Consider the following 114,222-nt stretch of genomic DNA (forward strand, 5'->3'; position numbering starts at 1 on the left):
CCTTACCCCGGGGGGGGCCCACACGTCCCCCCCCCCCCACCAAACCCATCTCCGGGGGGGGCCCCCAAAATCCACCGCGCGGGCCCCCCCCCCCCCCGGGCCCCCCCGCCCCCGGGGGCCCCCGGGGGGGCGGGGCGGCTCCGGTGTTCGGTGCGCCCCTGTCGGGGGGCAAAGGGGTCGTACGGGATACTTGGGGGGCGACCGGGGTGACCCGGTCGGGAGATGGAAAGCAGCAGAAGGGCTCGAAGTGACTGAGATCGAGATCGGGCGAGGCAAGCGCGGCCGCCGGGCGTACTCCTTCGACGACATCGCCGTCGTCCCCAGCCGCCGTACGCGTGACCCGAAGGAGGTCTCGATCGCTTGGCAGATCGACGCCTACCGGTTCGAACTGCCGTTCCTGGCGGCGCCGATGGACAGCGTGGTGTCGCCCCAGCAGGCGATCGCGATCGGGCAGCTGGGCGGCCTGGGCGTGCTGAACCTGGAAGGCCTGTGGACGCGCTACGAGGACCCGCAGCCGCTGCTGGAGGAGATCGCGTCGATCGCCGACGAGGCGGACGCGACCCGGCGCCTGCAGGAGGTGTACTCCGCGCCGATCAAGGCCGAGCTGATCAAGCAGCGGATCAAGGAGGTCCGTGACTCGGGTGTGGTCACCGCCGCGGCGCTCTCGCCGCAGCGCACCGCCGAGTTCTCCAAGGCCGTGGTCGACGCCGGCGTCGACGTCTTCGTGATCCGCGGCACCACGGTCTCCGCCGAGCACGTGTCGGGTGCGGCCGAGCCGCTGAACCTGAAGCAGTTCATCTACGAGCTGGACGTCCCGGTGATCGTCGGCGGCTGCGCCACCTACACCGCCGCGCTGCACCTGATGCGCACCGGCGCGGCCGGCGTCCTGGTCGGCTTCGGCGGCGGCGCCGCGCACACCACCCGCAACGTGCTGGGCATCCAGGTGCCGATGGCGACCGCCGTGGCGGACGTCGCGGCGGCCCGTCGCGACTACATGGACGAGTCCGGCGGCCGCTACGTGCACGTGATCGCGGACGGCGGCGTCGGCTACAGCGGCGACATCCCGAAGGCCGTCGCCTGCGGCGCGGACGCGGTGATGATCGGTGCCGCGCTGGCCCGCGCCACCGACGCGCCCGGCCAGGGCTACCACTGGGGCATGGAGGCCGTCCACGAGGAGCTGCCGCGCGGCAAGCGGGTCCACCTGGGCACCGTCGGCTCCACCGAGCAGATCCTGGCCGGCCCGTCGCACACCCCCGACGGCACCATGAACCTGTTCGGCGCGCTGCGCCGGGCGATGGCCACCACCGGCTACACCGAGCTCAAGGAGTTCCAGCGGGTCGAGGTCACGGTCAACTCCGGCCACTGATCGCTCCGCTGACTCCGCTGATACGGAAAGGGCCCCCGCCATACGGCGGGGGCCCTTTTTCGATGGGGCGTCAGGACTTGCCGGACTTCACGGTCATGCTGACGCCCAGGAACGCGCCGAGCACGATGAACAGCACCGAGAAGAGGTCGAAGGCTTCCTTCCAGACGTCGACCAGCAGGGAGAAGTGGTCGAAGAGCAGGGTCGTCACCGACATGCTGGTGTGCTCGTGGGCGATCAGGGCGATGCCGAAGATCTCGCCGAAGAACAGGCCGACCACGGTGAGCAGCCCACCGAGCGGCGGCAGCAGCGGGTGCTTGCCGCCGACCTTGCCGACGGTGGCGCCGATGGCGGCGGCCATGCCGAGCACCAGCCAGACGAACTCGCGGTCGGTGGCCTTGGCGATGAATCCGTACAGCAGGCCGCAGGCCAGCGTGACGCCGACGCCGGCCAGCACCGCGAGCGGCACGTTCTTCGGGCCGGCGTTGGCGCCGGCCACCGGGACGCCCGCGCCCCAGGGCTGGCCCTCGGCCGGGGCGGACTGGTCGGCCTGGCCGGGCTGGCCGTAGGGGGCCTGGCCGTACGGGGCCGGGGGCTGGCCGGGCTGGCCGTACGGGGCCTGCGGCGGGGCGGCCTGGGCGTAGGGGGCCTGCGGGGGCTGACCGTACGGAGTCTGGGGTGCGCCGAACTGGCCGGGCGGGGCCTGCGGCGGCTGGCCGTACGGGGCCGGGGGCGGGGTGGCCTGGCCGTAGGGGGCCTGCGGCGGCTGGGCGTAGGGGTTGGTCGGATCGGGCGTGGTCATTTCGGATCCCCCCGTTGTGATGGCATGAAGAGCGCGCAGAGGTTAGCAGGCGCACGGAGCGCTTGGACAGGGGTGCGGCAGGCTTCGGACGATCACCGGTGACGGGGCGGTCGGGACCGGTCGTTTTCGGTCGCCGGAGTGGTGCGGAAGAGACACAGGGGGCGCACGGGGCGCGACGCGGGTGGGGGTGGGTGGTCGGGCGGGGCGGCGACAGGGGATGATGGTGCCCCGGCGTGCGACCGCCGCCCGCAGTGGTCCGACAAGCCGTCAGGTCCCGGCCGGGCGACCGGCGAGGGCCGCAACACCATGGGGAGAGCGCACCGATGACGCAGCCGCAGGAACCGACCGGCCGCCTGCTGGCGGACCGTTACCGGCTCGGCGAGGTGCTCGGCCGTGGCGGTATGGGCACCGTGTGGCGGGCCGAGGACGAGATGCTCGGCCGGGTCGTCGCGGTGAAGGAGCTCCGGATGACCGGGGCCGTCGACGAGGCCGAGAAGCGCCGGCTGATCGTCCGTACGCTGCGCGAGGCCAAGGCCACCGCCCGGATCCGGCACACCGCCGCCGTCACCGTCTTCGACGTGGTCGAGGAGGACGGGCGGCCGTGGATCGTGATGGAACTCGTCGACGGCCGCTCGCTGGCCGACGTGGTCCGCGAGGACGGCGCGCTGACGCCGGAGCGGGCCGCCGCGATCGGGCTCGACCTGCTCGGGGTGCTCGGCGCCGCGCACAGCCAGGGCGTGCTGCACCGTGACGTGAAGCCGTCCAACGTGCTGATCGGTGAGGACGGGCGGACCGTGCTCACCGACTTCGGCATCGCCAGCGTCGAGGGCGACACCTCGATCACCTCCACCGGCATGCTGGTCGGCGCGCCCTCCTACATCGCGCCCGAGCGGGCCCGCGGGCAGCGGCCCGGCCCGCCGTCCGACCTGTGGTCGCTCGGCGGCACGCTGTACGCGATGGTCGAGGGCGTCCCGCCGTACGACCGGGGCTCCGCGCTGGCCACGCTGACCGCCGTGATGACCGAGGAACTGCCGCCGCCCCCGCACGCCGGGCCGCTGCTGCCGGTCATCGAGGGGCTGCTGGAGAAGGACCCCGCGAAGCGGATGGACGCGGACACCGCCCGCGAAATGCTGCAGCGGATCGTCGCCGGGGAGGCGCTGCCCGAGCCGAAGCGCGCCGCCGCCGCGAAGCCGGCCGAGCCCGTCGCCGCCGAGACCGCGACCCGGGCGCTGCCCGCCGACCCCGCCGCCGGCGCGGAGACCGCGGCGGTGGCGCGCGGCGGGGATTCCCGCCGGCGCGCGCTGCTGGCCGTCGCCGCGGTGGCCGCGGTGCTGGCGCTGGTCGCCGCGCTGGTGGTGCTGTGGCCCGCCGAGAAGGGCGGCGGGGCGAGCGCCCAGGACAGCGGCGGGAACACCGTCGCACCCGTGCAGCCCTCCGAGACCGCGAGCAGCTCGCCGTCCGCGAGCCCGAGTGCCAGTGCGTCGGCGGAGCCGAGCGAGTCGCCCGGGCCGACGCTGAGCCCGGGTCAGGTCCCGGACGGGTACCGGGTCTACAAGGACCCGTCCGGTTTCAGCATCACGCTGCCGGAGTGGATGGCCGACAAGGGCGCGGACTACCGCTCCACCAGCCGGCAGTTCGAGGGCAACGGGCTGCGGCTGGTGGTCGACTGGCAGTCGCCCGCCGGGGACAGCGCGCTCAAGGACTGGCAGGCGTCCGACAAGTCCGCGACCATGAAGGACTACCGCCGGATCCGGGTCGAATCGGTGGCCTACCGGGGCTGGAGCAACGCCGCCGACTGGGAGTGGACCTACACCGGCAAGAGCGGCACCCTGCTGCACTCGCTGAACCGCGGCTTCGTCACCGGCAACGGCAAGTACGGCTACGCGATCTACTGGACCATGCCGGAATCCGTGTGGTCCGCGCCGGACGGCTCGCTGGCCCGGCGGATCTCCTTCGAGAGTTTCCAGCCGGCGCCGTGAACCGGACGGAGCGTCTCCGGCGGGTGGACGCAAGGGAGTTGAAAGACCGCACCGGGAGGTGGCGGGTGCGGCCCGGGGCCGTAGGCTGGCGGGACTACGGCGTGAGGAACAGGCATGCGAACGGCCCCGGGGCAGGTGGTGGCCGGGCGGTACCGGGTGACGGACCGTCCGGACGATGAGGTCGGCGTGCCCGCGGTGGACGGGCCCAGCGGCGCCCGGGTGCGGCTGTTCGCCCTGGAACTGCCCGAGTCGCCGGTGCTCGGCGGGACGGCGCCCGCCTACGGGCCGCATCTGACCGCCCGGGTCGCGCAGGTCGCGGCCGCCGCACCCACCCACCCGCGGCTGCTGCGCGGACTCGCCGCCGGACCCGAGGGCGAACTGCTGTGGGTCGCCGAGGAATCGGTGGCCGGAGCCCCGCTGGAGCGGCTGATGGGCGACGGGCCGCTGTCGCCGTACCGGGTCGCGGAGATCGGCGCCGACCTGGCCGGGGCGCTGCGGGCCGTGCACGGCACCGGACTCACCCACGGCAACGTCACCGCCCGCACCGTGCTGATCTGCGAGGACGGCGCGGCGATGCTCGGCGGCCTGCTGCTCGGCGCCGCCGAAGAAGAACTGTGCGCGGCGCTCGGCGGCGAAGTGCCGCGCCGGGTGTACGAGACGCGCGCGCTCATGCTCGGACCGCTCGCCGAGCGCTGGGCGATCGACGCGGGCGCACCCGCCGACACCTGGGCCCTCGGCGTGCTGCTCTACCGCCTGCTCACCGGCCACGGCCCGTACCCCGAGCACGACCTGCCGACCCTGCTGGCCGCCGTCCGCGACGGCCGCCACCACCCCGCCGAAGGGTGCGGCCCGCTGCGGTCGCTGGTCGAGCGGCTGCTGCGCCCGGACGCCGCCGCGCGGCCCGACGCGTTCGCCGTCCAGCAGGAGTTGCGCGAGCTGCTGGTGTTCGCACCCGAGCCGTACCCGGACGGCCCGCCCGCTCCGCCGATGCCCGCGCCCCGCACCGGGAGCGCTCCGCCGGCGGCCCGGCGGCCGCGCGGCGCCCGCCCGAAGAAGCGGCCCCCGACGGCCCGTCAAGGTGCCGCGCCCGCCGGGCGTCCGCCGCGGATACCCGCGCGACTGCTCGGGCCGCTGGTGGTGGTGGCGGTGCTGGTGCTGATGGTCGCGGCACTCGCCGGGATCGTTCTGGTCGCAGGCTGAAAGCGGTCGGTCACCGTGCGATTCGCAAGCCGGGGTGTGATTCCCGCGCGGCGCCGCGCAGCCTAGGCTTGCCTTCGAACCGTCGGTGCGAGCAGGCACACGAGGTGCCACGACCTCGTCCGACCGACGGTGGGGGGTCATCGAAGGGGGGGACGGTCATGGGCGCACAGGACCAGTCGACCGACCGTCTGCTGGCCGGGCGGTACGCGCTCGGCGAGCGCCTGGGACGCGGCGGGATGGGGACCGTCTGGCGGGCCAGGGACGAAATGCTGGACCGGGAGGTCGCCGTCAAGGAATTGACGGTCAGCCACCTCTCGGAAGAGGACCTGGAAATACTTCAGTCCCGGATGAAGCGCGAGGCCCGGGCCGCCGCCCGGATCAAGCACCCGGGCGTCATCACCATCCACGACGTGCTCGAACAGGACGGCCGGCCGTGGATCGTGATGGAACTCGTGGACGGCCGTGCGCTGTCCGAAGTGATCAGCCAGGACGGCACCCTGAGCCCGCGTGAGGCCGCCGAGGTCGGCCTCCAGCTGGTGGCCGCACTGCACCGCGGCCACCAGCTCGGGGTGCTGCACCGGGACGTCAAGCCCGCCAACGTGCTGATCGAACACGGCACCGGACGCGTCGTGCTGCTCGACTTCGGCATCGCCAAGTTCGAAGGCGCGATGGAGATCACCCGCCCCGGCGACCTGGTCGGCTCACCCGACTACCTGGCCCCCGAACGGGCCCAGGGCCAGCGGCCCGGACCGGCCTCCGACCTGTGGGCGCTCGGCGCGACGCTGTTCCACGCCGTCGAGGGCCAGTCGCCGTTCCGCCGCGACAGCCCGCTCGGCACCCTCACCGCCGTCGTCGACGAGCCGCTCCCCGAATCCCGGCGGGCCGCCGCACTCGGGCCGGTGCTGGCCGCGCTGATGGCCAAGGACCCGGCGGAACGGCCCGGCGCCGACGAAGCCACCAAGATGCTTCGCGAGGTCGCCGCCGGACAGACCGTCAGCATCCGCGTGCCGGCCCAGGCCGGCGAGGAACGGCAGCCCACGCAGGCGGTGCCGCTGGGCGACCGGGTCGAACCTGCCGAGACGGCTGCCGGGGCGGCCGCCGGGGCGGAGACGGTGGCGCCGGGGCGGGTGCCGGTGCAGGGCGGGGCGACGGAGACGGTGGCGCCGGCTGCGGCTGCGGCTGCGGCGCCGGCTCCGGCTCCGGCGGTTCGGGGCGGTCGGAAGCGGCGGATGCTGATGGTGCTGGCCGCCGTGCTGGCGCTGGCCGTCGTGGGTGGAGGCGGGTTCTACTACCTGGACCACCGGCACGAGGGCCAGGGCGGAGAGGTTTCGCCCGGCGTCGTCGACCCCGCGCTGTCGCCTCCTCCCACCGGCTACACCTGGCAGGAGGACCCGGCCGGATTCCGCTTCCCGCTGCCCAGCGACGGCAAATGGGTGCGCAGCGAGGAAGGCACCCAGATCTACTACTCGCCCGACGGCCGCGACCACTACCTGCAGTTCGCGGTGACGGTCGGTCAGCCGCTCTCGCCGCAGGAGCACCTGCTGCAGCTGGAGGCCTCGCTCAGCAAGAGCCAGCGGGATTTCCAGACCAGCAGCCTGGCCGCCGCGAAGATCAACGACCAGGAAGGCGCGGTGTGGGAGTTCAGCTTCACCACGCCGAGCGGCGTCCGCCGGCACGCGAAGGAGGCGGAGTTCCGGCGCAGTGACGGGACGTCGTACTCGGTGTACGTGTCGGGGCCGGAGAAGGACTGGACGCAGAGCCTGCGGCGCTTCACGACGGTGCTCAACAAGTTCACGCCGACGAAGTAAGGCGGTGCGGGGCCGCGACCTGACAGCGAGGTCGCGGCCACGTGCAGGTCATTGTTCGTGGCGCGATCTTTCCGGCGTGCGTCTTCCGTCTCGCGCAGTTCCCCGCGCCCCTGAATGCGCAACCCCCCTCTCGAATGAGTGTTACCGGCGGGTACACAAGTGGGCGTCGAGCGCCTAGGCTGCCCGCATGACGGAGAGCACGAGCCAGGTTCGGCGCAATCCTGTGGCCACGGGTGCGGCGCGTACGGTTGCTTCGGCGGTGCCGGCGGCGGTGGTGGCGCGGTTGGTGAAGGGTGTGACGGCGTCCGGGGAGGGCGTCGTGGAGACCCTGGCGCCGTTGACCGGGGAGGTGCTGGCGGCGCTGCCGGTGTCGGGGACGGCGGATGTGGACCGGGCGTTCACGGAGGCCCGGCGGGCGCAGCCCGCGTGGGCGGCGCTGTCGGTGCGGCACCGGGCGGGGGTGCTGCTGCGGTTCCACGATCTGTTGCTGCGGCGGCAGGACGAGGTGCTGGACCTCATTCAGGCGGAGACCGGGAAGGCCCGGCTGCACGCCTTCGAGGAGGTCATGGCGGTCGCGTCGGCGGCCCGGCACTACGGGCGGACGGCGTCCTCGTACCTGAAGGACCGCCGTCGTGGCGGTGCGGTGCCGGGGCTGACGAGCGCGGTGGAGGCGCGGCGGCCCAAGGGTGTGGTCGGGCAGATCTCGCCGTGGAACTACCCGTTGGAGCTGTCCGTCGGTGACGCGCTGCCGGCGCTGGTCGCGGGCAACGCGGTGGTGAACAAGCCGGACACCCAGACGGCGCTGACCGCGTTGTGGGCGCGGGAGTTGTTCGTCGAGGCGGGGCTGCCGCCGCAGGTGTGGCAGATCGTGCTGGGTGACGGCCCGGTGGTGGGGCCGGAGGTGGTGGAGCGCGCGGACTACGTGGCGTTCACCGGTTCGACCCGTACCGGCCGGGACGTGGCCCGGCGGGCTGCCGAGCGGCTGGTCGGGGCCTCGCTGGAGCTGGGCGGCAAGAACGCCATGCTGGTGCTCTCCGACGCCGACCTGGACAAGGCCGCGGCGGGTGCGGTGCGGGCGTGCTTCTCCTCCGCCGGGCAGCTGTGCATCTCGATCGAGCGGCTGTACGTGCACCGGTCGGTGGCGGACGCGTTCCTGGCGAAGTTCGCGGAGCGGACGTCCGCGCTGCGCCTGGGCGGCGGTCTGGCGTACGGCGCGGACATGGGCTCGCTGGTGTCGGGCCGTCAGCTGGAGACCGTGACCCGGCACGTCGAGGAGGCGGTCAAGGCCGGGGCGACGGTGGTGGCCGGCGGGCAGGCCCGGCCGGACCTCGGGCCGCTGTTCTTCGAGCCGACCATCCTGGACGGCGTCACCCCCGAGATGGCGGTGTGCGCGGAGGAGACCTTCGGCCCGGTGGTGTCGATCTACCGGTTCGACACCGAGGACGAGGCGGTCGCCGCCGCCAACGCCACCCCGTACGGCCTGAACTCCAGCGTGTGGACCAGGGACACCGGCCGGGGCCGCAAGGTCGCGGCCCGGCTGCGCACCGGCACCGTCAACGTGAACGAGGCGTACGCCGCCGCGTACGGGTCGGTGGCGTCGCCGATGGGTGGCATGGGCGACTCGGGGCTCGGCCGGCGGCACGGCGCGGAAGGCATTCTGCGGTACACCGAGGCGCAGACCATCGCCGTGCAGCGGCTGCTGCCGATCGGCCCGTCGATGGGTATGGACGACCAGAAGTTCGCCGAGTTCTTCACCACCGGCCTGAAGGTCATGAAGGCGTTCCGCCTGAAGTAGCAGGGCAGTTGCCGTCGCTTGCCGAGGAGGGGCAGTGTCGTTCGACTACGACGTCGTGGTGGTCGGTTCGGGCTTCGGTGGTTCGGTCGCCGCGCTGCGGCTGACCGAGAAGGGGTACCGGGTCGCCGTCCTGGAGGCCGGGCGCAGGTTCGGCCGCGACGAGCTGCCCACCACCTCCTGGGACACCCGCGACTACCTGTGGGCGCCCGCCGTCGGCCTGTACGGCATCCAGCGCATCCACCTGCTGCGCAATGTGCTCATTCTGGCCGGGGCGGGCGTCGGCGGCGGCTCGCTGAACTACGCCAACACGCTGTACGTGCCGCCGAAGCCGTTCTTCGAGGACCGGCAGTGGCGGCACATCACCGACTGGCAGGCCGAACTCGCCCCGTTCTACGACCAGGCGCAGCGGATGCTCGGTGTTCGGCTCAACCCGACGATGACGCCCTCGGATGTGCACCTGAAGGCCGCCGCCGAGGCGATGGGCTGCGGCGACACCTTCCACCTGGCCCCCGTCGGGGTGTTCTTCGGCGACGGGCAGGACGGCACCGGCGAGGCCAAGGCCGCGCCCGGCAGCGAGGTCGACGACCCGTACTTCGGCGGGGCCGGCCCGAAGCGCAAGGCGTGCACCGAGTGCGGGGAGTGCATGACGGGCTGCCGGCACGGCGCGAAGAACATGCTCACCGAGAACTACCTGTACCTGGCGGAGCGGGCCGGCGCCGAGATCCTGCCGCTGACCACCGTGAAGCGGCTGCGCCCGCACGGCGACGGCTACGCGGTGGACGTGCTGCCCACCGACGCCCGCACCCGGCGGGCGAAGAAGGCCGGCGCCCGCACCATCACCGCCGAGCGGGTGGTGGTCGCGGCCGGTACGTACGGCACCCAGACGCTGCTGCACCGGATGCGCGAGGGCGGGCTGCTGCCCCGGATCTCCGCCAAGCTGGGCCACCTCACCCGCACCAACTCCGAGGCGCTGGTGGGCGCGCAGACCTCCGACCGGCGTTACGGGGAGCGGCCCGACTTCACCCGCGGCGTGGCCATCACCTCGTCCGTGCACCCCGACGAGAACACCCACATCGAGCCGGTCCGCTACGGCCGCGGTTCGAACGCGATGGGCGCGCTGTCCATCCAGCAGGTCAGCGGGGCGGGGCGCGGGCCGCGCTGGCTGCGCTACCTCGGGTCGGTCGGCCGGCATCCGTGGATCTTCGCGCAGTCGATGAACCAGCACCGCTGGTCGGAGAAGACCATCATCGGCCTGGTGATGCAGTCGCTGGACAACTCGCTGACGGTGTCCCTGAAGAACGGCAAGCTGACCTCCCGCCAGGGTCACGGCGCGCCCAACCCGAACCACATCCCGGCGGCGGAGGAGGGGGCGCGGGCGCTGGCCGCGTCGATCAACGGTTTCCCCGGCTCCACCGTCGGCGAGATCTTCGACATCCCGCTGACCGCGCACTTCCTCGGCGGCTGCCCGATCGGCGACAGCGCCGAGACCGGTGTGGTCGACCCGTACCACCGGCTGTACGGCTACCCGGGGATCAGCGTGGTCGACGGCTCCGCGGTCTCCGCCAACCTCGGCGTCAACCCGTCGCTGACGATCACCGCGCAGGCCGAGCGCGCCATGTCGATGTGGCCCAACCGCGGCGAGGCCGACCCGCGCCCCGAACAGGGCGCCGACTACCGGCCCGTCCGGGCGGTGACCCCGGCTCGGCCCGCCGTGCCCGAAGGGGCGTTCGGGGCGTTGCGGCTGCCGCTGCTGGCCGTGCCGAAGGTGCCGCGCAGGGCAACTGACGCCGATTGACATCGCCGGACGGCCGATGGGATAAACGGGCACCCGATCGAACCACCCCCGGGGGGACCGTCATGCCCATCTGCCCGTCCTGCGGAGCGGCTGTCGCCGGTGCCGTGGCGACCTGCGCGAACTGCGGACACCCCACCGGGCCCGCCGTCGTGCCGCCGCCCGCGATCGGGGAAGTGGTGGTGGACGAGACCGCCGCGTCCGGTCCCTCCCCGTGGGGCACCGGCCGGATACACCAGGACCGGCAGTGGCCGACACCGTCCCGGGGCTGGCTGACCGCCGGCCGGGTGCTGCTCGCCCCGACCGCGCTGCTGGTGGTGCTGGCCACGCTCGGCAGCACCATCGCGGGCCGCGGCGGCAGCGGCGTGGACGACGACCCGGCGGTGCGCTGGACCGTCCACACCTTCCAGATGTGGCTGCAGCTGACGCTGACCGCGTTCGGCACGCCCTGGCGGAACAGCAACTCCAGCAGCTTCGGCTCCTCCACCTCCGGCATCCACGTGCTGCCGTACGCGGTGGCGCTCGGCTGGCTGGCGCTGCTCTGGCTCGGCCAGCGGCTGACCGCCCGGGCCCGCGCCGCGGCCGGCGCCGCCGAGCCGACCGGGCCGGCGGCCGGCGCGCAGGCGCTGCGCACCGGCGCGCTGTCGGCGGTCGCGGTGCTGCTGCTGGGCTGGCTCTCCACCGGCAGTTCGCACGTCGACGAGGATTCGCTCTCGCTGAGCATGCAGGTCACCACCGGTCCGGCGATGCTGCCGCTCGGGCTGTCCGGGTTCCTGGCCGCGGCCGCGGTGGTGCTGGCCGTGGACGGGCAGGGCGCGCTGCGTGCCGAGGCCGCGCGGCGCCGGTGGCTGGGCGGCTGGCTGCTGGCGTGGCAGCACGCGGCGCGGGTGGTCGGGGCGCTGCTGGTGCTGCTCACCCTGGTGTCGGTGGTGATGCAGGTGCTGGTCGACCAGCCGTTCCCGCAGTCCACGTTCCGGGCGCTGACCGTCAACGGCGGCGTGTACCTGTTCGGTGTCGGCAGCGGCGCCCGGGCCGGGGTGGGCGGCCTGCGCGGCGGCCACGAGGGCACCTTCGCGCTGTACGACCTGGGCGCGCACGGCGGGCAGTGGTGGCTGACGGTGGTTCCGGTGCTGCTGGCGGCGCTGGCGCTCGGCTGGTCCGCGCACCGGGGGCGGCTGACCCAGCTGGACCGGGCCCGGCTGGCCGTGCTGTACGCGGTGCTGACGGCGGCGCTGGTGCTCGGCACCTCGATCTGGCTGAGCGAGAGCAGCACCATCAAGGGACAGGTCCACGAGGCCCGGATCGAACTGCTCGGCTGGTCGGTGACCTCGGTGGTGGTCGCGGCCGCGGCCTGGGCGGTGTTCGGCGCGCTGGTGGTGCCGGCCGCGCTCGACGCGGTGCGGCGCACGCCGGTGCCGGTGAGCGTGCCGCTGCCCGCGCAGGCGGCGGACGAGCCGGACGGCATCGTCGGGACGGTCGAACTGGTCGCCGAGGAGCGGCCGCTGGTCGGACAGGTCGACGTACTGGACTCGCACGCCGCCTACCGGCGGCCCGACGCGAGCTGAGCCCGGACCGGGCAGGACGCCGGCCGAGCCCGGACAGGGCAAAGGGCCCCGCGGGGGAACGGGGCCCTTTGTCGGTCAGCACTCGGCGTCAGGGCCGCGCCGGGTGCTGGGTGACGGCGCCGGGGGAGGAGCGCCGTCGGGGAAATGGTTCTGAGCGCGCCCGAGGCCGATGGGCCTCACGGAGCGTGAGAGTCGGGCCGTTCGCGCCAACGGTCCGAGAGTGCGGCGGGGTGTGTGGTGGCCCCCGTCCTGCAGTCATCGTCCTGGACGAGGGCCGTGCCGTGCAACCGATTCGACGCAAATTCGGCCGAGTCCGGTACCGGACACGGCGCCGGGGGGCGCCGAAACCGACCGGCCGGGGTGGTAACTGTCCGTGATAGTGGCTTGCGGGGCGCACCGGGGCGCACCGGGGCGTACGCCGGAGCGGTTGGTTGACCCGTGTGCGGCGGCCGGCACCGGTACCGGCCGCCACACCCCGGGTCCGCCCGGTCGCGGACGGGTTCGCTGTCCCCTGCTGACCCGACCGCGGCACCGGGGCGCGGTCCCACGGCGGGCCCGTGCCCGCCACGCGCACCGGTGGACCGGAGAAGAAAGATCCACGCGTGGTCCGCCGCACGCGCCGCCCGCACCTGGAGGGTGCCGGCGTCCCGCGCGGTCTCCCGGTGCAACGATTCGCCACCCTGCGCGGTCACGGGCGGCTCGGCTGGCAGTCGGGTGAAACGCTCCCGGTAGACTCGGTGGCGACACCCCTTTTGTACCGCCGCCGGAAGGCCGTCCGTGTCCTCTGTACACCCCCAGTCCCCGCCCGAGAACGACACCGTCCTGGTCGTCGACTTCGGCGCCCAGTACGCCCAGCTCATCGCCCGTCGGGTGCGTGAGGCGCGGGTTTACAGCGAGATCGTGCCGAGCTCCATGCCGGTCGCCGAGATGCTCGCCAAGAACCCGAAGGCGATCATCCTCTCCGGCGGTCCGTCGTCGGTGTACGAGGAGGGCGCTCCGCAGCTCGACCGTGCGATCTTCGAGGCCGGTGTTCCGGTGTTCGGCATGTGCTACGGCTTCCAGCTGATGGCCACCGTCCTCGGTGGCACCGTCGACAACAGCGGCGCCCGTGAGTACGGCCGCACCCCGCTGACCGTCACCCGCTCGGGCTCGACGCTGTTCGAGGGCACCCCGGACAAGCACTCGGTGTGGATGTCGCACGGCGACGCCTGCTCGGCCGCGCCGGAGGGCTTCACCGTCACCGCGTCGACCGACGTGGTGCCGGTCGCCGCGTTCGAGAACGACGAGCGCAAGCTGTACGGCGTGCAGTACCACCCCGAGGTGATGCACTCCGAGCACGGCCAGCAGGTGCTGGAGCACTTCCTGTACCGCGGCGCCGGCATCGCCCCGAACTGGACCACCACCAACGTGGTCGAGGAGCAGGTCGCGCTGATCCGCGAGCAGGTCGGCGACAAGCGCGCCATCTGCGGCCTGTCCGGTGGCGTGGACTCCGCCGTCGCCGCCGCCCTGGTGCAGCGCGCCATCGGCGACCGCCTGACCTGCGTCTACGTCGACCACGGCCTGATGCGCAAGGGCGAGACCGAGCAGGTCGAGAAGGACTTCGTCGCGGCCACCGGCGTCAAGCTGATCGTGGTCGACGCCGAGGAGCGCTTCCTGACCGCGCTGAAGGGCGTCTCCGACCCCGAGACCAAGCGCAAGATCATCGGCCGCGAGTTCATCCGGGTCTTCGAGCAGGCCCAGGCCGACATCATCGCCGACGAGGGCCCCGCCGTGGAGTTCCTGGTCCAGGGCACCCTGTACCCGGACGTGGTGGAGTCCGGCGGCGGCACCGGCACCGCCAACATCAAGTCCCACCACAACGTCGGCGGCCTCCCCGAGGACCTCGAGTTCCAGCTCGTCGAGCCGCTGCGCAAGCTGTTCAAGGACGAGGTCCGGATGGTCGGCCAGGAGCTCGGCCTGCCCGCCGAGATCGTCCAGCGCCAGCCGTTCCCCGGCCCCGGCCTCGGCATCCGCATCGTCGGCGAGGTCACCAAGGAACGCCTGGACCTGCTCCGCGACGCCGACGCCATCGCCCGCGAGGAACTGACCCTCGCCGGCCTCGACGCCGAGATCTGGCAGTGCCCCGTCGTGCTGCTCGCCGACGTCCGCTCGGTCGGCGTCCAGGGCGACGGCCGCACCTACGGCCACCCGATCGTGCTGCGCCCGGTCTCCTCCGAGGACGCCATGACCGCCGACTGGTCGCGCCTGCCCTACGAGGTGCTGGCGAAGATCTCCACCCGGATCACCAACGAGGTCAAGGACGTCAACCGCGTCGTCCTGGACGTCACCTCCAAGCCGCCGGGCACCATCGAGTGGGAGTGATCCCACCCCCGGCAACCGTGTGACCGCGCCGCCGCTCCCCGACCGAGGGAGTGGCGGCGCCGTCATGTCCGGGCGGCACCCGGCACAATCGGACCCGGTCCTGTCGGCGGTCGGCGGGCGGCGCGAGGAGAGGGCAACAGCGATGGCGACGGGCACGGGCACAGGCCTGCACGAAGGCCGGAGCACGGAGACACAGACCTGGCAGTGGAAGGCGACGGCCTCCCGCCTCGCCCTGCTGCCGCTGCGGCTGTTCCTGGGGGCGACCTTCGTCTACGCCGCCTTCGACAAGCTCTCCGACGCGCACTACCTGGCCGGCCCCGGCGACGCCGCCTCCTTCTACGCGCAGACCCAGGCCGCCAAGGCCGGCAGCCCGCTCGGCTGGGCGCTCGCCCCCGCCCTGGACTCGCCCACCTTCTTCGGCCTGCTGATCGCCTTCGGCGAGCTCGCGGTGGGCCTGGGCACCCTGTTCGGCCTGTGGGGACGGGTCGCCGCCCTCGGCGGCGCGCTGCTCAGCGCCACCCTCTGGCTGACCGTCAGCTTCCACACCACCCCGTACTACCTGGGCAACGACCTCGCCTACCTGATGGCCTGGACGCCGCTGCTGCTGGCCGGCACCCCCTACCTGTCGGTGGACGGCTACCTCGCCGCCCGGGCCGCCCGGGACCGCGCCCGCGGCCTCGCCGAGGACGCGGTGCGCCGCCGCGCCCTGCTGGACGGCGGCATCGCGGCCGTCGCGCTCGGCGGCGCCGGCCTGCTGTCCGGCTCGCTCACCGCCGCCTTCGGCCGCGACGGGATCGCGCCCGCCGCCGCCCCCGGCACCACCGGCGCGGCCCCGCAGTCCGCGGCGCCGGCGGTGGGCGTCCCCGCCGCGCAGGTCCCGGTCGGCGGCTCCGCCACCGTCAAGGACCCCGCCAGCGGCGACGCCGTGTACATCGTCCAGCCGTCCGCCGGGAAGTACGCCGGCCTGTCCTCGGTGTGCACCCACTCCGGCTGCGCCGTCAACCCGCCCAAGGACGGCCAGCTGTACTGCCCCTGCCACGGCTCCAAGTTCGACGCCGCCACCGGCGCGGTGATCAACGGGCCGGCCACCAAGCCGCTGCCCACCTACGCCGTCACCAAGAACGGCGAGCAGCTCGAACTCGGGCCGCAGAAGGGCGCCTAGTCCGTCCTAGTCCAGCGTGTGATTGTCGTCGCGGGCCCCGCCCCGGCCGCGCCTGGAGACCGCCACCAGCGCGCCGCCGAGGCCGCCCGCGCCGAGCACGATCAGCGCCAGCGGCAGCACGAACCGGCTGTTCACCTCCTGGTCGTTCACCGACGCCACCAGGTACAGCACCGCCAGCGCCGTGAACAGTCCGCCCGCGACCAGCGCGTACAGATCGAACTGATGCTTCCTCATCACCGCTCCACCCTGATGTCACCGATGCCCATGGTCACGGTCAGCTCCAGCGCCCCCTTGGACGGCTGCCCCTCCGGGACCTCGATCACCACGTTCTCGTTGGTCGCCGGGCCGCTGTACTCCTGACCGTCCGGCAGGCTCACCGAGCCCACCCCGTCGCGCAGCTTCAGCCGCAGCTCCACACCGTCCGGCACCCGCACCACCGCGTTGCCCATGCCGACCCGCAGCTGGGTGTCGAGGACGCCGCCCTTCGGGTCCAGCGCCGACAGGTCGAGCCGGACGTCGCCGACGCCCGCCGTGTACCGCGAGTGCAGGTTGTCCGCGCTCGCCGTCCACTGACGGTCGCCGACGGTGTCCGCGACCGTCACCGAGGTACCGCCCGCGACCACCAGGCCCGCCGTCAGCAGCAGCGACAGGAAGGTCAGCCCGCGGGTGCGCCCCCAGCGGGCGCTGAGCACCATCGCCAGGCCCAGCGGCAGCAGCGCCACCGCCAGCACCGTCGACCAGCGGTGGCTGCCGTGGTCGCTCACCGCCACCGCCCAGGCCGCGCCCAGCGACAGCAGCACCGCCGATGCCCCCAGGCCCGACCGCCCGCGCTCCGCGCGCCGCTTGGCCTTCCACTCGCGGTGGCGCGCCATGTTCTCCCGGTGCCGCTCCATCGCCTCCCGCTGCGCCAGGTGGCGCTGCTCGGCGCGCTCCCGGTACTGCGCCATGCTCTGTTCCATGCGCTCCTGGTAGCCCGACGGCGCGGCGGGCTCCTTGCGCAGCGGGTCGCCCTCCGGCAGGTCGGTGCGCTGCCACCAGGGCCGGGCGGGCGCGCCGGGCGGCGGCGTCGCGCCGTACGGGTTGCGCTCCGGGTGCCGCGGGTCCCACAGGTAACCGGACGGGCCGGCGGGGGGCGTGTCCCCGGGGACGGCGCCCGCCGCGTGCTCCTCGTTCCGGGTGGCGATCCGTTCGTGCAGATCAGCGGTGCGGGCCTGCCACTCGCCGCGCAGGTCGCGGCTCATCGCCTCGCCCCAGGTCTTCCAGTCCGCGAAGGTGCCGGACGGGTCCAGCCGGTCGTACGGGCCGCCGGCCGGCTTGGGGCCCGCGGTCTCGTCGCCGCTGAACCGGCGGCGGCGCTCCGGGTCGTGGCGCAGCGCCAGGAACACCAGCGCGGCCAGCATCAGCACCGGGAACAGCTGGTCGCCGTCGTTCATCGAGGAGAAGAACACCCCGGTGCCGATCACCGTCAGCAGCACCGCGCCGATCGACTGGCCGTCCACCCGGCCGGTCAGCACGCGCTGGAGTTCGGTGCGGCCGCCCTCGCCGTCGGTGGCCTCGCGCGGCACCACCAGCCAGGCCAGGCCGTACAGGAACAACCCGAGCCCGCCGGTCAGGCCGAGCACCGCGATCACCACCCGGAACACCACCGGGTCGATGTCCAGGTAGCGGCCGAGCCCGCCGCACACGCCCGCCACCACCCGGTGCCGGGAGGAGCGGGTCAGCGCCGGGCGCGGTTCGGTGGGGGCGCCCGGCGCGTCTCCCGGGATCTGGTCGTCCGTCATACCCCCCATCCTTCCGGGCCGCCGGGCCCCGCCCAACCGTCCGGAGCCCCGGAGCGACCCTGAACTGTCCCTGAGGCGGGCTCCGGGCCGAACCCTGATGCGCCGCCGACCGGGCACCTGCGACCATCGGTGCCGTGGCAGCACCCGACACCAGAACCACCGAGACCGCCCCGACCGACACGCCGGCCGGTGCGCCGCCCTACCGGCGGCTCTACCGCAGCCCGCACGGCCGGATCCTCGGCGGTGTCTGCCAGGGACTGTCGGTGCACCTCGGGGTGCCCGTCACCTGGGTGCGGGTGGCGTTCATCGTGCTGTTCTTCTCCCAGGGCATCGGCACGCTGCTGTACGCCGCGTTCTGGGTGGTGGTGCCGCTCGGCATCGGCGAGGCCGCCCCCGGCGCCCCCACCCGCACCGGGCCGCCCGCCGCCGGCGCCGGCCGCGTCGGGCGGCTGCGCGGCCTGCTGGAGCGCACCTTCCACGGCGAGGACGGCGCCCCCGGCACCTTCCCCGCCGACCTGCAGGCCGGCCCCGCCTCCGCCCCGGCCGCCCCGGCGACCACCGGGCAGCGCGGCGGCAGCCTCGGCCAGCTGTTCGCGCTGATCGGCCTGGTCATCGGCGTGATGGCGCTGCTGTCCGCGCTCGGCATCCAGACCGCCAAGCCCTACGTGTGGCCGCTGCTCGCGGTCGGCGTCGGTGTCGCCCTGGTGTGGCGGCAGGCCGACGACTCGCGCTGGCAGAACTGGTTCGGCCTGGAGCCCGGCAGCCGCAAGGGCGCCTATCTGCGGGTCGCCGCCGGTGTGCTGCTGGTGGTGGCCGGCATCATCGGCTACTTCGTGACCCAGGGCGTCGACTCGCCGATCGCCCTGGTGATCGAGTCCTCGCTGGCCGTGGTGGCGGGCGTGCTGGTGCTGGCCGGCCCGTCGATGCTGCGGATGTGGCAGGACCTCGGCGCCGAGCGCACCGCCCGCATCCGCGCCCAGGAGCGCGCCGAGATCGCCGCCCACATCCACGACTCGGTGCTGCACACGCTGACGCTGATCCAGCGCCGTGCCGAGGACCCCAAGGAGGTGCTGCGGCTGGCCCGCGCCCAGGAACGCGAACTGCGCCTGTGGCTGTACCGCCCCGAGGCCGCCGCCGAGGCCGCGCCCGATACCCTCGCCGAACACCTGCGGGCGATCGTCGCCGAGGTCGAGGACCGGCACGGCGTCCACATCGAGCTGGTCTGCGTCGGCGACTGCCCGATGGACGAGAAGATCGCCTCGCAGATGCAGGCAGCCAGGGAAGCCATGGTGAACGCCGCCAAGTACGGTGGCGGGGGACCGGTCCAGGTCTACGCGGAGGTGGAGGGGAGGACGGTGTCGGTGTTCGTTCGCGACCACGGCCCCGGCTTCGACCCCGACGACCTGCCCGAGGACCGGATGGGCGTACGCGAATCGATCATCGGCCGGATGCGGCGCAACGGCGGCACCGCACGGGTGCGGCCCGCGCCGGACGGCGGGACCGAGGTCGAGCTGGAGATGGAGAGGGCGGCAGATGACTGAGATAGCGGCACCCGAGAGGCGTGCCCGGGTGGTCCTGGTGGACGACCACCGGATGTTCCGTACCGGTGTGCGCGCCGAGATCGGGCGCACCGAGGAGACCGGCATCGACGTGGTCGGCGAGGCCGACGACGTGGAGTCGGCGGTCCGGGTGGTCGCCGAGACCCGGCCCGACGTGGTGCTGCTCGACGTCCACCTGCCCGGTGGCGGCGGCGTCGAGGTGCTGCGCCGCTCGGCGGGTGTGGAGGGGGTGCGCTTCCTCGCGCTGTCGGTCTCCGACGCCGCGGAGGACGTCATCGGTGTGATCCGCGGTGGCGCCCGCGGCTACGTCACCAAGACCATCACCGGTACCGACCTGGTCAAGGCGATCTTCCGGATCTCCGACGGCGACGCGGTGTTCTCGCCGCGGCTGGCCGGCTTCGTGCTCGACGCGTTCGCCGCCACCGACACCCCGCCGGTCGACGAGGACCTCGACCGCCTCACCCAGCGCGAGCGCGAGGTGCTGCGGCTGATCGCCCGCGGCTACGCGTACAAGGAGATCGCCAAGCAGCTGTTCATCTCGGTGAAGACGGTGGAGAGCCACGTCTCCGCGGTGCTGCGCAAGCTGCAGCTGTCGAACCGGCACGAACTGACCCGCTGGGCCACGGCCCGCCGGCTGATCTGAGGGGCCCGGGCAACGGCCCGGTCCGGGCCCGTGCCCGCCCTGTGGTGGGCGTCTCAGGCCCTCGATATTCGTGTGATATTTGTACGGATGCGTTCGAGCCGAGCGTGGCGATCGTCCGAACAAGGGGACCAGGGTGGGAATCAAGAAGGCGTCCGCGTCGGACATCGGTCCGTGGCTGCGGACGAGGGCGCCGATACCGGTCCTCGTGGCCGCCGTGCTCATGTACTTCTTCACCGTCTACAACGCGCGCCACAGCGGGATAAACATGATGGACAACACGTTCATCGTGAAGGCCGCGCAGACCTTCGTGGACGGGGGCTCGCCGTACGAGGACAAGCGGTTCCTGTACTTCCCCAGCGCCGTCCTGGTCGCCGCCCCGATGACCTTCGTCCCCCCGTACTGGCTGGGCTGGCTGGTGCCGGCGCTGACCACGGGCATGGTGATGCTCGGCTGGTTCTTCGCGGTGCGGATCTTCCGGGTGTCGGTGTTCAGCCGGCTGTCGGTGCTCGGCGTGCTGTTCCTCTGCTTCTTCGGCCCGTTCCGGAACCTGGCGCAGCTGGGCAACTGGACGGCCTACTCGGCGCTGGCGCTGCCGGCGGCCCTGCTGCTGGCCAGCCGGGCGCGCTGGGTGTGGGCGGGCGTGGTGGTCGGCCTGGCGATAGCGACCAAGCCGATGCTGGTGCCGTTCGCGCTGATCTTCCTGATCGCCCGCCGGCCCAAGGCGTTCGCGGTGGCCGCAGCCGTCCCGCTGGCCCTCTGCGGCGTGGCCGCGGCGATAATGCCGCAGCCCGGCCTGTTCTTCACCAAGACACTGCCGTTCCTGCTGCACGGGCAGGACGAGTTCGCCAGGCCGTACGACGCCTCGCTGGGCACCCTGCTGGCGCGGGTGCACTTTCCGAGCGTGGTGGCGTCGGGCGTGGCGGCGCTGCTGGCGCTGGCGCTGCTGGTCGGCGCGTGGCGGCGCTGGAACCGGGGCGACGCGGAGGACATCCGGCTGGTCGAGACCGGCGTCATGCTGATGGTGGCGGCCAACATCGTCCTCAAGCCGGCCTTCGACCACTACCTGCTGGTGACGCTCCCGGTGCTGCTCGCCTCGGTGATCCGGTCCGGCTCGGTGGCCCGTTCGTCGTGGCTGTGGGTCGCGCTGATCCCGCGGATGGCCGGGTTCACCCTGCCCTGGTTCGACGTGGTCGAGCACTGGGCGTACTCGGTGGCCGCGGTGAACGTGACCGTCGCGCTGCTCCTGCTCGACCGGGCGTTCCGGCCGGCCGCGGTGAAGAGCGCCGAGGTGCCGGACGGGCCGGCCGCGATGGACCCCGCCGTCCCTTCCCTCGGCGAGGAGATGCTTTCCGCCACGGCACAGCCGGTGCGTTGAGCACGGTGTGACCGTGATGTATCCGGTATGGAGGGATGCCGATCTTTGCCCGCCTGTGGGTGTTTTTGGGGTGACAGGAGCGCGTAAGGTCTGCTGAGGCCGGCCGGTCCGCAGTGCGGGTCGGCCTTGGCCCTTTCGCATTCCCTCGCGTCGAGAGTCCGTCATGCCTGCTGTGCCCATGCCGTCCCTCCCGGTTATAGCCGAGCCCGCTCCGATCGAGACCCCCGCGGCCAGACCGCGCCTGTACGTCCTGGACGGGCTGCGGCTGATCGCCTCGCTCGGAGTGGTCGCCTTCCACTGGACGGGTGTCGACATCCACCCGAACGTCTGGGCGGGAACCCCGCGCGCGCTGATGCCGACCATCCACTCGATCGGCTCCTACGGGTGGCTGGGTGTCCAGCTGTTCTTCCTGATCAGCGGCTTCGTCATCTGCATGTCCTGCTGGGGCAAGTCGCCGCGGGCGTACTTCAGCTCCCGGGTGGTGCGACTCTTCCCGGCGTACTGGATCGGCGTCCTGCTGACCACCGCCGTGGTCAACTACTGGCCGACCGCGCGCACGGACCGCAAGCCGATGAGCGTCAGCGACGTGCTGACCAACCTCACCATGCTGGAGCGCCCGCTCGGCGTCACCGAGGCGGACGGCGTCTACTGGACGCTCTGGATCGAGCTGCGGTTCTACATCGTGTTCGCGATCATGGTCGTGCTGGGTCTGACGTACCGCCGCCTGGTGGCGTTCTGCATGATCTGGACCACACTCGTGGTGATCTCCGCGAACGTCGACAGCCCGCTGTTCGGCTACCTGGTCCAGCCCCAGGACGCCCCTTACTTCATCGCCGGCATCGTGCTGTACCTGATCTACCGGTTCGGGGCGAACCCGCTGCTGCTCGGCATGGTGGTGTTCGAGTGGCTGATAGCCCAGAACCGGCTCCACATCACACAGGGCGGCTACGAGTACGAGGTGCACCACGCGCTCTCCTGGCCCGTCATGGCCACCCTGTCCGGCGCCGCGTTCCTGGTGATGCTCGGGGTGGCGATGGGCGCCTTCAACTCGATCCGCTGGAAGTGGCTGACCGTGGCCGGCGCCCTGACCTACCCGGTCTACCTGCTGCACCAGGAGATCGGCTGGGCGATGATCCGGCTGGCCCGTCACCAGGGCATCGGCCACAAGACGACACTGCTGCTCTGCCTGATCTTCATCCTGGCCCTGTCCTGGGTGGTGCACCGCTACGGAGAGCGGCCGCTGTCCAAGCTCCTCAAGCGGCTGATGGACGCGAAGACGCTCTCCCTGCCGAAGGCGGACCCGCCCGTCAAGCGGCGCGAACAGGCCCCCGAAGCGGCCGCGGACGACCAGGTGCTGGCCTCGCATTCATAAGCGGAGCCCGATGGCAACTAGGGTGTGGCGGGTATCGACCGCCGCCCGAAAGCCAGAGGAAGTACGTATGGGTAGTAGCACGGTGACACATGGCGCCACGGAGGCGCCGGGGGAAGTGCACCGCAGCCCGCTCCGGCAGCGCGGGGACGCCGGGGCGGCCCTGCTCCGGCGCACCTTCTGGCTCTGGCCGGCCCTGCTCACCCTCGGGCTGGGCGTCCACGGCAGCTGGCGGCCGGAACTGTGGCGTGACGAGCTGGCGACCTGGAGCGCCGCCACCCGCAGCACCGGTGAGCTGTTCGCCCTGCTGGACCACGTGGACGCGGTGTCGGGGCTGTACTACCTGCTGATGCACTTCTGGGTGTCGGCGTTCGGCGACTCGGCCACGATGCTCCGGCTGCCCTCGGCGCTGGCCATGTCCGGCGCCGCGGTGTTCGTCGCGCTGATCGGCCGCAAGCAGTTCGACACCAGGACCGGCCTGGTCGCCGGCCTGCTGTTCGCCGTCCTCCCCAGCGTGTCGCGGTACTCCCAGGAGGCCCGCTCCTACGCCTTCGCGGTGCTCGCGGTCGCCGCCGCGACCTGGTTGCTGCTGCGCGCCCTGGAACTCCCGACCTGGCGGCGCTGGCTGCCGTACTCGGTGGCCATCGCCCTCGCCGGACTGTTCCACATGATCGCGCTGTGCGTGCTCGCCCCGCACGCCGTCGTGGTGCTGCTGCGCTGGTGGCGGGAGCGCGGCCGGGCGCTGCTGATCGGGTTCCCGGTGGCGGTGCTGGTCGCGCTGCTGCCGGTGGTGCCGCTGGTGCTGCTCGGCCGCCGCCAGGTGGGCAGGCAGATCTCCTGGCTGCACGCGCCCACGCTGCAGGACTTCACCAACATGTGGCACGGCCTGTTCCAGTCGCCGCTGGTCAGCGGCTGTGTGCTGGTGCTGGCCGCGCTGCCCGCGGCCTGGCCGAAGAACCGCCGCCCGGCGTTCGAGATCGGCCTGATCGCGGCACTGCCGATCGTGGTGATCTGGTTCGTCTCGCAGGGGCAGACCGCCTACTTCCTCGACCGCTACCTGCTGTTCACCGTCCCCGCCTGGGTGGTGCTGGCCGCCGCCGGCCTGACCGCCCTGCGCCCGCGGGCACTGGTCGCGATCGGCCTGATCGGCACGGCGCTGCTCGGCGTACAGGACCAGCGGAACACTCGGACGCGGACCGCGCACGAGTGGGCCGACGAGCAGGGCGCCGCGAAGATCATCGCCGCGGGCTACCGGCCCGGCGACGGTATCGCCCCGGTGCGCGGCAACGACGCGTACATGATGCTCGACTTCGCCCTCGACTACTACCTGCCCGAACGGGTGAAGCCGAAGGACGTGTTCATCACCGAAAGCCCGGTGCAGCACAAGGACCTGTACTCGGTCGCCTGCAAGGATCCGGCGGCCTGCGCCGCAGGCGTCGACCGCATCTGGGTGGTCACCTACGGCTCCCCCCAGGACCCGTTCAAGAACATGTCCGAGGGCGAGGCCAAGGTGCTCTCCGGCGAGTACAGCACGATCCAGACCAAGCAGGTGAAGGGGATCACGGTAACCCTGGTCGAGCGCAGCAAAGCCAAGCAGTGAACGGTTTCTGACGGATCGTCCGCTGCATTTGTCAGTTCGTCGCGAACCGAGGAGGATCGGCGCAGCCGCGGGCAACGGCCCGCCTGCGACCGGTCTCGGAGGACTCTTCGGTGAGCACTGACCTCTCCCGCGCCGACGGCCGGACGGCGGATTCCGGCAGGGGCACGCCGCGGCGGTCCGCGCTGCGGGGGCGGGTCGGGCTGAGGGCCGCCGCCCCCGCCCTGCTGGGGTACATCGCGGTGCGGGCGGTCGGCGTGCTGGTGCTGGTCGCGTGGGGAGCGCGCCGGAACGTGGGTGCGTTAACCCGGCTGAGTGAACTCTGGGACGCGCTGTTCTACCAGCAGATCGCCGAGCACTGGTATGCCGGGGTGGCCCCGGTGCCCGGACCGTACGGCCCGTACGAGGCGTACGCGTTCTTCCCCGGCTACCCCGCGGCGATCCGCGCCGTCGCCTGGGCGACCCCGCTGTCCTACAGCCAGGCGGCGCTGGCGGTGGCCTGGCTGTCCTCGGTGGTCGCCGCCTGGGGGATCTTCGCGGTGGGCACGCGGATCTACAACCGCAAGGTCGGCGTGCTGGCGGCCGTGCTGTGGGGCGTGCTGCCGGTCGCGGTGGTCGAGAGCATGGCCTACTCGGAGCTGATGTTCACCGCCTTCGCCGTCTGGGCGGTGTACGCGGCGATGACCCGCAGCTGGATCGTCGCGGGAACGCTGTCGCTGCTGGCCGGCCTGTGCCGCCCGACCGGGATCGCGGTGGCGGCGGCGATCGGCTGCGCGGCCCTGTGGGAACTGGTCACCCGCCGGGGCCCGGACGCGCCCGCCTGGTGGCGGCCGGTGCTCGGCGGGCTGATCGCCCCGCTGGGGTTCGTCGGCCACGTCGCCTGGGTCGGCTGGGTCAAGGGCAGCTGGGACGGCTACTTCAAGGTCCAGGAGGCCTGGCAGTCGAAGTTCGACTTCGGCCGCAGCACCGCGCACTCCTTCATCAGGCTGCTCGGCCGGGTCGAGACCGTGTGGTTGCCGCAGGTCGTGGTGGCGGTGGTGCTGGGCGTGGCCGTGCTGCTGTTCGGGATCTCGGTGATCCAGCGGCAGCCGCTCGTCGTGGTGCTGCTGAGTGCGTTCACCCTGCTGCTGGCGCTCGGGGACGCCGCGTACTTCACCTCCCGGGCCCGGTTCCTGCTGCCCGCCATCGGCCTGCTGCTGCCGCTCGCCACGGCGCTGTCCCGAGTCCGGACCAGGGCGACCCTGCTGCTGCTGCTCGCCGGCGCCGCACTCGGCTCGGCCGCGTACGGCGGGTTCCTGGTGTTCATCTACCCGGACGCCCCGTAGCGGGCCGGTCCGCCGGGTCGGTTTCTCGCGACCGGCCGGGGATGTCGGCGGGTAGCCATAGACTCGAAGGGCCATGACTAGCCTCTTCGATGACCTCCCGCTCCCCGGCTTCGAGCGTCCTGCCGTCGGGTCGAGCCGCCGCCCCGAAGCGGCGCAGCAGCCGCCCCTGACGCTGTGGTCGGACGAGGAGGCGCCGCCCGCGGACGAGCCGTACGACGAACCGTACGAGCCGCCGTACGACCCCGGGTACGGCGCGGAGGAGAGCATCCCCGACGGGCTGTTCGAAACCGACCACGCCGCCGAGAGCGCGCGCGACGCCTGGCACCGCAACGGCGCGGAGCGCACCGTGGTCGACCCGGCGCAGCTGCTGGAAGGCATGAACGACCCGCAGCGCGAGGCGGTGCTGCACCACGGCTCGCCGCTGCTGATCGTGGCCGGCGCCGGCTCCGGCAAGACCCGGGTGCTGACCCACCGGATCGCCCACCTGCTGGCCGCCCGCGGCGTCCAGCCCGGCGAGATCCTGGCGATCACCTTCACCAACAAGGCCGCCGGCGAGATGCGCGAGCGGGTCGAGGCACTGGTCGGCCCGCGCGCCAAGGCGATGTGGGTGTCGACGTTCCACAGCGCGTGCGTCCGCATCCTGCGCCGCGAGGCGAAGCTGCTGAACATGAGCTCCAGCTTCTCGATCTACGACTCGGCGGACTCGCAGCGCCTGATGTCGCTGGTCTGCCGTGACCTGGACCTCGACCCGAAGCAGTTCCCGCCGAAGTCGTTCACCGCGAAGGTCAGCAACCTCAAGAACGAGCTGATCGACGAGGAGACGTACGCCGACCAGGCGGCGAACCCGATGGAGAAGAAGCTCGCCGAGGCGTACTTCCTCTACCAGCGGCGCCTGCGCGAGGCCAACGCGCTGGACTTCGACGACATCATCATGACCACCGTCAACCTGCTGCAGGCGTTCCCGGACGTCTCCGAGCACTACCGGCGCAGGTTCAGGCACATCCTGGTCGACGAGTACCAGGACACCAACCACGCCCAGTACACGCTGGTGCGGGAGCTGTCCGGCGGCTCGGCCGCGCACGCCCCGCGGATGACCGCGGACGGCGACTTCGTCGACCCGACGGAGGCCCGGCTGGCGCAGATCGCGCCCGCCGAGCTGTGCGTGGTCGGTGACGCCGACCAGTCGATCTACGCCTTCCGCGGCGCCACGATCCGCAACATCCTGGCGTTCGAGGAGGACTACCCGAACGCGACGACGATCCTGCTGGAGCAGAACTACCGCTCCACGCAGACCATCCTGACCGCCGCCAACTCGGTGATCGAACGCAACACCAACCGCCGCAAGAAGAACCTGTGGACGGCCGGCGACCAGGGCGAGCAGGTGGTCGGCTACGTCGCCGACGACGAGCACGGCGAGGCCCAGTTCATCGCCGACGAGATCGACCGGCTCACCGACGCCGGCCACGCCCGCCCCGGTGACGTGGCGATCTTCTACCGCACCAACGCACAGTCCCGGGTGTTCGAGGAGGTGTTCATCCGGGTCGGCCTGCCGTACAAGGTGGTCGGCGGGGTGCGCTTCTACGAGCGCAAGGAGGTCAAGGACGTCCTCGCGTACCTGCGGGTGCTGTCCAACCCGGAGGACACCGTGCCGCTGCGCCGGATCCTCAACGTGCCCAAGCGCGGCATCGGCGAACGCGCCGAGGCGATGATCGACGCGCTCGCCGCCCGCGAACGGATCTCCTTCGCGCAGGCGCTGGGGCGGGTCGACGAGGCGTACGGAATAGCGGCACGCTCCGCCAACGCGGTGAAGAAGTTCAACGACCTGCTGGCCGGGCTGCGCCAGGTCGTCGAGTCCGGGGCCGGGCCGGCCGCGGTGCTGGAGGCCGTCCTGGAGGAGACCGGGTACCTGGCCGAACTCCAGGCGTCCACCGACCCGCAGGACGAGACCCGGGTGGAGAACCTCCAGGAACTCGCCTCCGTGGCCCTCGAGTACGAGAAGGACCCGGGGGAGCGGCCCGAGGGTGACGAGGGCCCGCCGGTCGGCTCGCTCGCCGACTTCCTGGAGCGGGTGGCGCTGGTCGCCGACTCCGACCAGATCCCCGACGACGAGGACGGTGCCGGGGTGATCACGATGATGACCCTGCACACCGCCAAGGGCCTGGAGTTCCCGGTGGTGTTCCTCACCGGCATGGAGGACGGGATCTTCCCGCACATGCGGGCGCTGAACCAGGTCAAGGAACTGGAGGAGGAGCGGCGGCTCGCGTACGTCGGCCTCACCCGGGCCCGGCAGCGGCTCTACCTGACCAGGTCGGTGCTGCGCAGCGCCTGGGGGCAGCCGTCGTACAACCCGGCGTCCCGGTTCCTGGAGGAGATCCCGGAGAACCTGATCCAGTGGAAGCGCACCGGCGCGGCGGCCGTGCCCGCCTCCCGCTTCTCCTCGTCCAGCTCCTCCGGTTCTTCCGGCGGACGTAGCAGCAGCTTCTCGGCGAGTGCCTCGCCGAAGGCCGGCTGGGGCAAGTCGGCGCGCACCATGGTGGACCGGGAGGTGGTGGCGCTCACCGTCGGCGACCGGGTCAGCCACGACAGCTTCGGTCTGGGCACCGTGGTCGCCACCCAGGGCGTCGGCGACAAGGCCCGCGCCACCGTCGACTTCGGCACCGCCGGGCGCAAGGAACTGCTGCTGCGCTACGCCCCGGTCGAGAAGCTCTGACGGGAAGCGCTGAAAGGCGGTCAGCGCGGGTCGAGCCCGTGGGCGAGCAGCCACGGCACCGGGTCGACGGGGACGTCGCCGTCGGGCCGCACCTCGAAGTGCAGGTGCGGCCCGGTGCTGTTGCCGGTGTTGCCCGACCAGCCGATCACGTCACCGGCCCGGACCGGGCCGTGCAGGATCCGGTAGGAGCGCAGGTGCCCGTACACGGTGCGGGTGCCGTCGGGGGCGGTGACCGTCGCCATCCGGCCGTACGCCGGGTGCCAGCGGGTGCTGACGGTGCCGTCGGTGACCGCCAGCACCGGGGTGCCGGACGGGACGGGGAAGTCGATGCCGGTGTGCCGCGCCGCCCAGTGCGCGCCGGGCTGGCCGAACACCGCGCTCAGGCCGCGCAGCGCCACCGGCAGCGAGAAACGCCGCTCCTCCGCCTGACGTGACGCCAACCCGGCGACCTCGTTCGAGGGCTGGCGTTCCGCGCGGTCGGCGCGGTCGGTGTGCTCCGGCCCGGGACGCGGAGCGCCCTGCCTGGTCGGATCGCCGGGCCGCGGGACGGCGCCCGCCAGGCGCTGCTGCGGCGGGTGCGCCGAGACGACGGCGGCCGCGAACACACCCAGCGCCGCCACCGAGGGCAGCGCCACCGCCAGCACCGCCGTCCTGGTGGCGCTGCGGGCCCGCGCCCGGCGGTGGGCACGGGCGGCGGCACGGCTGCTGGGGACCACGGCTGTCACACCTCGCGGTGGCTCGGGGACGTACGGCAAGAACCGGTCGAGACTGTAGCGGTGCGGCGACAGAGCGGACAAAGCGTGCATTTCAGCGGGCGTGGCGCATCGGCGGCCGGGGCTCGCAGAGCGTGTGGGCTGTGATTTTCCCCTCCTCTGGAGGGGCGGGAAAGGACGGCAGCCCCGCCGGGCCGCTACCCTCCCCTCAGATCTGTTAAAAGTGGTTAACACGCCCCCGCGACGAGGTCGGCCGGGTGGTGGACGACGTGGTCCAGGAGGCAGTGATGGTTGTGTCAGGGCCGATCCGAGTGGTGGTCGCCAAGCCCGGTCTCGACGGGCACGACCGGGGCGCCAAGGTGATCGCGCGGGCGCTGCGCGACGCCGGCATGGAGGTCATCTACACCGGCCTCCACCAGACCCCCGAGCAGATCGTCGACACGGCGATCCAGGAGGACGCGGACGGCATCGGCCTGTCCATCCTGTCCGGCGCGCACATGACGCTCTGCGCCAAGGTGATAGAGCTGCTGAAGGAGCGCGACGCGGCCGACATCAAGGTGTTCTGCGGCGGGATCATCCCGGACGCCGACATCGCCGAGCTGAAGACCCTCGGCGTCGCCGACATCTTCACCCCCGGCACCCCCACCCAGGACGTGGTGAGCTGGGTCGAGGCGAACCTGCGCACCGCCAGCTGAACCTGCCGCGCGTGAATTCTCCGCAGTGGCCCCGGGCGACAACTCGCCCGGGGCCGCCGTGTTCTACCGGGTCAGTCGGTCAGCTCGGCGAGCATCGCCTGGCGGAAGCGCAGGGTGCCGGCGAGCCGGGTGAAGGTGTCGGACCAGGCGGTGTCGGGCGAGGTGTCGGCGGCCAGCGCCTCGACCGCCGGGGCGGTCTCCGGGGCGAGCGCACGCTCGGTCATGCCGAGGACGCCGCTGTGGCTCCACGGGTACGAGCCGAGCTCCGCGGCCCGCTTGAGGGCGGCGACCACGGCGGTGGACAGCGGCGGCGTCCACGGGGTGGCGCAGGCACCGAGCAGCTGGAAGGCGTCGCCGAGGCCGTGGGTCTGCACGAACGCGGCCGTCCAGGAGGCGCGTTCGGCGGGCGACAGGACGGCCAGCAGCTTCGCGGGCGCGCCCGGGGTGCGGCCCTCGCGGCCGGGGCGGGGCGGGGCGCCGAGCAGCGCCCGGGCCCAGCCGGCGTCCTGCTGGCGGACGGCGGCGCGGGCCCAGGCCTCGCGCAGGTCCTCCGCCCATTCGGCGCCGCCATCGCTGTCCGTGTCCCGGGTGGGTACGGCGAGCAGCTGTTCGGGGGTCAGGCCGGTGTCGGCGGTCCACAGCGCGAGCGGGGCGGCGGCCGCGACCTCGCCGAACCACCAGGCCCGTTCGCCGCGCCCGGTGGGCGACTTGACGGGTATGCCGTCGCGCTGCATGGCCGGGTCGCAGGCGGCGGGCGGCGTGATGTACAGCCACCCGTCCTCGTACCGGACGGCCTCCCGGGCGCGGGCGGCCATCCGGGCGGCGAGCGCCGAACCGGGCAGCGTGGAGAGCAGCTCGGCGGCGGTGGCGCGGACGTTCTTGGAGCGGTCGCCGAGCGCGGCCTCCAGGAACTCCTCGTCGGAGGCGGACAGTCCGTCCTGCATCGCGTCGAGGAACAGCACCCGGTCCTCGGCCCGCTCGGTGGACCAGGTGGAGACGAGCAGGGCCAGGCCGGCCGCCGGGTCGGTCCGGCGCAGCCGGGTCAGGTGGGTGACGCGTTCGGCGAACAGGCCCTCCTGCCAGAGGCGTTCGCCGGGCTCTCCGGTGGTGTCGTGGTCGGCGGCGGTGCGGGTGACGTACCGCCAGTCGGGGTTCTGCGGGGCCAGCCAGCGGCCGAGCGGGCCGGCCAGCGTGACGGCGTCGGCACGCAGTTCGGAGCGGGCCCGGGCGGAGTCCAGCAGCGCCGGGACGAGCGCGGGCGGCAGTCGGTAGCCGTGCGCGCGGGCCGCGGCGAGCCACTGCGGGAGCAGCTCGGCCAGGTTGGCGGTGGAGCCGTGGCCGCCGCGGGTGCCGAGCAGCACGGCGAGCCGGCGGGCGGCGGGTTCGGGCAGCGCCGGGCGGGTGTCCTCCGGGGCGGGCGCGGGGGTGTCGACGGCGGGCCCGGGCAGCGCGCCGGCCCGGCGGCGGACCGCCGCGAGGGCGGCCAGGTCGAGCAGCGCGGTGGCCGGCTCGGCGCGGTCCACGGACCCGGCGAGCGGTGTGCCGGGCTCGGGCAGCGGGCGGCGGTCGGTGCCGAGCAGGGCCGCGCCCTGCAGCTCGGCCCACTGGTCGGCGGCGACTGCGGGGGCGGTCATGCGCGGCCTCCCGTCGGACGGGCGGTGGTGCGGTGACGGCGGCCCCAGCCGCTGGCGGTGGCGGCGCGGCGGGCGGCGTGGTGCAGGCAGATGCGTCGGACGGCGGCGCGCTGGCGGGTGCGGGTGCAGGACATGTGGTTCCTCCGGTTGACGGGCCGTCGGGAACGCCGGGGAGCGCCGATGGGCCGGTCGGTCGGGTGTGGTGGCTTTGCGTTCGGCCGGCATCGGGGCGCGGCCGGGCACGCCGAAGCCGTGACGTGGCGTCAGGGTGGTTCGGCGGCGGTGGTGGGAGTGTCAGCCGAGGCCGACGGGGCGGCGCTCGGCGTCCCAGGCGGTGACCGGCGTGAAGCCGGCGTGACCGCACTCGCCGAACAGGGTGACGGGGTGGCCGGCGGAGACCGCGGCGAGGCGCCACAGCGCGGCCTCGGCGAGCGCGCCGCGGCGCACCGGCAGGGTGTGCCGGCCGTCGGTGAGCTGCCAGCCTTCCGCGGTGAGGACGGGCACGACGTCGGTGAGGACGGCGGGCCAGCTGTCCAGCCACGGATCCTCGGCGACGGCGGTGCCGTACGCGGCCAGCGCCTCCGCCGGGGACAGCCCGGCGGGCACGGCGGCCGGGGCCGGCTCGGGGCTGCCGTAGCGGGTGCCGAGGACGGCGCGCAGCGGGCGGGCGCCGGGGTGGAAGGCCAGGTCGGCCTCCAGCAGGCGGCCGGTGGGCAGTGCCAGGTCCGGCGCCTGGCCGGGGCGGCCGAAGGCCAGCAGCAGGGCGTCGCGGCCGGTCTTCGCGCCGCGCAGCCACACCCGGCGGGTGGTGAGCCGCTCGTCGGCGGTGTCGCGGCTGCCCAGCACCTGCCAGCGGTCGCGGACGGTCGGCCCGGCGAGCAGTTCGGCGGTGTCGGTGGTGAAGCCGACCCGGGTGCGGACGGTGGCGGCGAGCGCCTCCGGCAGGGTGTCGATCCGGCCGTACGCGCCGGCCAGCAGGTGCAGCATCGCGTACTCCTCCAGCAGGGCGTCCTGCGGGGTGTCGGCCAGCGCCCGGACCCGGCCGGCCAGGCCCGGGGCCTGCGCGTCGACCATCCGGGCGGCGACCTCGTCCCACGCGCCGGCCGGCAGCGGGTCGGCGAGGCCCCGGCGGACCCCGTCGGCCAGCCGCAGCCGCAGGTCGAGGGCGCCCGCGGCGACCCGCGCGGAGCGCTTGGCGGCCCGCTTGCGGGCGGCCTCCGGGTCGGCGTCGGCGGCCTTCGCCTGCTGCTTGGCCGCCTTCTCGGCGGCGGCCTCGCTGCGGCCGTTCAGCCACTCCGACACCCAGTCCGGCGGCTCGGCGGCCGCCGTGACGGCCTCCGGCCCGGCCGCCCACAGCAGCAGCAGGCCCAGGGCGTGCTTGCACGGGAACTTCCGGCTCGGACAGCTGCACTTGTAGGCGGGGGTGCCGAGCTCCACCGCCGTCCGGTACGGCGTGCTGCCGCTGCCCTTGCACAGGCCCCACAGCGCGCCCTGCCCGGTGCCGGTACCGCTCCACGGGGCGGGCCCGGAGAGCTTGCCCGCGGCTTTCAGGGACGCCGGGTCGGGGGCCAGGGAAAGGACGTGTTCGGTGCTCCAGCGTTCCTCCATGCCCACGACGCTAGGCGGTGCCACTGACAGTTGAGGGTCGGTCAGGGCGTGCCCGGCGGCCCGGCCTTCTCCGGTCGGGGACTCGTCAGGCCGGCGCCGGCGGGCAGCCCGAGTCGACGCGTTCGACCAGGTCGGCGCGGAGCGCGGCGAGTTCGGCGGTGCGGGCGTCGATCAGCGCGATCTTCTGCCGCAGCAGCTCGGAGAGCCGCTCGGCGGCGTCCGGCGCGCCGTCCAGCTCGGCGCCGGTGCGGGCGATCTCGGCGAGCGTGAAGCCGAGCGCCTGCGCGGTGCGGACGTACCGCAGCCAGGGCACCGCCTCGGGCGGGAAGTCGCGGTAGCCGTTCGGCAGCCGGCGGGCCGTCAGCAGGCCCGTGCGCTCGTAGAAGCGCACCGCGTCCCGGCTCAGCCCGGCCTGCTCGGCGAGTTCCCCGATCCTCATGTCCCTGCCCCCGTCGGCGACTTGACCTTGGACAGTACTCCAGGGTCGAGCCTGGGGCGGTCCGCACCGAAGAAGGAGACCGCCCGATGACGCCCCTCCGTACGGTCCGTGCCAGCGCCTGGTACGACCTGCTGGTCACCGCCCCGTTCGCCACCCCCTGGACCTTCGCCCTCGCGCACCGCGCGCTGTCCACCGCCGGGCGGGCCCTCGGGCTCGGCGAACTGCCGCCGCCGGAGCCCGTACTGACGCTGTTCGCCAACCTGATGGGCTCGCTGGTGGTGGTGTGGGCGCTGCTGCGGCTGCTGCGCCCGCTGCCGGTGCACGGACTGTACGACGGTGCGGCCAGGGTGCTGTTCGCCTGCTGGCAGGCCTGGGCGCTGGCGCACGGCGCGACCGGACTGCTGTGGGGCTTCCTCGCCGTCGAGGTGGCGTTCGGCGCGGCCCAGCTCTGGCCGATCGTCGCCAACCGTGCTGCCGCAGTGCGGAGTTGAGTCAGCCGGTGGCGCGGCCCGCGGCGTGCAGCAGCCGCCACCAGTCGTCCCATTCGAGGTCGTCCACGGCGGCCTGGACCAGCTCGGGGAAGCGGGGCCCGGCCACCCATTCGAACACGAACACCTCGAGGCTGTCGGCGATCCGCTCCAGGCGGCACCCCTGGTACCAGAGGCCGCCGTCGTCGCGGACCGCCCAGACGCTGCCGTCCGCCGTGTCGAGCAGCAGCGGGGCCTCGTTGACGAAGCCGATGTTCAGGTAGTGCCCGGCGTCCGGGATCCCGGCGGCCAGGGCCAGTACCTCCAGGCCCTGGAAGAACCCGATCTGCCCGGCGGAGTGCAGGGACGCCCGCACGCCGAAGCAGGGCCCGTCGCTCAGCGCCAGCAGCCGGCGCAGGTCCGGCGGCAGTTCGTCGGGCAGCTCCTCGGCAGGAGCGCCCGCGGGGAGGCCGACCGCCGCGAGGTCGAAGTTCTCCCGCCGGGCCCGCGTCAGTGTCGCGAAGAGCTGTTCCATGGTCCGGTCCCTCGCGTCGTGCGGCATTCGCGGATTCTTCCACGGCGTGGCCGACGTGCCGTCAGGAGCCGGTCCGGTTGTCAGTGGCAGGCGGCAAAGTAGTGGTTGCACGGGGCGAACGGGAGTTCGTTCTCCCAGGTCAGCGTCGTGCCATTCCTTCTTCGCGCCCTTTCTGCGCAGTGTTCTGACGTCCCGTGAGATCGGAGCAGTCGATGACCACCGAGACGACCAGCGAGGTCCTGCGGCAGCACGCCGAGGACGCGTTCGCCGAGGAGCTGGCCGCCCTCGCCCGGCACGACGACCGGGCCCGGCCGGAGCGCTGGCGGCTGTCGCCGTGGGCGGTCGCCACCTATCTGCTGGGCGGCGAGCTCGCCGACGGCACCGTGATCACGCCCAAGTACATCGGCCCGCGCCGGGTGATCGAGGTCGCCGTCACCACGCTGGCCACCGACCGGGCGCTGCTGCTGCTCGGCGTGCCCGGCACCGCCAAGACCTGGGTGTCCGAGCACCTGGCCGCCGCGATCTCCGGCGACTCCACGCTGCTCGTCCAGGGCACCGCCGGCACCCCCGAGGAGGCCGTCCGCTACGGCTGGAACTACGCGCAGCTGCTCGCCCACGGCCCCAGCGAGGACGCCCTGGTGCCGTCCCCGCTGATGCGCGCCATGCGGGACGGGCAGATCGCCCGGGTCGAGGAGCTCACCCGCATCCCCGCCGACGTGCAGGACAGTCTGATCACCATCCTGTCCGAGAAGACCCTGCCGGTGCCCGAACTCGGCACCGAGGTCCAGGCGGTGCGCGGCTTCAACGTGATCGCCACCGCCAACGACCGCGACCGCGGCGTCAACGAGCTCTCCTCCGCACTGCGCCGCCGCTTCAACACCGTGGTGCTGCCGCTGCCCGCCACCCTCGAGGAGGAGGTGGAGATCGTCACCCGCCGGGTCGGCCAGCTCGGCCGCTCCCTCGACCTGCCCGAACTGCCGGGCGGTGCCGAGGAGATCCGCCGGGTGGTCACCGTCTTCCGCGAGCTGCGGGCCGGCCTGACCGCCGACGGCCGCACCAAGGTGAAGACCCCCAGCGGCACGCTGTCCACCGCCGAGGCGATCTCGGTGGTCACCAACGGGCTCGCGCTGGCCACCCACTTCGGCGACGGCGTGCTGCGGGCCGGCGACGTCACCGACGGCATCGTCGGCGCCGTGGTCCGCGACCCGGTCGCCGACCGCCAGGTGTGGCGCGAGTACGTGGAAGGCGTGGTCCGCGACCGCGACGGCTGGAAGGACTTCTACCGGGCCGCTCGGGAGGTCTCCGCGTGAGTGCCCAGGTGACGCTGCTCGGGGTGCGCCACCACGGCCCCGGCTCGGCCCGCGCGGTCGCCGCCGCGCTGGCCGCCCTGCAGCCCGACGCGGTGCTGATCGAGGGCCCGCCGGAGGCCGACGAACTGACCGGGCTGGCCGCCGAGAAGGACATGGTGCCGCCGGTCGCCCTGCTCGCCCACGTCAGCGACGACCCGGCGCGGGCCGCGTTCTGGCCGGTTGCCGAGTTCTCCCCCGAATGGGTGGCGCTGCGGTACGCCGCGGACGTCGGGGTGCCGGTCCGCTTCATCGACCTGCCCGCCGGGCAGAGCCTCGCGCTCGGCCCGCGCGGATCGAACCCGGATGCGACAAACGAGGCCGACGGCGCGTCAGAAGGAGTGGAGGAGGGGTCGGGAGTGCCGGGGGGCACTTCCGGGCCCGCCCCCGCCGCTGTCCCCGTCGACCCGATCGCCGAACTCGCCGCCGCCGCCGGGCACCCCGACCCGGAGGCCTGGTGGGAGGACGTGATCGAGCACCGCACCCCGGGCGACGATGCGCTCGAACCGTTCGCGGCCGTCGCCGAGGCGATGACCGCGCTGCGTGAGCACCACCCCGTCGAGCGGCGCGACGAGATCCGCGAGGCCGCCATGCGGCAGCAGATCCGGGCCGCCCGCCGGGCCGGGCACCGCACCATCGCGGTGGTCTGCGGCGCCTGGCACGTCCCCGCGCTGGCCGTCATGCCGACCGTCGCGCACGACCGGGCGCTGCTCGCCGAACTCCCCAAGAAGCTGAAGACCGAAGTCACCTGGGTGCCGTGGACCCACCGCCGGCTGTCCCAGCACACCGGCTACGGCGCCGGCATCGACTCGCCCGGCTGGTACCAGCACCTGTACACCACGCCCGAACAGCCGCTCGCCCGCTGGATGACCAAGGTCGCCGAACTGCTGCGTGCCGAGGACCACCCGGTCTCCTCCGCGCACGTCATCGAGGCGATCCGGCTCGCCGACACCCTCGCCGCGATGCGCGGCCGCCCGCTGCCCGGCCTCACCGAGACCCTGGACGCGGTGCGCGCCGTCATGTGCGACGGCTCCGACCTCGCCCTCGCGCTGGTCCACGACAAGCTGGTGGTCGGCGACGCACTCGGCGAAGTCCCCGACGGCGCGCCCGCGGTGCCACTGCAGCGCGACCTGACCCGCCTTCAGCGCACCCTGCGGCTCAAGCCCGAGGCAACGACCCGCGAACTCGTCCTCGACCTGCGCAAGGACCTCGACGCCGAACGCTCCCGCCTGCTGCACCGGCTGCGACTGCTCGGCCTGCACTGGGGCCGGCCGGTCCGCGACAGCGTGCAGTCCACCGGCACCTTCCGGGAGACCTGGCAGCTCGCCTGGGAACCCGAGTTCTCCGTCCGCCTGGTCGAGGCCGGCCAGTGGGGCACCACCGTGCAGGGCGCCGCCACCGGCAAGGCCGTCGCCGAGGCCGCCACCGCCGAACTCACCGCGCTCACCGAACTCGCCGAACACTGCCTGCTCGCCGCGCTGCCCGACGCACTGCCCGAGGTGATGCGACGGCTCGCCGACCGTGCCGCGCTCGACACCGACGCCGGACACCTCGCCACCGCGCTGCCCGCCCTGGTCCGCACCCTGCGCTACGGCGACGTCCGGGCCACCGACACCAGCGCCCTCACCGCCGTCGCCCTCGGCCTCGCCGAACGCCTCTGCGTCGCCCTGCCCGCCGCCTGCACCGGACTCGACGCGGACGGCGCGAGTGCTCGTCGCACCGAACTCGACGCCGTCCACCAGGCGATCGCGCTGCTCTCCTCCACCGAGGTCGGCGAACAGTGGGCCGGCACCCTCACCGCGATCGCCGCCCGCGAACCGCACGGCGGCCCCGCCACCGGCGTCCCCGGCCTGCTCCGAGGCCGCGCCGTCCGACTCCTGCTGGACGACGGCCGGATCGACACCGAGGAAGCCGGCCGACGCCTCGGCCTGGTCCTCTCCGTCGCCTCCGGCCCACTGGACGCCGCGGGCTGGGTCGAAGGCCTGGTCTCCGGCGGCGGCGCGCTGCTCCTCCACGACCCGGCGCTGCTCGGCCTGCTCGACACCTGGCTGTGCGGCGTCCCCGCCGACACCTTCACCGACCTGCTGCCGGTACTGCGCCGCACCTTCTCCTCCCTGGAGACGGGCGTCCGCCACACCATCGGCTCCCGGGTCGCCGCCGGACCACTGAACACTTCCGTGGTGGACAGCGGCCCGGACGTCGAACTGGACGCGGAGCGCGCGGACGCGACGACGTCCGTGCTGGCGCTGCTCCTCGGCGTGCAGCAGCCGGTCATCCCGCGCCAGGCGGACCGCCGCGCCGGCTGACATGTCGTAGGCGGGCGGCAGGATCGGTGTTGTTCCCACCGCGTGGGCGGCCCGCAGGGCGCAACTCGCTGCGCTGCCCCGAGTTGTTCCGGTGTCTCGCGCAGCTCCCCGCCGGCCGGGGCGGCCCGCAGGGCGTACTTGCGGGGCTGCCCCGATCTTCCCCTTGTTTCCTTCCGCTTCGCGCAGTTCCCCGCGCCCCTGACGGGGCGCGGGGTCGGGCGGGGCGTCCATCAGCCGAGCTGAGGAGCGATTCAGATGACTGTCCGTCAGGACGATGAGCGGATGCGTCGGTGGCGGCTCGTGCTGGGGGCCGACGGGGACGGGACCGGGGTGCGGCTTTCGCGGCGGGACGCGGCGATGGATGGGGCGCTGGGGGCGCTGTACCGGGAGGACGGGAAGCGGTCGGCGGGGCTCGGGGGGTCCGCGCCGCAGGTGGCGCGGTGGCTGGGGGACATCCGGGAGTACTTCCCGACCAGCGTGGTGCAGCTGATGCAGCAGGACGCGATCTCCCGGCTGGGGCTGGACCGGTTGCTGCTGGAGCCGGAGATGCTGGCCGCGGTGGAGCCGGACGTGCACCTGGTGGGGACGCTGCTGTCGCTGAAGCACGCTCTGCCGGAGACCACCCGGGAGACCGCGCGGATGGTGGTCGGGAAGGTGGTCGCGGAGCTGGAGCGCAGGCTGGCCGACAAGACCCGTTCCACGCTGGGCGGGGCGCTGGACCGCAGCGCGAAGGTGAACCGTCCCAAGCACCGGGACATCGACTGGGACCGGACCATCCGGGCGAATCTGTCGAAGTACCTGCCGGAGTACCGCACGGTGGTGCCGGAGCGGCTGGTCGGTTACGCGCGGGCGCAGCGGGCGGTGAAGAAGGACGTGATCCTGTGCATCGACCAGTCCGGGTCGATGGCGCCGTCGGTGGTGCACTCGGCGGTGTTCGGCGCGGTGCTGGCGTCGATGCACAGCCTGGACACCCGGCTGGTGGTGTTCGACACCTCGGTGGTGGACCTGACGGAGCAGCTGAGCGACCCGGTGGACGTGCTGTTCGCGACGCAGTTGGGCGGCGGCACCGACATCAACCGGGCGCTGGCGTACTGCCAGTCGAAGATCACCCGCCCGTCCGAGACCATCGTGGTGCTGATCAGCGACCTGTACGAGGGCGGCATCCGGGACGAGATGCTGAAGCGGGTGGCGTCGATGAAGGCGTCGGGGGTGCAGTTCATCGCGCTGCTGGCGCTGTCCGACGAGGGGGCGCCGGCCTACGACCACGCGCACGCGCAGGCGCTGGCGGCGCTGGGGGCCCCGGCGTTCGCCTGCACTCCGGACGCGTTTCCGGACATCATGGCGGCCGCGATCGAGAAGCGTCCGCTGCCGGTGCCGGACCGGCAGTAGCGGCCGACGCCACCCGTGCGGGTGATCCTGTGGTGCGGCGGACCGTCGTGCGCCCGGGGTCGCGGGTGGCCCGGGACACGCCGGGCCGGGCCGGCTGTGACGGTTCTCACGAAGGTCGAGCAGGTCCCGGGCGAAACATGCCCGCCGTCCGGGGATAACCTGCCATGCGGACGTGACGCGCGTGTAGATCCACGATGCGCCCGGCAACTGGGTGGGCCGCAAGGCCGTACATCTGCGTACCCGCTCAGCGCCGACGACCCGCAGCGAAGATCCTGCCGTGGCACGCTCGTAGAGACACATTCCGCGACCACGAACAAGGACAAACACGTGGACCTGTTCGAGTACCAGGCGAGGGACCTCTTCGCCAAGCACGGCGTACCCGTGCTTGACGGCGATGTCATCGAGACCGCCGCAGACGCTGCCGCCATCGCGGAGCGCTTCGGCGGCCGAGCCGTCGTCAAGGCTCAGGTGAAGGTGGGTGGCCGAGGCAAGGCCGGTGGCGTGAAGCTCGCGTCCGACCCGCAGGACGCCGTGGCCAAGGCCGAGGCGATCCTCGGTATGGACATCAAGGGCCACACCGTCCACAAGGTGATGCTGGCGCAGACCGCGGACATCAAGGAGGAGTACTACGTCTCCTTCCTGCTCGACCGCACCAACCGCACCTTCCTGGCCATGGCCAGCGTCGAGGGCGGCGTGGAGATCGAGGTCGTTGCCGAGGAGAACCCCGACGCGCTCGCCAAGATCCCGGTGGACGCCAACGAGGGCGTGACCGCGGAGAAGGCCGCCGAGATCGTCGCTGCCGCGAAGTTCCCGGCCGAGATCGCCGACCAGGTCGCCGACGTCCTGCAGAAGCTCTGGGTCGTCTTCGTCAAGGAGGACGCCCTCCTGGTCGAGGTCAACCCGCTGATCAAGTCCGGCGACGGCAAGATCATCGCCCTGGACGGCAAGGTCTCCCTCGACGAGAACGCCGAGTTCCGCCAGCCGGAGCACGAGGCGCTCGAGGACAAGGCCGCCGCCAACCCGCTGGAGGCCGCGGCCAAGGCGAAGGGCCTGAACTACGTCAAGCTCGACGGCCAGGTCGGCATCATCGGCAACGGCGCGGGCCTCGTCATGAGCACCCTGGACGTCGTCGCGTACGCCGGTGAGAACCACGGCGGCGTGAAGCCGGCCAACTTCCTCGACATCGGCGGCGGCGCGTCCGCCGAGGTGATGGCGAACGGCCTGGAGATCATCCTGGGCGACACCGACGTCAAGTCGGTCTTCGTCAACGTCTTCGGTGGCATCACCGCGTGCGACGCGGTCGCCAACGGCATCGTGCAGGCCCTCGCGCTCCTCGAGAGCAAGGGCGAGGCCGTCACCAAGCCGCTGGTCGTCCGCCTGGACGGCAACAACGCGGAGCTGGGTCGTCAGATCCTGACCGACGCCAACCACCCGCTGGTGCAGCAGGTGGACACCATGGACGGCGCCGCTGACCGCGCCGCCGAGCTGGCCAACAAGTAAGGAAGGGGACTTAACACCATGGCTATCTTCCTTACCAAGGACAGCAAGGTCATCGTCCAGGGCATGACCGGCTCCGAGGGCATGAAGCACACCCGCCGCATGCTCGCCTCCGGCACCCAGATCGTCGGCGGCGTGAACCCGCGCAAGGCCGGCACCACCGTTGACGTGGACGGCACCGAGGTCCCGGTGTTCGGCACCGTGGTCGAGGCGATGGAGAAGACCGGTGCCGACGTCACCGTCATCTTCGTCCCGCCGGCGTTCACCAAGTCCGCCGTCGTCGAGGCGATCGACGCCGAGATCGGCCTGGCCGTGGTCATCACCGAGGGCGTGCCGGTGCACGACACCGCCGCGTTCTGGGCCCACGCCGGTGCCAAGGGCAACAAGACCCGCATCATCGGCCCGAACTGCCCCGGCCTGATCAGCCCCGGACAGTCCAACGCGGGCATCATCCCGGCCAACATCACCGGCGCCGGCAAGATCGGTCTGGTGTCGAAGTCCGGCACCCTGACCTACCAGCTCATGTACGAGCTGCGCGACCTCGGCTTCTCCTCCGCCGTGGGCATCGGCGGTGACCCGGTCATCGGCACCACCCACATCGACGCCCTCAAGGCGTTCCAGGAGGACCCGGAGACCGAGCTGATCGTCATGATCGGCGAGATCGGCGGCGACGCCGAGGAGCGTGCCGCGGCCTACATCGCCGAGCACGTCACCAAGCCGGTCGTCGGCTACGTCGCGGGCTTCACCGCGCCCGAGGGCAAGACCATGGGCCACGCCGGCGCCATCGTCTCCGGCTCCTCCGGCACCGCCCAGGCGAAGAAGGAGGCCCTCGAGGCCGCCGGCGTCAAGGTCGGCAAGACGCCGTCCGAGACCGCCCGCCTGGCCCGCGAGCTGATCGCCGCCGCCAAGTAAGGCAACGCCGCTTCGGCACGAAGGCGCCGTCCACCCCCGGGGTGGGCGGCGCCTTCGGCGTCCGGGCGCTGTCGCGGGTGGTGGACCCGGTCAGGACCCGTGCGGCCGGCAGTGCGCCAACGGCACGCACGTGCCGGCCAGCGGCGGCGGCAGCCGGTGGTGCGCCGGCGGCGGGAGCAGCGGGCGGCGGGGCGCCCGGAACGGACCCGGCGGCAGCGCGTCGATGCTGCTCGTACCGTCGTCCTCGTCGTCGCCGTCGGACGGCTCCACCGACGGCAGCTCCCGGGCCGGCGGGCCGACCAACCGGGCCGGCACCCCCGGCGTCGGACCGCACCACGGCGTCCGCAGGCCCGGCGCGCCGGCCCCCGCCGCCGGACCCGCACTGCCCGAACCCGCCGCCGTGCAGGCCGTCGCCGCCGGCTGGCCCGGGCGCAGCAGATCGGCCGGGCCGACCCCCAGCAGGGTGGCCGCCACGGCCGCGCCCACCGCCACCGTCAGGGTGGCCGCCGCGCCCGTCAGCAGCCCGGTGTGCAGGCGGCTGTCGGCCACCAGCAGGGCCGGTGGCGGCAGCCAGGGGCCCGGGCAGCCGTGCACCGCCGCCAGGTGCAGCAGCTCGCCCAGCCGCTCCACGAACTCCGGGTCGGCCGGGTCGCCGACCAGCGCCGGGACGTCCCGGGCCAGCGACGCGCGCGCCGAACGCACCCGGGCCTCGGCCGCCGCCGTACTCGACTCCGCCTCCACCGCCAGCTGCTCCACCGACAGCCCCAGCGTGTCGTGCAGCACCAGCGCCCGGCGGCGCGGCCGGGACAGCCGCTGCAACGCCTTCAGCAGCGCCCGGTCCCGGGGCGTCAGCCGGGTCGGCGGCTCCGGAACGACCGGCTCGGCGACCTTGATCCGGCGCCGCGCCGCCCGCCGCAGCACCCTGGCCCGGCGCGGGCCGCCCCGGTGCCACGGCGACAGCGCCAGGTCGAACGCCGCCGACCGCACCCACCCCTCCGGGTCCGCCGCCGACGACACCTCCGCCCAGCGCCGCCCGGCCGCCCCCAGCGCGAGGTGCACGCAGTGCACGGCGCGGTGCCGGTGGCCGGTCAGCAGGAAGGTCTGCTGCACCAGACGGGTGTGCACCAGGGCGGCGAAGTCGGCGAACCCGGAGGGGGCCTCGGGCGCGGCGGACGGGGCGTGGTGGGCGTGGGGGGCTTCGGGGCTGGTGGGCTCGTGCTTCGGCGGGCGGACGGGGGCGGGTGCCGGTGCGGGTGCCGGTGCGGGGGAGTCAGGGGTCGGGTCGGTGCCCGGTGTTGCCGCCCGGGGGGCCTTGGCGGGCTTGCGCTTCGGGCGGCGGACGCGGCCTGACGTCGGTGAGGCCGGGGCGGCCGGGGCGGGCGGGGCGGACGGGGCAGGCGTGGTCGGTTCGGGAGCCGGGGTAGCAGGGGTTCCTTCCGCTGCGTTCGCCGTTGCTGCCGGGGCGGCACTCTCGTGTCCCGACGGGGCCGGGGCGGTGGCGAGGGCGGCGGCTTCCTCGGGAGTGCGGGCGCCGAGTTTGCGGGTGGCGCGGTTGAGGTGGGCGCGGGCGGTGCCGGGGGCGATACCGAGGTTGCGGGCCATGGTGCGCAGGTCGTCGCCGGCGGCGAAGCGGGTCAGCGCCTGGGCCTCCCGCGGGGAGAGGCTGCGCAGCAGGTCGCGGGTGCGGGGGGAGCCTCCGGTGGTGCGCCCGGGCCCGGCGGTCGAAGGTGAAGTCACCGCAATCCTCCGCTGCGAATCCGTCCCGGCGATAGGCACATGTACTGATAATCCGGGACACGGCGAAGGTTTGCGCGTTGACACCCCGTAACGCGCGGCCTTGGCAGCATGTGGCCCATGACGCAGCTGATGGGCCGTCCGATTCTCGGCCTGCCGAGCGAACTCGACAGTCGTTCCTCCCTCGCCGATCTGCTCGCCGGAGTACGTACCGCGCTGCTCACCCTCTCGGTGGTCGCGTTACCGGTGTTCGGCCTGTGGGTGCTGGCCCCGTACGGCGACGACACGGCGCAGGGCGCGGCCAGGACGGCGTTCGGGCTCTGGCTGCTCGGCCACGGCGCGCCGCTCGCCCGGGGGCCGGAGGCCGCGCCGGTGACGGTCACCCCGCTGCTGCTCACGGCGGTCATCACCGTGCTGGTGGTGCGGGCCGGACGCCGGGTGGCCCGGCGCTCCCGGGGGCGCGGGTTCGTCCGCTGGCGCTCCCCGTTGGCGATGTACGCCGGGTACCAGCTGGTCGCGGCCGGCGCCGTCGCGCAGTGCGCCGACCCGGAGGCCGCACTGTGCTCCCGGGGAGTGCTGGACCTGCTGGCGGTCGCGGGGCTGACGGCCGGTGCGCTCGGCTACGGGCTGTGGACCGGACTCGGCCGGCCCGGGCAGCTGCGGCGGCTGCCGCTGCCCGCCGCGCTGTGGCCGCCGGACGGAGCCGAGCCGGCGGCCCTGCGGGCGCTGGGCGGGTGGGCGGGCGCGCTGCTGGCCGGCGGCGGGGCGGTGTTCGGGGCGGCGCTGCTGCTCGGCTCGGCCGGACAGAGCGCGCAGCGGCTCGGCGGCGGCGCCGCCGGATGGCTCGGCATGCTGCTGGCCTGCGTGGCACTGGTGCCCAACGCGCTGCTCTGGGCAGCGGGTTACGCGCTCGGCCCGGGCTTCGCGGTCGGCGCGGGCAGCCACGCCGGGCCGCTGGGCACCCGGCTCGGCGCCGTCCCCGACTTCCCGCTGCTCGCCGTGCTGCCCGACCGGCGCGGCCCCGACTGGCACCTGCTGGCCTGCGCGGCACCCACCGCCGCCGCGGTCGTCGCCGCGCTGCTGCTGGGTCGCGCCGCCACTCGTTGGAGTGCATTGCAGACCGCCACTGTCGCCGCCGCCACCGCGCTGGCCGCCGCCCCGTTCGGCGTGCTGGCCGGCTGGTCCTGCGGAGGCGCGCTCGGCACCCGGCGGATGGCCGAACTCGGACCGGTGCCCTGGCAGTTCGGCCTGGCGCAGAGCGCCTGGCTGCTGGCCCTGGCGGTGCCGGGCGCGCTGCTCGCCCGCTGGTGGCACACCCGCGACGGGGCGGGCCCGACGGTGCGCGTGCGGGTCGGCGTGTACCGGCTGGTCTGCCGCCTTGCCGCGTAGCGCGGCGACGCCCGCCCGCCCACCCGCCCGCCCGTGACCCCGCCGCCGAAGTGGACCCGGGGCATTCCGCTGCGCGGGGCTGGAGCGGGAGAGGGGCGAGTGGACTTGGGGCGGTTCGCTGCGGGGGGCTCGGCGGTGCGCGTGCGGGTAGGCGTGTACAGGCTGGTGTGCCGCCTTGCCGCGTAGCGCGGCGACGCCCGCCCGCCCACCCGTGACCCCGCCGCCGAAGTGCACGCACGCCAACCCGCTGCGCGGGCCTTCACGCGAGCCTCGCGCAGCGGGTTTCGGCCGGGTTTCGGCCCCGGCCCCGTGCAGTGGTTGGGCTTCCGCCTCAGCCCCGCGCCCCGTGCAGCGGCCGGGTTTCGGCCCCGGCCTCGTGCAGCGGCCGGGCTTCCGTCTCAGCCCCGCGCAGCGGGTTTCGGCCGGGCTTCTGCCCCAGCCCCGCGCAGCGGACCGCTCGGGGCTCACCTTGGCGGCGGGGTCACGGGTGGGTGGGTGGGCAGGCACGCAGGGTCGCGGTCACGCGTCGCGGCGGCGCAGCGTGCGCAGGCCCGCCGCCGCGGCGACGGCCGTCCATGCGGCCATCAGCAGCAGGCCGACGCCGTGGCCGTAGTGGATGTCCGGCGCGTCCTGCAGGCGCATGGCGTACAGGCCGGCCCGGTCGGGCAGGAATTGGGCGGCCTCGCGGATCCCGGGGACGGCGGACAGTGCGGTGGTGCCGAGGAACACCAGGGGGGAGAGCAGGCCGAGTGCGGCGGTCTGGTTGCGCAGCACGGTGGTCAGTGACAGGCACAGCACCAGCAGCAGCGGGTGGTAGAGCACCCCGGCCGCGAGTGCCCGCCAGCTGCCGGGGGCGGACAGGTCGAGGCCCACCGAGGCGGCGGTGACGGCGAGTTGGCCCGCGACGGTGAGCAGGCCGACGGCCAGGCCCAGGCCCGCGCCGAGCAGCAGTTTGCCGCGGTAGAAGCGCACCCGGTCGGGGACGGCGGCCAGTGAGGTGGTCAGGGTGCCGGAGGCGTACTCCTGGCCGACCAGCAGGATGCCCAGGCAGACCACGGCGACCTGGCCGAAGTTGAGCCCGTAGAACAGGCCCTCCATCGGGTCCTCGGTGAGCGAGGTGTCGGTGCGGCCGTAGGCGAACTGGACGGCGGCGGTGATGCCGGCGCTCAGCGCGACCGCCAGCAGCGGCGTCGTCCACAGTGAGCGCAGGGTGGTGAACTTGGCCCATTCGGCGCGCAGCGGGTAGGTGCTCATGCCGCCACCGCCCGGTACTCGACGGCGTCCGCGGTCATCCGCATGAAGGCCTCCTCCAGGGAGTCGTGGGTGACGGACAGTTCGATCAGGACCACCCGGTGGGACGCGGCCAGGGCGCCCAGTTCGCCCGGGTCGGCGTCCGGTACGTCGTAGGCGCCGTCGCCGAGCGGCACCGCCGCGGGGTGGGCGTCGGCGAGCAGGGCGGCCAGGGCGGCGGGGTCGACGGCCCGGACCCGGACCCGGCGGCGGCCGTGTTCGGCGAGGAACGCGCTGGTGGAGGTGTCGGCCAGCAACCGGCCCCGGCCGATCACCACCAGGTGGTCGGCGGTCTGCGCCATCTCCGCCATCAGGTGCGAGGAGACCAGTACCGCGCGGCCTTCGTCGGCGAGCCGGCGCAGCAGTGTCCGGATCCACCGGATGCCTTCCGCGTCCAGGCCGTTGACCGGTTCGTCCAGCAGCAGCGCGGCGGGGTCGCCGAGCAGGGCGGCCGCGATGCCCAGGCGCTGGCGCATGCCGAGCGAGAAGGTGCGGATCCGGCGTCCGGCGGCGTCGGTGAGGCCGACCAGGGCGAGTACTTCGTCGATCCGGCGGGTGGGCAGGGCGTGCGTGGCGGCGATCCACCGCAGGTGGCCGGTGGCGGTGCGGCCGCCGTGCACGGCCTGGGCGTCCAGCAGGGCGCCGACCCGGCGCAGCGGTTCGGCGAGGCGCTCGTAGGGGCGGCCGTCGACCAGGGCCGTGCCGGAGGTCGGCCGGTCCAGGCCGAGCACCGTCCGCAGGGTGGTGGACTTGCCCGCGCCGTTCGGCCCGAGGAAGCCGGTGACCCGGCCCGCCTCCACGCGGAAGCTGAGGCCGTCCACGGCCCGGCGCTCCCCGTACGTCTTGGTCAGGTCGCGAATCTCGATCACTGCTGCGCTCCTCCCGCTCGGTATGACCTTCAGTCAATCGGCAGGCGGGAGGCGGCGGATCCCGCCCGGGAGTGGTTCGTCTCCCTCTCGGGAGGGAGGATGGCGTGATGCCCGCTCTGTTCGCCCCGCTGCTGCTGCCCGCGACCTGGGCCCGCTGGCTGCACCTGCTGGTCGGTACGGTGTTCGCCGGGATGGTGCTGCTGGTCTACCCGGGGACGGAGGGCGTCTCGACCGGGCGGGCGCTGCTGCTGAGCGGTGCGGTCGACGTGCCGCTGCTGTGCCTGGTCGCGCTGGTGCCGGCGGTGCGGCGCGCGGAGGGCGTGCAGGCGCGGCTGCTGCTGGTGCCGGCCCGCGAGGAGTCGATCGGCGTGGCCCCGTCGGCGAGTTGGGCGGACCGCGGGCGGACGGCGCTCTGGCTGGTCGCCCGGGTGGCGCTCGGCATGGCGGCGGGCGCCGTGTCGGCCGCGGCGTTCGAAGCGGCCGCGCGGTGGCCGGTGCTCGCGGTGCCGCTGCTGTGCGCGCTGCTGTGGCTGGTGGTGCTCGCCGGACGGCTCCAACTCGCCTTGGCCGTACGGCTGTTGGGTCCGTCGGCGGCGGAGCGACTGGCCGCGGCGGAGCTGCGCGCGGAGCGGCTGCTGGAGCGCAACCGGCTGGCCCGCGAGCTGCACGACTCGATCGGGCACGCGCTGACCGTGACGGTCCTCCAGGCGGGCGCGGCCCGGGAGGTCGCCGATCCGGCGTTCCGGGAGCGGGCGCTGGAGGCGATCGAGACCACCGGCCGCCGCGCGCTGGACGACCTGGAGCGGATGCTGGTGCTGCTGCGCGAGGCCCCCGAGGCGGCCGCCACCGAACAGCCCGGCCTGGACCGGGCCGAGGAGCTGTTCGCCGCCGCCCGCGCCGCCGGCAGCCCCGTCGACGCCGAACTGGACGTCCGCGCCGACGGGTTGCCGGGCGTGCTGTCCCGCGAGGCCTACCGGATCGTCCAGGAGGGCATCACCAACGCGCTGCGGCACGCGCCGGGCGCACCGGTCCGGATCAGGGCGCTGACCGCGGCCGGCGCGCTGGAACTGTCCTGCCGCAACACCCTGACCGGCAAGGGCAGTGGGCGCCGGGGCGGCGGCAAGGGCCTGCGCGGCGTGCGCGAACGCGCGGTGCTGCTCGGCGGCGACTGCGAGGCCGGCCCGGACGGAACGGACTGGGTGCTGCGGGTGCGGCTGCCGCTACGGTTGGGCCGGTGACGGTGATCGAGGTGCTGCTGGTCGACGACGAGGAGCTGATCCGGGCCGGCCTGCGCGCCGTCCTGGACGCCCAGGACGGCATCTCCGTCGTCGGTGAGGCCGAGGACGGCGCCCAGGCCCTCGGCCTGGTCCGCTCGCTGCGCCCCGACGTGGTGCTGATGGACGTCCGGATGCCCGGCCTGGACGGGCTGGCCGCGACCCGGGCGATCCTGCGCGCCGCCGACCGGCCGCCGAAGATCCTGGTGGTCACCACCTTCGAGGCCGACGACTACGTGTACGAGGCGCTGCGGGCCGGCGCGGACGGCTTCCTGCTCAAGCGCTCCCGCCCGGCGGAGATCGTCCAGGCGGTGCGGCTGGTCGCGGCCGGCGAGTCGCTGCTGTTCCCGGCGTCGATCCGCCGCCTCGCCGCGGCCCGGGCCGAGCGGGCGGCGGACGGCGGGGCGGTGGCCCGGGCCGGCCTGACCGAGCGGGAGGGGCAGGTGCTGCGGCTGATGGCGCGCGGCCTGTCCAACGCGGAGATCGGCGAGCGGCTGCACCTGGGCGTGCAGACCGTCAAGACGCACGTCAGCAGCCTGCTCGGCAAGCTCGGCGCGCGCGACCGCACCCAGGCGGTGATCGCCGCCTACGAGTCGGGCTTCGTCTCCCCGGCCGCCGACTCCTGTCCGGCCGTCGACGAGGCCTGAGGGCAGGTCACTCCGCCGGGCCCTCGTAGATCGTGGTCACCCAGGTGGGGACGTCGTTGCCGCAGCTGTGCACGCCCTCCTTGGTGATCGCGGAGTTCACGCAGTCCAGGTAGTCGTGGTACGCGAACTGCATGGTGAACGTCGCCAGCGACATCACCAGCGCCAGACCGCCGGTGAGCAGCGCGCTGAGCGCCGCCGGGACCTGCGGGCGGACCGGGCGCGGCGCGAACGGGTCGGTGACCGGCTCGGCGGGCACACGCAGCACGGTGACGGCGTACCAGACGGCGAGCAGGGAGAGCGGGAAGCCGATCCAGTACTGGCCGAACAGCACCGACAGCAGCGCGGCGAAGCCGGACAGCAGGGCGTTGCGGGCGGCGCGGTGTGCCGGGTCGGACAGGTCGAGGCGGGGCCCCTGCGGGCCGGGTTCGGGGCGCGGGCCCCACTGCGGCGGCTGTGGGCGCTCGCCGTCCGGCTGTCCGTCCGTCCGGTCGCCGGACTCGGGCCGTTGCGGGACGCGGGGACGCCAGGGCTGGTCCGGGGCGCCGGGCGGAGGGGGCGCGAAGGGGTTGCGCTCGCCGCTGTCCTCGCCGCTGCTCATGGTGTCGGCCGTTTCTGCTCGTCGGTTTGTCCGCCCGGCGGTGGGGGAGTGGGCGGTCCGTCAATGATCCCCCAACCGGTCGGCGGCTGTACGGCACCCCGCCAGACCGCTGCCGGGCGGCCGGGAGATCCCCGTCTCAACTACGCGCGTAGCGTTGCGGGGTGGTTACGAGTGGCCTCCCACCAGCCGTTATCGTGGTGACGGTCGGCAGCTCCCGACGGTTCCCCGGGCCCCGCAGCGCCGCGGCCGCCCGCGTCCGTCGACGGCTCCCGACCTGCCGCCGCCCGTAGTGGCCCCACCGACGGTGGACGTACCAGCGGGCGACACCGACCTTCGGAGACTCGCGCCGTGGCTGCCGCTGACGCCCAAGTGTTCCCGCCCCGCACCCCCGGACCGGCCCGGCTGGTGGTTCTGGTCTCCGGCTCCGGCACCAATCTCCAGGCGCTGATCGACGCCGCAGCCGACCCCGCGTACGGGGCGGAGATCGTCGCCGTGGGCGCCGACCGGTACGACATCGCCGGGATCGAGCGTGCGGAGAAGGCCGGTATCCCGGTGTTCGTCGAGCGGGTCAAGGACCACGCCGACCGGGCCGGCTGGGACGCCGCGCTGGCCGCCGCCGTCGCGTCGTACGAACCCGACCTGGTGATCAGCGCCGGGTTCATGAAGATCGTCGGCCCCGCGTTCCTCGCCGCCTTCGCCGGACGCACCGTCAACACCCACCCCGCGCTGCTGCCCGCCTTCCCCGGCGCCCACGGCGTTCGCGACGCGCTGGCGTACGGCGTGAAGGTCACCGGCTGCACCGTGCACCTGGTGGACGCCGGCGTGGACACCGGGCCGATCCTCGCCCAGGGCGCGGTGGAGGTCGAGGACGCCGACCACGCCGACGGCGGCGAGGCGCTGCACGAGCGCATCAAGACTGTCGAGCGCAAGCTGCTCGTCGAGGTCGTGGGCCGGCTGGCCCGCGAAGGACACCGCATCGAGGACCGAAAGGTATGGATCCCGGCATGAGCGCCGCTCCCTCCGCCAACGCCCCCGTCTCCGAGAACGTACGCCCGATCCGCCGCGCGCTGATCAGCGTGTACGACAAGACCGGTCTGGAGGAGCTCGCCCAGGGCCTGCACGCCGCCGGTGTCGCCATCGTCTCCACCGGGTCCACCGCCGGGCGGATCGCCGCCGCGGGCGTCCCGGTCACCGAGGTCTCCGAGCTGACCGGCTTCCCCGAGTGCCTGGACGGCCGGGTCAAGACCCTGCACCCGCGGGTGCACGCCGGCGTCCTCGCCGACCTGCGCCTGGAGTCGCACCGCGCGCAGCTCGCCGAGCTCGGAGTCGAGCCGTTCGACCTGGTCGTGGTGAACCTGTACCCGTTCACCGCCACCGTCGCCTCGGGCGCCACCCCCGACGAGTGCGTCGAGCAGATCGACATCGGCGGCCCGTCGATGGTCCGCGCCGCCGCCAAGAACCACCCCTCGGTGGCCGTCGTGGTCGACCCGGCCCGCTACGCGGACGTGCTGACGGCCGTCCAGGGCGGCGGCTTCGACCTGCTGACCCGCAAGCGCCTGGCCGGTGCCGCGTTCGCGCACACCGCCGCGTACGACGTCGCCGTGGCGAGCTGGTTCGAGGAGTCGGGCTACACCGAGTCCGAGGCCGCGTTCCCGACCTTCCTCGGTGACACCTGGGAGCTCGGCAACGTCCTGCGCTACGGCGAGAACCCGCACCAGCAGGCCGCGCTCTACACCGACGGCACCGGCGGCCTGGCGGGCGCCGAGCAGCTGCAGGGCAAGGAGATGTCCTACAACAACTACGTGGACACCGACGCCGCCCGCCGCGCCGCCTACGACCACGCGGGCCCGGCCGTCGCGATCATCAAGCACGCCAACCCGTGCGGCATCGGCACCGGCGCGGACGTCGCCGAGGCGCACCGCAAGGCGCACGCCTGCGACCCGGTCTCCGCGTACGGCGGCGTGATCGCCGTCAACCGCCCGGTCACCGTCGAGCTGGCCGAGCAGATCGCCCCGATCTTCACCGAGGTCGTCGTCGCCCCCGGCTACGAGGACGGCGCCCTCGAGGTGCTGGCCAAGAAGAAGAACCTCCGGGTGCTGCGCGCCCCCGAGGCCCCCGCCGACGCGCTGGAGTCGCGCCGCATCTCCGGCGGCCTGCTGCTCCAGCAGGTCGACCGCGTCGACGCCGAGGGCGACGACCCGTCGACCTGGACGCTCGCCACCGGTGAGGCGCTGTCCGCCGACGAGCTGGCCGAACTCGCCTTCGCCTGGCGGGCCTGCCGGGCCGTCAAGTCCAACGCGATCCTGCTCGCCAAGGACGGCGCCTCGGTCGGCGTCGGCATGGGCCAGGTCAACCGGGTCGACTCCTGCAAGCTGGCCGTCACCCGGGCCGGCGAGCGGTCGGTCGGCTCCTACGCCGCCTCCGACGCGTTCTTCCCGTTCGCCGACGGCCTGGAGATCCTGCTGGCCGCGGGCGTCAAGGCCGTGGTCCAGCCCGGCGGTTCGATCCGCGACGAAGAGGTCATCGCCGCCGCCGAGAAGGCCGGCGTGACCATGTACTTCTCCGGGACCCGGCACTTCTTCCACTGACCGGCCGGTCCCGAGCGCCGAGGGCCCCGCACTCCGTCTCCGGAGTGCGGGGCCCTCGGGCGTTGCCGGTGAGCGTTACTTCTTGATCACCACGGTGCCGGCGGCACGGTCGTGCCAGCCCTGCAGCTTGCCGGAGTTGTCGAAGAACGGCGACAGGAAGACCAGCACCTGGCCGATGCCGCACAGGAAGGCGCCGACCTGCGGGATGACGAAGCGGACGAAACCGCCGCCCACGCCCGGGTTCTGGCCGGTGTTCTCCTTGACCACGCGCAGACCCAGGGCCATCTTGCCCAGGGTGGCGCCCATCAGACCGACCATCAGCCACTCGTAGAGCAGGTTGAAGACGGCGACCACGGCCATGAAGGAGAAGATCGCGGCGAGGAAGCCGGCGGACGCCTGGGCCTGCTCGTTCACGCAGCTCTGGTACGACGCGGTGCCGTAGGTGTAACCCGAGCAGTCCTTGACCTTGTCCGCCATGCCGATCGCACCGGCCAGGCCCAGGGCCATCGCGATACCGAGGACCACCGAGGTGATCAGGCCGTCCAGCAGGCGGGCCGCGAAACGCTGGCCCATGGTGGCGACGCGCACCATGCCGATGTTGGCGATGTTGATGTAGCCGTTGTTGGCCTGGATCGTGCCGGGCGCCTGCGGGTAGCCGTAGCCGTAGGCCTGCTGCGGCGGGACCTGGCCCTGCGGGTAGCCGTAGCCGGGCTGCTGCGGCGGCTGCTGCGGGTAGCCGTAGCCGGGCTGCTGCGGCGGCTGGCCGTAGGGGTTGTTGGGGTCGGGCGGGTAGCTCATCGATGCCTCCGGGCAGGAAGGAGCGTGGACGGAACGAAAAAATCCTGGGGACGGGTGGGCAGGGGACACGCCGACCGCGTCGGAGAGTAGCGGACGAGTCCGACGGAGAGGGGATCAACAGTCAACCTCGGACCCTCCGTTCAGAGCGCGAGAAAGCCGAAGCGGGCCAACTCCCAGGCCCAGGCGGCCATCGCGGCCGCGCCGAGCAGCAGGTTCCGGCGGCCGTACGACAGCCGGCGCCACCAGCGGCCCGGGCCCAGCGGCGCGAACAGCAGCGCCGCCACCGCCACCACCGTCACCGGGTTCGCCGCCAGCGCGGCCCCCCAGTGCGCGTGGCCGGCCTCGATGAACACCGTGGTGCTGCCGCAGAACGGGCACGGCACGCCGGTCGTCGCCCGCAACGGGCAGAGCACGCCCGGATCGTGGGCGTCGTGCACCGCCGCCACCGCGAGCGCCGTCCCGGCCGCCGCGGCCAGCCGCACCAGCACCCGCAGCACCGCGCCCGGCACCGTCCCGGCCGACCGCCGCCAACGGGCCGTCAGCACGCCGCCGGAAAGCGCCGACGGACGGGACGTCACCGGCACGGCCGGCCCGGGAGTCGCGGGGTTCATGACCTGGACTGGAGGACGATGAACCCGATCGTGAGCAGCACGGACAGCGCGCCCAGCACGATGCCGCCGATCGCGGCGGTCCGGCCCGTACCGCCCAGCTGCGCCGACTGGTTCAGCCCCGAGACGCCGAGGCCCACGCCCACCAGGCCCACCACGCCGCCGTAGACGCAGGACAGCAGGATCGCGATGAAACCGAGCACCACCGAAGTCGTGGCGTGGTTGTTGCTCACCGCCATCGGAACGTTCGGCGGGTACGGGTGCGAGGGATGCGGCTGCTGCGGGTAGCCGTAACCGGGTTGCTGCGGCGGCTGCGGTGCCTGGGGATAGCCGTACGGCTGCTGCTGCGGCGGCGGGCCCGGCGGTCCGCCAGCCTGGCCGTAACCGCCGTACGGATCCGGCTGGTACGGATTGCTCACTTGTCGATTCCCCCGACTGTGTTCGTCCCCCGCTGCCGGACGGTCCGTCACCAGGACCTGGGCGGCGGTACTTGCCTTGTCATCGTGAGCCTTGGCGCCGCACGCTGTCCAGCCACATGCAGGCCACCGCCACGAACGTGGCACAACCGCAACCCCCCGGCACGCTCCGTGTCCGCCAGGGACGCTCCGTGCACGCCCGCCCGGCGGCGCGGCGCGGACTCCCGATCCGGAAGAATGGAGACATGACTGCCCAGATTCTCGATGGCAAGGCCACCGCGGCCGCGATCAAGTCCGAACTCGCCGTCCGCGTGGCGGCCCTCAAGGAACGGGGCATCGTCCCCGGCCTCGGCACCGTCCTGGTCGGCGACGACCCGGGCAGCCGGTGGTACGTCAACGGCAAGCACAAGGACTGCGCGGAGATCGGCATCGCCTCCATCCAGCGCGAACTCCCCGCCACCGCCAGCCAGGAGGACGTCGAGAACGTCGTCCGCGAGCTCAACGCCGACCCGGCCTGCACCGGCTACATCGTCCAGCTGCCGCTCCCCAAGGGCCTGGACCAGAACCGCGTCCTCGAACTCATGGACCCCGACAAGGACGCCGACGGCCTGCACCCGACCTCGCTCGGCCGCCTCGTCCTCGGCATCGACGGCCCGCTGCCCTGCACCCCGCTCGGCATCGTCGAACTGCTGCGCCGCCACGACGTCGCCATCGACGGCGCCGAGGTCGTGGTCGTCGGCCGCGGCATCACCGTCGGCCGCTCCATCGGCCTGCTGCTCACCCGCCGCAGCGAGAACGCCACCGTGACGCTGTGCCACACCGGCACCCGCGACCTCGCCTCCCACCTGCGCAAGGCCGACATCGTCGTCGCCGCCGCGGGCGTCCCGCACCTGGTCAAGCCCGAGGACGTCAAGCCCGGCGCGGCCGTGCTGGACGTCGGCGTCTCCCGCAGCGAGGGCAAGATCGTCGGCGACGTGCACCCCGGCGTGGCCGAGGTCGCCGCCTGGATCTCCCCCAACCCCGGCGGAGTCGGCCCGATGACCCGCGCGATGCTCCTCAACAACATCGTCGAGGCGGCCGAGCGCCGCGCCGGCGTCTGACACCGGTGCCCGGCGTCATGAAGCGCGCCCGCCGCCGACCCGTCACCACCGAGGGCACCCTGCCCCCGGAAGGCTCGGCGGCGGCCCTCGGCCGCGGCCACACCCTCCCGATGCGACAGTGGCCGATCACCCTGGTGCTCGCCGTCGCCGCTCTCGGCCTGCTGGTCACCTGGGCCGGAAACTTCCGGCTCGGCCTGCTCGCCGTCGGCGTCGCACCCCTGCTCGGCGCCCTGCTGCGACTCGGCCTGCCGGACGTCGGCATGCTCGCCGTCCGCAGCCGGTTCACCGACATCACCCTGATGTTCGTCCTGGGCGGGGTGATCGTGCTGCTCACCCTGGTGGCGCAGCCCAACCCGTGGCTGAACGTCCCGATACTCGACAACATCGGACGGCTCATCGGGCACCCGGTGCACTAGCGCCACCAGGGGCGCGGGGAACTGCGCGAAGCGGAAGGCACCCACCCGCAAGATCGCGACGCAGGGCAATGACTTGCGCGTGATCGCGACCTTGCGGACGTGCTGTGCGCTTGTCGCGCAGTTCTCCCCCAGCCCTAGGGGGCTGGGAGGTGCCCCCACGCGCCCCTGTTTTCCCAGCCACCTGCCTTCGCGATAGCCTGTCTCGGGTCTCTCGACATCGAGAGATCATCCTCGGCTCCGGCGCCGATGTGCCTGGGGCGCCTGGCGACAGCTGGAGAAGGTAGATATGACTCGCACCCCCGTCAACGTCACCGTTACCGGAGCGGCCGGCCAGATCGGCTACGCGCTGCTCTTCCGCATCGCCTCCGGTCACCTGCTGGGTGCCGACGTGCCGGTGAACCTGCGCCTGCTGGAGATCCCGCAGGGCGTGAAGGCCGCCGAGGGTGTCGCCATGGAGCTGGACGACTGCGCGTTCCCGCTGCTGCGTGACATCACCATCACCGACCAGGCGAACGTCGCGTTCGACGGCGCCAACGTCGCGCTGCTGGTCGGCGCCCGTCCGCGCACCGCGGGCATGGAGCGTGCCGACCTGCTGTCCGCCAACGGCGGCATCTTCGGCCCGCAGGGCAAGGCGATCAACGACAACGCCGCGGACGACATCAAGGTCCTGGTGGTCGGCAACCCGGCCAACACCAACGCCCTGATCGCCCAGCGCAACGCCCCGGACGTTCCGGCCGAGCGCTTCACCGCGATGACCCGCCTGGACCACAACCGCGCCGTCGCCCAGCTGGCGAAGAAGGCCGGCGTGACGGTCGAGGACATCAAGAAGGTCACCATCTGGGGCAACCACTCCGCCTCCCAGTACCCGGACCTGTTCCACGCCGAGATCTCCGGCAAGTCCGCGTTCGACGCCGTCGGCGCCGACCAGGAGTGGGTGGAGAACTTCTTCATCCCCAAGGTCGCCAAGCGCGGCGCCGAGATCATCGAGGTCCGCGGCGCGTCCTCGGCCGCCTCGGCCGCGAACGCCGCCATCGACCACGTCCACACCTGGGTCAACGGCACCCCGGCCGGCGACTGGACCTCGATGGGCATCGTCTCCGACGGCTCGTACGGCGTGCCGGAGGGCCTGATCTCCTCGTTCCCGGTCACCACCAAGGACGGCAAGTTCGAGATCGTCCAGGGCCTGGACCTCTCCGAGTTCGACCGCGCCCGGATCCACGCCTCCGTCCAGGAGCTCGCCGAGGAGCGCGACGCGGTCAAGGAGCTCGGCCTCATCTGAGCGCCGCTCCGCCGCGTGTGAACGGCCGGGTGCCCACGGGGCGCCCGGCCGTTCTCCTACACTCGGGCCGTGAGCGAAACCCTGCAGGACGCCGCGCTCGTCCTGGTGTTCATCATGCTGGGCGGTCTGTTCAACGTCGCCGAGATCGCGCTGATCTCGCTGCGCGAGGGGCAGATCCGCACCCTGGAGTCGGCCGGCTCGCGCCGCGCCGCCCGGGCCGCGCACCTGGCGGCCGACCCGAACCGGTTCCTGGCCGCCGTGCAGGTCGGCGTGACGTGCATGGGCTTCCTGTCCGCGGCGTTCGGCGCCGACACGCTGGCCGGCAAGCTCGCCCCGGTGTTCGTGAAGGCAGGCCTCTCGGACGGCGTCGCGGACGCGGTGGCGCTGGTCGGCCTGACCCTGGTGATCTCCTACGCCTCCCTGGTGCTGGGCGAGTTGACGCCCAAGCGGATCGGTCTGCAGCGCGCCGAGTCGATCGCCCTGCTGGCCGCCCCGGTGGTGGACGTGATGTCGGTGGCGCTGCGCCCGGTGATCTGGCTGCTCGGCCACTCCACCAACCTGATGGTGCGCCTGCTGGGCGGCGACCCGTCCGCCGGCCGCGGCGTGATGAGCCCCGAGGAGCTCCGCGGCCTGGTCGCCGCCAACACCGAACTTGGCTCGGACGAACGCGAGTTGATCAACGAGGTGTTCGCGGCGGGGGAGCGCCAGCTGCGCGAGGTGATGGTGCCGCGCACCGAGGTGACCTTCCTGGATGCCGACCGGCTGGTGCGCGAGGTCCGGTCCGAGACCGACTCCTCCCCGCACTCCCGCTACCCGGTGGTGGAGGGCTCCTACGACGCCGTCACCGGCTTCGTGCACGTCCGCGACCTGTACGGGGTGCGCGGCGAGCAGGCCGCCCGGGTCCGCGACCTGGCCCGCCCCGTCAAGCTGCTGCCCGCCACCAAGCGGGTGCTGGAGGCGATGAGCGAGATGCGCCGCGAGGGCCACCACCTGGCCATCGTGGTCGACGAGTACGGCGGCACCGCCGGCATCGTCACCCTGGAGGACCTGGTCGAGGAGGTGATCGGCGAGATCCGCGACGAGTACGACGCCCAGGACACCACGGCGACCCGCCGGCTGGCCGGCGGCGGCGTCGAACTCGACGGCCTGCTCAATCTCGCCGACTTCGCCGAGGAGACCGGCTTCACCCTCCCCGAGGGCCCGTACGAGACGGTCGCCGGCTTCGTGGTGCGCGAGCTCGGCCGGCTGCCGCAGAAGGGCGACCAGGTGCTCACCGAGTCCGGCGCCCGGCTCACCGTCGCCCGCCTCGACGGGCGCCGGATCGAACGGCTGCGGGTGAGTGCCGTCACACTGCCCAACCCGGGTGCTCAGGACGTTTCCTGAGCGGCCCGGGGAACTGGAACAATGGGCGCATGGTCAACGCAGCGGTCACCGGTCCGGTGAAGGACCGTCCCCGGGTGCTCTCCGGCATCCAGCCCACCTCAGGCTCATTCCACCTGGGCAACTACCTCGGCGCGGTGCGTCAGTGGGTCGACATGCAGGAGGCCAACGACGCCTTCTACATGGTCGTCGACCTGCACGCGATCACCGTCGAGCAGGATCCGGCGACGCTGCGGCAGAACACCCGGGTCTCCGTCGCGCAGCTCCTCGGCGCCGGCCTCGACCCGGAGCGCTGCACCCTGTTCGTGCAGTCCCAGGTGCCCGAGCACGCGCAGCTGGCCTGGGTGATGAACTGCCTCACCGGCTTCGGCGAGGCCTCCCGGATGACGCAGTTCAAGGACAAGTCCCTCAAGCAGGGCGCCGACCGCACCACCGTCGGCCTGTTCACCTACCCCGTGCTGATGGTCGCCGACGTCCTGCTCTACCAGACCCAGACCGTCCCGGTCGGCGAGGACCAGCGCCAGCACCTGGAGCTCACCCGCGACCTCGCGGAGCGCTTCAACACCCGCTACGGCAAGACCTTCACCGTCCCCGAGCCGTACATCCTGAAGGCCACCGCCAAGATCCAGGACCTGCAGGACCCGGCGGCGAAGATGAGCAAGTCCGCGGTCAGCGACAAGGGCCTGATCAGCCTGCTCGACCCGCCGAAGACCAGCGCCAAGAAGTTCAAGAGCGCCGTCACCGACACCGACACCGTCGTCACCTACGACGAGGCCGGCAAGCCCGGCGTCTCCAACCTGCTGCGCATCCACTCCGCGCTCAGCGGGATGAGTATCGAGCAGCTGGTCGCGCACTTCGACGGCAAGATGTACGGCGCCCTGAAGACCGAACTGGCCGACCTGTTCACCGACTGGGTCACCCCGTTCCAGACCCGCGTCCAGGGCTACCTGGACGACCCGGCCGAGCTGGACCGGGTGCTCGCGCTCGGCGCCGAGAAGGCCCGCGCGGTGGCGTCCGAGACGCTCGCCGAGGTGTACGACCGCGTCGGCTTCCTGGCGCCGAAGCGCTGATGCCGACGGCTGCCGCCCCCGATGGTGACGGTCTCCCCGAGACCGTCACCATCGGCGTGTCCATACACGTCCCGGAACCGTACGGCAGCCAGGTGCAGGACGCCCGGGCCGGCCACGGCGACCCGCAGGCCCGGTCGATACCCACCCACGTCACCCTGCTGCCCCCCACCGAGACCAGCGCCGACCGGCTCCCCGGCATCGAGCACCACCTGCGTACGGTGGCCGCCGCCCACCGCCCGTTCCGGATGCTCCTCCAGGGCAGCGGAACCTTCCGCCCCGTCTCCCCCGTGGTCTTCGTCCGGGTCGAGGAGGGCGCCCAGGAGTGCCGCGCCCTGGAAGCCGAAGTCCGTTCCGGCCCCCTGGCCCGCGAACTCGCCTTCCCCTACCACCCCCACGTCACCGTCGCCCACGGCCTCCCCGACCCCGTCCTCGACCAGGCCCACGAACAGGCCCGCACCTTCCGCGCGGTCTTCAACGTCACCGAATTCGTCCTCTCGACGTTCGGCGCGGACGCCGTGTGGCGGCCGTGGCGCAGCTACGCGTTCGGTCGATCCTGAGCGTTTCGGCCGGGGATTCCTGGAGTTGTCTGGGAGTCCTTTGCCATTCCTTCACCTGGGCTTTCTCCGTTGTTACCGTCGAATCGGACCATCGCGGAGCGGGAGAAGAATGGCTGGCAGGTCGATGCGGAGACTGGCGCGGCGTTTTGCGGGCCGGGTGCTCCGCCGGCTCGGCGTCCTGCCGGCGCCCGTTCCCGCAGCTGTCCCGGCCCCGCCGCCGGACCCGCAGCGGGTTCGCGAGGACGAGCTGCTGGCCGCCGACCGCCGGCTGGTGCGGCACCACGACCGGCTGGCCGAGCTCCGTGACGACCTGCTCGCCCCGCAGGCCCACCAGGCCAACCTGACCGCCGCCGCCGAGGCGCTGGACGCCGCGGACGTGCGCTACACGCTGATCCCCGACCGCGGCCCGCGCCACCGGCTGGCCGTTCCCCCCGGCGGCCGGGACCGGGTGCTGGACATCATCGCCGACACCTTCCGCGGCGCCCCCGTGTACGCCGCGCTGCTCGGCCACGGCAGTGTGCACCGCACGGTGCTCGCCGAGGAGCTGCCGCAGGCCGTCGCGGAGCACGAACTGCCGCCGCCGGCGGAGGAGACCGCGCAGGACACGGGCGGAGCACCGGACGGCGCGACCGACCCGGTGGAGCCCGGCGAGCTGCCCGAGCGGGTCAAGGGTGTGCGCCTGTTCCGGCCGGTGGTGACCGGCACCCGCACCCTTTACTACGGCGAGGACTACGGCTGCGACCTGGAGTTCTGGGACACCGACGGCTCGGCGCGCGGCGCCGTCGCCTCGATCGACGAGACCCCGTTCGGCTGGTGGCTGCCCTCGCTGGAGGTGGCCGGCACCGTCCGGGTCGGCGGCCACGACTACCCCGTCGCGGAACCGTTCCTGCACGCCCTGCCCGAGGACGTCCGCTTCCCGGTGGACGCCGTGATCACCTGGGTCGACGACCGCGACCCCGCCTGGCGCGAACGCCGCGACGCCGCCCGCGCCCGGCTGTACGGAGACGCCGCGCCGTCCGCCGACGACACCGACCACGACGACGGCGACCACCGCTACCGCAACCGCGACGAACTGCGCCACTGCCTGCGCTCGGTCGCCATGTACGCCCCCTGGATCCGGCGGATCTTCCTGCTCACCGATGACCAGACGCCGTCCTGGCTGGACACCTCGGTGCCCGGGCTGACCGTGGTGTCGCACCGCGAACTGCTGGACGGCGGGCCGGTGTTCAACTCGCACGCGATCGAGACCGGACTGCACCGGATCCCCGGCCTGGCCGAGCACTTCCTGTACTTCAACGACGACATGTTCCTCGGCGGGCCGGTCCGCCCCGAGCACTTCTTCCTCGGCAACGGACTGCCCAGGGTCTTCCGCGACACCCGGATCGTCCCGCCGTCCGCCGGGGCCGGCACCGCCGATGTCTACACGGCCGCCCAGCAGAACACCCGGCGGGCGCTGGAACGCGACCACGGCCGGGCCTTCACCCGGGTGCTCGCGCACGTCCCGTACGCGCTGCGGCGCACCCTGCTGGAGGACTCCGCGCGGCGCTGGCGGACCGAACTGGAGGCCACCGGCAGCTCGGCGTTCCGCTCCGCCACCGACGTCGCCCCCGTCACCCTGGCGCTGTACCACGCGCTGCTGCGCGGCGCCGCGGTCGACGGCACCCTCGCCCACGGGTACCTGGCGGTGGACTGCGCCGAGGACCGGGACCGGATGACCCGGCTGCTCGACGAACGCGACCTGCTGGCGTTCTGTCTGGCCGACGGGACCGGCGACGGCAGCCCCGCGGAGGAGCAGGACCGGGCGATGGCCGCGTTCCTGGCCGCGTACTTCCCGGTGCCCGGCCCCTACGAGCTGCCCGCAGACTCAGCCGGCGGCGCCGAGCGCGAGCATCCGGTCGACCAGCCGGACCGCCGCCGCGCCGTCGTCCAGCGGGCAGAACCGCTCGCGGAACGCGCGATAGCTCTCCCGGTACCGCGCCGGGTCGAGGTCGCGTAGCGCGGCCACCACCTGATCGGAGCCGGTCAGCAACGGGCCCGGGGCCTGGGCCTCGAAGTCGAAGGTGAAGCCGCGCAGCCGGTCGCGGTAGTGCTCCAGGTCGTAGGTGAAGAACAGCATCGGACGGCCGGTCACCGCGAAGTCGAACATCACCGAGGAGTAGTCGGTGACCAGCACGTCGGCGATCAGCAGCAGGTCCTGGACGTCCGGGTAGTCGGCGACGTCGCGGACGAAGTCGTCGTCCGGCAGCGCGCCGCCGCAGTGCACGTGCGGGCGCAGCAGCAGCACGTGGTCGTGGCCGAGGGCGGCCCGGGCGGCGGCCAGGTCGAGCTGGAGGTCCACTTCGAAGCGGTCGCCGGGGCCGCGCCGGTCGTCCCGCCAGGTCGGTGCGTACAGCACCACCCGGCGGTCGGGCGGCACCCGCAGCCGGCGGCGGACGGCGGCCACCTCGTCCGGGTCGGGCCGGACCAGCCGGTCGTTGCGCGGGTATCCGCCCTCCAGCACCTCGCCGCGGTGGCCGAAGGAGGCGACCAGCTCCGGGGTGGCGAACGGGCTGGGCGACAGCAGCAGGCTCCACTGGCGCACCTCGCGGTCCAGCCGTTCCAGGTAGCCGTCGGCGGTGGTGCGGTTCTCCGGCATGCGGTGGCCGATCCGCTTCAGTGGGGTGCCGTGCCACAGCTGGACCACCACCTGGCCGTCGCGGCGGTGCAGGAAGTCCGGGAAGTGCGTGTTGCCGACCAGGTAGCGGCAGGTGGCGAGCGCCTCGTACCACTCGGGGCTCCACTGGCGGACCGTACGGACCGGCCCGGGTGGCTGCTCCTGGCCGTCGTCGATCACCCACAGGTGTTCCAGCGGGAGCTTCCGGCGGGCCAGTTCGGCGTGCACGGCGCGCGGGTTGCAGGCGTAGCCGCGGCCACCGAAGACGTCGTACAGCACGGCGTCGCGCAGCGGGCGGTGGCGGGCGGCGGGGTAGCTCCCGGTGCGCAGCCGGTGCTGGCTCAGGGCGCTGCGTTCGAGGGCGGCGAGTACCGGGAGGCTGTCCACGATCAGGGTGTCGTGCCAGCGGCGCTGCAGCAGGAAGGACTTGTCGCCGGCCCGGCCCGGGGCCGGGAGCAGTGGCAGTGCGGCCGGGTGCAGCCGCAGCGGGTGGCCGGGGTGCCGCCCGGGGCCGACGGGGTACAGCAGGGCCTCCCAGATGCCTTTGCCGAGCGGGCGGGGCGCGCCGTCCGGCCCGTCGGGGGTGAGTGGCAGCCGTACGGTGAAGCGGTCGCCGTCGGCGGGGTGGACGGCCGTGCGCCGTTCCCGGCCGTCGCCGCAGTGCCGCAGCACCAGCTCCAGTGGGGCGTCCGGGCGGCCGGGGAACTCGCCGGCCAGGTCGAAGCCGCCGTCGGCGGGGGTGATCCGGTCGATCAGCGGTTCGCCCGGCTGGACGCAGAACTGCAGCCGGTGGTCGGCGAGTTGCTTGGCGTACAGCACCTGGCCGGCGGGCATCGGCAGCTGGCAGCTGCCGGTGGGAGGGTGGCGCAGGACGAGCGGGGCGTCGCCGTCGGGGAGCGTCAGTGAGGGCTCCCAGTGGCCCTCGGCGAGACGCGGGAGGGTGCCGGCGAAGGCGGTGAACTCGTGGCCCTGCCAGTGCACCAGGCTCTGCACGACGGCGCCGGTGTCGCGGTGCCGCAGGACCAGGGCCCCGCTGGTGCCGGTGGCGGTGCCGCGCAGTTCGAAGCCGTCGGGGCGGGAGCGGCAGGAGTCGACCCGGGCGCGGGCCGGGCGCACCGTCAGATTCAGCGCGCCGTCCTCGACGGTCGGCACCAGTTGGAGCGCCGGGCCGGTCCATCCGGCGGGCGGGTACTCGCCGCTGCCGCACCAGTGGCCGGCCAGCGGGGCGCGGGCCCGGCGCGGGCCGCTGCCGACCACCGCTTCGACCCGCCAGCCGGGGACCGGCCGCAGCGCGGGGGCGTGCAGCAGCACCGGGTCGAGGCGGGCGGTGAACCCGGTCCAGTCGAGGCTGTGCCGGGTCTGCGCGCTGTCGTCGGTCGCCTCGGGCAGGTAGTGCGGGACGGTGCGCAGCCGCAGCGGGCGCCGGCTCCGGTCGGTGGGGTGCAGTTCCAGCACGATGCGGGTCTGCCCGGGGCGTTCGCCGGGTGCGTCGAGGAGCCGGCCCTCGCCGGTCAGGACGAGTTCGCCGCCCTCCCAGACGGCGCGGCGCAGCGCGGCGGCGGCGGCCGGTTCGGTGGGGCGCGCGGGCCGGGCGGTGGTGGGGCGCCGTACGAGGTGGGACATTCCCGATATCCCAGTGCACAATGCCGGGGAAAGTCAATTCCCCCCCTTTGTCAAAAAAGGAGGGGAATTGATTTATTTACATACGATATTCGTTTTTCCCGGGGCTTTTCCCGCTCACTTGCCTTCGGCGAGCAGCGCGTCCGTCACCCGTCCGGCGGCACCGCCGTCGTCCAGGTCGCAGTACGCCTCGCGGAACGCCGCGTACTTGTCGGCGTACTCGGCGGTGACCTCCGGCAGGTTGCCGAGCGCGGCGACCACCTCGGCGGAGGTGGTGAGCAGCGGGCCCGGGGCCTTGTTCTCCAGGTCGAGGCTGAAGCCGCGCAGGTTGTCGCGGTAGTGCTCCAGGTCGTAGGTGAAGAACAGCACCGGACGGCCGGTGTTCATGAAGTCGAACACCGAGGAGGAGTAGTCGGTGACGAGCACGTCGGCGACCAGCAGGAGCTCCGCCATGTCGGGGTAGGTGCTGACGTCCCAGACGTAGCCGTTGCCGGCCTCGGGGAGGCGGCCGCGGACGACCTCGTGGGCGCGGACCAGCAGGACCTGGTCGTCGCCGAGGGCGGCGCGGGCCGCTTCGAGGTCGAGCTGCAGGTTGAGCTGGTAGCCGCCGTCGGGCAGGCGACGGTCCTCGCGGTAGGTGGGTGCGTAGAGCACCACCTGCTTGCCCTCGGGCAGGCCGAGCTGCTCGCGGACCCGCTCGGCGGTCTTCTCCCGGTCGGGGGCGAAGAGCAGGTCGTTGCGCGGGTAGCCGGTCTCCAGCAGCGTGCCCTGGAAGTCGAAGGCGCGGCGCAGCACGGGCGCGGCCCAGCGGCTGCCCGCCACCAGCAGGCTCCACTGCGGCACCTCCTCCTTGAGGTGCTCGAGGTAGCCGGAGTCGGTGAACCAGACCTTCTCGAAGTCGGTGCCGATCCGCTTCAGCGGGCTGCCCTGCCAGGTCTGCAGGACGACCTGGCCGGGGCGGCGGCGGAAGTACGTCGGCAGGTGGGTGGAGGTGACGATGTACTTGGCGGTGGACAGCGCCTCGAACCACTCGGGGGAGCGGTGCCGGACGCACTCGGCGGTCTGCGGCAGCTCGGCCTGCAGGTCGACGGAGGTCCACAGGTGGCGCAGCGGCAGGCCGCGGCGGACCAGTTCCTCGTGCACGGCGCGCGGCGAGTCCGCGTACAGGCCGCCGTCGGCGGCCCACCAGTCCTCGCGGACGGTGTGGTAGAGCACGGTGTCGGTGAGCGGACGGCGCTGGCCCTCGGTGTACGCGTGGCGCAGCTGCCGCTGGCGGTAGCCGCTGCGTTCGGCGGGGGAAAGCGCGTCGGGGGAGTCCAGCGACAGGCTGTCGTAGACGCGGCGCTCCAGGGTGACCCGCTTGCCGCGGGCCTCCAGCTCCAGCGGCAGGGTGTCGAAGGTGGACGCGGCGAGCACCGCGGCCGGCCACTCGCTGTCGACGGGGGCGCCGACCGGGCGGAACAGCACCGTCCAGGTGCCCTTGTGCAGCGGGACCTCGCCGGCGAAGGACGCGTTCGGCACGGCGGGCAGCGCGGCCCGGAAGCGGCCGTCGGCGATCTCCACCGGGTAGGCGTGCTCCTCGCGGCGCTTGGCGTGCAGGATCACCAGTTCGTAGCGGTGGGTGCCGGGCAGCGGGAAGGAGCCGCTGAGCACGAAGCCCTCGCCGCCCTTGGCCCGGGTGATCTCCTCGACGACCGGCTGCAGCACCTGGTCGCACAGCTGCAGGTAGCCGCTGGGGGAGGGCTTGGCGTACAGCGCGCGGGCGCCGTCGCCGATCGGCAGGTGCAGGCTGACGGGGGCGCGGCGGTCGTCCAGGACGACCGGCAGGCCGGTGCCGTCGGTGAGCTTGAGCTCGAGGTCCCAGCGGTCGCGGGTGCGCTTCTCCGCGGTCGGGTCGAGGGCGTTCCAGGCCTCGCGGACGGCGGTCAGCTCGGCGACCCGGACGTGCGCGGTGAACGGCAGGTCGCGGCCGGCCGGGACGCCCAGGTCCAGCGGGACGAACACGTCGCGCTCGGACTCGACGTGCTTCAGCCGCAGTTCCGCGCCGGCCAGGTCGGCGCCGGAGCGGACCAGGCCGCGCAGTTCGAGGGTGCCGCCCTCGGCGGACACCGAGGTGGCGCGGGCGCGCACCCGCTCCACCCGCAGCAGCAGGTGGCCGTCACGCTGCCACGGCACCACCCGGACGTCGTCCTCGACCCAGTGCACGGGCGCGTACTCGGCGCGGTCGTGCCAGCCGACCGACACCCGGCCCTTGTAGACGCCGCCCTTGCCGGCGCCGGCCACCAGCACCCGCCAGGAGCCGTCCTTCCACTCGCCGCGGTGCTTGAGCCGCTGCGGGTCGATGGTGGCGGAGAAGCCCGCCCAGTCGCAGCTGTACAGGTCGTGCGGCGAGCTGGCGGTGGCCTCCGGGCTGAACTCGGCCCGGGTCGGCACCGCCACCACGCGACGGCCCTTGGCCTCGCGCAGCACCAGCGCCTTGACCATGTCGTGCTTGTTCTCGGCGCCCAGGTGCTCGGGGAAGGCGTGCCCGGTCAGCTGGAGCCGGCCGCCGGACCAGCGGGCCTCGTACACCCGGGATCGCATCACCAGGGCGTTGCTCAGCCGCAGCACGTCCGCGGGGACGCTCTTGCGGCCGCCGCGCAGGAACGGGTAGTCGGCGTACGGGCGGAGCAGGCCGCGGGCCGGGGCGGCGCCGTTGCTGTCCTTCTCGAAGCGCAGCTGCTCGATCAGCTCGGCGAGCCGGCCCTGCAGGGTCAGGTGGTACTTGAGCTTCAGCGGGGCGCGCAGCTTGCGGACCTGGTCCGGGCCGATGGCACGGAGCAGGCGGCCGACGGACTCCAGGTAGGCGGCGTTGTACTCCGGGTCGCCCTCCAGCACCGAGCCGAAGAACATCGGGATCTCCTCGACGAGGTTGTTCTCGTCGTAGGAGTGCAGGTACTTGCGGAACTTCGGGTCGCTCTGCTTGCCCAGCCAGTCGCGGACCAGCTCCATCGACTTGACCCGGTCGATGACGCCCTTGGGGTTGGTCTTCATCTGGGTGATCGACATCTCGCCGACCTCCCGCTCGCGCCAGTGGTAGATCGGCTCGGCGAGCACGTCCACCCGGCGGGCCAGGTAGTGGTGCGGCACGCTGACCGGGGCGTCCTCGTACAGGATGCCCTCGGGGTAGAGCACGCCCGCCTGGTCGAAGAACGAGCGGCGGTACACCTTGTTCCACGCGGTGCGGTCGGTGACCAGCGCCGGGATCTCGGTGATGTGGGTGCGCAGCCGGGTGGCCGCGAACGGCTTGCGGTGGCCGCCCGACTGGTAGTGGCCGACGGCGCGGAAACGCAGCACGTTGCCGGTGCAGAAGTCCGAGCCGGTCTCGTCCAGCGTGCCGATCATCAGCTCGTACGCGGACGGCGGCATGGTGTCGTCGCTGTCGACGAACGCGAGGAACTCGGTGCCCTCGGAGATGTGGCGGTAGCCGGTGTTGCGCGCCGCACCGAGGCCCTTGTTCACCTGCTGGACCAGCCGGAAGCGCGAGTCCTTCGCGGCGTAGGCCTTGGCGATGTCGGCGCTGGAGTCCTTGGAGCCGTCGTCGACCATGACGCATTCGAAGTCGTCGAAGGTCTGGGCGGCGATCGAGTCGAGGCACTCCTCGAGATAGCGCTCGACGTTGTAGATCGGGACGACGACGGACAGACGGGGGGCCATCGGGAGCGCAGAGCCTTTCCTCAGGGAGTGCTGCCGGGTGGGCCCGGCAGATGTGTCGAAACCCGGACCGGCACCAGCCGCGATCCTACCTCTCCGGGCTTGCTAGTCTGCGCCTGGCCAGGCCAGGTGAGGAGAGTGAAGAGATGCCGCGGTTCAGCGTGATCGTGCCCGTCCACGCCGTCGAGGAGTACCTCCCCGCCTGCCTGGAGTCCGTCCTCGGACAGACCTTCACCGATTTCGAACTGATCGCCGTCGACGACCGCTCGCCCGACGGCTGCGGCGCGATCCTCGACGAAGTCGCCTACCGGGACGAGCGGGTGACGGTCCGTCACCTGGAGCAGAACGTCGGCCTCGGCCTCGCCCGGAACGCCGGAATGGAACTCGCCACCGGCGACTACCTGTTGTTCCTGGACAGCGACGACACCCTCACCCCCGACCTGCTGGCCGCCACCGACGCCCGGCTCCGCGCCACCGGCGATCCCGACCTGCTGGTGTACGACTACGCCCGCAGCTACTGGGACGGCCGCGTGGTGCGCTCCGCCTCCGCCCCCGTGTTCGCCAAGCCCGGCGCCGACACCTTCACCCTGGACGAGCGCCGCGACCTGCTCGACCTGCTCCAGGTGGTGTGGAACAAGGCCTACCGCCGCGAATTCGTCCAGCAGCAGGGCCTGACCTTCCCGCCCGGGTACTACGAGGACACCCCCTGGACCTACCCGGCGCTGCTCGCCGCCGAGTCCATCACCCTGCTCGACCAGGTCGGCGTGCACTACCGGCAGCGCCGCGAGGGCGGCAACATCCTCGCCACCGCCTCCCGCAAGCACTTCGACGTCTTCGAGCAGTACGACCGGGTGTTCGCCTTCCTCGACGCCCGCCCCGACCTGGACCGCTGGCGGCCGGTCATCTACCGGATGATGCTCGGCCACCTCGCCACCGTGGTCACCAAGCCCGGCCGTGTCCCCGCCGCCGACCGCCGCGAGTTCTTCCGCCGCGCCGCCGAGCACTGCGCCCGGCACCGCCCGGCCGGCTACCGGCCGCCCGCCGGACCGGAGGGCGTCCGCGGCGAACTGCTCAGCCGCGGCAGCTACCTGGGCTTCCAGAGCCTGCGGGTGCTGGCCAAGGCCCGCCGCGCGGTGCGCCGCTGAGCGGCCGAGCCACTGAGCCGTCCGGACGACGGCGCGTCACCCGGACGTGGGAGCGCGCGGCCGGTATACAGCGGAGAATGGACTTCCCTGCCGGCCTGCCCCTGATCGGTCCACTGGTGGCCCGGGTCATGCGCAGCCGCCCGTACCTGGTCTACCGGCTGTTCGCCGACGTGGACGGCAATCGGCTCGCCGGGGCGGTCACCTTCTTCGGCTTCCTGGCCCTGTTCCCGCTGCTCACCGTGGCCCTGGCGATCGCCTTGGCCACGCTCTCCGACTCCCGGGTGCACCAGCTCCAGGAGAAGATCACCGAGCAGCTCCCGGGCCTGGCCGACGCGCTCGACCTGAACGCGATGGTCGCCAACGCCGGCACCGTCGGCCTGCTCTCCGGCGCCCTGCTGCTGGCCTCCGGCCTCGGTTGGGTGGACACCATGCGCGGCGCCGTGCGCACGGTGTGGCGGCTGCCCGACGACGCCGGGAACCTCGTTCAGGTGAAAATCCGGGACAGCGTGGTGCTGCTCGGACTCGGTGTGGTCTGCCTCGCCTCGCTGGCCGCGTCCGCGGTCGCCACCACGCTCGCGCACCGGCTGGCCGACTGGCTGGGCCTGGACGGCGGGGCCGCCCGCTGGCTGCTGGCCGGGCTCGGCTTCCTGATCGCCGTCAGTGCCGATCTGCTGCTGTTCGTCTACCTGCTCGGCCCGTTCCCGCGGATCGTCGTCCAGCGCCGCCGGGCCCTGCTGCAGGGGGCGCTGATCGGCGCGGTCGGCTTCGAACTGCTCAAGTTGGCACTTTCCTCGTACCTGGGTTCGGTTGCCGGCCGCAGCCTCTACGGGGCGTTCGGGGTGCCCGTGGCACTGCTGCTGTGGATCAACTTCGTGTCGAGACTGCTGATGTACTGCGCGGCCTGGACGGCACTCGCGGACCCGGAGGCCGCCCGCCGGCGGGCCGTCCGACAGGCCGAGGCGGCGCTGGAACGGGCCGGTGAAACGCCTGGTTCACCCCCTGTCCGACATCCGGACAACTGACTATGATCCCGGTCACAACCACAGCGTGGCCGTTCCCCCGGCCGACCGTTCCGCCGGTGCGTCCTCGCGTTCCGGCCGCTTCCCAGGAGGCCGTGTGTCACTCACCGACACCACCGCCGCTCCGCCCGTTCCCGCCACCCCCGACGACGTCCCCGGGTGGTTCTTCCGCGTCGACCGTGAGGTCTTCGCCTGGCTGCTCAGCCGCCAGAGCGAGGCCGGAGTCACCGGCGACCTGCTGGAGATGGGCGCCTACCTGGGCCGCTCCGCGATCCTGCTCGGCGACCACCTGCGCCCCGGGGAGAAGTTCACCGTCTGCGACCTGTTCGACATGGACGCGCCCGACGACGAGAACTCCGCCGAGATGTCGATGTCCTACCGCTCGACCCTCACCCGGCGCGCCTTCGAGACCAACTACCTGGCCTTCCACGCCGAACTCCCGACGATCGTGCAGGCCCCCACCTCGGTACTCGCCGACGGCCGGATCACCGCCGACAGCTGCCGCTTCGTCCACATCGACGCCTCGCACCTGTACGAGCACGTCGCCGGCGACATCCTGGTGGCCCGCGACGCCCTGGCCGGCAACGGCATCGTCTCCCTCGACGACTACCGCGCCCCGCACACCCCCGGCGTGCACGCCGCCGTCTGGGAGGCCGTGTTCACCCTCGGCCTGAAGCCGGTACTGCTCACCCCCGAGAAGTTCTACGGCACCTGGGGCGACGCGGACGCCGTCCGCGCCGATCTGCTCGCCCGCGACTGGCGCGGCGAAGGCTTCCGCCTCGACGAGGAACACCTCGCCGGGCAGATCTGCCACCGCCTCGCCTGGGACGGCGCCGACGGCCGCCCGGAGACCGCGGCCGGAGCACAGGCCGGCAGCCCGTCCGCGCCCGCCCGTCCGAGCTCCCAGCGCTCGCTCGCCCGCCGGGTCGCGCTCGACGTGATCCCCCCGGTCGCCACCCGCGCCGTCCGCCGCGCCCTGGCCGCCGGCCGCGCCCGCAAGTCCGACTAGGACCTAACGCCACTCGGACGGTCTGCCGCCGGACCGGGCCTCCCGCAGGGCGGCCCGGCGGCGCAGCGCGCGCAGCCGCAGCATCCCGGCCGCCGCCACCGCCGCGCACAGGCCGACCGCCGTCCAGGTCGCCGCGCCCGGACCGTCCGCCGCGGTGTGCGCGGCCCGCACCGGGTCGGCCTGCTTCGCGGCCGGTGCGGCGGACGGCTTCGCCGGCGGCGCGGTGGACGGCGCGGCCGGTGCGGACGGGGCCTCGGTGACCGGCCGGACCGACGCCTCCGCCGGCGCCCGGTCCTCGGCCAGCACACCCACCGGGGTGACCTTGCCGGCCGCGGCGAAGCCCCAGTCCAGCAGCGCCGCCGCCTCGTCGTACACCTTCGGGCTGCTGTCCGGGTGCATCACCGTCACCAGCATGGTGCGGCCGCCGCGCACCGCGGCGCCCGTGTAGGTCGCGCCCGCGTTGGTGGTGTAACCGTTCTTCACGCCGATCAGCCCCGGGTACTTGCCGAGCAGCCGGTCGGTGTTGGCGATGCCGAAACTGCCGCGCTGCCCGTTCTTGTCGAACGCGCCGGGAAACTGCGCCCAGCGGGTGCCGCAGTACCCGCGGAACTCCTCGTTGCGCAGGCCCGCCCGGGCGAACAGCGTCAGGTCGTACGCCGAGGTGACCTGGCCGTCCATGTCGTAGCCGTCCGGGCTGACCACGTGGGTGTCGCGGGCCTGCAACTGGTCCGCGCGGGCCTGCATGTCGGTGACGGTCTTCGCCACCCCGCCGTTCATGCTCGCCAGCACGTGCACCGCGTCGTTGCCGGAGGACAGGAACACCCCGCGCCACAGGTCCTCGACCTTGTAGTCCAGGTCCTCCTTGATGCCGACCAGGCTGCTGCCCGCGCCCATCCCCTGCAGCTCCGTCCAGCCCACCCGGTGCACCTCGTCCGCCGGGAAGCGCGGCAGCACGGTGTCCGCGAACAGCATCTTCAGGGTGGACGCCGGCGGCAGCTGCGCGTGCGCGTTGAACGCGGCCAGCACCGCGCCGCTGTCCGCGTCCGCCACCACCCAGGACTTCCCGGTCAGACCGGACGGCAGCGCCGGCGCCCCCGCGCCAGGCGCGACCTGCACGCCCGCCGCGCCCAGCCGGTCACCGCCCACCACGGGCGGCGGCGGGGCGTCGCCGGGCGTCACGGCACGCGCGGCCGGCGGGCCGACCGGGAGCAGCACCAGCGCGGCCGCGGACGAACCGTGGACGATCCGGCGGATTGTCTGCATTCACGGAAGCTAACCCGCCCCTCCGCCGCCCCGCCGTCGAAGTCGGCCCCGACGCCACGAACGAGTACCGCCCGCTGCTCCGTTCGGCGGGCCACGCATACTGGACGGGCCACCCGTCTGCCGCGAAGGACCCGTCATGAAGCTCAGCCGCCCGGTCTCCTGGTTCCTCACCGCCTTCGGCGTCTGGTCGATCTTCATCTGGACCACGTTCGCCAAGAACCTCTGGAAGGACTCCGGCGGCCAGGCCTTCGTGAACGGCGACCACGGGCAGCCGACCGCCTTCTTCTGGGTCCACCTGCTGCTCGCCATCACCTCCCTGACGCTCGGCCTCGCCATCGGCTGGATCGGCGTCCGCGGCCTGCGCGCGCTGCGCAAGCCCGCCGTCGCGGAGTAGCGGTCCTGGCATACCAAAATTTTGCTTGTGCGCAGGTCACAGGGGGTGTCAGGATACGCGGCCGGGCAGGTTGACCGACCTGCCCGAGCAACGCTCCTGGGGGAAGATCCCTGATGTCCCGTGTCACCTCCCCGCGGCTGATCGCCGCCTGCGCCACCGCGGCCGTCGCGGCCGGCCTGTTCGCCGCACCCGCCGCGCAGGCGGCGCCCGGCGCTGCGGTCACCGGCCCGACCGTCATACCGGGCACCTCCCTGGACACCGGCCGCACCGACGGCTGCAGCGCCACCGGCACGCCCGGCTGGGTCACCGTCAGCAACCCGGGCCCGGTGCTGTTCGCGAAGACCGGCGCGCCCGCCGCCCGCTTCAAGGTGTGGGACGCGACCGGCGCGAAGGTCCTCGACACCACCGCCGAGGCGGACGCCTCCGGCGGTGTGCAGACCTCCATCGCCGGCCTGGCCGAGGGCAGCGGCTACACCTGGCAGGTGTGGCCGGAGTACCGGCCCGGCTCCGGCGCGCCCACCGAGACCTGCCGGTTCGGCGTCGACACCACCCAGCCGACCGTCCTCGGCGTGCACTCCGACGACTTCCCGGAGCAGGGCGGCGGCGGCAAGTACGCCGGCCAGCCCGGTGTGTTCACCTTCTCCGGCTCCGACAGCGGCTCCGGCCTGGCCTGCTTCCGGTACGTGCTGGACGGCGACGCCGGCGTCGGCGGCTGCACCCCCGGCCCGGGCGTGGTCGCGGCCGGGGCGGACGGCACCGCGAGCGTCACCCTGAAGCCCGGCCAGTGGGGCACCCACACGCTCCGGGTCCAGGCGGTCGACCACGCGGGCAACGTCAACCCGCCGGTCGACTACAGCTTCTACGCCCCGTCGAACCCCAACCCGCCGAAGGCGCTCGGCGACGTCGACAACGACGGCGTCCCCGACATCCTGCTGCCCGACTCGCAGGGCAACCTGCTGGTGATCAGCGGCGACTCCGGCAGCACCACCCCGAGCACCGTGGTTCCCGCCGCCTGGGCGCCCGGCGGCACCGGCTGGAGCGGCCAGCAGGTGGTCCACAAGGGCTGGGGCAGCGCCTCGCTCGCGCCGGCCGACACCATCTACGTCCACGACCCCGCCGCCAACTACCTGTACCAGTACGTGAACCGCGGCACGTTCTCGATCACTTCGACCAACCCGCCGCTCGTCCGCCACGCCACCTCCTGCGTCGACCTGGCCAAGGCCCCGGTCGCCTGCCCGGCCGACTTCGTCACCGGCTACGCGGGCATCCAGCAACTGGTCGCCTTCGGCTCCCTCGACCCGGCCCAGCCGTACGGCCTCAACCTGCTGGACGTCGAGCAGGGCAACCTGTGGCTCCAGCGCGACCCGTCGCGTTTCGGCAAGTCCACCCAGCTCACCACCACCGGCGCCTGGAACGGCTACGACCTGATCGCCCCCGGCCCCGACGCCAACGGCAACCTCGCGCTGTGGTCCCGCGAGCAGGCCACCGGCACCCTGCGGGCGCACGCGGTCCCGAAGCTCGCCGACGGCAGCTACGACTTCTCCGGCCTCGCCGACCCGGCCGGCGGCACCGTCATCGGCACCTTCCCGGTGGCCGAGTACCCGACCCTGGGCACCTCCGGCGACCTGGACGGGGACGGACAGGCCGACCTGTACGCCGTTACCGCCGAGCGGCACCTGGTGACGTTCAAGGGCGTGGGCAGCCCGAAGGACCTGGGCGTTCTGGCCTGATGGAGCGTCAGGGTCCGTTCCGGCCAAGGCCGGTGCGGGCCTTTGGCGTGTCCGGACCCCTGGAGGTGGCCGAATCCGGCTGCTAGCCTGCCCGGCACGACTCCCGGGCGGATGGGCGGCGAGGGGCCGGTGGCCGGGCCGGGGAGCAGGGGATGTGGGAGGCTCCGCGATGAGCACCAGCACCACCCTCGGCGACGCCCGCCCCGAGTGGGCGCAGCGCCAGGAACGGGAACGCCGGCACCGGCGCGCCAAGTCCCGGCTGCGGCTGCCGTTCGCGGTGGCGGCGGCCTGTCAGGCGGTGCTGCTGCTGTGGTGGGCGGCCGGGTACCCGGCGTTCACCGGCACCGCCACCAGTGGCGCACCGCTGTACGACGCCGCCGTGCGGGTCCTGCACCCGGCGGGGGCGACGCTGGCGCAGACCGTGGTGGTGGCGTTCGCGCTCGGGCACCTGGTGGCCGCGCTGGCCCGGTTCGGGGTGCGCGGCCGCTGGTCGGGGCCGGTGGCGGTGGCGCTGGCCGCGCTGCCGCCGACCGGTAGCCTGGTGGTCTCGCTCAGCCCCGAAGTGCCGTCCACCGCAGGGGCGTTGCTGCTCACCGCGGCGGGCCTGCGGCTGCTCGCCCGGCGGGCGGAGGGGACGCTGCACCGGGGCGGACCGGCGCAGCGGCTGGATCTGGCCGTACTGTTCTCGGCCATCGCGCTGCTCGCCCTGACCGGCCCCCGGGGCGCGGGCACCGCGCTGATCGCCGCCCTGGTGCTGCTACCGGCGCTGCCCCGGGTACGGGGCCGGCTCGCGCTGCTCACCGCCCTCGCGCTGGCCGTGCCGATCGCCCTCGCGCTGCTCGGCCACCCGACGGTCCGCGCCGGGGACCTGCACCCGCTGCGCGCCGCAGACCTGGCGCTCGCCCAGCACCGCGACCCCGGCCGCGAGGACCGGGCGCTGACGGCGCTCGCCCCGGCCGCCGACTGGGACGCGGCCGGCGCGGACTGCTCGGCGACCGCCGCCCTCACCGACCGCTGGGACACCGCCGCCGCCCGCCGCGAGCAGGACGAACTCGCCGCCGCCTGGCGGACGTTGCTGCGCGACCACCCGGACCGGGTGCTGGACGCCCGGCTCTGCCGCGGCCGCCTCGCCTGGGCGGTGTGGGCGGGCACCGGCGGCCCGCACGCCGCCACCGAGGTGCCGGACCCGTCCCCGTCCTCGCACGGCCTGCTGCGGCCGCTGCACTCCGCAGCCGCCTGGAGCCGCACCCTGCTGCGCGCCCCGCAGCTGGACTGGCTGCTGTGGCGCGGCGCCCTGTGGGCGTACCTGGGCCTGGCGGCGGCCCTGCTGTACGCCTGGCGGCACCGGCTGCCCGCGCTCGTCCCGGTGGCCGGAGCGGCCGTCCTGGGCACCCAGCTGGCGCTCACCGCGTCCGCCGCCGGGCAGGACTACCGGACGATGGCCGTGGCACTGTTCCTCGGCCCGCTGCTGCTCACCCTGGCCACCGTCAGGCGCGCATCCGAGTCCTGAGCGACGCCGAAGGGCCCGCCCGGAGCGAACTCCGGACGGGCCCCTCGAACAGCGTGGGACTAGAAGCGACGCGTGACGAGCGCGCGCTTCACCTCCTGGATCGCCTTGGTGACCTCGATGCCACGCGGGCAGGCCTCCGAGCAGTTGAAGGTGGTGCGGCAACGCCACACACCCTCACGGTCGTTGAGGACCTCCAGGCGCTGCTCGGCGCCCTCGTCGCGGGAGTCGAAGATGAAGCGGTGCGCGTTGACGATCGCCGCCGGGCCGAAGTACTGGCCGTCGTTCCAGAACACCGGGCACGAGGAGGTGCACGCGGCGCACAGGATGCACTTGGTGGTGTCGTCGAAGCGCTCGCGGTCGGCCTGCGACTGCAGACGCTCGCGGGTCGGCTCGTTCCCCGAGGTGATCAGGAACGGCATGACGTCCTTGTACGCCTGGAAGAACGGGTCCATGTCCACGATCAGGTCCTTGAGGACCGCGAGGCCCTTGATGGCCTCGATCGTGATCGGCTTCTCCGGGTTGACGTCCTTGATCAGGGTCTTGCACGCCAGCCGGTTGCGCCCGTTGATCCGCATGGCGTCCGAACCGCAGATGCCGTGCGCGCAGGAGCGGCGGTACGTGAGCGTGCCGTCCTGCTCCCACTTGATCTTGTTGAGCGCGTCCAGGACGCGCTCCTTCGGGTCCATCTCGAGCTGGTAGTCCACCCACACCGGCTCCGGGTGCTCCTCCGGGTTGAATCGGCGGATCCGGAAGGTGACGTTGACCAGCTTGGTGCTGCCCGCCTCGACCGCGTCCAGCGCGGCCGAGTGCTTCTCGACGGTCGGAGTGGACATCAGTACTTACGCTCCATCGGCTGGTAGCGGGTCTGCACGACCGGCTTGTAGTCGAGGCGGATGGAGGTGGTGCCGTCCTCGGCCACCTCGCGGTACGCCATGGTGTGCTGCATGAACTTCACGTCGTCGCGGGTCGGGAAGTCCTCGCGGTAGTGACCGCCGCGGGACTCCTCGCGAGCCAGCGCGGAGACCACCAGCACCTCGGCCAGGTCGAGCAGGTTGCCCAGCTCGATGGCCTCCAGCAGGTCGGTGTTGTACCGCGAGCCCTTGTCCTGGATCGAGACGTTCTTGAAGCGCTCCTTGAGCGCCGCGACGTCCTCGACGGCCTGCTGCAGCGTCTTGCCGGTGCGGTAGACGGACACGTTGGTGTCCATCGACTCCTGCAGCTCCTTGCGGATCTGCGCGACCGACTCGGTGCCGGTGGACTCGCGCAGGCCCTCGACCATGGCCTCGACCAGCGCGCCCGGGTTCGCCGGCAGCTCGACGAAGTCGTGCTTGTCGGCGTAGGCGGCGGCGGCGATGCCCGCGCGGCGGCCGAACACGTTGATGTCCAGCAGCGAGTTGGTGCCCAGGCGGTTGGCGCCGTGCACCGACACGCACGCGACCTCGCCCGCGGCGTACAGGCCCGGGACGATGTCGGTGTTGTTGCTCAGGACCTCACCCTCGACGTTGGTCGGGATGCCGCCCATCGCGTAGTGCGCGGTGGGCTGGATCGGAATCGGGTCCGTGTAGGGCTCGATGCCGAGGTAGGTGCGCGCGAACTCGGTGATGTCCGGCAGCTTGGCGTCCAGCTGCTCCGGCGGGAGGTGCGTCAGGTCCAGGTAGACGTGGTCGCCGTCGGGGCCGCAGCCGCGGCCGGCCCGGATCTCCGAGTAGATCGCGCGGGAGCACACGTCACGGGACGCGAGGTCCTTCATGACGGGGGCGTAGCGCTCCATGAAGCGCTCGCCGTCCTTGTTGCGCAGGATGCCGCCCTCGCCGCGGGCGCCCTCGGTGAGCAGGATGCCCATCCGCCAGATGCCCGTCGGGTGGAACTGGAAGAACTCCATGTCCTCCAGCGGCAGGCCACGGCGCAGCGCCACGGCCTGGCCGTCACCGGTCAGGGTGTGCGCGTTCGAGGTGACCTTGAACATCTTGCCGGTGCCGCCGGAGGCGAACACCACGGCCTTGGCCTGGAAGACGTGGATCTCGCCGGTGGCGAGCTCGTAGGCCACCACACCGGCGGTCTTGCCCTCGTTGATCAGCAGGTCGAGGACGTAGAACTCGTTGAAGAACTCCACACCGTGCTTGACGCAGTTCTGGAACAGCGTCTGCAGGATCATGTGACCGGTGCGGTCCGCGGCGTAGCAGGACCGGCGGACCGGGGCCTCGCCGTGGTTGCGGGAGTGGCCGCCGAAGCGGCGCTGGTCGATCCGGCCCTGGTCGGTGCGGGAGAAGGGCAGGCCCATCTTCTCGAGGTCGAGGACCGCGTCGATGGCCTCCTTGCACATGATCTCGGCGGCGTCCTGGTCGACCAGGTAGTCACCACCCTTGACCGTGTCGAAGGTGTGCCACTCCCAGTTGTCCTCCTCGACGTTGGCGAGGGCGGCACACATGCCGCCCTGCGCCGCGCCGGTGTGCGACCGGGTGGGGTAGAGCTTGGTCAGGACCGCGGTGCGGCTGCGCTGCGTCGACTCGATGGCCGCGCGCATGCCGGCGCCGCCGGCGCCGACGATGACGGTGTCGTACTGGTGAATCTGCATGGGGTCAGTCGCCTCTGGTGGCTCGTCAGATGTTCGGGTCGAAGGTGAAGATCACCAGGGTGCCGAGGACGACCGTGAAGACGGTCGCGACACCGAGGAGACCCTTCAGCCACAGACGAGTGGCGTCCTTCTCCGCGTAGTCGTTGATGACGGTGCGCATGCCGTTCGAGCCGTGCAGCATCGCCAGCCACAGCATCAGCAGGTCCCACATCTGCCAGAACGGCGAGGCCCAGCGGCCCGCCACGAAGGCGAAGCTGATCTTCGAGACGCCGCCGTCCAGCATCAGGTTGATCAGCAGGTGGCCGAGGACCAGCACCACCAGGACGACACCCGACAGGCGCATGAACAGCCAGGCGAGCATCTCGAAGTTGGTGCGGGTGCGGCGCGGGGTCTTCTTCGTGCGGGCCCGGGCGGGCTCCACCACGAAGGCGTCGGCCGGGTTGCCGGTGCCCAGGCCCTGGCCCGTGTGGGCCTGGAGCGAGGGGACCACCAGGTCCTTGGTCTCAGTGGACATGCGGATCAGCCCCCGAACCAGGAACGAAGGGTGTGCTGCAGAACGGGGTAGAAGGCGCCGCCCATCAGGACGATCCAGATGCCGACCACACTCCACAGCATCTGCTTCTGGTACTTCGGGCCCTTGGCCCAGAAGTCGACCGCCACGACCCGCAGGCCGTTCAGGGCGTGGAACAGGATGGCGGCCACCAGGCCGTACTCCATCAGGTTCACAAGCCAGAACTTGTAGGTGGCGATCACCGAGTCGTACGCCTCGGGCGACACCCGCACCAGGGCGGTGTCAAGGACATGTGCGAACAGGAAGAAGAAGATCAGGACGCCGGTGACTCGGTGAGCCACCCAGCTCCACATGCCTTCCCGGCCGCGGTACAGCGTTCCAGCCGGCACGGAAAACCCTCCGGAAGCGGTTTGGGGGCTCGGCCGGCTTTCTGTCGGTCAGCCCGGCCGGATACGGTCCACCGGCCGCGAGCATCCTATCGACGCGTCGGGCCCCGCTGCCGTCGGGGGCCCCTGCTGTGATCAATCAGGCACGCACGGGCTAATCGGAACGGGAACTCTGACGCTGTGCGACCATCCGGTCGCGCCGTGCGGCCGGTCCGGAGCGGTCAGTTCCGGACCGCCACCAGGTGCTCCAGGCGGGTCAGCGCTATCCGGCGCAACTCCTCGGCCGAGATGAGCCGTTCCTCGTCCAGATCGTTGGCCAGCCGGGTGCGGATCGAGGTCAGCACCGCGTCCAGCATCTCCTCCTGGTCCACCCCGTCCAGGCAGACCACGAAGACATGGCCGAACCGTGCCTCGTACGCGGCGTGCGCGGCGCGCAGCGCGGTGTGGGCCGCCTGGCTGCCCGGGGCGCGCATGCCGAGCAGCGGCTGCGGCATCCAGCTCTCGTCGGCCAGCGCCTCGGCGAGGTCCGCCGGGCGCAGGTCGTAGCTGGCTTCGCTGGCCGCCGCGAGCAGCGAACCGATGTCGGGGTACGGGCGGTGGGCGGTCAGGCGCAGCGCCCAGCGGTGGCTGCCGCAGCAGGCGAGCAGCGCCTCCTCGACCGCGCCGGAGTCGGCTTCGTTGAACCTGTGCAGTCCCAGGAGGGACGGGTCCGTCCGCACGTCGAGACGCTGCGGCGGGATGTCGCTGGTCAGCGGATCCTCCTCGTGAGGGCGGGAAGGGGGGATGCTGCAGAGACAGAGGGGGTGCGGCAGTGCCTCCGCACAGGGCCTTGACGGCTCGGCGGGGCAGCGCCTCCACGGTAGTTGAGGGTTCATCAGTTGGGGAGGCGGCGGGCCGATTTCATTCGATCGAGCTATCAAGTTGTGACCCGCCGCCGCTCCCGTTCACACAGAACCGCTCAGCCGGCCCGGTGCACCTTGTGGTTGGCGGCCTGCGCCCGGGGCCGGACCACCAGCAGATCGATGTTGACGTGCGCCGGACGGGTCACCGCCCAGGAGACGGTGTCGGCGACGTCCTCCGAGGTCAGCGGCGCGTCGACGCCCGCGTACACCGCGTCCGCCTTCGCCTGGTCGCCGCGGAACCGGGTCAGCGCGAAGCCCTCCGACTTCACCATGCCGGGCGCGATCTCGATCACCCGGATCGGCTCGCCCACGAGTTCGAGGCGGAGGGTCTGTGCCACCGAGTGGACGGCGTGCTTGGCCGCCACGTAGCCGCCGCCGCCCTCGTACGCGGCCAGCGCCGCCGTCGAGGACATGATCAGCACGGTGCCGTCGCCGGTGGCGCGCAGCGCGGGCAGCAGCGCCTGGGTCAGGTGCAGCACGCCCAGCACGTTCACCTCGAACATGGTGCGCCAGTCCTCCGGGTCGCCGGCCTCGACGCTGTCCGCGCCGAGCGCGCCGCCCGCGTTGTTCACCAGCACGTCCACCCGGCCGACCTCGGCGGCGAACGCGTCCACCGCGGCCCGGTCGGTGACGTCCAGCGTGAAGGCGCGGCCGCCCAGCTCCTTCGCCAGCACCTCGATCCGCTCGGTGCGGCGGGCGGTCAGCACCACCTGGAAACCGTCCGCGGCCAGCCGTCGGGCGGTCGCCGCCCCGATGCCGCTGCTGGCGCCGGTGACCACGGCCACCTTCTGCTCGCTCATGTCCACTCCTCGTAGGTCCGACCAGGTGTTCGGTGTCGGGATCATCCCAAGGATCGCCCCGGGGGTGTTGTGAGCAAGCTCCCAGCCGTGGCATCTGTCTGCCCGTGAGGGGCACGGCTACATTGCGTATCCAGCCGAGACGTTGATCGGCGCTAACCCCCCCACCATCTTCCGCGGAGGACACCCATGGCAGCCGAGCCCCGCCGCACCGAGTCGGGCCTGCCGATCGAGCCGGTGTACGGCCCCGAGACCCTGGCCGGCTTCGACGCCGCGAGCCGGCTCGGCACCCCCGGCCAGTACCCGTTCACCCGCGGCGTGTACCCGACCATGTACACCGGCAAGCCGTGGACGATGCGCCAGTACGCCGGCTTCGGCACCGCCGCCGAGTCCAACGCCCGCTACAAGCAGCTCATCGCCAACGGCACCATGGGCCTGTCCGTCGCCTTCGACCTGCCCACCCAGATGGGGTACGACTCCGACGCCGCGATCTCCTCCGGCGAGGTCGGCAAGGTCGGTGTCGCCATCGACAGCGTCGAGGACATGAGCGTCCTGTTCGGCGGCATCCCGCTCGGCGAGGTCTCCACCTCGATGACCATCAACGCGCCCGGCTCGCTGCTGCTGCTGCTCTACCAGTTGGTCGGCGAGGCCCAGGGCGTGCCCAGCAACAAGCTCACCGGCACCATTCAGAACGACGTGCTCAAGGAGTACATCGCCCGCGGCACCTACATCTTCCCGCCCAAGCCCTCGCTGCGGCTGATCGCCGACGTGTTCCAGTACTGCCGGGCCGAGATCCCCAAGTGGAACACCATCTCCATCTCCGGCTACCACATGGCCGAGGCCGGGGCGAACCCCGCGCAGGAGATCGCCTTCACCCTCGCCAACGGCATCGAGTACGTGCGCACCGCCGTCGCCGCCGGCATGGACGTCGACGACTTCGCCCCCCGGCTCTCCTTCTTCTTCGTCTCCCGCACCACCCTGCTGGAGGAAGTCGCCAAGTTCCGTGCCGCGCGCCGGATCTGGGCCCGGGTCATGAAGGAGGAGTTCGGCGCGAAGAACCCCAAGTCGCAGATGCTGCGCTTCCACACCCAGACCGCGGGCGTCCAACTCACCGCCCAGCAGCCCGAGGTCAACCTGGTCCGGGTCTCCGTGCAGGCGCTCGCCGCCGTGTTCGGCGGGACGCAGTCGCTGCACACCAACTCCTTCGACGAGGCGATCGCGCTGCCGACGGAGAAGTCCGCGCGGCTCGCGCTGCGCACCCAGCAGGTGCTGGCCTTCGAGACCGACGTCACCGCGACCGTCGACCCGTTCGCGGGCTCCTACGTGGTCGAGGCGATGACGGACGAACTGGAGGCCGCGGCGCTGGAGTTGATGGCCAAGGTCGAGGACATGGGCGGCGCGGTCGCGGCGATCGAGCAGGGGTACCAGAAGGGCGAGATCGAACGCACCGCGTACCGCATCCAGCAGGAGCAGGACTCCGGCGCGCGGACCGTGGTCGGCGTCAACCGCTTCCAGCTCGCCGAGGAGGAGCCCTACGAGCCGCTGCGGGTCGACCCGGCGATCGAGGCGCAGCAGGCGCAGCGGCTCGCGCGACTGCGTTCCGAGCGGGACTCGTCGGCGGTGGACCGGTCGCTCACGTCGCTGCGCAAGGCGGCGGAGGGGACGGACAACGTGCTGTACCCGATGAAGGAAGCGCTGGCCGCTCGGGCGACGGTCGGCGAGGTCTGCGACGCGCTTCGGGGGGTTTGGGGCACGTACACGCCGGTGGACCGCTTCTGAGTCGCACCGAGGTGCAAGTGAGGCCCGTGCCGCGATCTTTCCGGCACGGGCCTTCCGCTTCGCGCAGTTCTCCCCCCAGCCCTAGCGGGCCGGGAGGTGCCCCCACGCGCCCCTGTCGGGACGCGGGCGCGGGGAACTACTCGGCGGGAACTACTTCTTGATGGCGAAGGACTTGAAGAAGCCCTTGCCCGGGGAGCCCAGGCCGGTGGCCGTGTCGTAGCCGCTGGAGGCCGAGAGGCCGTAGTCGGCGCCGATCTTGTAGAGGCGGACGCGGAGGGTGTTGTTGATGACGCCGAGGTCGACGACGTTGCCGCGCTTGGTGTTGACGGCGTTGTCGTTCACGTCGTGGAAGGCGTTGGTGTCGGCGCGGTCGTAGAGGGCCGGGTTGGCGAAGCCGAGGGCGCGGCCGCCGCGGGTCTCGAAGGCGTTGGCGAACATGGCGGCGGTCTCGGGGGCGGAGACCGAGGTGCCGCCGAAGCCGCCCTCGCTGTAGGCGCCGCCGGAGGTGAAGCCGACCAGGGTGGCGGCGACCAGGTCACCGCTCATGGCGATGTCGGGGGTGGCGCGCAGCGGGGTCTTGGACTTGGTGCCGTCGGCCGCGGTCTTGCTGATGCTGTCCGGGACGACGCCCTGCTGGTACCACGGCTGGGCGAAGTCCTTGGAGACACCGCCGCCGCCGCCGAAGTAGAACTTGCCCGGCATCGGGCTCCAGGACTTCTGGTCGGCGGAGAGCACCGAGCGCTGGTCGCCCATGGAGACCTCGTGGCCGTACTTGCCTTCCTTGTCGGCCAGTTCGAGGGCGGTGCCGCCGACCGAGGTGACCCACGGGGAGGAGGACGGCCACTGGGCCTGGGCCTGGTTGGTGTCGGCCTCGCAGTTGACGCCGGTGGCGGCGGCACCCGGGGAGTCGTCGCCGCAGTCGCCGGAGGAGAAGGTGAAGCCGATGCCGGTGAGGGCGCCGAGCTGGAAGATCTGGTTGTCGGCGGCGACCACGGCGGGGTCGATGTCGCCGGACTTGCCGTGCATGATCTCGCCCCACGAGTTGGAGACGATGTCGGCGAGGTGCCCGTCCACGACCTTGGCCATGGCGTCGTAGAGGTCCTCGTCGAAGCAGGAGTTGCCGCCGACGTAGACGACGTTGGCGTCCGGCGCGAGGCCGTGCACCATCTCGACGTCGAGGGCTTCCTCGCCGGCCCAGCCGTCGGGGCCGCCGCACTCGGCCTGGTGGGTCCACTGCGCGGGCGTGACGTACTCGGTGTACTGGCCCGGCTTGAACGGCTGGTCGCCGTGCAGGGTGGAGAAGTGGTTGGCGTCCTGCTCCATGGTGGACAGGCCGTAGGCGTCGATGACGGCGACGCGGGCGCCCTTGCCGGTGACCTTGGCGTCGGTGACGCTGTAGGCCTTGCGGAGCTGGGACGGTATGTACGAGCAGGGGGCGAACGGCTCGTTCTTCTCGTAGCCCTCGGGGGCGCCCTTGGCGGTCTTCGAGCCGTAGCCGTCCTCGGAGCAGGTCGGGACGGTCGGCAGGGTCGCCGGGTCCTTCTTGTCCGGGCCGGCCTGCTTGGCGGAGGCGTTCAGGCGCTGCTCGGCCTCGCGGACCGAGGTGGCGGAGGAGCTGTTCTTGTGGATCGCGTCGGCCAGGCCGGAGACCGCGAGGACGGCGTCGGAGACGGAGGCCGGCACCTTGGCGTCGGCGGTCGGGGCCCGGTGGGTGCCGTCCGCGGTGCGGTAGTTGTGGAAACCGGTGCCGAACGCCTTGGACAGCGCGGCGGTGGAGCCGGCGACCTGCACGTAGTGGGCGGTGCTGGCGGAGACGGTGAGGCCCGCGGCGGACACCCAGTCGGTGACGGCCTTGACCTGCTCCGGGGTGGCGCCGAACTTCGCCTGGGCCTGGGCGGACGTCAGGTACTTGCCGTAGTCGGGCGAGTGGGGGTCGGAGACGGCCTGGGCGAGGGCGGCGAGGCCGCTGGCGTCGCGTCCGGCCAGGTAGATGCGGGCGGTCGCCGGGGCGGCGGCGTCGGCCGCGCCCGCGTCGGCCTGCGGGGTGGCCCACTCCGGGTGGGTGCCCGGCAGGGTGCGGGCGGTGTCGCCCACGGGGGTGGCGGCGGTGGCCGGGACGGCCGCGCCGAGGGTGGTGATGATCAGTGCGGCCGCGACGGTGGCCGGAGCGATGCTCTTGGCGAGCCGATTGCGCGTGATGGGCACGTCGGTCCCCCCTTCTCGGTTCGATGGAGCGTCAACTGCCCTTGTGAGGGCGTGACGAGGCGCGCCGCAGGCGGACTGTCCCACCCCACTGCGGCACCGGAGTTGACTGTGCGAAAGCTGTCTATTCGGACTGATGTGCCCTGCTCAAGAGCGGGTCCGAAAGCTTTACCGCGCCATGACCCGATCGGGGGGAAGGGTTGGCTCCGAGGTGCGGGAGTGGCCGCCGGTGCAGGTCGTTGCACATGGCAGGCGGCGGAGGAGCCGAACACAGGAGCGGGCCGAATCGAAGAGTCATACCCATCATGGGGGGCGGTATGCATCCAAACGGTGAGATCTTTGGTGGAAGTCGGGCCAAAAGCCCGCCACCGGCCTACTCTTGTCAAGGTGAACGATCCTCAGCCAGCAGCCGCTGCCACCGTCACCGCCGTCCGCCCGCTCGCCGACCTCCGGGCCCGAGTAGCGGCCCACCAGGCCGAGTTGATCGACCTCCGCCGTGATCTCCACCGGCACCCGGAGCTCGGCCGCCAGGAGTTCCGCACCACCAAGCTGCTGCGCGAGCGCCTGATCGCCGCCGGGCTGGAGCCGCGGGTGCTCCCGGGCGGCACCGGTCTGCTGGTGGACCTGGTCCCGCCGGGCACCGCGCCCGGCACCCCGCTGCTGGCGTTCCGCGCGGACATCGACGCGCTGCCGATCGACGACGCCAAGAAGGACGTCCCGTACCGCTCCACGGTGGCCGGCCGGGCGCACGCCTGCGGGCACGACGTGCACACCGCGGTGGTGCTCGGCACCGCGCTGGTGCTGGCCGAGGCGCTGGCCGCGGGGGAGCTGACCCGTCCGGTGCGGCTGATCTTCCAGCCGGCCGAGGAGATGATGCCGGGCGGCGCGCTGGACGTGATCGCGGCCGGCGGGATGGAAGGGGTCGGGCGGATCTTCGCGGTGCACTGCGACCCCAAGGTGCAGGTCGGCCGGATCGCCCTGAAGACCGGGGCGATCACCTCGGCCTGCGACAAGGTGGTGATCAGCGTGGACGGCCCCGGCGGGCACACCGCCCGTCCGCACCTGACCACCGACCTGGTCACCGCGGTCGCCAAGCTGGCCGCCGAGACGCCGTCCGCGCTGGCCCGCCGGATGGACCCGCGCTGGGGCGTCTCGCTGGTGTGGGGGCGGATCGCGGCCGGCTCGGCGCCGAACGTGATCCCGCAGCACGCCGAGCTGGAGGGCACCGTCCGCTGCCTGGAGCTGGCGGGCTGGCGGCAGGCTCCGGAGGTGCTGGAGGACCTGGTCGCGCACCTGGCCGAGACGCACCGCGCCAAGTGGACGCTGGACTACCACCGGGGCGTCCCGCCGGTGGTCAACGAGGCCGATTCGATCGACCAGTTGGAGCGCGCGATGAACGCCCGGTTCGCCGAGGGCCGCGGCCCGGTGGTGGAGCCGACCGAACAGAGCCTGGGCGGCGAGGACTTCTCCTGGTACCTGGAGCACGCCCCGGGCGCACTGGCCCGCCTCGGGGTGCGCGGCCCGGACGAGAAGGGCGCCCGCGATCTGCACCAGGGCGACTTCGACGCGGACGAGCGGGCGATCGCCGTCGGCGTCGAACTGTTCGCCTCGCTCGCGCTGGAGTACGCCCGGATCTGACACCGTGTCCAGGGCCGGGCGCCCCTTCCCGAGCCAAGTCGTTCCGTGGTCGAATCGTCCGCGCAACGATCACCTAGGGGAGGGGACCCGATCATGGACAGCACGCGCCGCAGACTCCTGTTCGCCGCCGGAGCCGCCGGAGCCACCGTCACCGCCGGACTGGCCGCCGCACCGTCGGCGGGCGCCGCCGGCCCGACCGTCCCGAAGCCGGACGAGCCGCTGCTCGACTGGTACAACGTCAGGCGGTACGGGGCTCTCGGCGACAACAGCAACGACGACTGGCAGCCCATCACCGACGCCATCGCGGCCTGCCCGCCCGGCGGCGTGGTGTACTTCCCGGCCGGGCAGTACCTGGTCAGGAAGCCCCTGGTGGTGCCCGCCCACGTCACGCTGGCCGGTACGGTCGGCAGCCGCTGGTTCAGCTACTTCCCGAAGAACGCCGACGGCGGCCCGGTGCCGCCGGTGTACATCAAGCCCAAGTGGGGCGAATTCACCGGCGGCGCGCTGATCCAACTGGCCGGTACCGGCGCCCGGTTGCGCGACCTCGTGCTCGCCTCCGGCCGCGCCACCGACAACTCGACCGGCGGCGGCCCCGTGCACGGCCTGACCGCGACGGGCCAGATCAAGGCCGTCCGGCTGAACAACGTCGGGATCTTCAATTTCAGCGGTTACGGCGTGTTCACCGACTCCGGTACGGATGGCTTCCCCGGCGGCTGGGAGGTCTCCCACCTGAGCATGGAGGCCAACAAGCTCGGCGGCTGGCGCTCCGACAACTCCAAGGACGCGGCGTTCGCCTTCGGCGACGGGGTGATCGACTCCTGTGAGGCCGGCGCCAACGGCGGCGACGGCTGGTACTTCGCGGGCACGGGTGCCCTCGGCTTCGTCGGCGTCCGGGCGACCTGGAACAGCGGCAACGGCTTCCACCTGACCGGCAAGTGCGGGACCACCGGCTTCACCGAGTGCCAGACCGACCGCAACGCCTACAACGGCTGGCTGCTGGAGAGCCCGCAGACCACCCCCGCCTCCGCCCCGTCGCCGCACTCCATCACTCTGACGGGCTGCCAGGCCAGCCGCGACGGACGGAACAACAACGTCACGCCGGGCGGCTACGCGGGCTTCCGGATCACCGCCCCCGCCGGTGACCCCGCCGTCCCGGTCACCCTGACCGGCTGCGCCACCCACGTCTCCGGCGACGACAAGCCCGGCGGGCTGCTCGCCCCCGACTACGGCGTGTACGTCGACCACGCGCTGCGGGTGCTGCTCACCGGCTGCATGCTCACCGGCACCAAGGCGAGCGTGCGCGACGACGCGGGCGCCGTGCTGGACAACGGCACCACCATGCACAACGTGACCACCACCGCGGGCGTGTCCTACAACGTGCCGTCGCCCGCGATCACCCCGACCGGCAACGCCCCACAGCCCGCCGACTCGGGCTTCGGGACCTGGTCCTTCGACCCGGCCACGGCGTCCGACCAGAGCGCCCGGCTGGCCTCGGGCAACGTCTACCTGGTGCGGGTGGAGACGCATCAGCCGGTCACCGTCTCGGCGGTCTCCGTGCTGCTGGCGGGGACCGGGGGCGGGTTCACCACCGGCAACGTGGCCGGCGTGTACGACCGCACCGGCAAGCTGCTGGCCGGCACCGCGGAGCAGGCGACGGCCTGGTCGGGCGGGGTGAACACGCTCTGCCGGATGCCGCTGTCCAAGCCGGTCACCCTGGGTCCCGGCTTCCACTGGGTGGCGCTGCTGGCCAACGCCACCACCCCGCCGAGCTTCGCGCGCGGGTCGACGTTCCCGAACCCGGGCGCCTTCCTGAACGCCGGGCTCACCCCGGCCACCTACCGGGTCGCCGCGCTGAAGGACAGCGCCACCGCGCTGCCGTCCACCTTCGATCCGGCGCAGAACAGGAACGCCGACGGCACGGTGCAGATGTTCTGGGTCGGGCTGAGCTGATTCCGGTCCGGCACCGCGAGGCCGCGCCGCCGAGTGCGACGCGGCCTCTTCGCGGGTATGGGCCGGAGGCGTACCGTGGTGGCGCGCTACCAGCCAGTAGCGGAACGGGAGTTGAACAAGTGTGCGGCTATGTCCGGATTTGCCCGGGCGTACGACCACATTTTGATAACAACCGCGAGGCCCGTGCAGGCCGTAACACAACTGTGTTCTACGCGCGTTACGGTGGCGCTCGACCACGCCATTCGGGTGTGTGAGAAGGAGAAACTCCCTTGCGCCGTTCACTCAAGCTCGCCGCGGCAGTGCTCTCGGGTTCCCTGGGCATCGCCTCGCTCGCCGCCTGCGGCGCAAAGAGCACCGACACCACCAACGCCAACGCCGGTGCCGGCGGCTCGGGTCTCAAGGTCGGCATGGCCTACGACATCGGCGGCCGCGGCGACCAGTCCTTCAACGACTCCGCCGCGCGTGGTCTGGACCAGGCCAAGTCCGAGCTGGGCGCCACCATCAACGAGGCCGAGGCCAAGTCCGGTGAGTCCGAGGGCGACAAGGAGCAGCGCCTCAAGTCCCTGGTGACCGGTGGCTTCAACCCGGTCATCGCGGTCGGCTTCGTCTACCAGGACGCGGTCAACAAGGTCGCCAAGGAGAACCCGAACGTCAAGTTCGCGATCGTCGACTCCTTCTCGCCCGAGCAGCCGAGCAACGTCACCTCGCTGACCTTCTCGGAGGAGCAGGGCTCCTACCTGGCGGGCGTGGCCGCGGCCCTCAAGTCGAAGACCAAGCACGTCGGCTTCATCGGCGGTGTGCAGTCCGAGCTGATCAAGAAGTTCGAGGCCGGCTACGTGGCGGGCGCCAAGTCCGTCGACCCGAGCATCGCGATCGAGGTCACCTACCTGAGCACCCCGCCGGACAACACCGGCTTCGCCGACCCGGGCAAGGGCAAGCAGGCCGCGCAGGGCCAGATGGACAAGGGCGCGGACGTCATCTACTCCGCCGCCGGCTCCTCCGGCAGCGGCGCCATCGAGGCCGTCTACAGCGCCTCGGGCAGCAAGTGGGCCATCGGCGTCGACTCGGACCAGGCCAGCCAGCCGGCCCTGTCGAAGTACAAGGACCACATCCTCACCTCGATGGTGAAGAACGTGAACACCGGCGTGTTCACCTTCATCAAGTCGGCCAAGGACGGCAGCGCCCAGTCCGGCAAGAAGAACTTCGACCTGAAGGACGGCGGCGTGTCGCTGGCCACCACCGGTGGCTTCATCGACGACATCAAGGCCAAGCTCGACGCCGCCACCAACCAGATCGTCAGCGGCGCCACCAAGGTTCCGACCGCTCCGCAGGGCTGATCCCCTGCCACCGCGCCGCCCGCCCACCGGGCGGCGCAGTGGTCTGACACATCACAAGGAGGGGCTCGGAAGGGATGCGCCACGCGCATCCCCCGGGCCCCTGCCTGTGCCCCCACCGCCGCTCCGGTGTCCGTCCAGCGGCTGCCCCACCCCGGCCCCCCCTGAGCCTCCAGCGCGACGAAGCGCCCGACGACCAGCAGGAGATCGCCATCACTCCCTCCGACTCCGCCCCTCCCGGCGGCACCCCCAGCGCGGGGACGGCGACACCGGCCGTCGAACTGCGTGGCATCACGAAGCGCTTCCCCGGTGTGGTGGCCAACCACGACATCGACATCACCGTGCAGCGCGGCACCGTGCACGCCCTGATGGGCGAGAACGGCGCCGGCAAGTCCACCCTGATGAAGATCCTCTACGGGATGCAGAAGCCGGACGAGGGCACCATCGCCATCAACGGCGAGCAGGTGGCCTTCGCCACCCCCGGTGACGCGATCGCCCGCGGCATCGGCATGGTGCACCAGCACTTCATGCTGGCCGACAACCTCACCGTCTGGGAGAACATCGTCCTGGGCAGCGAGAAGCTGTACGGCATCGGCGCCAGGGCGAAGGCGAAGATCCGTGAGATCTCCGACCAGTACGGCCTGGGCGTGAAGCCGGACGTGCTGGTCGAGGACCTCGGCGTCGCCGACCGCCAGCGGGTGGAGATCCTCAAGGTGCTGTACCGCGGCGCCCGGATCCTGATCCTGGACGAGCCGACCGCGGTGCTGGTCCCGCAGGAGGTCGACGCGCTGTTCGACAACCTGCGCGACCTCAAGTCCGAGGGCGTCACCGTCATCTTCATCTCGCACAAGCTGCACGAGGTGCTGTCGGTCGCCGACGCGATCAGCGTGATCCGCCGCGGCACCACGGTCGGCGACGCCGACCCGAAGGCCGTGACGGCCCGCGAGCTCGCCGAGCTGATGGTCGGCGCCGAACTGCCGTCCCCGGAGAGCCGCGAGTCCACCGTCACCGACGTGGAGATGCTCCGGGTCGAGGGCCTGCGGATCGCCAAGCCGGACGCCGAGGGCGTCGAGCGGGTGGTGCTGGACGACATCTCGCTGCGCATCCGCAAGGGCGAGATCCTCGGCATCGCCGGCGTCGAGGGCAACGGCCAGGCCGAACTGGTCGAGGCGATTATGGGCATGCTGCCGCTGGACGCCGGCACCGTCACGCTGGACGGCACCGACCTGAGCAGCTCCCGGACCCGGGCCCGCCGGGAGGCCGGCATCGGCTACATCCCGGAGGACCGGCACCGGCACGGCCTGCTGCTGGAGGCCCCGCTCTGGGAGAACCGGATCCTCGGCCACGTCACCGAGCGGCCCAACTCCAAGGGCGTGCTGCTCGACCCGTCCGGCGCCCGCGCCGACACCCAGCGGATCGTCGAGCAGTACGACGTCCGCACCCCCGGCATCGAGGTCACCGCGGCGTCGCTGTCCGGCGGCAACCAGCAGAAGCTGATCATCGGCCGCGAGATGAGCCACCACCCGAAGCTGCTGATCGCCGCCCACCCGACCCGCGGCGTGGACGTGGGCGCGCAGGCGCAGATCTGGGACCAGATCCGCTCCGCCCAGCGCGAGGGCCTGGCGGTGCTGCTGATCTCCGCCGACCTGGACGAGCTGATCGGCCTGTCCGACACCATCCGGGTGATCTACCGCGGCGCGCTGGTCGCCGACGCCGACCCGGCCACCGTCACCGCCGAGGACCTGGGCACCGCGATGACCGGTGCCGCGACCGGCCACATAGTCTCCGACCGGGTTCCGCCCACCGACACCGCCGAGCACGTGCAGGCGGGGGAGTAGCCACATGACCAGTCCCAACCCCCCGGCTGCGGGAACGGCCGACCGGCCGCGTCCGCAGCGGTTCGACCTGGAACGGATCGGCCTCGGCCTGGCCGCCCCCGTGCTGGCCGTGCTGCTGTCGGTGATCATCGCCGGCTCGCTGCTGGCGGTCTCCGGCCGCGACCCGTTCAGCGCCTTCAAGATCATGTGGGACTACGGCACCGCGTCGGACGGCCAGGTCGCCGTCCTGAACAAGGCGACCGTGTACTACCTGGCCGCGGCCGCCGCCGCGTTCGGGTTCCGGATGAACCTCTTCAACATCGGCATCGAGGGCCAGTACAAGCTGGCCATGATGATGGCCGCGTTCGTCGGCTCCCAGATGAACCTGCCGGCCTTCCTGCAGATCCCGCTGATGCTGATCGTCGCGATGTTCGTCGGTGGCCTGTGGGCGTCGATCGCCGGTCTGCTGAAGGTCTACCGGGGCGTCAGCGAGGTCATCTCGACCATCATGCTGAACGCCATCGCCACCGCCGTGATCGGCGTCATGCTGGTGCCGGGCATCCTGGCCCCGAAGACCAGCGGCGTCACCAACTCGATCCAGACCGCGAAGATCTCCGAGTCCAGCCACTTCTTCGCGATCGAGACCCAGGGCGGCACCCTGTGGGGCTTCATCGTGATCGCGGTGCTGGTCGGCGTGGTCTTCCACTTCACCCTGAACCGCACCCGGTTCGGCTTCGACCTGCGCGCCACCGGCCGCTCGGAGACCGCCGCCAAGGCGTCCGGCGTCAACGTCAAGCGCATGGTGATCACCTCGATCGTGGTCTCCGGCGCGCTGGCCGGCCTGGTCGGCCTGCCCGAACTGATGCAGAACACCTACTACTTCGGCCAGAACGTGCAGGTCGGCCTGGGCTTCATCGGCATCTCGGTGGCCCTGCTCGGCCGCAACACCCCGATCGGCATCGCGTTCTCCGCGCTGCTGTTCGCCTTCCTGGATGCCTCCGGCGCCCAGCTGCCCACCCGGGGCGACTACCCGTCCGAGATCATCCCGGTGATCCAGGGCACCATCGTCATCTGCGTCGTCGTGGCCTACGAACTGGTGCGCCGCTTCGGTCTGAAGCGCCAGCAGCACAAGGTCGGCGCCGAGCTCGCCGCGCAGGCCGTCGCCGCGGCCGCCCAGAAGGAGGTGGCGGCATGAGCACCGCTGTCGCCAAGCCGAAGGCGCCCGTCGCGCCCGTGAAGAAGAAGTCCAAGCTGACCTGGCCGGTGGTGCTGCTGCTGATCGCGGCCGCCCTGCTGCTGTTCGCGGCGGTCGGTGCGATCACCGGCAACCACGGGCTGACCTCCTCGGGCCAGATCGGCGCCGCGCTGTCCTCCGCCGTGCCGATCGCCATGGCCGGCCTCGGCGGCCTGTGGTCCGAGCGCGCGGGCGTGGTCAACATCGGCCTCGAAGGCATGATGGTGGCCGGCACGTTCTGCGGCGCCTGGGGCGGATTCCTGGTCAACCCGTGGGTCGGCCTGCTGGCCGGCATGGCGGGCGGCGCGCTCGGCGGCCTGCTGCACGCGCTGGTCACCGTCACCTTCGGCGTCGACCACATCGTGTCCGGCGTCGGCGTCAACCTGCTGATCCCCGGCATCTGCGCGTACGTCAACCGGATCTACTACCAGGACTACAAGGCCCAGGGCGCCGGTGCGAGCCAGTCGCCGCCCTCGGAGTCGCTGCCCACCATCACCGTCCCCGGCCTGTCGAACTGGCTGGACGGCATCGAGCAGCACCACTGGTTCCTGGTCTCCGACGTGGCCGGCATCCTCCGCGGCCTGACCACCCACCTGTCGGTGGTCACCCTGATCGCCGCCGCGTTCCTGATCGTCAGCTACTTCGTGCTCTGGCGCTCGGTGTTCGGTCTGCGGCTGCGCTCCTGCGGCGAGAACCCGACCGCCGCCGAGTCGTTGGGCGTCAACGTCTACAAGTACAAGTACCTCGCGGTGATCGCCTCCGGCGCCTTCGCGGGCCTCGGCGGCGCGTACCTCTCGCTGGTCGCCGCGCACTTCTACCGGGACGGCCAGACCCAGGGCCGCGGCTTCATCGGCCTGGCCGCGATGATCTTCGGCAACTGGATGCCGGGCGGCCTGGCCGCCGGCGCGGGCCTGTTCGGCTTCACCGACAGCCTCCAGCTGCGCGACGCCGACTCGGTGCACGTGCTGCTGCTGGTGGTCGCCATCGCGATGGCGGCGCTCGCGCTGTGGCACTTCTACCGCCGCAAGTTCCTGGCCGGCGCGATCACCATCGTGGTGGCCGGCGGCGTCGCCCTCTGGTACGTCACCACCGACGCCGTCCAGCGTCCGCTGATCGTCGCCACCCCGTACGTGATTACCCTGGTGGTGCTCGCGTTGGCCTCCCAGCGGCTGCGGATGCCCAAGGCCGACGGCCAGATCTACCGCAAGGGACAGGCCAAGTGACCACGGTCGACTGGGAGGCGCTGCGCGCCGCCGCCCGCGAGGCGATGCGCAACGCGTACGCCCCCTACAGCAAGTACCCGGTCGGAGCGGCGGCACTGGTCGACGACGGCCGCACGGTCACCGGCTGCAACGTGGAGAACGCCTCCTACGGCCTCAGCCTGTGCGCCGAGTGCGGCCTGGTCTCCGCGCTGCACGCCAGTGGCGGCGGCCGGCTGATCGCCTTCACCTGCGTGGACGGCGCCGGCGAGCTGTTGATGCCGTGCGGGCGCTGCCGCCAGCTGCTGTACGAACACGGCGGACCGGACCTGCTGGTCGAACTGCCCTCCGGGGTCCGGCCGATGAGCGAGGTCCTGCCGGACGCGTTCGGGCCGGACAAGCTGTAGTTTCTGCTGGCTGATCACATTGTTACGCGCGTAGAGTGTCGCGGGAGGACATCCCGCGGCACTCTTCGCATTTCACACCTCTCTGGAGCACCTGCATGGACGCCATCTCCGTCATCCGGGCCAAGCGCGACCGGGGCGAACTGACCGACCCCCAGATCGACTGGGTGATCGACGCCTACACCCGCGGCGAGGTCGCCGACGAGCAGATGTCCGCCCTCGCCATGGCGATCCTGCTCAACGGCATGACGGGCCGTGAGATCAGCCGCTGGACCGACGCCATGATCCGCTCCGGCGAACGCATGGACTTCTCCTCGCTCGCCGTCCCCACCGCCGACAAGCACTCCACCGGCGGCGTCGGCGACAAGATCACCCTCCCGCTCGCCCCGCTGGTCGCCGCCTGCGGCGCCGCCGTCCCGCAGCTCTCCGGCCGCGGCCTCGGCCACACCGGCGGCACCCTCGACAAGCTCGAATCCATCCCCGGCTGGCGCGCCCTGCTCTCCAACGAGGAAATGCTCGCCGTCCTGCGCGACTGCGGCGCCGTGATCTGCGCCGCCGGCGACGGCCTCGCCCCCGCCGACAAGAAGCTGTACGCCCTGCGCGACGTCACCGGCACCGTCGAGGCCATCCCGCTGATCGCCTCCTCGATCATGTCCAAGAAGATCGCCGAAGGCACCGGCGCACTCGTCCTGGACGTCAAGGTCGGCTCCGGCGCGTTCATGAAGAACCTCGACGACGCCCGCGAACTCGCCCGCACCATGGTCGGACTCGGCCGCTCGGCCGGCGTCGCCACCGTCGCCCTGCTCACCGACATGTCCACCCCGCTCGGCCTCACCGCCGGCAACGCGCTCGAAGTCCGCGAGTCGCTGGAGGTGCTGGCCGGCGGCGGTCCCGCCGACGTCGTCGAACTCACCCTCGCCCTCGCCCGCGAAATGCTCGCCGCCGCGGGCGTCCAGGGCAAGGACCCCGCCGACGCCCTCCGTGACGGCTCCGCGATGGACCACTGGCGCCGCATGATCACCGCCCAGGGCGGCGACGTCGACGCCCCCCTCCCCGTCGCCCGCGAGACCCACGTCCTCCCCGCCCCCGCCACCGGCGTCCTCACCACCCTCGACGCCTACGCCGTCGGCGTCGCCGCCTGGCGCCTCGGCGCCGGCCGCGCCCGCAAGGAGGACCCGGTCCAGGCCGGCGCCGGCGTCGAACTCCACGCCAAGCCCGGCGACACCGTCACCGCCGGCCAGCCCCTCCTCACCCTGCACACCGACACCCCCGAACGCTTCCCCTACGCGATCGAGGCCCTCGCCGACGCCATCACCGTCGCCCCCACCGGCACCCTCTTCACCCCGGCCCCGATCGTCCTCGACCGGATCGCCTGAGTCCTACGACTCCGTGCGCGCGGCGCGGTCACGCTACGCTGCGCTGCGTGTACGGAGTGCGCTACCTCATTGAGATCGAGCCGGAGATCCGTGACTGGCTCTCCGCTCTGCCGGCCCGGTTGTATGCCAAAGCCGAAGAGGCCGTTGATGTGCTGGCCGAACGGCCGACGACGCTTGGCGAACCCTACTCGCGACACCTCGGCGGCTCGGTGCGGGAACTGCGGTTCGGCCTGGCCGGGGAGGCGACGAGAGTCACCTACTGGCTCGCCCCCGAGCAACGGATCGTCCTGCTGACAGTGTTCTCCAAGACCAGGATGCGAGAGACTGCAGAAGTCACTCGGGCGCTGTGGGCACAGAAGATCTGCCAGGCGGAGCATCTGCCCGCGCACGAGGAATTCGGCCGTGCGGTCACGAAAGGCGAAATTCGATGAACCACTCGCAGTGGAAGACCGCCCGCAGCCGTGCCCTGCTCGGGGAACCGCAGGTGGAGGATCCGGAGGTCGCCGCGCTGCGGCTGGAGATCCGCTATGCGATGGCTCTCGGGCAGGCGGTGTACGACCGCCGGACCGCGCTCGGGCTGTCGCCGGCCGAGCTGGCCCGGCGGGCCGGGCTGACGGAGGCCCAGGTCGAGGTGATCGAGGGCGGGGACACCGTGCCCACTCTGCCGCTGCTGCACCGGCTGGCCACTGCGCTGGAATCCGAGCTCGACATCCACCTGGTGTCGGGCCCGGCCGCCGCCGTCCGCTTCGAGCCTCCGGCGGCCTAGGCCGCGCTGTACGTGCGTAGGACGCCGGTGTCGAGGGTCCACGGGCCGACTGTGATGGTGTCGCCGAAGGCGAAGTGCTCGCGGCTGGCGTACTCGGGCTCGTCATGGACGATGCCGGTGCCCTTGCGGGGGTCTACGAGCAGATAGGTCGGGATACCCATGGCCGAGTAGTCGCGGACCTTGGTCAGGTAGTCGTTCTCCGGGTTGGACGCCGAGACGACCTCCACGACCAGGAGAACCTGATGAGGGAGCAGCGCGGCTTCCTCGTCGTTCAGGGCCTCCTCGGGGAAGACCATGATGTCGGGGTTGCGGAGTCGGCCTCGGACGGGATCCACCAGGTCCGCGCCGCCGTGGGCGAGGTGGCCGGGGTGGGTCTGCGGGAGCTGGTCGTTGAGCTGGCGGGCGATGCGGACGACGTCGAGCTCGTGGCGGCTCACCGGCGACAGCATCATGACGATCTCGCCGTCCGCGATCTCGATCTTTCCGATGCCCGGAACCTGCGGCAGCCGGTCGGCGATCTCGCGGAGCCTGGCGAACGTAGCAGGGTCGATGCTCATGCCCGGAGTGTATCGACGGCCACCGCCCGCCGAGCGGTCGTGGCGCGGTGGGTGGCGTACAGGGTGACGCCGGCCGCGCAGGCCATGGCGGTGAGGGCGACGGTGGCGGTGCCGGACCAGCCGGTGGAGTGGTAGGCGTCGGCGCCGATCGTGCCGCCGAGGCTGTTGCCGAGGTAGTAGGCGATCAGGTACAGCGCGGAGGCCTGGGCGCGGCCGGCGGTGGCGGTGCGGCCGACCGAGGAGGACGCGGTGGCGTGGCCGGCGAAGAAGCCGGCGGTGATCAGGACCAGGCCGAGGATCGCGAGGGGCAGCGAGTTCGCGAGGGAGAGCAGCAGGCCGGCCGTGGTGGTGGAGATCGCCAGGTAGTGGGTGCCGCGGCGGCCCCAGCGGGCGGTGAGACGGCCCGCGGAGGCGGAGGACGCCGTGCCGACCAGGTACACCACGAAGATCGATGCGGCGATCGACTCCGGCAGGTGGAACGGCGCCGAGGTGAGCCGGTACCCGACGGTGTTGTAGACCGCGCCGAAGACCGCCATGAACAGCATTCCGAGCGCGTACAGCCGCAGCAGCAGCGGGTTGCGCAGGTGCCCGGCGACGGTCGTCGCGAGTGCCCGGGCGTCCACCGGCGTCCGCCGGAAGTGCCGGGCGCGGGGGATCAGCAGCCGGAAGGCGAGCACCGCGAGCAGCGCGAGGACGGCCGAGACCGCCAGCCCCCAGCGCCAGCCCCAGGCGGCCGCGACCCAGCCGGAGGCCAGGCGTCCGCCCATCCCGCCGATCGAGTTGCCGGCCACGTACAGGCCCATCGCGGAGGCGAGCGCCGACGGGTGCACCTCCTCGGCGAGGTAGGCCATCGCGGTGGCGGGGAGCCCGGCCAGCGCCGCGCCCTGGACGGCACGCAGCACCACCAGCGTGGTGAGGTCCGGGGCGAACGGCAGCGCGAGGGCGAGCAGCGCGGCGGCGAGGGTGGAGGCCGTCATCACGGCGGTGCGCCCGTACCGGTCGGAGAGGGCGCTGGCGGGCAGCAGGGCGAGTGCGAGTCCGAGGGTGGACGCGGAGGCCGTCCAACTGGCCTGGCCGGGCGTCAGGTCGAGGTCGGCGGAGAGGATCGGCAGCAGGCCCTGCGTGGAGTACAGCAGGACGAAAGTGGCGACACCCGCCGCGAACAGGGCGAGGTTGGCGCGGCGGAAGTCCCGGCTGCCGGGGCGCATGCGCAGGTCGGTGGCGGATTCGGGGGCGGGCGCGAACGCCTCGGTACTGGCAGGCTGCATGGCTTTGACGTTATGGCCGCGCGGCCTGATGCGTCCAATGCATGAATGCGGGAAGATCCATGCTGTGACGCATGAGAGCAGCTCCGCCCCCGTCCGCCTCGCCGAGCTCGGCCCGGACACCGATGTGACGCGCCTCGCACCGCAGTTGGCGGAATTCGCGGCGGTCGCCCGACTGGAACACGTCACCCAGGCCGCCCAACTCCTCGGCATGCCGCAACCCACCCTCTCCCGCGCCGTCGCCCGCCTGGAGGCCGAACTCGGCGTCGACCTGCTCGCCCGGCAGGGCCGCACCGTCCGCCTCACCCGGGCCGGACGACTGCTGCTGGACGCCGTCGAACGGGCACTGGTCGAGGTCCAGCGCGGCGCGGAGGCAGCACGGGCGGAGGCCGACCCGGCGGCCGGACGGGTCGCGTTCGGCTTCCTGCACACCATGGGGACGGACGCGGTGCCCGCCCTGCTGCGAGGGTTCCGGGCCGGGCACCCGCAGGTGCGGTTCCAGCTGGTGCAGGACTACGTCGCCGCGATGCTGGAACGCCTGCGCGCGGGGGAACTGGACCTCTGCCTGGTCTCCCCGCTCCCCGACGCGCCCGACCTGACAGCGCGCCGGCTGGACGAGCAGCGGCTCTACCTGACCGTTCCCGCGGACCACCGGCTGGCCGTCCGCCGCCGGATCCGGCTCGCCGAGGTCGCCGGGGAGTCGTGGGTGACGGTCGAGGAGGGCTACGGGCTGCGCCACATCATGGAGGGCTTCTGCGCCGAGGCCGGCTTCACCCCGCGGATCGCCTTCGAGGGCGAGGAAGTCGAAACCCTCCGCGGCCTGGTCGCCGCCGGCCTCGGCGTCGCCCTCCTTCCACCCGCGCTCGTCCCCCGCCCCGGCGTCGTCGAACTCGAAGTCACCGCCCCCCGCACCCGCCGAGCCATCGGCCTCGCCTGGCACGCGACCCGCCCACTCACGCCGCCGGCGGCGGCGTTCCGGGACTTCGTGCTGTCGCGGCGGGGGAGCATTCTGGCGCACGACTGAGCGAGAGCTCGGCTTCGCGGGGAGGTGGGGGGGAGAGCCCCTGGCCGGGCCCGGCGCGCATGCCTCCGGCGGTGGCGCTCCGGGACTTCGTGATGCCGTGTCGGGGAGCATCCTCGCGGTGGGTCCGCTTCGCGGTGGGTCCGCTTCGCGGTGGGGCCGCTTCGCGGTGGGTCCGCTTCGCGGTGGGTCCGCTTCGCGGGGAAGGGCGGCCGGCGAGGGGGCCGGGCGTCGTCGAGCTCGAAGTCGCCGCCCTGCGCACCCGCCGAGCCATCGGCCTCGCCTGGACGCGGCCCGCCCGCTCACGCCGCCGGCGGCGGCGTTCCGGGACTTCGTGCTGTCGCGGCGGGGGAGCATTCTGGCGCACGACTGAGCGGGAGCTCCGCTTCGCGGGGAGGTGGGGGGAGAGCCCCTGGCCGGGCCCGGCGCGCAGCGCGCCCGTTCACGCCTCCGGCGGTGGCGCTCCGGGACTTCCTGACGCCGTGTCGGGGAGCATCCTCGCGGTGGGTCCGCTTCGCGGGGAAGGGGCAGCGGGGGAAGGGCCGGGCGCCGTCGAAGTCGAAGTCGCCGCCCTGCGCACCCGCCGAGCCATCGGCCTCGCCTGGCACGCGACCCGCCCACTCACGCCGCCGGCGGCGGCGTTCCGGGACTTCGTGCTGTCGCGGCGGGGGAGCATTTTGGCGCACGACTGAGCGAGAGCTCCGCCTCGTGGGGAGGTGGGGGGAGAGTCCCTGGCCGGGCCCGGCGCGCAGCGCGTCCGTTCGCGCCTCCGGCGGTGGCGCTCCGGGACTTCGTGATGCCGTGGCGGGAACCGCCCGTTCACACCGCCGGGTTGTGGCGCTCCGGGGCGCCTCGTGCTGTCGCCGCGCCGCCGGGCCGGGGTGTCCTGCGGCTTGGCGGAGGCCCCGAGTGCGGCGTGGGTCGCGTAGGCGATCTACGCGCGTAGGGGCTATGCTCCGGCAATGGAGAAGCAGATCACTCTCGCGGGCACCACGGTCCCGCGTGTTCCCACGGCGGAGCAGATCGTCCGGGCGCCGAAGGTGCTGTTGCACGACCACCTGGACGGGGGGTTGCGGCCGGAGACGGTTGTCGAGTTGGCGGCCGATTGCGGGTACGAAGGGCTGCCGACCACGGACCCGGAGGCGCTGGGGGTGTGGTTCCGGGAGGCGGCGGATTCGGGGTCGCTGGAGCGGTACCTGGAGACGTTCGCGCACACCTGTGCGGTGATGCAGACCCGGGAGGCGCTGATCCGGGTGGCCGCCGACTGTGCGGAGGACCTGGCGGCGGACGGCGTGGTGTACGCCGAGGTGCGGTACGCGCCGGAGCAGCACCTGGAGGCGGGGCTGACGCTGGACGAGGTGGTGGAGGCCGTCAACGAGGGCTTCCGGTTGGGTGAGGCGAATGCCCGGGCGCGCGGGCACCGGATCCGGGTCGGGACGCTGCTGACCGCGATGCGGCACGCGGCCCGTTCGCTGGAGATCGCCGAGCTGGCGAACCGTCACCGGGACCGTGGTGTGGTCGGGTTCGACATCGCGGGTGCGGAGGCCGGTCACCCGCCGACCCGGCACCAGGCCGCGTTCGACTACCTCAAGGGCGAGAACAACCACTTCACGATCCACGCCGGCGAGGCTTTCGGGCTGCCGTCGATCTGGGAGGCGGTGCAGTGCTGCGGCGCGGACCGGCTCGGTCACGGTGTGCGGATCGTGGACGACATCACGGTCGGCGAGGACGGCCGGGTGGAGCTCGGACGGCTGGCGGCGTACGTGCGTGACCGGCGGGTGCCGCTGGAGATGTGCCCGACGTCGAACCTGCAGACCGGTGCGGCGGAGTCGTACGCCGAGCACCCGATCGGGCTGCTGGCGCGGCTGAAGTTCCGGGTCACCGTCAACACCGACAACCGGCTGATGAGCGGCACCAGCATGAGCCGCGAGTTCGAGCACCTGGTGGACGCGTTCGGTTACACGCTGGGCGACCTGGAGTGGTTCACCGTCAACGCGATGAAGTCGGCGTTCCTGCCGTTCGACGAGCGGCTGGCGATGATCAGTGACGTGATCAAGCCGGGGTACGCGGAGCTGAAGGCCGAGTGGCTGTTCGGTCCGCGGGACTGACGAGCCGGCACGTGGTCAACGTCCATGGAGATGGTCGGACTTATCACTCGGGGGAGTGGTCGGCTTTGAACCGGGCGCGTCGCTCTCACTACGGTGAGCCGGTCACTGCTGACTCGGCGTGACGGTCGCGCCCTGAATCCCCCGGGCCCGCGACCCCGCACCGACCCGACCAGGACTGAGGACGCACACATGAAGCAGGCCACTCTGAAGGCCGCCGGCACCGCCGTGCTCGGCGTTGTCGCCGCCGCCGTCGCCGCGGGCACCGCCTCGGCCGCGCCGGTCGCCCCCGGCGGCCTCGGACTGCCGACCGGCGCGCTCACCAACCCGGCCGTGACCGGCGCCGCCACCGGGGCCGTGAGCAAGCTGCCCGGCGCCGACCAGCTCGGCACCGTCACCGGCGCGCTCAACCCGGCCGCCGGTACCCCGGTCCAGGCCGCCGACCAGGCGACCGAGCAGACCGGGCAGGTCGCCGAGCAGGTCGGCCCGGCCGGCGTCGACGGCCGGCAGGCCGCCGCGCCCGAGGCCGCCCACCGGATCGGCGGCCTGGACTCCGTCCCCGGCGGCCAGGGCCTGGCCAAGACCCCGGTCGGTGGCGTCATCGGCACGCTGACCAGCCTCTCCCCGACCGGTGGCGGCGCCCCCGGCCTGCCGGCCCTGCCCGGCGTGGGTGGCTGACCCACCGCCGGATCCGGACACGGCCGAGGGGCCGCCCCGCGGGGCGGCCCCTTCGTCATGGGCGGTGGCGGGCGGGTCACGGCTCCTGGGGGAGCAGCAGCCACAGCGCCAGGTAGATCAGGAACTGCGGGCCCGGCAGCAGGCAGGACGCCAGGAAGATGACCCGGACCGTCCACGCGGTGAGCCCGAAGCGCTGGGCGATGCCGGCGCAGACGCCGCCGAGGATGCGGTGGTGACGGGGACGGGCGAGGACGCTCATCTTCTCCTCCGAGGGAGTGCTCCCGGGTCGGGCGGTCCGACCGGGCTGACTTCATCGTCCCGCCGCGACCTGCGGTTTTCCGTCCGCCGAGATGCGGATTCGGACCCGGAGACATTCCCCGCCCGGGGTGATCCCGGCCTCGGGGTCGACTCCGGGACGGACCCCGAGACCAAGGCGGGCCGCGCCCCGTCCGAACCTCCGGAAACGGTGGTCTCGGGCCCCGGGCGGCTGGAAGACTCGCGGCACCGGGATCACCGGGGAACGAAGCGAGGGGCGAGAGCGATGCGGGCGAAACAGTGGCCGACCACGGCGGTACTGGTCGGGCTGGTCGTGCTGGGGCTGGCCGGGGTGGTCTCGGTGGCGGCCTGCGAACCGGACCGCGCCGGCGGGGACGACGCGGCGTCCGTGGCGGGGGCGGGCGGCGGCCTGGAGGACCTGACGCCCGAGCAGGTCCTGGAGAAGGCCCGGCAGGCGGGCGCGGAGCTGACCTCGCTGCGCGGGACGATCCGGCAGCGGCGGAAGGCCGGGACGCTCGAGTACTCGCTCTCCGTCACCCGGGACGGCGACTGCACCGGGACGGTGTCCGAGGACGGCGTCGAGGCGGAGGTGCGGCGGCACGGCGGAACGGTGTGGGTGAAACCTTCCGCCTCCATGTTCCAGGCCGCGCTGCCGGACGCCGGACCCACACTGGCCGACAAGTGGCTGACCGGCACCGGCGAGCTCGGCAAGTCCTACGCCGGGTACTGCGACCTGGTGTTCCGGCTGGCGACCGGTGACGGACCGCTGAAGGCCGTCGGGGAGTGGACCAAGACCGGCGTCCGGCAGGTGAGCGGCACCCGGGCGGTGTTCCTCGGCTTCCGCTCCGACGAGGGCGGCCCGCACGGCTCGTCCGGCACGGTGGCGATCGCCGCCGAGGGCCGGCCGTACCTGCTGTCGGCGAACGAGACCGGCGACAGCGCCACCGCGATCCGGTTCGACGCTTTTGGCGAGCCGGTGGAGGTCACCCCGCCGTCCGCCGACGAGACCGCCGACGCGAGCGGCCACCGGATCGTCCTCGACGGAAACCGCTGAGCGGACCGCAGGCGCCGCCGGGCAGTGACACCGGCGCGTCCGGGGGCACGGCGCGCTCAGCGGCGCGGTGCCACCGGGGAGCCGAGGACCGGGAGGGCCGGGGCGGGTCGCGGATGCGGCTGGGTCCGGCCCTTCGGGCTTTCCTGCCGCGGTGCCAGGGTGCGGGGCGCGGTCGGGCGGCGCAGGGCGCGGGCGCGGATCGGGGGTATCAGGAGCAGGTGGGCGGCGGCAGCGCCGAGGGTGCCGAGCAGGATGTTGTCGACGTTGAGGACGTGGCCGGGGGCCCAGCCCGCCAGGATCTCCAGGCCGGTGGCGAGGAGCGCGACGGCGCCGGTGGTGCGGAGGAAGGAGAGCAGCCAGCCGCGCCGGGGGGTGCCGACGGCGAGCGGGAGGAGGACGCCGACGGGGGCCAGCGGGAGGGTGCCGGAGGCGAGGGCGGTGAGGAAGGTGTCGGCGGCGAGCGCCTGGTGCACGGTGGCGAACGGGGTGAGGTTGGACGGGCCGGTCCAGGGTGCGGTGATCGGGCGGACGGCCAGCCAGCCGAGTGCCAGCAGGTGGAGGGTCAGCAGCAGCCGGGCTGCCGTCCGCTGCCGGTACGGCGCCGTCGTGTGATCGGTTCGCGCATTGGTGTGCACATTCCGGGGGACGCGCGCCGTACCGGAGGTGGTTCCGCCGGACGAGTGATCAGGGGCAGTGGCTCGCTGACGGCGCGCCGAACACTCCGGGCGCCGACACCGCCGGTGACGCCGGGGCCGACGCCGTGGCCGACGGCGTCGGCACGGCCTTGGCGGGCGGCTTCCCGGACGCGCCGGGCGCGGTCGGCAGGGCGGCCGGAGGCGTGGCGGTCGGGCTCGCCGCCGGGGCGACCGGCATCAGCACCGGCGTGGGGCAGGCGGTGCGGCTGGCGGGCGCGCCGGCGTCGACCGGCACCGCGGTGGGGCGGATGCCGCAGCCGGTGAGCAGGGCCGTCGAGCCGGCCAGCAGGGCGACGGCGCGGATGCGGCGGCGGGTGGTCATCGGGCCTCTTCCGGGCCGGGGGCGGGCGGTTGGGTGAGCGGCAGGGTGAGGGTGAACACGGCACCGCCCTCCGGGTGGTTGGCGGCGGTGATGGTGCCGCCGTGGATGCGGGCGTTGGCCTCGGCGATGGACAGGCCCAGGCCGCTGCCCTCGGAGCGGGCCCGGCCCTTGTCGGCCTTGTAGAAGCGGTCGAACACGTGCGGCAGCACGTCCTCGGGGATGCCGGGACCGCCGTCGGAGACCGACACCACCACCGTGCGGGTGTCGTCGTCCTGCCGGACCTTCACCTTCACCGGGGAGCCGCCGTGCTTGAGCGCGTTGCCGATCAGGTTGGCGAACACCACGTCCAGACGGCGCGGGTCGACCACCGCCAGGATGCCGCGCGGGGCGTCCAGTTCGACCGCGTCGTACCAGGCCCGGCCGTCGATGCAGGACATGATCAGGTCGGCCATGTCGACCTCGTCGGCGACCAGCTTGGCGGTGCCCGCGTCGAACCGGGTCACCTCCATCAGGTTCTCCACCAGGTCGGACAGCCGCCGGGTCTCGGAGACCACGAGCCGCACCGCGGGCTCGATCATCGGGTCGAGCGAGTCGGCCTCGTCCTCCAGGATGTCGGTGACGGCGGTCATCGCGGTCAGCGGGGTGCGCAGCTCGTGCGACATGTCGGCGACGAACCGCCGGGACTGCGCCTCGCGCGCGCTCAGCTCCGCGACCTGCTCCGACAGCGACTCCGCGGTGCGGTTGAACGTCCGCGCCAGATCGGCGAGTTCGTCGTTGCCCTCGACGTCGAGCCGGGTGTCGAGCTTGCCCTCGCCGAGTTGCCGGGCGGCGTCGCCGAGCCGGCGCACCGGCCGCAGCACCGTCGCCGAGGCGCCCTGCGCGAGCAGCGCGGAGCCGACCAGCGCCAGCAGGGTGGCGAACGCCAGCGACCAGCCCAGGGTGTTCAGGTCGGCGCGCTCGTTCTGCAGCGACTTGAACATGTAGGCGGTCGGCCCGCCCGGCGCCACCTTCGTCCCGCCGACCACGTACGGCCCGGCCAGGTTCACCCGCTGCCAGTACAGGTGGTACTCGTACGGGTTGCCCGGGCCGATCTCGCGCGGCTTGTTGACGGCGGTGACCAGCGCCGCCGGCACCTGCTTGACGGTGAAGGCGATCGGGTCGGACGAGGCGGTGCAGTCCGGCTGCGAGTCGTCGACCACCACCACGTCGTACGCCAGGCCGGAACTCGCCACCTGCACCGCCAGCGAGGCCAGGTCCTGGCAGGTCGGGTGCAGCGGCAGGTCGGAGACGTTGCGGGTCAGCGAGCCCCGGAAGTCGTTCAGCGAGGCGTTCTGGGCACGCCGGAGCACCGCGTCGCGGTTCAGCCAGTAGGCGATGCCGGACGCGGACACCGCGGTGATCAGCGCGACCGCGGCGAACACCGCGATCAGCCGGACCCGCAGCGAACTGAGCCGGAGCGAACCGAACCACCGCCAGGACAGCGGACGGGCACGGCGCGGCGCGGACTGATCGTCGGTCAAGAAGAGCTCACCAGGCAGAAGGAAGAGGTCACGCGGGCGGGTCCAGACGGTAGCCGACCCCGCGGACGGTACGGATCAGCGTCGGCGCGGACGGCACGTCCTCGACCTTCGCCCGCAGCCGCTGCACGCACGCGTCCACCAGACGGGAGTCGCCCAGGTAGTCGTGCTCCCACACCAGCCGCAGCAGCTGCTGCCGGGACAGCGCCTGCCCCGGGCGGCGGCTCAGCTCCAGCAGCAGCCGCAGCTCGGTCGGGGTCAGCTGGAGGTCCTGGCCGTCCTTGGTGACGGTCATCGCCGACCGGTCGATCACCAGGCCGCCGTACGCCGCCGAGTCCGAGCTCTCCCGCTCACCGCGCCGCAGCACGGCGCGGATCCGGGCGTCCAGCACCCGCGGCTGCACCGGCTTCACCACGTAGTCGTCGGCGCCGGACTCCAGCCCGACCACCACGTCGATGTCGTCGGAGCGCGCCGTCAACAGGATGATCGGCAGCTGGTCGGTACGGCGGATCCGCCGGCACACCTCGAAACCGTCGATGCCCGGCAGCATCACGTCGAGCACGATCAGATCCGGACGCTGCTCCTTGAACAGGCGCAGACCGTCCTCGCCGGACGCGGCGGTCGCGACCCGGTGACCCTGGCGGGTGAGGGCGAGTTCGAGGCCGGTGCGAATGGCGTCGTCGTCCTCGATCAGAAGCAGGAAAGACACGGAGGTCATTGTGTCCCACCCTGACCCGGGAAACACCCACCCGGGTGATCCTCGCGCACCCGGGAACCGGACCGGCCCGCTCCGGCGTCAGCCATCTCGGAGCCGGCGAATGCCTTGAACCGGCCGCCCTTGTGACAGCCCTGTGACAGTCGACAGACACCTCCATGACGAGCGACCGGCAGGATTTTCCTTGTCGCCGCAACAAACGCACCAGGCCCGGCCCGGTGCGGCGGCGAGCAAGGAACCGCTCGTACCGACCATGGGGGTGCCCGATGACCGCAACGCTGACGACCCGAAACGCCGGGCCGCGTGCAGCCGTGCTGGGCACCAACCGGCCGCGTCACGAGGAGGAGAAGTCCGGCGCCGTACTCGTACGGGGATGCGCACACAGCGCCGGAACCCGCCGCCCGGTTGTGGGGACCAGGAGCGGGGACACCACCCACGGCCGGGCAGGGAACCCGGCCGCGGGACGGACGCTGCGGCTCGCGCCGCAGACCTTCCGTGGGGAGCAGGCCGACCAGGGAGGCGCGCAGGGGGAGCACCCGGCCGCCGCGAAGGACGAGGCACGCGACATCGCCGAGTTCACCGCGTACGTGCGCGAGCGCCGCGCCTCCCTGTACGCCACCGCCTACCACCTCACCGGCGACCGCTACGAGGCCGAGGACCTGCTGCAGTCCGCGCTGTTCTCGACCTACCGGGCCTGGGGCCGGATCACCGACAAGGCCGCGGTCGGCGGCTACCTCCGCCGCACCATGACCAACCTGCACATCTCCGCCTGGCGCCGCCGCAAGGTCAACGAGTACCCGACCGAGGAACTCCCCGAGCACGCCGGCGACACCGACGCCATGGGCGGCACCGAACTGCGCACCGTGCTCTGGCAGGCGCTCGCCAAGCTGCCCGAGAACCAGCGCACCATGCTGGTGCTGCGCTACTACGAGGGCCGGACCGACCCGGAGATCGCCGACATCCTCAACATCAGCGTCGGCACCGTGAAGAGCTCCATCTGGCGCGCGCTGCGCCGGATGCGCGACGACGAGCAGCTCAACCGCTCGGGCGACACCGTGCACGCCTTCGGCGAGCTGGTCGCCTGACCACAGGAACTCCCGTGGGGGACGGGGTGGTGGGGGAAGGTGCCGGACGACGGCGGACCGCTCGGGGGAGCGGGCCGTCGGGGGCCGTCCGGCACCACAGACGAAGGCGGGCCCCGGTGCGGGGGAGAACGCACCGGGGCCCGCCTCCGTCGTCTCCCGGCCCGGCTGCCGCCACAATGAGCGGATGGACGACCCTGTCGCGGAGACCCCGCAGGCCCGCGCCGACCGGCGGCTGGTCGAGATGCTCCAGGAACTGCGGGTGCTGCAGACCGGTGTGCAGATCGTCTTCGCGTTCCTGCTCGGCGTCGCCTTCACCCCGCGGTTCGCCGAACTCGACGACGTCCGGCAGGACCTGTACGTCGTCGTGCTGCTGCTGTCGGTGGTCGCCGCCGCCGTGCTCGCCACGCCGGTCGCGCTGCACCGCGGCCTGGCCCACCATCCCGACCGGCGGCGGATCGTCAAGGTCTCCGCCCGGATCGCCCAGGTCGGCCTGATCCTGCTGGCGATGGCACTCAGCGGCGCCGTCCTGCTGGTCCTCGCCGTGGTCCTCGGCTTCCCGGCGGCCATCCCGATCACCGCGGTGATCGCGCTGGTCTTCACCGGCCTCTGGTTCTTCCTGCCCTGGCTGGTCCGCCGCGGCGTGCCCGACGAGGTCTGAGGCCCGGTCAGCGCGCGTCGGTGGTGTGCAGTACGTCCTGGGCGCGGTTCAGGCCGCGCAGCACGAACGCCGCCACGGCGTCCGCGCAGCGGTCCAGCAGCTCCGGCATGCGTTCCCGCTCGGCGTCGGAGAACCGCTGCACCACCCACTCGTCGACCCGGGTGCCCTTCGGCGGCCGGCCCACGCCCACCCGTAGCCGCGCGTAGTCGGCGGTGCCCAGCGCCCGGTGCACCGAGCGGGCGCCGTTGTGGCCGCCCGGGCCGCCGCCGCGCTTCAGCCGGGCCGTGCCGAACGGGAAGTCCAGGTCGTCCTGCACCACCAACAGCCGCTCCACCGGTACCTGGTGGCGACGCAGCAGCGCCGCGACCGGACGCCCCGACAGGTTGATCGACCACTGCGGCTCGGCCAACAGCACGGTGCGCCCGTCGAGTTCGAACGAGGCGGTGCGGGTGGTCAGTCCGCGCCAGCGGGCGCCGTGGCGCCCGGCCAGCCGGTCGGCCACCAGGAAGCCCGCGTTGTGCCGCGTCCCCGCGTACCGGCGGGTCGGATTGCCCAGCCCCGCCACCAGCCAGCGCTCGTCCATGCCCGCGCGCCTCAGACCAGCTCGGCGGGCAACTGCCGCGCCACCGCCGCGATCCGGCGGCCCGCCTCGACGCCCGAGCAGGCGTAGGAGCCCAGTTCGACCTGGCGCGCGACGATGCCGCGCTCGGAGCGCATCAGCCGCAGGCCGCGGCGCAGCAGGTAGGGGATCGACTTGCGGCCCTCCCGGACGTCCCGGCGGAAGCGCCGCCAGGCCGTGGTGGCGGGCTTGTTGCGCAGGCACAGGGCGTCGCCGAGCAGGCCTTCCGCCTCGCAGCGGCGCACCAGTTCGGCCGCGAAGATGCCCTCGGCGACGAACGCCGCGGCGCCGTCCAGCTCGAGTACGCGGTGGCCGGAGCGGCCGTTCGCCGGGATCGAGTACGTCGGCACGTCGGCCTGCCCCTCGAACGCCAGCCTGCGGATCGCGTCCAGCGCCTGCTCGCGGTGCCAGGAGTCCGGCGAGTCCCAGTCCGGCCCACCGCCGTCCGGCAGTTGCGGCAGCGTCGGGTCGTCGCCGTCCTTGTAGAAGTCGTCGAGCTGCAGCACCGGCAGCCCGCTGCGCTCGGCCAGGCAGGACTTCCCCGACCCCGAAGGGCCCGACAGCAGGATGACGCGGGATATCGGGCGGCGGTTCAGCGGGGAGTCACTCACGAGATACCAGTCTGGGGCATCCGAGGGGCTGGTCGTAACCCGCCGTTCGGCCCCGATTCGGGTGGGAGGGCATGAGGACGGGCCCGCACCAGGGGGGGAGAAGTGCGGGCCCGTCGCGGCCGCCCGGGCCCCCGGGGGGGTAGGGGCGCAGAGGGCGGCCGGTCTGTGTGGAGTTGGCCGGTCGGGCCGGGCTAGATGCCCATCGGGTGCCAGACCGTCTTCGTCTCCAGGAAGGAGAGCAGTCGCCCGGTGCCGGGGTTGACCGTCCAGTCCACGGCGGACGGGTCGGCGGCCGGTCGGACCACTCGCTTCAATGTATCGGCCGCCGACGCCTCCAGGGCGGCCGCCGCGCCGGGGCCGTCCTGGTCGATCGCGCCGGCCAGGTCGAGGGCGTTGACGTCCTGGTGGGAGGCCAGCGTCGGGGCGATGTCCGCGGTCCGGCCGGAGATCAGGTTGACCACGCCGCCCGGGACGTCGGAGGTGGCGAGCACCTCGCCCAGCGACAGGGCGGGCAGCGGGGCCTGCTCGGCGGCCGCCACCACCACGGTGTTGCCGGTGGCGATCGCCGGGGCGATCACCGACACCAGGCCGAGCAGCGAGAAGCCGTGACCGGTGCGCGGGGCGACCACGCCGACCACGCCGGTCGGCTCCGGGGTGGACAGGTTGAAGAACGGCCCGGCCACCGGGTTGGCGTTGCCCGCGATCTGCGCGACCTTGTCGGTCCAGCCCGCGTACCAGACCCAGCGGTCGATCGCCGCGTCCACCAGCGCCGCCGCCTTCTTGGCGCCCAGCCCCTCGGCGGCGGCCACCTCGGCGGTGAACTGCTCGCGGCGGCCCTGCAGCATCTCGGCGACCCGGTACAGCACCTGGCCGCGGTTGTACGCGGTGGTGCCCGACCAGCCCTTCACGGCCGCGCGGGCGGCCAGCACGGCGTCCCGGGTGTCCTTGCGGGTGCCCAGCGGGGCGTTGGCCAGCCACTGGTCCTTTGCGTCAGTCACTTCGTACACCCGGCCGCTCTCCGAGCGCGGGAACTTCCCGCCGACGTACAGCTTGTAGGTCTTGAAGACGTCAATTCGCGCTGTGGTCTCAGACATCGAGGTAGGCCTCCAGACCGTGCCGGCCACCCTCGCGGCCGTAACCGGACTCCTTGTACCCGCCGAACGGCGAGGTCGGGTCGAACTTGTTGAAGGTGTTCGCCCACACCACGCCCGCCCGGAGCCGGTTCGCCATCCACAGGATGCGCGAGCCCTTCTCCGTCCAGATGCCCGCGGACAGCCCGTACGGGGTGTTGTTGGCCTTCTCCACCGCCTCGGCGGGAGTGCGGAAGGTCAGCACCGACAGCACCGGGCCGAAGATCTCCTCGCGGGCGATCCGGTGGGCCTGCGAGACGCCGGTGAACAGGGTGGGGCGGAACCAGTAGCCCGCGCCCGGGAGTTCGCACTCCGGTGCCCAGCGCTCGGCGCCCTCCTGCTCGCCCGCGGCGGCCAGCTCGGTGATCCGGGCCAGCTGCGCGGCCGAGTTGATCGCGCCGATGTCGGTGTTCTTGTCCAGCGGGTCGCCGACCCGCAGGGTGCCCATCCGGCGCTTCAGCGCGTCCAGCAGCTCGTCCTGGATCGACTCCTGCACCAGCAGGCGGCTGCCCGCGCAGCACACGTGGCCCTGGTTGAAGAAGATGCCGTTGACGATGCCCTCGACGGCCTGGTCCAGCGGAGCGTCGTCGAACACGATGTTCGCGGCCTTGCCGCCGAGCTCCAGCGAGAGCTTCTTGCGGGTGCCGGCGATCTGCTTGGCGATCGCCCGGCCGACCGGGGTGGAGCCGGTGAAGGCGACCTTGTCGACGTCCGGGTGCGCGGTCAGCGCGGCGCCGGTGCGGCCGTCACCGGTGACGATGTTCACCACACCGTCCGGCAGGCCCGCCTGGCGGCAGATCTCGGCGAACCGCAGAGCGGTCAGCGGGGTGGTCTCGGCGGGCTTCAGCACCACGGTGTTGCCGGTGGCCAGCGCCGGGGCGACCTTCCACGCCAGCATCAGCAGCGGGAAGTTCCACGGGATCACCTGGCCGGCGACACCCAGCGGACGCGGGTTCTGGCCGAAGCCGGCGAAGTCCAGCTTGTCGGCCCAGCCCGCGTAGTAGAAGAAGTGCGCGGCGACCAGCGGGAGGTCGACGTCGCGGGTCTCGCGGATCGGCTTGCCGTTGTCGATCGACTCCAGGACGGCCAGCTCACGGCTGCGCTCCTGGATGATCCGGGCGATCCGGAACAGGTACTTGGCGCGCTCGCTGCCCGGCAGCGACGACCAGTCGGCGAACGCCTTGCGGGCGGCGGCCACCGCGCGGTCCACGTCCTCCTCGGTGCCCTGCGCGAACTCCGCCAGCACCTGCTCGGTCGCCGGGTTGACGGTCTTCAGCGCCTCCGAGCCGGAGGAGTCGACGAACCGGCCGCCGATGAAGTGGCCGTAGGACGTCGCGATCTCGCCCGCGGCGGCGGGGGATTCGGGCGCGGGTGCGTATTCGAACAGGCCGGAGGGCTTCACGGGCTGTGCGGTCTTCTCCGCGGTCTTCTTGTCGGTCTTCGCCATGGTCAGTCCACCGTCACGTAGTCGGGACCGGAGTACCGGCCGGTGCGCAGCTTCTGGCGCTGCATCAGCAGGTCGTTCAGCAGGCTGGACGCGCCGAACCGGAACCAGTGCGGGCTCAGCCAGTCGTCGCCCAGCGTCTCGTTCACCATCACCAGGTACTTCATCGCGTCCTTGGTGGTGCGGATGCCGCCGGCCGGCTTCACACCGACCTGGGTGCCGGTGGCCGCGCGGAAGTCCCGCACCGCCTCCAGCATCAGCAGCGTCACCGGGGGAGTCGCGTTGACCGCGACCTTGCCGGTGGACGTCTTGATGAAGTCCGCACCCGCAATCATCGCCAGCCAGGACGCGCGGCGGACGTTGTCGTACGTCTGCAGCTCGCCGGTCTCGAAGATCACCTTCAGGTGGGCGGAGCTGCCGTCGGGACGCTTGCACGCCTCCCTGACGGCGCGGATCTCCTCGAAGACCTCCAGGTAACGGCCGGAGAGGAAGGCACCCCGGTCGATCACCATGTCGATCTCGTCGGCGCCCGCGGCGACCGCCTCCGCGGTGTCCGCCAGCTTCACCGGCATCCCCGCCCGGCCGGACGGGAACGCGGTGGCCACCGACGCCACCTGGATGCCGCTGCCGCGCAGCGCGGACTTCGCGGTTTCGACCATGTCCGGATACACGCAGATCGCCGCGACCTGCGGGGTGCTGCGATCGGTCGGGTCCGGGCTCAGGCCCTTCGCGCACAGCGAGCGGACCTTGCCGACCGTGTCCGCGCCCTCCAGCGTGGTCAGGTCGATCATCGAGATGGCGAGATCGATGGCGAAGGCCTTGGCGGTGGTCTTGATCGACCGGGTGCCGAGAGTCGCTGCGCGCGCCTCCAGGCCCACCTGGTCGACCCCGGGCAGGCCGTGCAGGAAACGGCGCAAGGTGGCCTCGGACGCCGCGACGTCCGCGAGGCCGCCGCCCGTGGCGCCGGGGGCGTTGGCTGCAAGAGTGGACATAGTCACCAGAGCAGCATATCTACGCGCGTAGGGCGTTGGTAGATGGGGCTGGTTTTTAGGGGCTCGTGGGTGCGCATCCAGGGGCCCGGGGAACGGCGGGGCCGGGTCTGCTGGTGATCAACAGGGCGCTGGGCGTTCCGCCGTTTCTGGTTCCTGTCTTTGGTCCGACGCAACACGGCCCTCCGCTGTCTCTGACCATCCGCAGACATGCCCTCGCCGTTCCCCGAGCCCCTGAATTCGCACCCCCACGCGCCCCTGGAATCGCACCCCCCAGCCCCTGGTGGTGCACCATGTTCGCGTGAGTGAGGCGAAAGCAAGGGGCCGGAGGCCCGGGGGTGAGGACACTCGGGGGGTCGTGCTGGTGGCGGCGCGGGCCGAATTCGCGGCGCGGGGGTACCAGAAGGCGAGCATGCGGGCGATCGCGCGGGCGGCGGGGGTGGATGCGGCGTTGCTGCACCACTATTTCGGGAGCAAGGACCGGCTGTTCATGGCCGCGCTGGAGTTCCCGTTCGAACCGCAGGCGGTGGTCGCGGAGGTGTTCGGGGGGGATCCGGCGACGGTGGGGGAACGGGTGGCGGGGTTCGTGCTGGGGTTGTGGGAGCAGCCTGCGGTGCGGGACCGGTTGCTCGCGCTGGTGCGGACGGCGGCGGCCAGTGAGGAGGTGGCGGCGCTGATGCGGTCCTTCATGGTGACCGAGCTGGTCGACCGGGTGGCGGCCCAACTGGACGTCGAGCAGCCGGAGTTGCGGGTGGAGCTGGTGATGTCGCAGATCGTCGGGCTGGCGGTGGCCCGGTACGTGATCGGGGTGGAGCCGCTGGCCTCGGCACCCCCG

Annotated in this window: 96 protein-coding genes and 2 pseudogenes (1 of these 98 cut by a window edge); 60 read left to right on the forward strand and 38 right to left on the reverse strand. The window is 72.8% G+C overall.

The genetic code is table 11. The features are described 5' to 3' along the window. Positions 1-247 precede the first annotated feature (247 nt). Complete coding sequence (locus ACIHEI_RS14855; protein WP_387644562.1) at positions 248-1,366, forward strand: GuaB3 family IMP dehydrogenase-related protein; 1,119 nt, start codon at positions 248-250, stop codon at positions 1,364-1,366. 70 nt (positions 1,367-1,436) lie between these two features. Here ACIHEI_RS14855 and ACIHEI_RS14860 read toward each other — a convergent pair whose 3' ends face one another. After that, positions 1,437-2,165 carry a hypothetical protein gene (locus ACIHEI_RS14860; RefSeq protein ID WP_396606862.1) on the reverse strand — a complete coding sequence of 243 codons (729 nt, stop codon included), beginning with the start codon at positions 2,163-2,165 and terminating at the stop codon, positions 1,437-1,439. Positions 2,166-2,488: 323 nt separating this feature from the next. On the opposite strand from ACIHEI_RS14860, the gene ACIHEI_RS14865 reads away from it, so the two are divergent. The 9 genes and pseudogenes from ACIHEI_RS14865 to ACIHEI_RS14905 all read left to right on the forward strand — a co-directional run bounded on the left by ACIHEI_RS14865 (position 2,489) and on the right by ACIHEI_RS14905 (position 15,827). Beyond that, positions 2,489-4,144 carry a serine/threonine-protein kinase gene (locus ACIHEI_RS14865; protein WP_396606863.1) on the forward strand — a complete coding sequence of 552 codons (1,656 nt, stop codon included), beginning with the start codon at positions 2,489-2,491 and terminating at the stop codon, positions 4,142-4,144. A 114-nt stretch (positions 4,145-4,258) separates the two neighbouring features. Then, positions 4,259-5,344 (forward strand): protein kinase, encoded by a 1,086-nt coding sequence (locus ACIHEI_RS14870; RefSeq protein WP_396606864.1) that lies wholly within the window; start codon positions 4,259-4,261, stop codon positions 5,342-5,344. 158 nt (positions 5,345-5,502) lie between these two features. After that, positions 5,503-7,152: a serine/threonine-protein kinase gene (locus ACIHEI_RS14875; RefSeq protein ID WP_396606865.1), complete on the forward strand. Its 1,650-nt coding sequence runs from the start codon at positions 5,503-5,505 to the stop codon at positions 7,150-7,152. Between the two features lie 187 nt (positions 7,153-7,339). Further along, positions 7,340-8,947, forward strand: coding sequence for a succinic semialdehyde dehydrogenase (locus ACIHEI_RS14880; RefSeq protein ID WP_387644574.1), 1,608 nt, complete (start codon positions 7,340-7,342; stop codon positions 8,945-8,947). Positions 8,948-8,981: 34 nt separating this feature from the next. Then, complete coding sequence (locus tag ACIHEI_RS14885) at positions 8,982-10,742, forward strand: GMC oxidoreductase (protein WP_396606866.1); 1,761 nt, start codon at positions 8,982-8,984, stop codon at positions 10,740-10,742. A 62-nt stretch (positions 10,743-10,804) separates the two neighbouring features. Then, entirely contained in the window at positions 10,805-12,304 is a 1,500-nt protein-coding gene (locus ACIHEI_RS14890) for a hypothetical protein (protein WP_396606867.1), read from the forward strand. A 777-nt stretch (positions 12,305-13,081) separates the two neighbouring features. Beyond that, complete coding sequence (guaA, locus tag ACIHEI_RS14895) at positions 13,082-14,665, forward strand: glutamine-hydrolyzing GMP synthase (protein ID WP_396606868.1); 1,584 nt, start codon at positions 13,082-13,084, stop codon at positions 14,663-14,665. A gap of 142 nt (positions 14,666-14,807) precedes the next feature. Continuing rightward, positions 14,808-15,326, forward strand: a pseudogene (locus ACIHEI_RS14900) (DoxX family membrane protein); the annotation flags it as partial. Between the two features lie 192 nt (positions 15,327-15,518). After that, complete coding sequence (locus ACIHEI_RS14905) at positions 15,519-15,827, forward strand: ubiquinol-cytochrome c reductase iron-sulfur subunit (protein ID WP_396606965.1); 309 nt, start codon at positions 15,519-15,521, stop codon at positions 15,825-15,827. 6 nt (positions 15,828-15,833) lie between these two features. Here the strand turns inward: ACIHEI_RS14905 and ACIHEI_RS14910 are convergent, their stop codons facing one another. After that, entirely contained in the window at positions 15,834-16,061 is a 228-nt protein-coding gene (locus ACIHEI_RS14910; protein ID WP_387644585.1) for a hypothetical protein, read from the reverse strand. After that, positions 16,061-17,608, reverse strand: a complete 1,548-nt coding sequence (locus ACIHEI_RS14915; RefSeq protein WP_396606869.1) for a PspC domain-containing protein — start codon at positions 17,606-17,608, stop codon at positions 16,061-16,063. The genes ACIHEI_RS14910 and ACIHEI_RS14915 overlap by 1 nt, the downstream gene beginning before the upstream one ends. 134 nt (positions 17,609-17,742) lie before the next feature. On the opposite strand from ACIHEI_RS14915, the gene ACIHEI_RS14920 reads away from it, so the two are divergent. From ACIHEI_RS14920 to pcrA, 7 genes are all read left to right on the forward strand, one after another. Beyond that, a complete protein-coding gene (locus ACIHEI_RS14920; protein WP_396606870.1) occupies positions 17,743-19,149 on the forward strand; it encodes a PspC domain-containing protein in 1,407 nt (468 codons plus the stop codon). Then, positions 19,142-19,810: a LuxR C-terminal-related transcriptional regulator gene (locus tag ACIHEI_RS14925; protein WP_387644591.1), complete on the forward strand. Its 669-nt coding sequence runs from the start codon at positions 19,142-19,144 to the stop codon at positions 19,808-19,810. Before ACIHEI_RS14920 ends, ACIHEI_RS14925 begins: the two co-directional genes overlap by 8 nt. A gap of 133 nt (positions 19,811-19,943) precedes the next feature. Beyond that, the gene (locus tag ACIHEI_RS14930; protein WP_396606871.1) at positions 19,944-21,185 is read left to right on the forward strand and encodes a glycosyltransferase family 87 protein; all 1,242 of its coding nucleotides are present in this window, start codon (positions 19,944-19,946) and stop codon (positions 21,183-21,185) included. A gap of 163 nt (positions 21,186-21,348) precedes the next feature. Beyond that, positions 21,349-22,557, forward strand: a complete 1,209-nt coding sequence (locus ACIHEI_RS14935) for an acyltransferase family protein (RefSeq protein WP_396606872.1) — start codon at positions 21,349-21,351, stop codon at positions 22,555-22,557. A 115-nt stretch (positions 22,558-22,672) separates the two neighbouring features. After that, positions 22,673-24,154 (forward strand): glycosyltransferase family 39 protein, encoded by a 1,482-nt coding sequence (locus ACIHEI_RS14940; RefSeq protein ID WP_396606873.1) that lies wholly within the window; start codon positions 22,673-22,675, stop codon positions 24,152-24,154. A gap of 110 nt (positions 24,155-24,264) precedes the next feature. Next, positions 24,265-25,476, forward strand: a complete 1,212-nt coding sequence (locus ACIHEI_RS14945) for a hypothetical protein (RefSeq protein WP_396606874.1) — start codon at positions 24,265-24,267, stop codon at positions 25,474-25,476. A gap of 73 nt (positions 25,477-25,549) precedes the next feature. Beyond that, positions 25,550-28,186, forward strand: a complete 2,637-nt coding sequence (gene pcrA, locus ACIHEI_RS14950) for a DNA helicase PcrA (RefSeq protein WP_396606875.1) — start codon at positions 25,550-25,552, stop codon at positions 28,184-28,186. Between the two features lie 20 nt (positions 28,187-28,206). On the opposite strand, the gene ACIHEI_RS14955 is transcribed toward pcrA, so the two are convergent. Next, a complete protein-coding gene (locus ACIHEI_RS14955; RefSeq protein ID WP_392955785.1) occupies positions 28,207-28,902 on the reverse strand; it encodes a M23 family metallopeptidase in 696 nt (231 codons plus the stop codon). Between the two features lie 284 nt (positions 28,903-29,186). On the opposite strand from ACIHEI_RS14955, the gene ACIHEI_RS14960 reads away from it, so the two are divergent. Further along, positions 29,187-29,594, forward strand: coding sequence for a cobalamin B12-binding domain-containing protein (locus ACIHEI_RS14960; protein ID WP_387644611.1), 408 nt, complete (start codon positions 29,187-29,189; stop codon positions 29,592-29,594). 71 nt (positions 29,595-29,665) lie between these two features. Here ACIHEI_RS14960 and ACIHEI_RS14965 read toward each other — a convergent pair whose 3' ends face one another. From ACIHEI_RS14965 to ACIHEI_RS14980, 4 genes are all read right to left on the reverse strand, one after another. Next, positions 29,666-31,228, reverse strand: coding sequence for a DUF5691 domain-containing protein (locus ACIHEI_RS14965; protein WP_396606876.1), 1,563 nt, complete (start codon positions 31,226-31,228; stop codon positions 29,666-29,668). Beyond that, complete coding sequence (locus ACIHEI_RS14970) at positions 31,225-31,362, reverse strand: hypothetical protein (RefSeq protein WP_387644617.1); 138 nt, start codon at positions 31,360-31,362, stop codon at positions 31,225-31,227. The genes ACIHEI_RS14965 and ACIHEI_RS14970 overlap by 4 nt, the downstream gene beginning before the upstream one ends. A 160-nt stretch (positions 31,363-31,522) precedes the next feature. Beyond that, positions 31,523-32,836, reverse strand: a complete 1,314-nt coding sequence (locus tag ACIHEI_RS14975) for an SWIM zinc finger family protein (RefSeq protein ID WP_396606877.1) — start codon at positions 32,834-32,836, stop codon at positions 31,523-31,525. A gap of 85 nt (positions 32,837-32,921) precedes the next feature. Continuing rightward, entirely contained in the window at positions 32,922-33,275 is a 354-nt protein-coding gene (locus ACIHEI_RS14980; protein WP_396606878.1) for a MerR family transcriptional regulator, read from the reverse strand. Between the two features lie 86 nt (positions 33,276-33,361). Here ACIHEI_RS14980 and ACIHEI_RS14985 point away from each other — a divergent pair, with 86 nt between their 5' ends. Further along, entirely contained in the window at positions 33,362-33,766 is a 405-nt protein-coding gene (locus ACIHEI_RS14985) for a hypothetical protein (RefSeq protein ID WP_396606879.1), read from the forward strand. Between the two features lies 1 nt (position 33,767). On the opposite strand, the gene ACIHEI_RS14990 is transcribed toward ACIHEI_RS14985, so the two are convergent. Beyond that, positions 33,768-34,277 carry a hypothetical protein gene (locus ACIHEI_RS14990; RefSeq protein WP_396606880.1) on the reverse strand — a complete coding sequence of 170 codons (510 nt, stop codon included), beginning with the start codon at positions 34,275-34,277 and terminating at the stop codon, positions 33,768-33,770. Between the two features lie 212 nt (positions 34,278-34,489). Between ACIHEI_RS14990 and ACIHEI_RS14995 the strand changes: the two genes are divergently transcribed. From ACIHEI_RS14995 to sucD, 5 genes are all read left to right on the forward strand, one after another. Then, the gene (locus tag ACIHEI_RS14995) at positions 34,490-35,587 is read left to right on the forward strand and encodes an AAA family ATPase (RefSeq protein ID WP_387644634.1); all 1,098 of its coding nucleotides are present in this window, start codon (positions 34,490-34,492) and stop codon (positions 35,585-35,587) included. Further along, entirely contained in the window at positions 35,584-37,929 is a 2,346-nt protein-coding gene (locus ACIHEI_RS15000; RefSeq protein WP_396606881.1) for a DUF5682 family protein, read from the forward strand. Before ACIHEI_RS14995 ends, ACIHEI_RS15000 begins: the two co-directional genes overlap by 4 nt. Positions 37,930-38,184: 255 nt before the next feature. Continuing rightward, positions 38,185-39,318 carry a VWA domain-containing protein gene (locus ACIHEI_RS15005; RefSeq protein ID WP_392955771.1) on the forward strand — a complete coding sequence of 378 codons (1,134 nt, stop codon included), beginning with the start codon at positions 38,185-38,187 and terminating at the stop codon, positions 39,316-39,318. A 327-nt stretch (positions 39,319-39,645) separates the two neighbouring features. Further along, entirely contained in the window at positions 39,646-40,818 is a 1,173-nt protein-coding gene (sucC, locus tag ACIHEI_RS15010) for an ADP-forming succinate--CoA ligase subunit beta (RefSeq protein WP_380473359.1), read from the forward strand. An 18-nt stretch (positions 40,819-40,836) separates the two neighbouring features. Continuing rightward, the gene (gene sucD / locus ACIHEI_RS15015; RefSeq protein WP_380361954.1) at positions 40,837-41,727 is read left to right on the forward strand and encodes a succinate--CoA ligase subunit alpha; all 891 of its coding nucleotides are present in this window, start codon (positions 40,837-40,839) and stop codon (positions 41,725-41,727) included. Positions 41,728-41,817: 90 nt separating this feature from the next. On the opposite strand, the gene ACIHEI_RS15020 is transcribed toward sucD, so the two are convergent. Then, positions 41,818-43,464 carry a LuxR C-terminal-related transcriptional regulator gene (locus tag ACIHEI_RS15020; protein WP_396606882.1) on the reverse strand — a complete coding sequence of 549 codons (1,647 nt, stop codon included), beginning with the start codon at positions 43,462-43,464 and terminating at the stop codon, positions 41,818-41,820. A gap of 117 nt (positions 43,465-43,581) precedes the next feature. On the opposite strand from ACIHEI_RS15020, the gene ACIHEI_RS15025 reads away from it, so the two are divergent. Then, a complete protein-coding gene (locus ACIHEI_RS15025) occupies positions 43,582-44,850 on the forward strand; it encodes a DUF6350 family protein (RefSeq protein WP_396606883.1) in 1,269 nt (422 codons plus the stop codon). Positions 44,851-45,369: 519 nt separating this feature from the next. Here ACIHEI_RS15025 and ACIHEI_RS15030 read toward each other — a convergent pair. Continuing rightward, on the reverse strand, positions 45,370-46,104 hold the full coding sequence (locus ACIHEI_RS15030; protein ID WP_387644645.1) for a hypothetical protein: 735 nt from the start codon (positions 46,102-46,104) through the stop codon (positions 45,370-45,372). Next, positions 46,101-47,009 (reverse strand): ABC transporter ATP-binding protein, encoded by a 909-nt coding sequence (locus tag ACIHEI_RS15035; RefSeq protein WP_387644647.1) that lies wholly within the window; start codon positions 47,007-47,009, stop codon positions 46,101-46,103. The genes ACIHEI_RS15030 and ACIHEI_RS15035 overlap by 4 nt, the downstream gene beginning before the upstream one ends. A 107-nt stretch (positions 47,010-47,116) precedes the next feature. Between ACIHEI_RS15035 and ACIHEI_RS15040 the strand changes: the two genes are divergently transcribed. Further along, positions 47,117-48,247 (forward strand): sensor histidine kinase, encoded by a 1,131-nt coding sequence (locus ACIHEI_RS15040; protein ID WP_396606884.1) that lies wholly within the window; start codon positions 47,117-47,119, stop codon positions 48,245-48,247. Beyond that, positions 48,244-48,930, forward strand: coding sequence for a response regulator (locus ACIHEI_RS15045; RefSeq protein WP_387866063.1), 687 nt, complete (start codon positions 48,244-48,246; stop codon positions 48,928-48,930). Before ACIHEI_RS15040 ends, ACIHEI_RS15045 begins: the two co-directional genes overlap by 4 nt. A 7-nt stretch (positions 48,931-48,937) precedes the next feature. Here ACIHEI_RS15045 and ACIHEI_RS15050 read toward each other — a convergent pair whose 3' ends face one another. After that, a complete protein-coding gene (locus ACIHEI_RS15050; RefSeq protein WP_392955758.1) occupies positions 48,938-49,528 on the reverse strand; it encodes a hypothetical protein in 591 nt (196 codons plus the stop codon). Positions 49,529-49,876: 348 nt separating this feature from the next. Here ACIHEI_RS15050 and purN point away from each other — a divergent pair, with 348 nt between their 5' ends. Both purN and purH read left to right on the forward strand, forming a co-directional pair. Continuing rightward, positions 49,877-50,536: a phosphoribosylglycinamide formyltransferase gene (gene purN / locus ACIHEI_RS15055; RefSeq protein ID WP_396606885.1), complete on the forward strand. Its 660-nt coding sequence runs from the start codon at positions 49,877-49,879 to the stop codon at positions 50,534-50,536. After that, positions 50,533-52,116: a bifunctional phosphoribosylaminoimidazolecarboxamide formyltransferase/IMP cyclohydrolase gene (gene purH, locus ACIHEI_RS15060; protein ID WP_387644660.1), complete on the forward strand. Its 1,584-nt coding sequence runs from the start codon at positions 50,533-50,535 to the stop codon at positions 52,114-52,116. Before purN ends, purH begins: the two co-directional genes overlap by 4 nt. 75 nt (positions 52,117-52,191) lie before the next feature. Here the strand turns inward: purH and ACIHEI_RS15065 are convergent, their stop codons facing one another. The 3 genes from ACIHEI_RS15065 to ACIHEI_RS15075 form a co-directional block, all read right to left on the reverse strand. Next, positions 52,192-52,914 carry an RDD family protein gene (locus ACIHEI_RS15065; RefSeq protein ID WP_396606886.1) on the reverse strand — a complete coding sequence of 241 codons (723 nt, stop codon included), beginning with the start codon at positions 52,912-52,914 and terminating at the stop codon, positions 52,192-52,194. A 140-nt stretch (positions 52,915-53,054) separates the two neighbouring features. After that, positions 53,055-53,525, reverse strand: coding sequence for a DUF2752 domain-containing protein (locus ACIHEI_RS15070; protein ID WP_396606887.1), 471 nt, complete (start codon positions 53,523-53,525; stop codon positions 53,055-53,057). Then, positions 53,522-53,941 carry a hypothetical protein gene (locus tag ACIHEI_RS15075; protein WP_396606888.1) on the reverse strand — a complete coding sequence of 140 codons (420 nt, stop codon included), beginning with the start codon at positions 53,939-53,941 and terminating at the stop codon, positions 53,522-53,524. Before ACIHEI_RS15075 ends, ACIHEI_RS15070 begins: the two co-directional genes overlap by 4 nt. A 242-nt stretch (positions 53,942-54,183) precedes the next feature. Here ACIHEI_RS15075 and ACIHEI_RS15080 point away from each other — a divergent pair, with 242 nt between their 5' ends. The 7 genes and pseudogenes from ACIHEI_RS15080 to ACIHEI_RS15110 all read left to right on the forward strand — a co-directional run. Then, a complete protein-coding gene (locus ACIHEI_RS15080) occupies positions 54,184-55,038 on the forward strand; it encodes a bifunctional methylenetetrahydrofolate dehydrogenase/methenyltetrahydrofolate cyclohydrolase (protein ID WP_392955746.1) in 855 nt (284 codons plus the stop codon). 17 nt (positions 55,039-55,055) lie between these two features. Beyond that, positions 55,056-55,454, forward strand: coding sequence for a DUF3017 domain-containing protein (locus ACIHEI_RS15085; RefSeq protein ID WP_387644672.1), 399 nt, complete (start codon positions 55,056-55,058; stop codon positions 55,452-55,454). Between the two features lie 286 nt (positions 55,455-55,740). Then, on the forward strand, positions 55,741-56,733 hold the full coding sequence (locus tag ACIHEI_RS15090) for a malate dehydrogenase (protein WP_396606889.1): 993 nt from the start codon (positions 55,741-55,743) through the stop codon (positions 56,731-56,733). Positions 56,734-56,802: 69 nt separating this feature from the next. Next, positions 56,803-58,116, forward strand: a complete 1,314-nt coding sequence (locus ACIHEI_RS15095) for a hemolysin family protein (protein ID WP_387644676.1) — start codon at positions 56,803-56,805, stop codon at positions 58,114-58,116. A 29-nt stretch (positions 58,117-58,145) separates the two neighbouring features. After that, on the forward strand, positions 58,146-59,183 hold the full coding sequence (gene trpS / locus ACIHEI_RS15100; protein ID WP_387644679.1) for a tryptophan--tRNA ligase: 1,038 nt from the start codon (positions 58,146-58,148) through the stop codon (positions 59,181-59,183). Continuing rightward, a complete protein-coding gene (locus ACIHEI_RS15105; RefSeq protein WP_396606890.1) occupies positions 59,183-59,740 on the forward strand; it encodes a 2'-5' RNA ligase family protein in 558 nt (185 codons plus the stop codon). Before trpS ends, ACIHEI_RS15105 begins: the two co-directional genes overlap by 1 nt. Before the next feature lie 124 nt (positions 59,741-59,864). Further along, positions 59,865-61,550, forward strand: a pseudogene (locus tag ACIHEI_RS15110) (stealth conserved region 3 domain-containing protein); the annotation flags it as partial. Positions 61,551-61,604: 54 nt separating this feature from the next. Here the strand turns inward: ACIHEI_RS15110 and ACIHEI_RS15115 are convergent. Then, positions 61,605-64,016 (reverse strand): CDP-glycerol glycerophosphotransferase family protein, encoded by a 2,412-nt coding sequence (locus tag ACIHEI_RS15115; protein WP_396606891.1) that lies wholly within the window; start codon positions 64,014-64,016, stop codon positions 61,605-61,607. Between the two features lie 114 nt (positions 64,017-64,130). Continuing rightward, positions 64,131-67,709, reverse strand: coding sequence for a CDP-glycerol glycerophosphotransferase family protein (locus ACIHEI_RS15120; protein ID WP_396606892.1), 3,579 nt, complete (start codon positions 67,707-67,709; stop codon positions 64,131-64,133). A 143-nt stretch (positions 67,710-67,852) separates the two neighbouring features. Here ACIHEI_RS15120 and ACIHEI_RS15125 point away from each other — a divergent pair, with 143 nt between their 5' ends. From ACIHEI_RS15125 to ACIHEI_RS15135, 3 genes are all read left to right on the forward strand, one after another. Beyond that, a complete protein-coding gene (locus ACIHEI_RS15125; RefSeq protein WP_396606893.1) occupies positions 67,853-68,851 on the forward strand; it encodes a glycosyltransferase family 2 protein in 999 nt (332 codons plus the stop codon). 77 nt (positions 68,852-68,928) lie between these two features. After that, complete coding sequence (locus ACIHEI_RS15130; RefSeq protein ID WP_396606894.1) at positions 68,929-69,873, forward strand: YihY/virulence factor BrkB family protein; 945 nt, start codon at positions 68,929-68,931, stop codon at positions 69,871-69,873. A gap of 94 nt (positions 69,874-69,967) precedes the next feature. Next, positions 69,968-70,879: a class I SAM-dependent methyltransferase gene (locus tag ACIHEI_RS15135; RefSeq protein ID WP_387644694.1), complete on the forward strand. Its 912-nt coding sequence runs from the start codon at positions 69,968-69,970 to the stop codon at positions 70,877-70,879. A gap of 3 nt (positions 70,880-70,882) precedes the next feature. Here ACIHEI_RS15135 and ACIHEI_RS15140 read toward each other — a convergent pair whose 3' ends face one another. Continuing rightward, entirely contained in the window at positions 70,883-72,142 is a 1,260-nt protein-coding gene (locus ACIHEI_RS15140) for a D-alanyl-D-alanine carboxypeptidase family protein (protein ID WP_396606895.1), read from the reverse strand. A gap of 136 nt (positions 72,143-72,278) precedes the next feature. Between ACIHEI_RS15140 and ACIHEI_RS15145 the strand changes: the two genes are divergently transcribed. The 3 genes from ACIHEI_RS15145 (at position 72,279) to ACIHEI_RS15155 (ending at position 75,776) form a co-directional block, all read left to right on the forward strand. Then, a complete protein-coding gene (locus ACIHEI_RS15145; RefSeq protein WP_387644699.1) occupies positions 72,279-72,536 on the forward strand; it encodes an SCO4848 family membrane protein in 258 nt (85 codons plus the stop codon). 113 nt (positions 72,537-72,649) lie between these two features. Further along, positions 72,650-74,266 carry a hypothetical protein gene (locus ACIHEI_RS15150; RefSeq protein ID WP_396606896.1) on the forward strand — a complete coding sequence of 539 codons (1,617 nt, stop codon included), beginning with the start codon at positions 72,650-72,652 and terminating at the stop codon, positions 74,264-74,266. A 169-nt stretch (positions 74,267-74,435) separates the two neighbouring features. Then, entirely contained in the window at positions 74,436-75,776 is a 1,341-nt protein-coding gene (locus ACIHEI_RS15155; RefSeq protein WP_396606897.1) for a hypothetical protein, read from the forward strand. A gap of 59 nt (positions 75,777-75,835) precedes the next feature. Here ACIHEI_RS15155 and ACIHEI_RS15160 read toward each other — a convergent pair whose 3' ends face one another. The 6 genes from ACIHEI_RS15160 to ACIHEI_RS15185 form a co-directional block, all read right to left on the reverse strand. Beyond that, positions 75,836-76,609, reverse strand: coding sequence for a succinate dehydrogenase iron-sulfur subunit (locus tag ACIHEI_RS15160; protein WP_387644708.1), 774 nt, complete (start codon positions 76,607-76,609; stop codon positions 75,836-75,838). Then, positions 76,609-78,351 (reverse strand): succinate dehydrogenase flavoprotein subunit, encoded by a 1,743-nt coding sequence (gene sdhA / locus ACIHEI_RS15165; protein WP_392954732.1) that lies wholly within the window; start codon positions 78,349-78,351, stop codon positions 76,609-76,611. Before sdhA ends, ACIHEI_RS15160 begins: the two co-directional genes overlap by 1 nt. A gap of 25 nt (positions 78,352-78,376) precedes the next feature. Continuing rightward, entirely contained in the window at positions 78,377-78,865 is a 489-nt protein-coding gene (gene sdhD, locus ACIHEI_RS15170; protein WP_043914353.1) for a succinate dehydrogenase, hydrophobic membrane anchor protein, read from the reverse strand. A 5-nt stretch (positions 78,866-78,870) separates the two neighbouring features. Then, positions 78,871-79,251, reverse strand: a complete 381-nt coding sequence (gene sdhC / locus ACIHEI_RS15175; RefSeq protein WP_387644714.1) for a succinate dehydrogenase, cytochrome b556 subunit — start codon at positions 79,249-79,251, stop codon at positions 78,871-78,873. A 218-nt stretch (positions 79,252-79,469) separates the two neighbouring features. Then, positions 79,470-79,967, reverse strand: a complete 498-nt coding sequence (locus ACIHEI_RS15180) for a 2-oxo-4-hydroxy-4-carboxy-5-ureidoimidazoline decarboxylase (RefSeq protein WP_396606898.1) — start codon at positions 79,965-79,967, stop codon at positions 79,470-79,472. 239 nt (positions 79,968-80,206) lie between these two features. After that, positions 80,207-80,950, reverse strand: a complete 744-nt coding sequence (locus tag ACIHEI_RS15185; RefSeq protein ID WP_387644717.1) for an SDR family NAD(P)-dependent oxidoreductase — start codon at positions 80,948-80,950, stop codon at positions 80,207-80,209. Between the two features lie 186 nt (positions 80,951-81,136). Here ACIHEI_RS15185 and ACIHEI_RS15190 point away from each other — a divergent pair, with 186 nt between their 5' ends. Continuing rightward, the gene (locus ACIHEI_RS15190) at positions 81,137-82,726 is read left to right on the forward strand and encodes a methylmalonyl-CoA mutase (protein WP_387644720.1); all 1,590 of its coding nucleotides are present in this window, start codon (positions 81,137-81,139) and stop codon (positions 82,724-82,726) included. A gap of 150 nt (positions 82,727-82,876) precedes the next feature. Here the strand turns inward: ACIHEI_RS15190 and ACIHEI_RS15195 are convergent, their stop codons facing one another. After that, positions 82,877-84,931, reverse strand: coding sequence for a protease pro-enzyme activation domain-containing protein (locus ACIHEI_RS15195; protein WP_396606899.1), 2,055 nt, complete (start codon positions 84,929-84,931; stop codon positions 82,877-82,879). A 384-nt stretch (positions 84,932-85,315) separates the two neighbouring features. On the opposite strand from ACIHEI_RS15195, the gene ACIHEI_RS15200 reads away from it, so the two are divergent. From ACIHEI_RS15200 to ACIHEI_RS15245, 10 genes are all read left to right on the forward strand, one after another. Next, positions 85,316-86,566: an amidohydrolase gene (locus tag ACIHEI_RS15200; RefSeq protein WP_396606900.1), complete on the forward strand. Its 1,251-nt coding sequence runs from the start codon at positions 85,316-85,318 to the stop codon at positions 86,564-86,566. Between the two features lie 93 nt (positions 86,567-86,659). Continuing rightward, the gene (locus ACIHEI_RS15205) at positions 86,660-88,516 is read left to right on the forward strand and encodes a glycosyl hydrolase family 28-related protein (protein WP_396606901.1); all 1,857 of its coding nucleotides are present in this window, start codon (positions 86,660-86,662) and stop codon (positions 88,514-88,516) included. Positions 88,517-88,785: 269 nt separating this feature from the next. Beyond that, entirely contained in the window at positions 88,786-89,853 is a 1,068-nt protein-coding gene (locus ACIHEI_RS15210) for a BMP family protein (RefSeq protein ID WP_396606902.1), read from the forward strand. Between the two features lie 74 nt (positions 89,854-89,927). Then, positions 89,928-91,688 carry an ABC transporter ATP-binding protein gene (locus ACIHEI_RS15215; RefSeq protein WP_396606903.1) on the forward strand — a complete coding sequence of 587 codons (1,761 nt, stop codon included), beginning with the start codon at positions 89,928-89,930 and terminating at the stop codon, positions 91,686-91,688. 4 nt (positions 91,689-91,692) lie between these two features. After that, the gene (locus ACIHEI_RS15220; protein WP_387644731.1) at positions 91,693-92,862 is read left to right on the forward strand and encodes an ABC transporter permease; all 1,170 of its coding nucleotides are present in this window, start codon (positions 91,693-91,695) and stop codon (positions 92,860-92,862) included. Further along, entirely contained in the window at positions 92,859-94,124 is a 1,266-nt protein-coding gene (locus ACIHEI_RS15225; RefSeq protein ID WP_387867195.1) for an ABC transporter permease, read from the forward strand. Before ACIHEI_RS15220 ends, ACIHEI_RS15225 begins: the two co-directional genes overlap by 4 nt. Further along, positions 94,121-94,507, forward strand: coding sequence for a cytidine deaminase (locus ACIHEI_RS15230; RefSeq protein ID WP_396606904.1), 387 nt, complete (start codon positions 94,121-94,123; stop codon positions 94,505-94,507). The genes ACIHEI_RS15225 and ACIHEI_RS15230 overlap by 4 nt, the downstream gene beginning before the upstream one ends. A 95-nt stretch (positions 94,508-94,602) precedes the next feature. Continuing rightward, positions 94,603-95,880, forward strand: a complete 1,278-nt coding sequence (locus tag ACIHEI_RS15235) for a thymidine phosphorylase (RefSeq protein WP_392954717.1) — start codon at positions 94,603-94,605, stop codon at positions 95,878-95,880. A gap of 56 nt (positions 95,881-95,936) precedes the next feature. Further along, entirely contained in the window at positions 95,937-96,311 is a 375-nt protein-coding gene (locus tag ACIHEI_RS15240; RefSeq protein ID WP_396606966.1) for a type II toxin-antitoxin system RelE/ParE family toxin, read from the forward strand. Beyond that, the gene (locus tag ACIHEI_RS15245) at positions 96,308-96,646 is read left to right on the forward strand and encodes a helix-turn-helix domain-containing protein (RefSeq protein ID WP_396606905.1); all 339 of its coding nucleotides are present in this window, start codon (positions 96,308-96,310) and stop codon (positions 96,644-96,646) included. The genes ACIHEI_RS15240 and ACIHEI_RS15245 overlap by 4 nt, the downstream gene beginning before the upstream one ends. Here the strand turns inward: ACIHEI_RS15245 and ACIHEI_RS15250 are convergent. Further along, entirely contained in the window at positions 96,643-97,203 is a 561-nt protein-coding gene (locus ACIHEI_RS15250; protein ID WP_396606906.1) for a Uma2 family endonuclease, read from the reverse strand. The two genes, ACIHEI_RS15245 and ACIHEI_RS15250, sit on opposite strands and share 4 nt — an antisense overlap. Next, the gene (locus ACIHEI_RS15255; RefSeq protein WP_396606907.1) at positions 97,200-98,471 is read right to left on the reverse strand and encodes an MFS transporter; all 1,272 of its coding nucleotides are present in this window, start codon (positions 98,469-98,471) and stop codon (positions 97,200-97,202) included. Before ACIHEI_RS15255 ends, ACIHEI_RS15250 begins: the two co-directional genes overlap by 4 nt. Before the next feature lie 64 nt (positions 98,472-98,535). On the opposite strand from ACIHEI_RS15255, the gene ACIHEI_RS15260 reads away from it, so the two are divergent. From ACIHEI_RS15260 to ACIHEI_RS15270, 3 genes are all read left to right on the forward strand, one after another. Beyond that, positions 98,536-99,492: a LysR family transcriptional regulator gene (locus ACIHEI_RS15260; RefSeq protein WP_387644746.1), complete on the forward strand. Its 957-nt coding sequence runs from the start codon at positions 98,536-98,538 to the stop codon at positions 99,490-99,492. Positions 99,493-100,451: 959 nt separating this feature from the next. After that, the gene (locus tag ACIHEI_RS15265; RefSeq protein ID WP_392954711.1) at positions 100,452-101,597 is read left to right on the forward strand and encodes an adenosine deaminase; all 1,146 of its coding nucleotides are present in this window, start codon (positions 100,452-100,454) and stop codon (positions 101,595-101,597) included. A gap of 189 nt (positions 101,598-101,786) precedes the next feature. Further along, the gene (locus tag ACIHEI_RS15270; RefSeq protein WP_392954709.1) at positions 101,787-102,272 is read left to right on the forward strand and encodes a hypothetical protein; all 486 of its coding nucleotides are present in this window, start codon (positions 101,787-101,789) and stop codon (positions 102,270-102,272) included. Between the two features lie 76 nt (positions 102,273-102,348). Here the strand turns inward: ACIHEI_RS15270 and ACIHEI_RS15275 are convergent, their stop codons facing one another. Next, a complete protein-coding gene (locus ACIHEI_RS15275) occupies positions 102,349-102,531 on the reverse strand; it encodes a PspC domain-containing protein (protein WP_392954707.1) in 183 nt (60 codons plus the stop codon). Between the two features lie 282 nt (positions 102,532-102,813). On the opposite strand from ACIHEI_RS15275, the gene ACIHEI_RS15280 reads away from it, so the two are divergent. Then, positions 102,814-103,602 carry a hypothetical protein gene (locus ACIHEI_RS15280; protein ID WP_396606908.1) on the forward strand — a complete coding sequence of 263 codons (789 nt, stop codon included), beginning with the start codon at positions 102,814-102,816 and terminating at the stop codon, positions 103,600-103,602. Between the two features lie 56 nt (positions 103,603-103,658). Here ACIHEI_RS15280 and ACIHEI_RS15285 read toward each other — a convergent pair whose 3' ends face one another. Genes ACIHEI_RS15285 through ACIHEI_RS15300 form a run of 4 tightly spaced genes read right to left on the reverse strand, consistent with a single transcriptional unit; the run spans position 103,659 to position 106,845 of the window. After that, entirely contained in the window at positions 103,659-104,237 is a 579-nt protein-coding gene (locus ACIHEI_RS15285) for a VanZ family protein (RefSeq protein ID WP_396606909.1), read from the reverse strand. A 49-nt stretch (positions 104,238-104,286) separates the two neighbouring features. Beyond that, entirely contained in the window at positions 104,287-104,619 is a 333-nt protein-coding gene (locus ACIHEI_RS15290) for a hypothetical protein (protein ID WP_387644763.1), read from the reverse strand. After that, positions 104,616-106,139: an ATP-binding protein gene (locus tag ACIHEI_RS15295; RefSeq protein WP_396606910.1), complete on the reverse strand. Its 1,524-nt coding sequence runs from the start codon at positions 106,137-106,139 to the stop codon at positions 104,616-104,618. Before ACIHEI_RS15295 ends, ACIHEI_RS15290 begins: the two co-directional genes overlap by 4 nt. A gap of 28 nt (positions 106,140-106,167) precedes the next feature. Then, positions 106,168-106,845: a response regulator gene (locus tag ACIHEI_RS15300; protein ID WP_380487084.1), complete on the reverse strand. Its 678-nt coding sequence runs from the start codon at positions 106,843-106,845 to the stop codon at positions 106,168-106,170. Between the two features lie 284 nt (positions 106,846-107,129). Here ACIHEI_RS15300 and ACIHEI_RS15305 point away from each other — a divergent pair, with 284 nt between their 5' ends. Continuing rightward, positions 107,130-107,936 carry a SigE family RNA polymerase sigma factor gene (locus tag ACIHEI_RS15305; RefSeq protein ID WP_396606967.1) on the forward strand — a complete coding sequence of 269 codons (807 nt, stop codon included), beginning with the start codon at positions 107,130-107,132 and terminating at the stop codon, positions 107,934-107,936. A 184-nt stretch (positions 107,937-108,120) separates the two neighbouring features. Then, complete coding sequence (locus tag ACIHEI_RS15310) at positions 108,121-108,594, forward strand: DUF6328 family protein (protein WP_396606911.1); 474 nt, start codon at positions 108,121-108,123, stop codon at positions 108,592-108,594. Between the two features lie 7 nt (positions 108,595-108,601). Here ACIHEI_RS15310 and pth read toward each other — a convergent pair whose 3' ends face one another. From pth to deoC, 5 genes are all read right to left on the reverse strand, one after another. Then, positions 108,602-109,177 carry an aminoacyl-tRNA hydrolase gene (pth, locus tag ACIHEI_RS15315; protein WP_396606912.1) on the reverse strand — a complete coding sequence of 192 codons (576 nt, stop codon included), beginning with the start codon at positions 109,175-109,177 and terminating at the stop codon, positions 108,602-108,604. 11 nt (positions 109,178-109,188) lie between these two features. Beyond that, on the reverse strand, positions 109,189-109,824 hold the full coding sequence (locus tag ACIHEI_RS15320; protein ID WP_387644774.1) for an ATP-binding protein: 636 nt from the start codon (positions 109,822-109,824) through the stop codon (positions 109,189-109,191). Between the two features lie 191 nt (positions 109,825-110,015). Next, a complete protein-coding gene (locus ACIHEI_RS15325) occupies positions 110,016-110,918 on the reverse strand; it encodes an aldehyde dehydrogenase family protein (protein ID WP_387644776.1) in 903 nt (300 codons plus the stop codon). Next, the gene (locus tag ACIHEI_RS15330) at positions 110,911-112,401 is read right to left on the reverse strand and encodes an aldehyde dehydrogenase family protein (RefSeq protein ID WP_392954695.1); all 1,491 of its coding nucleotides are present in this window, start codon (positions 112,399-112,401) and stop codon (positions 110,911-110,913) included. Before ACIHEI_RS15330 ends, ACIHEI_RS15325 begins: the two co-directional genes overlap by 8 nt. Positions 112,402-112,403: 2 nt before the next feature. Then, the gene (deoC, locus tag ACIHEI_RS15335; protein ID WP_396606913.1) at positions 112,404-113,390 is read right to left on the reverse strand and encodes a deoxyribose-phosphate aldolase; all 987 of its coding nucleotides are present in this window, start codon (positions 113,388-113,390) and stop codon (positions 112,404-112,406) included. Between the two features lie 361 nt (positions 113,391-113,751). Between deoC and ACIHEI_RS15340 the strand changes: the two genes are divergently transcribed. Beyond that, positions 113,752-114,222 carry the 5' portion of a TetR family transcriptional regulator gene (locus ACIHEI_RS15340; protein ID WP_396606968.1) on the forward strand. The gene runs 54 nt beyond the window's last position, so the window shows 471 of its 525 coding nt (coding positions 1-471); it begins with the start codon at positions 113,752-113,754; its stop codon lies beyond the right edge, outside the window.

Origin of the sequence: Kitasatospora sp. NPDC051984, assembly GCF_044593455.1 — a bacterium.
GTDB lineage: Bacteria > Actinomycetota > Actinomycetes > Streptomycetales > Streptomycetaceae > Kitasatospora.

Excerpts from the sequence above, each read along its gene's own strand:
- ACIHEI_RS14860 (WP_396606862.1), bottom strand. The coding sequence starts at position 2,165 with ATGACCACGCCCGATCCGACCAACCCCTACGCCCAGCCGCCGCAGGCC.
- ACIHEI_RS14865 (WP_396606863.1), top strand. The coding sequence starts at position 2,489 with ATGACGCAGCCGCAGGAACCGACCGGCCGCCTGCTGGCGGACCGTTAC.
- ACIHEI_RS14870 (WP_396606864.1), top strand. The coding sequence starts at position 4,259 with ATGCGAACGGCCCCGGGGCAGGTGGTGGCCGGGCGGTACCGGGTGACG.
- ACIHEI_RS14875 (WP_396606865.1), top strand. The coding sequence starts at position 5,503 with ATGGGCGCACAGGACCAGTCGACCGACCGTCTGCTGGCCGGGCGGTAC.
- ACIHEI_RS14880 (WP_387644574.1), top strand. The coding sequence starts at position 7,340 with ATGACGGAGAGCACGAGCCAGGTTCGGCGCAATCCTGTGGCCACGGGT.
- ACIHEI_RS14890 (WP_396606867.1), top strand. The coding sequence starts at position 10,805 with ATGCCCATCTGCCCGTCCTGCGGAGCGGCTGTCGCCGGTGCCGTGGCG.
- ACIHEI_RS14910 (WP_387644585.1), bottom strand. The coding sequence starts at position 16,061 with ATGAGGAAGCATCAGTTCGATCTGTACGCGCTGGTCGCGGGCGGACTG.
- ACIHEI_RS14915 (WP_396606869.1), bottom strand. The coding sequence starts at position 17,608 with ATGACGGACGACCAGATCCCGGGAGACGCGCCGGGCGCCCCCACCGAA.
- ACIHEI_RS14925 (WP_387644591.1), top strand. The coding sequence starts at position 19,142 with ATGACTGAGATAGCGGCACCCGAGAGGCGTGCCCGGGTGGTCCTGGTG.
- ACIHEI_RS14935 (WP_396606872.1), top strand. The coding sequence starts at position 21,349 with ATGCCTGCTGTGCCCATGCCGTCCCTCCCGGTTATAGCCGAGCCCGCT.
- pcrA (WP_396606875.1), top strand. The coding sequence starts at position 25,550 with ATGACTAGCCTCTTCGATGACCTCCCGCTCCCCGGCTTCGAGCGTCCT.
- ACIHEI_RS14960 (WP_387644611.1), top strand. The coding sequence starts at position 29,187 with ATGGTTGTGTCAGGGCCGATCCGAGTGGTGGTCGCCAAGCCCGGTCTC.
- ACIHEI_RS14965 (WP_396606876.1), bottom strand. The coding sequence starts at position 31,228 with ATGACCGCCCCCGCAGTCGCCGCCGACCAGTGGGCCGAGCTGCAGGGC.
- ACIHEI_RS14970 (WP_387644617.1), bottom strand. The coding sequence starts at position 31,362 with ATGTCCTGCACCCGCACCCGCCAGCGCGCCGCCGTCCGACGCATCTGC.
- ACIHEI_RS14975 (WP_396606877.1), bottom strand. The coding sequence starts at position 32,836 with ATGGAGGAACGCTGGAGCACCGAACACGTCCTTTCCCTGGCCCCCGAC.
- ACIHEI_RS14980 (WP_396606878.1), bottom strand. The coding sequence starts at position 33,275 with ATGAGGATCGGGGAACTCGCCGAGCAGGCCGGGCTGAGCCGGGACGCG.
- ACIHEI_RS14985 (WP_396606879.1), top strand. The coding sequence starts at position 33,362 with ATGACGCCCCTCCGTACGGTCCGTGCCAGCGCCTGGTACGACCTGCTG.
- ACIHEI_RS14990 (WP_396606880.1), bottom strand. The coding sequence starts at position 34,277 with ATGGAACAGCTCTTCGCGACACTGACGCGGGCCCGGCGGGAGAACTTC.
- ACIHEI_RS14995 (WP_387644634.1), top strand. The coding sequence starts at position 34,490 with ATGACCACCGAGACGACCAGCGAGGTCCTGCGGCAGCACGCCGAGGAC.
- ACIHEI_RS15005 (WP_392955771.1), top strand. The coding sequence starts at position 38,185 with ATGACTGTCCGTCAGGACGATGAGCGGATGCGTCGGTGGCGGCTCGTG.
- sucD (WP_380361954.1), top strand. The coding sequence starts at position 40,837 with ATGGCTATCTTCCTTACCAAGGACAGCAAGGTCATCGTCCAGGGCATG.
- ACIHEI_RS15025 (WP_396606883.1), top strand. The coding sequence starts at position 43,582 with ATGACGCAGCTGATGGGCCGTCCGATTCTCGGCCTGCCGAGCGAACTC.
- ACIHEI_RS15030 (WP_387644645.1), bottom strand. The coding sequence starts at position 46,104 with ATGAGCACCTACCCGCTGCGCGCCGAATGGGCCAAGTTCACCACCCTG.
- ACIHEI_RS15040 (WP_396606884.1), top strand. The coding sequence starts at position 47,117 with ATGCCCGCTCTGTTCGCCCCGCTGCTGCTGCCCGCGACCTGGGCCCGC.
- ACIHEI_RS15050 (WP_392955758.1), bottom strand. The coding sequence starts at position 49,528 with ATGAGCAGCGGCGAGGACAGCGGCGAGCGCAACCCCTTCGCGCCCCCT.
- purH (WP_387644660.1), top strand. The coding sequence starts at position 50,533 with ATGAGCGCCGCTCCCTCCGCCAACGCCCCCGTCTCCGAGAACGTACGC.
- ACIHEI_RS15065 (WP_396606886.1), bottom strand. The coding sequence starts at position 52,914 with ATGAGCTACCCGCCCGACCCCAACAACCCCTACGGCCAGCCGCCGCAG.
- ACIHEI_RS15070 (WP_396606887.1), bottom strand. The coding sequence starts at position 53,525 with ATGAACCCCGCGACTCCCGGGCCGGCCGTGCCGGTGACGTCCCGTCCG.
- ACIHEI_RS15080 (WP_392955746.1), top strand. The coding sequence starts at position 54,184 with ATGACTGCCCAGATTCTCGATGGCAAGGCCACCGCGGCCGCGATCAAG.
- ACIHEI_RS15085 (WP_387644672.1), top strand. The coding sequence starts at position 55,056 with ATGAAGCGCGCCCGCCGCCGACCCGTCACCACCGAGGGCACCCTGCCC.
- ACIHEI_RS15090 (WP_396606889.1), top strand. The coding sequence starts at position 55,741 with ATGACTCGCACCCCCGTCAACGTCACCGTTACCGGAGCGGCCGGCCAG.
- trpS (WP_387644679.1), top strand. The coding sequence starts at position 58,146 with ATGGTCAACGCAGCGGTCACCGGTCCGGTGAAGGACCGTCCCCGGGTG.
- ACIHEI_RS15105 (WP_396606890.1), top strand. The coding sequence starts at position 59,183 with ATGCCGACGGCTGCCGCCCCCGATGGTGACGGTCTCCCCGAGACCGTC.
- ACIHEI_RS15115 (WP_396606891.1), bottom strand. The coding sequence starts at position 64,016 with ATGTCCCACCTCGTACGGCGCCCCACCACCGCCCGGCCCGCGCGCCCC.
- ACIHEI_RS15120 (WP_396606892.1), bottom strand. The coding sequence starts at position 67,709 with ATGGCCCCCCGTCTGTCCGTCGTCGTCCCGATCTACAACGTCGAGCGC.
- ACIHEI_RS15125 (WP_396606893.1), top strand. The coding sequence starts at position 67,853 with ATGCCGCGGTTCAGCGTGATCGTGCCCGTCCACGCCGTCGAGGAGTAC.
- ACIHEI_RS15130 (WP_396606894.1), top strand. The coding sequence starts at position 68,929 with ATGGACTTCCCTGCCGGCCTGCCCCTGATCGGTCCACTGGTGGCCCGG.
- ACIHEI_RS15140 (WP_396606895.1), bottom strand. The coding sequence starts at position 72,142 with ATGCAGACAATCCGCCGGATCGTCCACGGTTCGTCCGCGGCCGCGCTG.
- ACIHEI_RS15145 (WP_387644699.1), top strand. The coding sequence starts at position 72,279 with ATGAAGCTCAGCCGCCCGGTCTCCTGGTTCCTCACCGCCTTCGGCGTC.
- ACIHEI_RS15150 (WP_396606896.1), top strand. The coding sequence starts at position 72,650 with ATGTCCCGTGTCACCTCCCCGCGGCTGATCGCCGCCTGCGCCACCGCG.
- ACIHEI_RS15155 (WP_396606897.1), top strand. The coding sequence starts at position 74,436 with ATGAGCACCAGCACCACCCTCGGCGACGCCCGCCCCGAGTGGGCGCAG.
- ACIHEI_RS15160 (WP_387644708.1), bottom strand. The coding sequence starts at position 76,609 with ATGTCCACTCCGACCGTCGAGAAGCACTCGGCCGCGCTGGACGCGGTC.
- sdhA (WP_392954732.1), bottom strand. The coding sequence starts at position 78,351 with ATGCAGATTCACCAGTACGACACCGTCATCGTCGGCGCCGGCGGCGCC.
- sdhD (WP_043914353.1), bottom strand. The coding sequence starts at position 78,865 with ATGTCCACTGAGACCAAGGACCTGGTGGTCCCCTCGCTCCAGGCCCAC.
- ACIHEI_RS15185 (WP_387644717.1), bottom strand. The coding sequence starts at position 80,950 with ATGAGCGAGCAGAAGGTGGCCGTGGTCACCGGCGCCAGCAGCGGCATC.
- ACIHEI_RS15190 (WP_387644720.1), top strand. The coding sequence starts at position 81,137 with ATGGCAGCCGAGCCCCGCCGCACCGAGTCGGGCCTGCCGATCGAGCCG.
- ACIHEI_RS15205 (WP_396606901.1), top strand. The coding sequence starts at position 86,660 with ATGGACAGCACGCGCCGCAGACTCCTGTTCGCCGCCGGAGCCGCCGGA.
- ACIHEI_RS15215 (WP_396606903.1), top strand. The coding sequence starts at position 89,928 with ATGCGCCACGCGCATCCCCCGGGCCCCTGCCTGTGCCCCCACCGCCGC.
- ACIHEI_RS15220 (WP_387644731.1), top strand. The coding sequence starts at position 91,693 with ATGACCAGTCCCAACCCCCCGGCTGCGGGAACGGCCGACCGGCCGCGT.
- ACIHEI_RS15225 (WP_387867195.1), top strand. The coding sequence starts at position 92,859 with ATGAGCACCGCTGTCGCCAAGCCGAAGGCGCCCGTCGCGCCCGTGAAG.
- ACIHEI_RS15235 (WP_392954717.1), top strand. The coding sequence starts at position 94,603 with ATGGACGCCATCTCCGTCATCCGGGCCAAGCGCGACCGGGGCGAACTG.
- ACIHEI_RS15245 (WP_396606905.1), top strand. The coding sequence starts at position 96,308 with ATGAACCACTCGCAGTGGAAGACCGCCCGCAGCCGTGCCCTGCTCGGG.
- ACIHEI_RS15250 (WP_396606906.1), bottom strand. The coding sequence starts at position 97,203 with ATGAGCATCGACCCTGCTACGTTCGCCAGGCTCCGCGAGATCGCCGAC.
- ACIHEI_RS15255 (WP_396606907.1), bottom strand. The coding sequence starts at position 98,471 with ATGCAGCCTGCCAGTACCGAGGCGTTCGCGCCCGCCCCCGAATCCGCC.
- ACIHEI_RS15265 (WP_392954711.1), top strand. The coding sequence starts at position 100,452 with ATGGAGAAGCAGATCACTCTCGCGGGCACCACGGTCCCGCGTGTTCCC.
- ACIHEI_RS15270 (WP_392954709.1), top strand. The coding sequence starts at position 101,787 with ATGAAGCAGGCCACTCTGAAGGCCGCCGGCACCGCCGTGCTCGGCGTT.
- ACIHEI_RS15275 (WP_392954707.1), bottom strand. The coding sequence starts at position 102,531 with ATGAGCGTCCTCGCCCGTCCCCGTCACCACCGCATCCTCGGCGGCGTC.
- ACIHEI_RS15280 (WP_396606908.1), top strand. The coding sequence starts at position 102,814 with ATGCGGGCGAAACAGTGGCCGACCACGGCGGTACTGGTCGGGCTGGTC.
- ACIHEI_RS15290 (WP_387644763.1), bottom strand. The coding sequence starts at position 104,619 with ATGACCACCCGCCGCCGCATCCGCGCCGTCGCCCTGCTGGCCGGCTCG.
- ACIHEI_RS15310 (WP_396606911.1), top strand. The coding sequence starts at position 108,121 with ATGGACGACCCTGTCGCGGAGACCCCGCAGGCCCGCGCCGACCGGCGG.
- pth (WP_396606912.1), bottom strand. The coding sequence starts at position 109,177 with ATGGACGAGCGCTGGCTGGTGGCGGGGCTGGGCAATCCGACCCGCCGG.
- ACIHEI_RS15325 (WP_387644776.1), bottom strand. The coding sequence starts at position 110,918 with ATGTCTGAGACCACAGCGCGAATTGACGTCTTCAAGACCTACAAGCTG.
- ACIHEI_RS15330 (WP_392954695.1), bottom strand. The coding sequence starts at position 112,401 with ATGGCGAAGACCGACAAGAAGACCGCGGAGAAGACCGCACAGCCCGTG.
- deoC (WP_396606913.1), bottom strand. The coding sequence starts at position 113,390 with ATGTCCACTCTTGCAGCCAACGCCCCCGGCGCCACGGGCGGCGGCCTC.